Annotated in this window: 102 protein-coding genes and 5 pseudogenes; 55 read left to right on the forward strand and 52 right to left on the reverse strand. The window is 55.2% G+C overall.

Annotated features, from left to right (window positions below):
• Window positions 1-225: 225 nt before the first annotated feature.
• The 4 genes from NDO75_RS17835 to NDO75_RS17850 all read right to left on the reverse strand — a co-directional run bounded on the left by NDO75_RS17835 (window position 226) and on the right by NDO75_RS17850 (window position 1,930).
• Window positions 226-576, reverse strand: a complete 351-nt coding sequence (locus NDO75_RS17835; protein ID WP_310907964.1) for a hypothetical protein — start codon at window positions 574-576, stop codon at window positions 226-228.
• Window positions 577-580: 4 nt separating this feature from the next.
• The gene (locus tag NDO75_RS17840; protein WP_310907965.1) at window positions 581-946 is read right to left on the reverse strand and encodes a hypothetical protein; all 366 of its coding nucleotides are present in this window, start codon (window positions 944-946) and stop codon (window positions 581-583) included.
• Between the two features lie 123 nt (window positions 947-1,069).
• On the reverse strand, window positions 1,070-1,228 hold the full coding sequence (locus tag NDO75_RS17845) for a hypothetical protein (RefSeq protein ID WP_310907966.1): 159 nt from the start codon (window positions 1,226-1,228) through the stop codon (window positions 1,070-1,072).
• A gap of 123 nt (window positions 1,229-1,351) precedes the next feature.
• Window positions 1,352-1,930 carry a hypothetical protein gene (locus NDO75_RS17850; RefSeq protein WP_310907967.1) on the reverse strand — a complete coding sequence of 193 codons (579 nt, stop codon included), beginning with the start codon at window positions 1,928-1,930 and terminating at the stop codon, window positions 1,352-1,354.
• Window positions 1,931-2,966: 1,036 nt separating this feature from the next.
• Between NDO75_RS17850 and NDO75_RS17855 the strand changes: the two genes are divergently transcribed.
• Together NDO75_RS17855 and NDO75_RS17860 are read left to right on the forward strand one after the other, a co-directional pair.
• A complete protein-coding gene (locus NDO75_RS17855; protein WP_310907968.1) occupies window positions 2,967-3,167 on the forward strand; it encodes a hypothetical protein in 201 nt (66 codons plus the stop codon).
• Between the two features lie 130 nt (window positions 3,168-3,297).
• Window positions 3,298-4,227, forward strand: a complete 930-nt coding sequence (locus tag NDO75_RS17860; protein WP_310907969.1) for a DUF6610 family protein — start codon at window positions 3,298-3,300, stop codon at window positions 4,225-4,227.
• 31 nt (window positions 4,228-4,258) lie between these two features.
• Here NDO75_RS17860 and NDO75_RS17865 read toward each other — a convergent pair whose 3' ends face one another.
• Together NDO75_RS17865 and NDO75_RS17870 are read right to left on the reverse strand one after the other, a co-directional pair.
• On the reverse strand, window positions 4,259-5,698 hold the full coding sequence (locus NDO75_RS17865; protein WP_310907970.1) for a hypothetical protein: 1,440 nt from the start codon (window positions 5,696-5,698) through the stop codon (window positions 4,259-4,261).
• Entirely contained in the window at window positions 5,691-6,938 is a 1,248-nt protein-coding gene (locus NDO75_RS17870; protein WP_310907971.1) for a hypothetical protein, read from the reverse strand. Before NDO75_RS17870 ends, NDO75_RS17865 begins: the two co-directional genes overlap by 8 nt.
• 110 nt (window positions 6,939-7,048) lie before the next feature.
• Here NDO75_RS17870 and NDO75_RS17875 point away from each other — a divergent pair, with 110 nt between their 5' ends.
• A complete protein-coding gene (locus NDO75_RS17875; protein ID WP_310907972.1) occupies window positions 7,049-9,205 on the forward strand; it encodes a hypothetical protein in 2,157 nt (718 codons plus the stop codon).
• A 51-nt stretch (window positions 9,206-9,256) separates the two neighbouring features.
• Here NDO75_RS17875 and NDO75_RS17880 read toward each other — a convergent pair whose 3' ends face one another.
• The 4 genes from NDO75_RS17880 to NDO75_RS17895 all read right to left on the reverse strand — a co-directional run bounded on the left by NDO75_RS17880 (window position 9,257) and on the right by NDO75_RS17895 (window position 12,167).
• Window positions 9,257-9,388, reverse strand: a complete 132-nt coding sequence (locus NDO75_RS17880) for a hypothetical protein (protein WP_310907973.1) — start codon at window positions 9,386-9,388, stop codon at window positions 9,257-9,259.
• A 523-nt stretch (window positions 9,389-9,911) separates the two neighbouring features.
• Complete coding sequence (locus tag NDO75_RS17885; protein WP_310907974.1) at window positions 9,912-10,745, reverse strand: alpha/beta hydrolase; 834 nt, start codon at window positions 10,743-10,745, stop codon at window positions 9,912-9,914.
• 352 nt (window positions 10,746-11,097) lie between these two features.
• On the reverse strand, window positions 11,098-11,517 hold the full coding sequence (locus NDO75_RS17890) for an ester cyclase (RefSeq protein WP_310907975.1): 420 nt from the start codon (window positions 11,515-11,517) through the stop codon (window positions 11,098-11,100).
• Window positions 11,518-11,699: 182 nt separating this feature from the next.
• Window positions 11,700-12,167 carry an ester cyclase gene (locus tag NDO75_RS17895; RefSeq protein WP_310907976.1) on the reverse strand — a complete coding sequence of 156 codons (468 nt, stop codon included), beginning with the start codon at window positions 12,165-12,167 and terminating at the stop codon, window positions 11,700-11,702.
• Window positions 12,168-12,330: 163 nt separating this feature from the next.
• Between NDO75_RS17895 and NDO75_RS17900 the strand changes: the two genes are divergently transcribed.
• Entirely contained in the window at window positions 12,331-13,131 is an 801-nt protein-coding gene (locus tag NDO75_RS17900; protein ID WP_310907977.1) for a transcriptional regulator, read from the forward strand.
• Window positions 13,132-13,148: 17 nt separating this feature from the next.
• Here the strand turns inward: NDO75_RS17900 and NDO75_RS17905 are convergent, their stop codons facing one another.
• Window positions 13,149-14,501 carry an FAD-dependent monooxygenase gene (locus NDO75_RS17905; protein WP_310907978.1) on the reverse strand — a complete coding sequence of 451 codons (1,353 nt, stop codon included), beginning with the start codon at window positions 14,499-14,501 and terminating at the stop codon, window positions 13,149-13,151.
• 154 nt (window positions 14,502-14,655) lie between these two features.
• Here NDO75_RS17905 and NDO75_RS17910 point away from each other — a divergent pair, with 154 nt between their 5' ends.
• The gene (locus NDO75_RS17910; protein ID WP_310907979.1) at window positions 14,656-15,477 is read left to right on the forward strand and encodes a winged helix-turn-helix domain-containing protein; all 822 of its coding nucleotides are present in this window, start codon (window positions 14,656-14,658) and stop codon (window positions 15,475-15,477) included.
• A gap of 525 nt (window positions 15,478-16,002) precedes the next feature.
• Window positions 16,003-16,434 (forward strand): response regulator, encoded by a 432-nt coding sequence (locus NDO75_RS17915; RefSeq protein WP_310907980.1) that lies wholly within the window; start codon window positions 16,003-16,005, stop codon window positions 16,432-16,434.
• Between the two features lie 148 nt (window positions 16,435-16,582).
• On the opposite strand, the gene NDO75_RS17920 is transcribed toward NDO75_RS17915, so the two are convergent.
• Window positions 16,583-17,059, reverse strand: a complete 477-nt coding sequence (locus tag NDO75_RS17920; RefSeq protein WP_310907981.1) for a response regulator — start codon at window positions 17,057-17,059, stop codon at window positions 16,583-16,585.
• A 298-nt stretch (window positions 17,060-17,357) separates the two neighbouring features.
• The gene (locus tag NDO75_RS17925; protein ID WP_310907982.1) at window positions 17,358-17,639 is read right to left on the reverse strand and encodes a helix-turn-helix transcriptional regulator; all 282 of its coding nucleotides are present in this window, start codon (window positions 17,637-17,639) and stop codon (window positions 17,358-17,360) included.
• 128 nt (window positions 17,640-17,767) lie between these two features.
• Between NDO75_RS17925 and NDO75_RS17930 the strand changes: the two genes are divergently transcribed.
• From NDO75_RS17930 to NDO75_RS17955, 6 genes are all read left to right on the forward strand, one after another.
• The gene (locus NDO75_RS17930; RefSeq protein WP_310907983.1) at window positions 17,768-18,082 is read left to right on the forward strand and encodes a HalOD1 output domain-containing protein; all 315 of its coding nucleotides are present in this window, start codon (window positions 17,768-17,770) and stop codon (window positions 18,080-18,082) included.
• Window positions 18,083-18,181: 99 nt separating this feature from the next.
• On the forward strand, window positions 18,182-19,618 hold the full coding sequence (locus NDO75_RS17935; RefSeq protein ID WP_310907984.1) for an ATPase domain-containing protein: 1,437 nt from the start codon (window positions 18,182-18,184) through the stop codon (window positions 19,616-19,618).
• A 24-nt stretch (window positions 19,619-19,642) separates the two neighbouring features.
• Entirely contained in the window at window positions 19,643-19,906 is a 264-nt protein-coding gene (locus tag NDO75_RS17940; protein ID WP_310907985.1) for a hypothetical protein, read from the forward strand.
• A gap of 409 nt (window positions 19,907-20,315) precedes the next feature.
• Entirely contained in the window at window positions 20,316-20,798 is a 483-nt protein-coding gene (locus NDO75_RS17945) for a hypothetical protein (RefSeq protein WP_310907986.1), read from the forward strand.
• A 294-nt stretch (window positions 20,799-21,092) separates the two neighbouring features.
• A complete protein-coding gene (locus NDO75_RS17950; RefSeq protein WP_310907987.1) occupies window positions 21,093-21,761 on the forward strand; it encodes a DUF483 domain-containing protein in 669 nt (222 codons plus the stop codon).
• 1,046 nt (window positions 21,762-22,807) lie between these two features.
• Window positions 22,808-24,052: a tyrosine-type recombinase/integrase gene (locus tag NDO75_RS17955; protein ID WP_310907988.1), complete on the forward strand. Its 1,245-nt coding sequence runs from the start codon at window positions 22,808-22,810 to the stop codon at window positions 24,050-24,052.
• 505 nt (window positions 24,053-24,557) lie between these two features.
• Here NDO75_RS17955 and NDO75_RS17960 read toward each other — a convergent pair.
• Window positions 24,558-28,274: a hypothetical protein gene (locus tag NDO75_RS17960; RefSeq protein ID WP_310907989.1), complete on the reverse strand. Its 3,717-nt coding sequence runs from the start codon at window positions 28,272-28,274 to the stop codon at window positions 24,558-24,560.
• Window positions 28,275-28,798: 524 nt separating this feature from the next.
• On the opposite strand from NDO75_RS17960, the gene NDO75_RS17965 reads away from it, so the two are divergent.
• The gene (locus tag NDO75_RS17965) at window positions 28,799-29,218 is read left to right on the forward strand and encodes a hypothetical protein (RefSeq protein ID WP_310907990.1); all 420 of its coding nucleotides are present in this window, start codon (window positions 28,799-28,801) and stop codon (window positions 29,216-29,218) included.
• Here NDO75_RS17965 and NDO75_RS17970 read toward each other — a convergent pair.
• Window positions 29,204-30,226, reverse strand: coding sequence for an AAA family ATPase (locus NDO75_RS17970; protein ID WP_310907991.1), 1,023 nt, complete (start codon window positions 30,224-30,226; stop codon window positions 29,204-29,206). The genes NDO75_RS17965 and NDO75_RS17970 overlap by 15 nt on opposite strands.
• 259 nt (window positions 30,227-30,485) lie before the next feature.
• Here NDO75_RS17970 and NDO75_RS17975 point away from each other — a divergent pair, with 259 nt between their 5' ends.
• The 3 genes from NDO75_RS17975 (at window position 30,486) to NDO75_RS17985 (ending at window position 32,870) form a co-directional block, all read left to right on the forward strand.
• Window positions 30,486-31,307 (forward strand): AAA family ATPase, encoded by an 822-nt coding sequence (locus NDO75_RS17975; protein ID WP_310907992.1) that lies wholly within the window; start codon window positions 30,486-30,488, stop codon window positions 31,305-31,307.
• A gap of 120 nt (window positions 31,308-31,427) precedes the next feature.
• On the forward strand, window positions 31,428-32,039 hold the full coding sequence (locus NDO75_RS17980) for a DUF1326 domain-containing protein (RefSeq protein ID WP_310907993.1): 612 nt from the start codon (window positions 31,428-31,430) through the stop codon (window positions 32,037-32,039).
• Window positions 32,040-32,072: 33 nt separating this feature from the next.
• Window positions 32,073-32,870 carry a DUF2182 domain-containing protein gene (locus NDO75_RS17985; RefSeq protein WP_310907994.1) on the forward strand — a complete coding sequence of 266 codons (798 nt, stop codon included), beginning with the start codon at window positions 32,073-32,075 and terminating at the stop codon, window positions 32,868-32,870.
• 107 nt (window positions 32,871-32,977) lie between these two features.
• Here NDO75_RS17985 and NDO75_RS17990 read toward each other — a convergent pair whose 3' ends face one another.
• Window positions 32,978-33,382: a nuclear transport factor 2 family protein gene (locus NDO75_RS17990; protein WP_310907995.1), complete on the reverse strand. Its 405-nt coding sequence runs from the start codon at window positions 33,380-33,382 to the stop codon at window positions 32,978-32,980.
• 520 nt (window positions 33,383-33,902) lie between these two features.
• Between NDO75_RS17990 and NDO75_RS17995 the strand changes: the two genes are divergently transcribed.
• Both NDO75_RS17995 and NDO75_RS18000 read left to right on the forward strand, forming a co-directional pair.
• The gene (locus tag NDO75_RS17995; protein WP_310907996.1) at window positions 33,903-34,463 is read left to right on the forward strand and encodes a TATA-box-binding protein; all 561 of its coding nucleotides are present in this window, start codon (window positions 33,903-33,905) and stop codon (window positions 34,461-34,463) included.
• Between the two features lie 106 nt (window positions 34,464-34,569).
• Entirely contained in the window at window positions 34,570-34,872 is a 303-nt protein-coding gene (locus NDO75_RS18000; protein WP_310907997.1) for a hypothetical protein, read from the forward strand.
• 496 nt (window positions 34,873-35,368) lie between these two features.
• Here NDO75_RS18000 and NDO75_RS18005 read toward each other — a convergent pair whose 3' ends face one another.
• The gene (locus NDO75_RS18005) at window positions 35,369-36,124 is read right to left on the reverse strand and encodes a PAS domain S-box protein (RefSeq protein ID WP_310907998.1); all 756 of its coding nucleotides are present in this window, start codon (window positions 36,122-36,124) and stop codon (window positions 35,369-35,371) included.
• A gap of 984 nt (window positions 36,125-37,108) precedes the next feature.
• Between NDO75_RS18005 and NDO75_RS18010 the strand changes: the two genes are divergently transcribed.
• Window positions 37,109-37,810: a bacterio-opsin activator domain-containing protein gene (locus tag NDO75_RS18010; RefSeq protein WP_310907999.1), complete on the forward strand. Its 702-nt coding sequence runs from the start codon at window positions 37,109-37,111 to the stop codon at window positions 37,808-37,810.
• Window positions 37,811-38,366: 556 nt separating this feature from the next.
• Here the strand turns inward: NDO75_RS18010 and NDO75_RS18015 are convergent.
• Window positions 38,367-39,155: a helix-turn-helix domain-containing protein gene (locus NDO75_RS18015; protein WP_310908000.1), complete on the reverse strand. Its 789-nt coding sequence runs from the start codon at window positions 39,153-39,155 to the stop codon at window positions 38,367-38,369.
• A gap of 505 nt (window positions 39,156-39,660) precedes the next feature.
• On the opposite strand from NDO75_RS18015, the gene NDO75_RS18020 reads away from it, so the two are divergent.
• Complete coding sequence (locus NDO75_RS18020) at window positions 39,661-39,837, forward strand: hypothetical protein (RefSeq protein WP_310908080.1); 177 nt, start codon at window positions 39,661-39,663, stop codon at window positions 39,835-39,837.
• A 451-nt stretch (window positions 39,838-40,288) separates the two neighbouring features.
• The gene (locus NDO75_RS18025) at window positions 40,289-40,678 is read left to right on the forward strand and encodes a hypothetical protein (RefSeq protein ID WP_310908001.1); all 390 of its coding nucleotides are present in this window, start codon (window positions 40,289-40,291) and stop codon (window positions 40,676-40,678) included.
• Window position 40,679: 1 nt separating this feature from the next.
• On the opposite strand, the gene NDO75_RS18030 is transcribed toward NDO75_RS18025, so the two are convergent.
• A complete protein-coding gene (locus tag NDO75_RS18030) occupies window positions 40,680-40,940 on the reverse strand; it encodes a HalOD1 output domain-containing protein (RefSeq protein WP_310908002.1) in 261 nt (86 codons plus the stop codon).
• A gap of 669 nt (window positions 40,941-41,609) precedes the next feature.
• Between NDO75_RS18030 and NDO75_RS18035 the strand changes: the two genes are divergently transcribed.
• The 3 genes from NDO75_RS18035 to NDO75_RS18045 all read left to right on the forward strand — a co-directional run bounded on the left by NDO75_RS18035 (window position 41,610) and on the right by NDO75_RS18045 (window position 43,175).
• The gene (locus NDO75_RS18035) at window positions 41,610-42,449 is read left to right on the forward strand and encodes an IS5 family transposase (RefSeq protein WP_310908003.1); all 840 of its coding nucleotides are present in this window, start codon (window positions 41,610-41,612) and stop codon (window positions 42,447-42,449) included.
• 271 nt (window positions 42,450-42,720) lie between these two features.
• Complete coding sequence (locus NDO75_RS18040) at window positions 42,721-42,924, forward strand: hypothetical protein (protein ID WP_310908004.1); 204 nt, start codon at window positions 42,721-42,723, stop codon at window positions 42,922-42,924.
• Between the two features lie 89 nt (window positions 42,925-43,013).
• Window positions 43,014-43,175, forward strand: coding sequence for a hypothetical protein (locus tag NDO75_RS18045; protein ID WP_310908005.1), 162 nt, complete (start codon window positions 43,014-43,016; stop codon window positions 43,173-43,175).
• Window positions 43,176-44,395: 1,220 nt separating this feature from the next.
• On the opposite strand, the gene NDO75_RS18050 is transcribed toward NDO75_RS18045, so the two are convergent.
• Window positions 44,396-45,136 carry a transcriptional regulator FilR1 domain-containing protein gene (locus NDO75_RS18050; RefSeq protein ID WP_310908006.1) on the reverse strand — a complete coding sequence of 247 codons (741 nt, stop codon included), beginning with the start codon at window positions 45,134-45,136 and terminating at the stop codon, window positions 44,396-44,398.
• Window positions 45,137-46,070: 934 nt separating this feature from the next.
• Between NDO75_RS18050 and NDO75_RS18055 the strand changes: the two genes are divergently transcribed.
• From NDO75_RS18055 to NDO75_RS18065, 3 genes are all read left to right on the forward strand, one after another.
• On the forward strand, window positions 46,071-46,274 hold the full coding sequence (locus tag NDO75_RS18055; RefSeq protein WP_310908007.1) for a hypothetical protein: 204 nt from the start codon (window positions 46,071-46,073) through the stop codon (window positions 46,272-46,274).
• A 215-nt stretch (window positions 46,275-46,489) separates the two neighbouring features.
• Window positions 46,490-46,903, forward strand: a complete 414-nt coding sequence (locus NDO75_RS18060; protein WP_310908008.1) for a carboxymuconolactone decarboxylase family protein — start codon at window positions 46,490-46,492, stop codon at window positions 46,901-46,903.
• Window positions 46,904-46,925: 22 nt separating this feature from the next.
• Window positions 46,926-47,360 (forward strand): ester cyclase, encoded by a 435-nt coding sequence (locus NDO75_RS18065; RefSeq protein ID WP_345784908.1) that lies wholly within the window; start codon window positions 46,926-46,928, stop codon window positions 47,358-47,360.
• A gap of 563 nt (window positions 47,361-47,923) precedes the next feature.
• Here the strand turns inward: NDO75_RS18065 and NDO75_RS18070 are convergent.
• Both NDO75_RS18070 and NDO75_RS18075 read right to left on the reverse strand, forming a co-directional pair.
• Window positions 47,924-48,250, reverse strand: a complete 327-nt coding sequence (locus NDO75_RS18070) for a hypothetical protein (protein ID WP_310908010.1) — start codon at window positions 48,248-48,250, stop codon at window positions 47,924-47,926.
• Window positions 48,250-48,714: a calcium-binding protein gene (locus NDO75_RS18075; RefSeq protein ID WP_310908011.1), complete on the reverse strand. Its 465-nt coding sequence runs from the start codon at window positions 48,712-48,714 to the stop codon at window positions 48,250-48,252. Before NDO75_RS18075 ends, NDO75_RS18070 begins: the two co-directional genes overlap by 1 nt.
• A 1,104-nt stretch (window positions 48,715-49,818) precedes the next feature.
• Between NDO75_RS18075 and NDO75_RS18080 the strand changes: the two genes are divergently transcribed.
• Window positions 49,819-50,187 carry a hypothetical protein gene (locus NDO75_RS18080; protein WP_310908012.1) on the forward strand — a complete coding sequence of 123 codons (369 nt, stop codon included), beginning with the start codon at window positions 49,819-49,821 and terminating at the stop codon, window positions 50,185-50,187.
• 22 nt (window positions 50,188-50,209) lie between these two features.
• Here NDO75_RS18080 and NDO75_RS18085 read toward each other — a convergent pair whose 3' ends face one another.
• Window positions 50,210-50,488, reverse strand: coding sequence for a hypothetical protein (locus NDO75_RS18085; protein ID WP_310908013.1), 279 nt, complete (start codon window positions 50,486-50,488; stop codon window positions 50,210-50,212).
• Between the two features lie 103 nt (window positions 50,489-50,591).
• Window positions 50,592-50,951 (reverse strand): hypothetical protein, encoded by a 360-nt coding sequence (locus NDO75_RS18090; RefSeq protein WP_310908014.1) that lies wholly within the window; start codon window positions 50,949-50,951, stop codon window positions 50,592-50,594.
• Window positions 50,952-51,353: 402 nt separating this feature from the next.
• Here NDO75_RS18090 and NDO75_RS18095 point away from each other — a divergent pair, with 402 nt between their 5' ends.
• Both NDO75_RS18095 and NDO75_RS18100 read left to right on the forward strand, forming a co-directional pair.
• Window positions 51,354-51,629 carry a PadR family transcriptional regulator gene (locus tag NDO75_RS18095; protein ID WP_310908015.1) on the forward strand — a complete coding sequence of 92 codons (276 nt, stop codon included), beginning with the start codon at window positions 51,354-51,356 and terminating at the stop codon, window positions 51,627-51,629.
• Between the two features lie 166 nt (window positions 51,630-51,795).
• Window positions 51,796-52,029, forward strand: coding sequence for a hypothetical protein (locus NDO75_RS18100; protein WP_310908016.1), 234 nt, complete (start codon window positions 51,796-51,798; stop codon window positions 52,027-52,029).
• An 888-nt stretch (window positions 52,030-52,917) separates the two neighbouring features.
• On the opposite strand, the gene NDO75_RS18105 is transcribed toward NDO75_RS18100, so the two are convergent.
• Complete coding sequence (locus NDO75_RS18105) at window positions 52,918-53,340, reverse strand: cupin domain-containing protein (protein WP_310908017.1); 423 nt, start codon at window positions 53,338-53,340, stop codon at window positions 52,918-52,920.
• Between the two features lie 816 nt (window positions 53,341-54,156).
• On the opposite strand from NDO75_RS18105, the gene NDO75_RS18110 reads away from it, so the two are divergent.
• The gene (locus NDO75_RS18110) at window positions 54,157-54,531 is read left to right on the forward strand and encodes a helix-turn-helix domain-containing protein (RefSeq protein WP_310908018.1); all 375 of its coding nucleotides are present in this window, start codon (window positions 54,157-54,159) and stop codon (window positions 54,529-54,531) included.
• Between the two features lie 310 nt (window positions 54,532-54,841).
• Here the strand turns inward: NDO75_RS18110 and NDO75_RS18115 are convergent, their stop codons facing one another.
• Together NDO75_RS18115 and NDO75_RS18120 are read right to left on the reverse strand one after the other, a co-directional pair.
• Complete coding sequence (locus NDO75_RS18115) at window positions 54,842-54,994, reverse strand: hypothetical protein (protein WP_310908019.1); 153 nt, start codon at window positions 54,992-54,994, stop codon at window positions 54,842-54,844.
• A 246-nt stretch (window positions 54,995-55,240) separates the two neighbouring features.
• A complete protein-coding gene (locus tag NDO75_RS18120; protein WP_310908020.1) occupies window positions 55,241-56,083 on the reverse strand; it encodes a CPBP family intramembrane glutamic endopeptidase in 843 nt (280 codons plus the stop codon).
• Between the two features lie 531 nt (window positions 56,084-56,614).
• Here NDO75_RS18120 and NDO75_RS18125 point away from each other — a divergent pair.
• The 3 genes from NDO75_RS18125 to fabG are packed head-to-tail and all read left to right on the forward strand — an operon-like array spanning window position 56,615 to window position 58,216.
• Window positions 56,615-56,830 (forward strand): helix-turn-helix domain-containing protein, encoded by a 216-nt coding sequence (locus NDO75_RS18125; protein WP_310908021.1) that lies wholly within the window; start codon window positions 56,615-56,617, stop codon window positions 56,828-56,830.
• Window positions 56,817-57,419, forward strand: a complete 603-nt coding sequence (locus NDO75_RS18130; protein ID WP_310908022.1) for an HTH domain-containing protein — start codon at window positions 56,817-56,819, stop codon at window positions 57,417-57,419. The genes NDO75_RS18125 and NDO75_RS18130 overlap by 14 nt, the downstream gene beginning before the upstream one ends.
• Entirely contained in the window at window positions 57,416-58,216 is an 801-nt protein-coding gene (gene fabG, locus NDO75_RS18135) for a 3-oxoacyl-ACP reductase FabG (RefSeq protein WP_310908023.1), read from the forward strand. The genes NDO75_RS18130 and fabG overlap by 4 nt, the downstream gene beginning before the upstream one ends.
• A 60-nt stretch (window positions 58,217-58,276) precedes the next feature.
• Here fabG and NDO75_RS18140 read toward each other — a convergent pair whose 3' ends face one another.
• Window positions 58,277-59,110: a transcriptional regulator gene (locus NDO75_RS18140; protein WP_310908024.1), complete on the reverse strand. Its 834-nt coding sequence runs from the start codon at window positions 59,108-59,110 to the stop codon at window positions 58,277-58,279.
• Between the two features lie 292 nt (window positions 59,111-59,402).
• Between NDO75_RS18140 and NDO75_RS18145 the strand changes: the two genes are divergently transcribed.
• The gene (locus NDO75_RS18145; RefSeq protein ID WP_310908025.1) at window positions 59,403-59,876 is read left to right on the forward strand and encodes a DUF1330 domain-containing protein; all 474 of its coding nucleotides are present in this window, start codon (window positions 59,403-59,405) and stop codon (window positions 59,874-59,876) included.
• 643 nt (window positions 59,877-60,519) lie between these two features.
• Here the strand turns inward: NDO75_RS18145 and NDO75_RS18150 are convergent.
• The 4 genes from NDO75_RS18150 to NDO75_RS18165 form a co-directional block, all read right to left on the reverse strand.
• The gene (locus NDO75_RS18150; protein ID WP_310908026.1) at window positions 60,520-60,990 is read right to left on the reverse strand and encodes a hypothetical protein; all 471 of its coding nucleotides are present in this window, start codon (window positions 60,988-60,990) and stop codon (window positions 60,520-60,522) included.
• A gap of 35 nt (window positions 60,991-61,025) precedes the next feature.
• A complete protein-coding gene (locus NDO75_RS18155) occupies window positions 61,026-61,469 on the reverse strand; it encodes a hypothetical protein (RefSeq protein ID WP_310908027.1) in 444 nt (147 codons plus the stop codon).
• A gap of 164 nt (window positions 61,470-61,633) precedes the next feature.
• Window positions 61,634-62,029 (reverse strand): hypothetical protein, encoded by a 396-nt coding sequence (locus tag NDO75_RS18160; protein ID WP_310908028.1) that lies wholly within the window; start codon window positions 62,027-62,029, stop codon window positions 61,634-61,636.
• Between the two features lie 236 nt (window positions 62,030-62,265).
• Window positions 62,266-62,769 (reverse strand): Lrp/AsnC family transcriptional regulator, encoded by a 504-nt coding sequence (locus tag NDO75_RS18165; RefSeq protein ID WP_310908029.1) that lies wholly within the window; start codon window positions 62,767-62,769, stop codon window positions 62,266-62,268.
• Between the two features lie 857 nt (window positions 62,770-63,626).
• Here NDO75_RS18165 and NDO75_RS18170 point away from each other — a divergent pair.
• From NDO75_RS18170 to NDO75_RS18195, 6 genes are all read left to right on the forward strand, one after another.
• Window positions 63,627-64,229, forward strand: a complete 603-nt coding sequence (locus NDO75_RS18170) for a hypothetical protein (protein WP_310908030.1) — start codon at window positions 63,627-63,629, stop codon at window positions 64,227-64,229.
• Window positions 64,230-64,674: 445 nt separating this feature from the next.
• Complete coding sequence (locus NDO75_RS18175) at window positions 64,675-65,427, forward strand: hypothetical protein (RefSeq protein WP_310908079.1); 753 nt, start codon at window positions 64,675-64,677, stop codon at window positions 65,425-65,427.
• Window positions 65,428-65,749: 322 nt separating this feature from the next.
• Window positions 65,750-66,145: a DUF5518 domain-containing protein gene (locus NDO75_RS18180; protein WP_310908031.1), complete on the forward strand. Its 396-nt coding sequence runs from the start codon at window positions 65,750-65,752 to the stop codon at window positions 66,143-66,145.
• Window positions 66,146-66,724: 579 nt separating this feature from the next.
• Window positions 66,725-66,880 carry a hypothetical protein gene (locus NDO75_RS18185; RefSeq protein WP_310908032.1) on the forward strand — a complete coding sequence of 52 codons (156 nt, stop codon included), beginning with the start codon at window positions 66,725-66,727 and terminating at the stop codon, window positions 66,878-66,880.
• A gap of 584 nt (window positions 66,881-67,464) precedes the next feature.
• Complete coding sequence (locus NDO75_RS18190; RefSeq protein ID WP_310908033.1) at window positions 67,465-68,286, forward strand: ArsR family transcriptional regulator; 822 nt, start codon at window positions 67,465-67,467, stop codon at window positions 68,284-68,286.
• 1,197 nt (window positions 68,287-69,483) lie between these two features.
• Window positions 69,484-69,681: a hypothetical protein gene (locus NDO75_RS18195; RefSeq protein WP_310908034.1), complete on the forward strand. Its 198-nt coding sequence runs from the start codon at window positions 69,484-69,486 to the stop codon at window positions 69,679-69,681.
• A 604-nt stretch (window positions 69,682-70,285) separates the two neighbouring features.
• On the opposite strand, the gene NDO75_RS18200 is transcribed toward NDO75_RS18195, so the two are convergent.
• Window positions 70,286-72,631 carry an MEDS domain-containing protein gene (locus NDO75_RS18200; RefSeq protein ID WP_310908035.1) on the reverse strand — a complete coding sequence of 782 codons (2,346 nt, stop codon included), beginning with the start codon at window positions 72,629-72,631 and terminating at the stop codon, window positions 70,286-70,288.
• Window positions 72,632-72,871: 240 nt separating this feature from the next.
• Window positions 72,872-73,183 carry a HalOD1 output domain-containing protein gene (locus NDO75_RS18205; protein WP_310908036.1) on the reverse strand — a complete coding sequence of 104 codons (312 nt, stop codon included), beginning with the start codon at window positions 73,181-73,183 and terminating at the stop codon, window positions 72,872-72,874.
• Between the two features lie 581 nt (window positions 73,184-73,764).
• Here NDO75_RS18205 and NDO75_RS18210 point away from each other — a divergent pair.
• The 3 genes from NDO75_RS18210 to NDO75_RS18220 all read left to right on the forward strand — a co-directional run bounded on the left by NDO75_RS18210 (window position 73,765) and on the right by NDO75_RS18220 (window position 77,381).
• Complete coding sequence (locus NDO75_RS18210; RefSeq protein ID WP_310908037.1) at window positions 73,765-74,526, forward strand: ABC transporter ATP-binding protein; 762 nt, start codon at window positions 73,765-73,767, stop codon at window positions 74,524-74,526.
• Entirely contained in the window at window positions 74,523-75,746 is a 1,224-nt protein-coding gene (locus NDO75_RS18215) for an FtsX-like permease family protein (protein WP_310908038.1), read from the forward strand. The genes NDO75_RS18210 and NDO75_RS18215 overlap by 4 nt, the downstream gene beginning before the upstream one ends.
• A gap of 1,131 nt (window positions 75,747-76,877) precedes the next feature.
• Window positions 76,878-77,381 carry a CPBP family intramembrane glutamic endopeptidase gene (locus NDO75_RS18220; protein ID WP_310908039.1) on the forward strand — a complete coding sequence of 168 codons (504 nt, stop codon included), beginning with the start codon at window positions 76,878-76,880 and terminating at the stop codon, window positions 77,379-77,381.
• 115 nt (window positions 77,382-77,496) lie between these two features.
• Here the strand turns inward: NDO75_RS18220 and NDO75_RS27785 are convergent.
• A pseudogene (locus tag NDO75_RS27785) lies at window positions 77,497-78,404 on the reverse strand (glycosyltransferase).
• A gap of 338 nt (window positions 78,405-78,742) precedes the next feature.
• Here NDO75_RS27785 and NDO75_RS18235 point away from each other — a divergent pair.
• Complete coding sequence (locus tag NDO75_RS18235; protein ID WP_310908042.1) at window positions 78,743-79,063, forward strand: hypothetical protein; 321 nt, start codon at window positions 78,743-78,745, stop codon at window positions 79,061-79,063.
• A 145-nt stretch (window positions 79,064-79,208) separates the two neighbouring features.
• Here the strand turns inward: NDO75_RS18235 and NDO75_RS18240 are convergent, their stop codons facing one another.
• The 6 genes and pseudogenes from NDO75_RS18240 to NDO75_RS18265 form a co-directional block, all read right to left on the reverse strand.
• Window positions 79,209-79,883 carry an AIM24 family protein gene (locus NDO75_RS18240; protein ID WP_310908043.1) on the reverse strand — a complete coding sequence of 225 codons (675 nt, stop codon included), beginning with the start codon at window positions 79,881-79,883 and terminating at the stop codon, window positions 79,209-79,211.
• A gap of 126 nt (window positions 79,884-80,009) precedes the next feature.
• A complete protein-coding gene (locus NDO75_RS18245) occupies window positions 80,010-81,338 on the reverse strand; it encodes a cytochrome P450 (protein ID WP_310908044.1) in 1,329 nt (442 codons plus the stop codon).
• Window positions 81,339-81,881: 543 nt separating this feature from the next.
• Window positions 81,882-83,237, reverse strand: a complete 1,356-nt coding sequence (locus tag NDO75_RS18250; RefSeq protein ID WP_310908045.1) for an FAD-dependent monooxygenase — start codon at window positions 83,235-83,237, stop codon at window positions 81,882-81,884.
• Window positions 83,238-84,013: 776 nt separating this feature from the next.
• The gene (locus tag NDO75_RS18255) at window positions 84,014-84,322 is read right to left on the reverse strand and encodes a thiamine-binding protein (protein ID WP_310908046.1); all 309 of its coding nucleotides are present in this window, start codon (window positions 84,320-84,322) and stop codon (window positions 84,014-84,016) included.
• Between the two features lie 179 nt (window positions 84,323-84,501).
• Window positions 84,502-84,924 (reverse strand): hypothetical protein, encoded by a 423-nt coding sequence (locus NDO75_RS18260; RefSeq protein WP_310908047.1) that lies wholly within the window; start codon window positions 84,922-84,924, stop codon window positions 84,502-84,504.
• Window positions 84,925-86,146: 1,222 nt separating this feature from the next.
• A pseudogene (locus NDO75_RS18265) lies at window positions 86,147-86,801 on the reverse strand (IS6 family transposase).
• 100 nt (window positions 86,802-86,901) lie between these two features.
• On the opposite strand from NDO75_RS18265, the pseudogene NDO75_RS18270 reads away from it, so the two are divergent.
• Window positions 86,902-88,828: pseudogene (locus NDO75_RS18270) on the forward strand (archaea-specific SMC-related protein).
• A 203-nt stretch (window positions 88,829-89,031) separates the two neighbouring features.
• Here the strand turns inward: NDO75_RS18270 and ilvC are convergent.
• The 3 genes from ilvC to NDO75_RS18285 all read right to left on the reverse strand — a co-directional run bounded on the left by ilvC (window position 89,032) and on the right by NDO75_RS18285 (window position 92,571).
• Window positions 89,032-90,039, reverse strand: a complete 1,008-nt coding sequence (gene ilvC, locus NDO75_RS18275; protein WP_310908048.1) for a ketol-acid reductoisomerase — start codon at window positions 90,037-90,039, stop codon at window positions 89,032-89,034.
• 1,090 nt (window positions 90,040-91,129) lie between these two features.
• Window positions 91,130-91,459: an OB-fold domain-containing protein gene (locus tag NDO75_RS18280; RefSeq protein WP_310908049.1), complete on the reverse strand. Its 330-nt coding sequence runs from the start codon at window positions 91,457-91,459 to the stop codon at window positions 91,130-91,132.
• Window positions 91,456-92,571, reverse strand: coding sequence for a thiolase family protein (locus NDO75_RS18285; RefSeq protein WP_310908050.1), 1,116 nt, complete (start codon window positions 92,569-92,571; stop codon window positions 91,456-91,458). Before NDO75_RS18285 ends, NDO75_RS18280 begins: the two co-directional genes overlap by 4 nt.
• Before the next feature lie 281 nt (window positions 92,572-92,852).
• On the opposite strand from NDO75_RS18285, the gene NDO75_RS18290 reads away from it, so the two are divergent.
• Window positions 92,853-94,112, forward strand: a complete 1,260-nt coding sequence (locus NDO75_RS18290; RefSeq protein ID WP_310908051.1) for a CaiB/BaiF CoA-transferase family protein — start codon at window positions 92,853-92,855, stop codon at window positions 94,110-94,112.
• A gap of 544 nt (window positions 94,113-94,656) precedes the next feature.
• A complete protein-coding gene (locus tag NDO75_RS18295) occupies window positions 94,657-95,427 on the forward strand; it encodes an IclR family transcriptional regulator (protein ID WP_310908052.1) in 771 nt (256 codons plus the stop codon).
• 232 nt (window positions 95,428-95,659) lie between these two features.
• Here the strand turns inward: NDO75_RS18295 and NDO75_RS18300 are convergent, their stop codons facing one another.
• Window positions 95,660-96,661, reverse strand: coding sequence for an NADPH:quinone reductase (locus NDO75_RS18300; RefSeq protein WP_310908053.1), 1,002 nt, complete (start codon window positions 96,659-96,661; stop codon window positions 95,660-95,662).
• A 273-nt stretch (window positions 96,662-96,934) separates the two neighbouring features.
• On the opposite strand from NDO75_RS18300, the gene NDO75_RS18305 reads away from it, so the two are divergent.
• The 3 genes from NDO75_RS18305 to NDO75_RS18315 all read left to right on the forward strand — a co-directional run bounded on the left by NDO75_RS18305 (window position 96,935) and on the right by NDO75_RS18315 (window position 100,556).
• Window positions 96,935-97,990 carry a TAXI family TRAP transporter solute-binding subunit gene (locus tag NDO75_RS18305; RefSeq protein WP_310908054.1) on the forward strand — a complete coding sequence of 352 codons (1,056 nt, stop codon included), beginning with the start codon at window positions 96,935-96,937 and terminating at the stop codon, window positions 97,988-97,990.
• Window positions 97,991-98,016: 26 nt separating this feature from the next.
• Window positions 98,017-100,035, forward strand: coding sequence for a TRAP transporter fused permease subunit (locus NDO75_RS18310; RefSeq protein WP_310908055.1), 2,019 nt, complete (start codon window positions 98,017-98,019; stop codon window positions 100,033-100,035).
• Window positions 100,036-100,145: 110 nt separating this feature from the next.
• The gene (locus tag NDO75_RS18315; RefSeq protein ID WP_310908056.1) at window positions 100,146-100,556 is read left to right on the forward strand and encodes a cupin domain-containing protein; all 411 of its coding nucleotides are present in this window, start codon (window positions 100,146-100,148) and stop codon (window positions 100,554-100,556) included.
• 269 nt (window positions 100,557-100,825) lie between these two features.
• On the opposite strand, the gene NDO75_RS18320 is transcribed toward NDO75_RS18315, so the two are convergent.
• The 5 genes and pseudogenes from NDO75_RS18320 to NDO75_RS18340 all read right to left on the reverse strand — a co-directional run.
• Window positions 100,826-101,185, reverse strand: coding sequence for an OB-fold domain-containing protein (locus NDO75_RS18320; protein ID WP_310908057.1), 360 nt, complete (start codon window positions 101,183-101,185; stop codon window positions 100,826-100,828).
• Window positions 101,182-102,366, reverse strand: coding sequence for a thiolase family protein (locus NDO75_RS18325; RefSeq protein ID WP_310908058.1), 1,185 nt, complete (start codon window positions 102,364-102,366; stop codon window positions 101,182-101,184). The genes NDO75_RS18320 and NDO75_RS18325 overlap by 4 nt, the downstream gene beginning before the upstream one ends.
• A gap of 674 nt (window positions 102,367-103,040) precedes the next feature.
• Window positions 103,041-106,223 carry an FAD-linked oxidase C-terminal domain-containing protein gene (locus NDO75_RS18330; RefSeq protein WP_310908059.1) on the reverse strand — a complete coding sequence of 1,061 codons (3,183 nt, stop codon included), beginning with the start codon at window positions 106,221-106,223 and terminating at the stop codon, window positions 103,041-103,043.
• An 842-nt stretch (window positions 106,224-107,065) separates the two neighbouring features.
• Window positions 107,066-107,173, reverse strand: a pseudogene (locus NDO75_RS18335) (IS6 family transposase); the annotation flags it as partial.
• Window positions 107,174-107,205: 32 nt separating this feature from the next.
• A pseudogene (locus NDO75_RS18340) lies at window positions 107,206-107,739 on the reverse strand (IS6 family transposase); the annotation flags it as partial.
• Between the two features lie 11 nt (window positions 107,740-107,750).
• Here NDO75_RS18340 and NDO75_RS18345 point away from each other — a divergent pair.
• Both NDO75_RS18345 and NDO75_RS18350 read left to right on the forward strand, forming a co-directional pair.
• Window positions 107,751-108,878: an ATP-binding protein gene (locus NDO75_RS18345; RefSeq protein WP_310908060.1), complete on the forward strand. Its 1,128-nt coding sequence runs from the start codon at window positions 107,751-107,753 to the stop codon at window positions 108,876-108,878.
• 73 nt (window positions 108,879-108,951) lie between these two features.
• Window positions 108,952-109,332 carry a response regulator gene (locus tag NDO75_RS18350; protein ID WP_310908061.1) on the forward strand — a complete coding sequence of 127 codons (381 nt, stop codon included), beginning with the start codon at window positions 108,952-108,954 and terminating at the stop codon, window positions 109,330-109,332.
• A gap of 375 nt (window positions 109,333-109,707) precedes the next feature.
• Here NDO75_RS18350 and NDO75_RS18355 read toward each other — a convergent pair whose 3' ends face one another.
• Entirely contained in the window at window positions 109,708-109,986 is a 279-nt protein-coding gene (locus NDO75_RS18355) for a hypothetical protein (RefSeq protein ID WP_310908062.1), read from the reverse strand.
• Window positions 109,987-110,725: 739 nt separating this feature from the next.
• Here NDO75_RS18355 and NDO75_RS18360 point away from each other — a divergent pair.
• Both NDO75_RS18360 and NDO75_RS18365 read left to right on the forward strand, forming a co-directional pair.
• Window positions 110,726-110,947, forward strand: a complete 222-nt coding sequence (locus NDO75_RS18360; protein WP_310908063.1) for a hypothetical protein — start codon at window positions 110,726-110,728, stop codon at window positions 110,945-110,947.
• 30 nt (window positions 110,948-110,977) lie between these two features.
• Window positions 110,978-111,235 carry a hypothetical protein gene (locus tag NDO75_RS18365; RefSeq protein WP_310908064.1) on the forward strand — a complete coding sequence of 86 codons (258 nt, stop codon included), beginning with the start codon at window positions 110,978-110,980 and terminating at the stop codon, window positions 111,233-111,235.
• Between the two features lie 846 nt (window positions 111,236-112,081).
• On the opposite strand, the gene NDO75_RS18370 is transcribed toward NDO75_RS18365, so the two are convergent.
• The gene (locus NDO75_RS18370; protein WP_310908065.1) at window positions 112,082-115,291 is read right to left on the reverse strand and encodes a PAS domain S-box protein; all 3,210 of its coding nucleotides are present in this window, start codon (window positions 115,289-115,291) and stop codon (window positions 112,082-112,084) included.
• Window positions 115,292-115,343 lie beyond the last annotated feature (52 nt).

The raw sequence follows: 115,343 nt of genomic DNA on the forward strand, positions 1-115,343 counted from the left end.
AATTGATGGATATTTTGACCCTATTGATACTTCTGATGAACGAAGGAAACAGCTCCAGAAAGGGGTGCCCTCATCTTTAGATATTGATGATGTGTTAGAAGGTCTCGATTACATTCAGGAGAAACATCAGAAGATGTACGGCGATGATATTGAAACCCGAGAACGGCGGATTGCCGTTGAGGAAAGAAAATACCTTTTTGCTGTTGAAGATCTCGTTGATTGGTTCTAATTTTCCTCCGAACCATTTCCCAGTCCTTTCAACCCAATATACTCATAGGAGAGTTCTTTCTGCGTATCATTCAGATCTTTAATATCAATATTCTGATCGTATGCTTTTTCGAGGGAATCAATTTCTTGCTTCGCGCCAAATCCAATCATTGAAGCAATAACATGGGTCGGGAGCGCAGAGACCGGTGTTGCACATTCTGCATCAGCAATGAATTCTTCTAACTTATCGTGACAGTCGTCACAAACATAGTTCAGTTCTTTTCTAACATCTGGGGTGAGATGCCGCCCGGTCGCTTGGAGATCTTCAGCGGACGGTGCCGCCTCGGGATACTCTTCCGACCACGCCATGCTGTCATTCCCTGACGTGGCGAGAGGTGAAAAAGATACTTACACCCGTCAGGACCACACAACACGATAAAAATACCCCTGTGAGAAGATTAAATGTACAGGTCCAATACCCTACAGTAGCTAAAAAGAAGGTGAGAATGCTGAATAGCGAACATAAAAAGCCTGTGACTGCAATAGTAAGATCATTTTCATACTTGGCCTTTTTCCATTGACGGCCATTCCTCGCCTCTTCATTCACCAGACCGAGAATATACCGTGTCATCCCCCCACTTAAGGCTGCGAGTGCTACAACCGGGGCAAGCGCTGTGATCGGCGGCCGACCAGAAAATAAGGAACAAAGGATCTCTATAGAGGAGAAGAGAAGAACCATCTCTTACGGGCGATTATCCAGATCGATATATGTAGTGTTTTCCATACACTAGGCGGGCGCTGTTCAGATTAGAGATGGAAGGGGATGAGGCGGTCAAATCCAGGCATGGACACATAGAATTAATCACCTTCTGGCACCCACGATAAACGCCGACGAGTGGAAAAATACGAGCACATCATGACCCTGCAGGACCGCGAGATGCTCGACGCCCTTCCGATACCAGAGGAACATGATGAAGCATAAGAGGACCGGAGGGAAACCGCCGGCCACGTTCACGCTCATACCTCCCCTGTTGTTTGTACAACATATGACCTAGCTTGATTAGCTTAGCAGAATCCCTCAAGCGGTGAGGATCTACCAGCGCATATCCTAATACCATCGGACGGTGATCAGTAACCAGCGCTGTCAGATGGGCGGCGGGTCGCTGCCTGTTACGGCTTCAACTCCGGGCATATGGATGAGTTCATCGATATCGGCCGGCGCCATTTCGGAGATATACAGTATGTTATGCGAGAGTCGTACGGGATCGTAACCTGCGGCCGCCCAGTACGAGGCAACACTCTCATACCGGTCAGCTGTTGCGGTCAGACTGACGGACCGTGGGCCATCCATCTGATCGATAACGGTCTCCATGTTCCGTGGCCGGATCGTTTGAAGCAGGTCGCCGATATCTTCTTGGGAAACATCCCTGATCTGGAAGCTGCCGTACTGGAACTGTTCAAACTCGTATCCCTTTTCCGTACACTGCTGTCTCACGTCATCATAGACTGTTTCCGTTGTCCCTATCAGCACCGTTGTCGGCTCATCAGCCGACATATATGCATCAGCAAGTTGGTACGATAACTCCTCCACCTGTTCCTCAAGCCGATCCCTGACGTTGTCCAAACAGCCTAAATCCCAGTCAACATCTTCATTCGAATATCCGAGTCTCTCATCAACAAACCGCTCGATTTCACGATCCAAATAGCTATCTTTATTATCCATCAATATTGAATATATTGATAGAGAATATTTTATATATTATCCAATTGAACGTGGTGTAAATGAAGGACCGGAGGTCCTGCAGCGGAGTCACGGTAACAAGCACGTCTTCCTCATGAAGGACCAGTGCTCGGTCGAGCAGGCGGTCAACAACGGGGCCACAGAGTTGGCCGATACCGATATCGAATTCGAACTTTAAACAGAGGGAGTACAAGTTCCGATTGAGTGGAGGGGAGAAAGGCAGCTAGATCCCTCGTAGTCTTCACTACAGCTACTGTGTAATCTTCGGCATTTTCATCCCTCTTTCAGCGAATCGTTTGTTAGATAGCTCATGCGAATTGAACATTGGATTCGTATTGAATTATTTCGCAAACTGGTGCTGGAGGTTTCTTCGAAGCCTTCACGCCTTTTTCTTATTACATCTATTACATCGGTTTCCGCCAGCACGCTCATCTTCGTTGGCGTCGTGTGGCCAATCATGTCCTCGAATCCAACAGATGGCTGTCACAAACCCGTCAGTGGGTTTAGGACCCCATGTCCACAATAGCATACGAATGAATAGAAATCTCGGCTACTTAAGAAGGATTACATCATTCACCTACATCACTCACTCCGGCCTTTGAAGCGAACAAGAAAAGTTCTGTGACACGTTGTATATAAGTTAGTGAGCAAAGCCACTGATTGGGATACGAACCGCGGTGTCTTCTTATGGATAACTTAGGACCGGAACCACCTATGTGTAGATAGTATGTCGTGGTATACTCGCGATGTCGGTACGGTTGACAGTGTGGAGATGGACGAACGCGAGACGGACCGGATGTGGCGTCAGATTGATCCTGTCATCTATTACACGGTGAAACGACGGACAGGAGAATCCGCCGCTGCCAATCCGTGACAAACCCGGTGCAGACGTACTCATCCGAAACGCGGACTGGGACAACCGGATTCACGGCGTGTCCGGTTCCATCAGGCCCGATCACGGTGAAATCACCAGGCAGGTTAAAAATATCTGGTGACAGCGCTGCTGTGGAGGATTCCGATGGGAGACCGCATCAATCTCGCAGAGGAAGCGACGGCGCTTCTCAAGCAGTTACGGCAAGAACTCTCCCCGTTACAGGTGACGATGGTACTGGCTGCCGCCCAAGAGATCCATACGGTCGACACTGCTCAGTGTGCCTCGATGAAACAGATTATCCGCGGCGACCATATCGAACACGCTGATCAGCCGGATAGGGAATAGCAGGCACCTTTACAGGTGTCTCCACGGTCACGGAATCGATCTCAGTAGAAGCGCTTCTGAGAGCCAGTACTGATACTGATACGTCAGACCAAATACACGAGAAGTGGGGTGTCTCCGCAGATCAAAAACCGTGGATTGCCCGGCGCCTGTCTGGTGGCTCGTCATCCAGTATACGGCAGCGAAACAAGCAGACTATATCGGTTTTCTGCATCGGCATCCGTTTGCGACCGATGCGTATGAACTGGGGTTCGCACCGGGTGTCAGGGAGGACTACAGCTATCGGTGTGAGCAGTATCCAAACGTTGAGCTTCCGGTCGTGATCCTTGACAATGATTTTCGTGATTCGAATCTCGATCGCTACCTGGAGCGGTTTGAGCGACATGATCCCTCGGTTGCGGTCCTCGGTGACGCCTATACAGCGGAGGAGGCGCAGACATTGAACGACGCTGTGCGGCAACTAACGGACGACTATCCGCACAAGGAGTACGTGGTCGTCCCAAAGTGCCGGACAGCCATCGACGTCCTCGATAACGAAATCACGCTCGGGTACGCCATGGGGTATTCTGATATCCAGGCACAAGATATCGCTGAGTACAGCGCATGGCGCGACCAGAAGGTCCACCTCCTCGGTGGCAGCCCGTACGAGCAGTACACGGTGATCGACCGGTTGACCCAACCGACACTCGCCAATGAGCCACCAGCCGACATCGTGGGCCTGGACTGGAACGGCGTACAGAAAGCCGCATACTACGGAAAATACTGGCACCCGGACGGCTGGCAGTCCGCCGACCACCTGTCCATCCGTGAAACCGTTAGAACATCGCTCCACGAGATTAAACGGTTCTGGCAGGACCGCAGTGTGTGGCCGGACACCGAGCCGATCGACCTGTACGGGCCGGCGGTCCACGAGCCGGATGACCCGGTGTACGCGGTAGACGGGGCCGACATCAGGTCACGAGACCAGCTGGAAGAATCGATCGTTGAGACGTATGCCGACTGCACCTTAGCGTACCGCACAGAGACGGAGCAAGCGTTTCTTGAGTGGCGGGACAGGCGGTAGGCCGTGACGGTGATGCGCCGACTGCCATTGGTTATTTGAAGTACCGGCCAAGTATTTCCTCGATCTCGGTGTCTTCGTCGACGAGGTTTCGGAACCGGGTGATGACCGTGTCCCGATTGATGACCAAGAGGTCAGAGCGTTCCAGCAGCGCCATCTGGTAGTCGTCCTGGAATCGGCCAACGGTCCGGAACTGGCGGCGGAGATCGGTGTGCTGGTCGGCATTGAAGGTGTCGCGGTGGAAGAAGGGATAGATGGCTCGCGTGAAACTCGTGGCACCGAGTTTCAATTCGTTGGAGACAACCGAGGAGAGGTATGCGGCAAAGATGGTAGTCAACGCGTCCAAGGTGAGCACGACCATGTACATGTTCTCCGCATAGTCCTCTCTGATCCGGTCGAAGTAATTGATCTCCTGCTGGCCGTCGATATCGAGGACCACAAAGATGTGGGCGACGGCCCCCTGTTTGAAGGCAAGCTTCCGCGCAAAATCCAGGTAGTTATCGTGTTTTCCAGCGGCCTTTTCTTTGGCGAAATTCGCTGTACTCCCCGATTTCGTGTCGACGATTCCGAGAACGGGTTCGTAGTCCGTGTGTTTGTAGCTACCTTCTTCCCAGAGGTAGAACACGTTGTCCGGCAGGTTTTGGCCTACGTCGGCTTCGCCGCCCCGGTCCGGCTGTGTCGGGAACAGGTGCATGAACACTGCTTCCGCCGTCTCTTCGAGGAGGTCACCAGAACCCGGCGTGATTTCACCGTTTTCCCGGAGCATACGGATGTTCGACAGGATCGACAGAATATACTGAGGGTTCGCGTTGGCGCGTTCGCGGACCATACCAGGCGAGGACGCAAACCGCTGTTCCATGACATCCTGCCCGAGTGCTTCAACCTCTTCAGCAGTTTTGAGCGTCTGGTTCAGCAGCGATGGATTGTCGAGCTTGGTGAAGGGGACGGCCTGAACGAGGTGGCCGACCGAGAACAGGAACTGCAGTTCCACGATATCAGTGATCTCGTCCCGGGGCGTGATCAGGAGGGCGGGCTGTCCGCGGTCGATCGCGTCCTCGTAGATCTGCTTCACCGTCGCACGATAGTCCCGCGGGGCATAGATGAGATAGAGCACTGTTCCCTGGTCTGTCTCAGCCCGGGCAAACCGTGGCAGATGCTGGCCGTCGAACGCGACCACCGTCTGGCCAAGGTCGGCGGCGACCGCTGAAAGCACCTGTTCGAAATCGGGCGCGTACCGCAACCGGTCGGCCGTCGGAATCGTTTCAAAGTGATTGTTGTGGCACCGGATCTCAAACCGGTCCTCGGTATCATCGACAAGGATGACGCCTTCGCCACATGTGGGACAGGTCGTTGGCTCCTGGACGCGTTCAACGATGAACCGGCCTGCCTCGAGGGCGGCGGGCACGTCTTCACGGGGCACGGGCTTCCCGCGGGTGATCACCGTATGGAGCGGTTCAAGCAACTCGTTATTCATCGAGATCCCCCAGCAGGGTTTCGATCGCCTTCTTGTTCTCGGCCGCGATCCGGTTCCCACGCAGCGGTTTCCAGTCGGCAGAATCGAGTTTGACCAGTTCGTTCTGGATCCGGAGGACCAGCCGGATGTTGTCCTCCTCGGCCTTCTCCAGATACTCCTCGAAGCTGAGTTCGATCCCTTCCACCGTTTCGAACAGTTCGTCCAGATTATCTGCAATAATCGTGAATTCGTGGGTGCCGGTTGACTGGTCGTCGGACACGGTATAGCCCACGAGCTGGACCGACTCCAGTCGCTGTTCCAGGTCCTCCGTGATCTCGTCCGGGTCGTCCTGCTCATGGACCTGTTCGATAGCGCTTTCTTTCCGGGTTTCAACGAGCTCCCGGACGGAATCAGCGGTATCGGCCTCGTCTTCCTCGGCCGCCTGTTTGGCGCCCTGCTGGATCTGTTCGACGCCCGGCGCTTTTGTCTCCTCCAGCCGCTCAAAGAGGTCGTCGACGTCGAAGACGTGGGAGAAGAGATCCTCGATCGTTTCTTCCCATTTATCGGTTGCTTTGGAGAAGGTGATCGTTGTACCATCATCAGTCTGATCGATGCCGATCGTGATGTTCCGTAAGGGGTAGTACTGGCGGCCCGTGATGTCCGGGTTCACCGGGCAGTCCTGCGATGCCGTCTTACGGAACGCGAACGTCTTTGCGTATTTCCGGCCGTATTCTTGGTGGATGTCGAGCGCTGCCGAGTCCCCGTCCGCGTCGACCGTGATCGCCATCGGATCCAGCTTTTGCTCCTCCTGATTCGTGTGGCGGAGGAACCGCCTCACCCGCTCCTCAATGTTCGCGAGGTCGAGCTCCTCGTCAAGCTGGAACTCCTGTTCGTTTTTCACGGCAAACAGTTCCGACCGGATGATCAACGAGTCGAGCTTGTCGGCCCGGTCCTCCTCATACAACACCAGCAAGAGTTCATACCGGTTCTTCACGTCCAACTTCTCTCGGTCAATCCCGAGAGATTCGTGCAGGTACTCTTCCCCGTACCGCCGGTTCACGTTCCGATCACTCAGTTTCTCATAGTCATCAAGAAACGCTCTGAGCTGGTCTTCATGCCGATCAGCAATGATCTCGATCAGTGTTTCCCTCTTCACGTCGATAGATTCCCCGGAAAAGACCGTGTATAACCGTTCCAGGAACTTCTTTGACCGCGGCGAAAGCGCCTCCTGCAGTTCCGGATCTGGGTTCACCGGTTCCATGCTCCGACCCCTCCGCACTGGATTGAAGGATTAATTCTCATAAGCATAACTGGCAAAGAAGGCTGATCCATCGAAAGACGGGCGCTCTCTACCCCCATTACTGCTATCTCTTGTGTGAATTCCTATTAATCCACCAGATTATCATGACGTCCAACCACTGGAAACCTGCTCTCATGTGTGATACAAATACCTCCGGTCGACCGTTGTCATCCGTGGCACGCAGACAGGACATGGACCGCCCCCCGAACTTGGAACGACTTCTCCGGTTTGCCAGGCAGACGGACCTGCTGCACGATCCGACAGTACAGACGCTGCTGGCCGCAACTACTACCTCACAGAATCCCTTCTTCAAACGCCAGACCGAGAAAGTGCTTGCGACACGAGCCATCCAGCGGTATCGTCATCCGTTTGATGATGTTTCACCGGTCGTGCCACCGGCCCAGGACCGGCTTACGCTTGGAACGACGATCACCGGCAGCACCTTCGATCTGCTCCAAGATGATCTCACCGAGCATCTGCTGGCGATCGGGCAGTCCGGGGCCGGGAAGACGACCCTGTTCTACAACTTGATGGACCAGATCACGGTCCCGTACTGGGTGTTCGACCTGAAACAGGACTACCGGCACCGTTGCCACGATGAGGACCTGCTGGTGCTGCCGTGGTCCGAACTCAATTTCAACCCGTTGCAGCCGCCGCCGGGTGTAGGGCCGCGGCGGTGGGCGCAGGTGTTCAGCGAGATGTTCGGCCACGCCACGGCGCTGCTGTCCGGGTCGAAGAACTACCTGATGCGGCAGGTGATCGACCTCTACCGACTCTACGGTCTGTTTGACGCGGTGGAGCCACCGTATCCAAGTCTCCACGAGCTGCAGCAATTCATCGAGGCAGACAAGATCAACTACGTGCGGAAGGCGGCGAACTACCGGGACACCGTACTGAACCGGTTAGAGGCAATGACGTTGACGGCGGGCACGGTCTTCGACTGTAGTGAAGGCTACCCGCTCACGGAGCTCTTGGAGTGGAACGTGGTGTTCGAGTTCGACGGGCTGGGCACCGATCTCCAGAACTTCTTGATGGAGACGTTGTTCGCCGCGGTGTACGAGTACCGGGTGGCGCAAAACCAGCGTGGTGGCGATCTCCGACACGTCTTCTTCCTGGACGAGGGCAAGCAGGTGTTCAGCGTGTACAAGGAGCGGCAGGACGCGGCCGGTATCCCGGCGATCGACAACCTCACCGCGAAGATGCGGGAGTTCGGCGAGGGACTGGTCGTGGCGGACCAGGAGGCAACGAAGCTGACGGACAGCATCAAGGCGAACACGCGGACGAAGCTGTTGCTCGCAACCGGGGATGCCACCCAGTTTCGGGAGGTGGCGGCGGCGATGGATCTGTCCGAGCGGCAGGCCACGGCTGCCCAGCGGTTAGGGACGGGCGAGGCCATCGTCCAGACCGGGAACCGTGAACCGTGCCCGGTCCACCTCGATAACTACGAACTGGAGAAAACCATCTCCAATACAGCACTTCAGAAGATACAACAGCAGGAGTGGAACGAACTATCGGCGACGCCACGCGACCAGCCGGAGGCGTTCCTGCAAGAGGCCACCTCATCCGGGACGGAGACCGATGAGCCGGTGATCCCGGACGACCCACAGGACGATCTTGAGCTGTCGGCAGCGGCGGAACGCCTGCTCACCGATATCGTCGAACACCCGTTTACACCATTGACGGAGCGGTATGACCGGTTCGAGAACGTCTACCAGGGGAACAAGGCGAAGACCGAGCTCGTTGAGGCCGGAGCGGTGGAGGAACAGCCGATAACAGTGGATGGCGAGAACCATAAGTTGCTGGATCTAACTGATCGGGGCCGGACGTACGCGGGGACTGAGCTCGATCTGGAGATACAACAAAAGGGACGTGGCGGGATCGAACACCGATACTGGCAGCACCGGCTCGTCCAATTGTTCGAAGCAGCGAGCTGGGCCGCAAAACGGGAACTGTTCGACGCGGATGTCTACGTCAACATGCAAGAGACGGAACTCGTGGTGGAAGTCGCGATGGGCGACAATCCGCGGGAGGTCGAGCACGTTCAGCAGCATCGGGAGCAGGGGTTCGATGCGGTCTGGGTTGTCTGCCGAAACGCAACGGTGAAAGAGGGACTGGAGCAGCGGCTGGCAGAGCACGACCTGTTGGAGGACTGCGTCACAGTTAGGACGGTTAGCGAAGTCTGCGGCGATGAGAACGCGTCGTTACAGGAGTTAGGCTGGTTCGGCTGAACGAAACTAGTAGAGAGAACCAGAGAAAGGGGACGACGGAACAAGAGGTCGTCATGGTGAGGGGCGGGCAGGATCGTCCCGTGTTCGTGACACCGTGATTCCGTCGGCATGAATCTCGTCGACCGTCATCTGCACGTCCCCGACATCGTCATCGATGTCGATCGTAATGGTGATCTGTGGCATGATACCCCAGTACTACTATACATTTTTATAATATTGCTACAGTCGCAACGTGCTGGCATTCAGAAGTCCGAAAATCTCTGCCCTGACCGTAGTAGTCACAGGCCACCACAAACCGCCCAACTTCTTCCAGACACGGCAGACAGTGGTTCCAATTCCAGATACCTGGCCAATATCTGGACGATATCGGTGAGACCGGGCCAGCCGTACCCGGCGGGGGTGAGTCGCATCGGTATTGGTATCCCGAGCTCGTGGTGTGAGCGGTGGGTCGGTCCCAGCGGGGTATCGGACGCCAAGTAACCGGATCTGTTGGAATACTCAGACGGTGATATATTTCAGTGGTATACAGCGTACACAGCGCGAATGCGGTACAAAACCCGGCTTGACCTGGGAGAAGCGGAGATCGCTCAGCAGAGGTCACGTAGGTGCCAGAGCTGTAATCGGGTAATCAGCCGTCTCTTAAAAAGTGCCTCACTTTTTGGCAGACTTGAATGCACTACGGGGGCGGTGTAGGTGAAGTCACCGCTCAGTCTGCTGCGCTGATGAAGGACAGCACCTCGTCGGTGTAGCGGTCTGGTGCGACGAGATGCGCCGCATGTCCGTGTCCCTCGAAGGTAGCAAGTCGACTGTTCGGCAACGTGTCGTGAAGTCCTTCGTTCATATCTTTGAGGTGCCCGCTCTCACTCCCGACGGGCAGTAACGTCGGCGTGGATAGGTCTGCGAACGGTGTGAGATCCCACTCGTACTCCCCACCCGCTTCTAACAGGGGCAGGAGGGTGTGCGGGAACGTCTCCACATGCGCGTCCCAGATCGGCGCCGAGCGAATCTCATCAAGTTCATCCGACGCAAATTGAGCGACATCGTCAAGGAACAGTGCGAGCGCCTGCTCGTTCTGCCCCGCGTCTAACAACGCCAGCATCTCTGCGATCGTCTCTTCGATGCCGGCTACACGCTCTTCAGATGGGCCGAAGGGCTCATGCAGGATTAAGCTACGTAGATTGTCGGTTCGCGGGGCCGCCCCCAATGCAAAGTTGGCTCCTGCGGAATGACCAAGCAGGTGTACCGGGCCGTCGATCGACTCGACGACCGCGACCACGTCGGCAAACTGTGCTTCCGGACTGATCGCGTCAGAGGACTCGCTGTCGCCGTGATTCCGTCGGTCCATGGCGTAGACCGTGGTCTGTTCCGCGAACGTAGAACGGACATCACCGAGTTCCCATATCGCACGATCAAAGATAGCTCCGTGGACGAGTACGAGCGGCGGACCACTTCCCGACTGCTCGTACGCAATTTCAGTCCCATCTGCGGACGTTACTGTCACTACCTCTTTTTCATCATCCGACCCTGTTGTTTTAGCCATGTGGCTTCTCCCTCCCTGCGTCTCACACAACGTATCCCGATCCCAGCGTGTCTGCGCTGTGAGCGCTACCCCCCTGTACGTCCTCTATCACGGTAGCTGTTACCATGTATCACTGATTAGATGGGTTGCATTCATCTCTGCGTCGCGGGAAAGAGGATCCCTGGCCGGTGAGGCCGAGTTGTTTGAACAGGTCCTGAAAGCCGAAGTGAATTTGGGTGCTATGTGCGGCATAGTGTCTCTATCGGCAGGAGATTGATCCTGGCAACATCCGGAGAGGCGAAGTCCTCCCTGATCACTAGCCCCTCCTGTACTTGCTGCTCGCTTCAATATAGCGGAAAAAGAAGAACTGGAGTTACTCGTTAAGAAGTCCGAGTTGGCTGAGGAAGTCCTGCTGGTCGAAAAACACACGCTCTTCCTGCAGTTTGCCGTCTTTGATGGTGAACCGTGCCATATCTCGCACCTCGAACGTTTCATGCGTCGGTGGGACCCCGTCGAGTGCTCCCTCGTGAGTACCCGACAGTGTACTCTCTGCCATCACCAAATCTTCGTCTGCAAGTAGTTCATGGACAGTTATCTGGAAGTCCGGAAATGCATCCGCGATTTCTCGAGCATAGGCCTCGAAGTTCGCACGACCCTCGACCGTGCCACCGGTCGGGGACGTAAACGTAAACGGTTCAGCAACAACAGTCGAGAACCGTGAGACTTCTTGGTTGTTCCAGATTTCAGCGTACTCGTTCACGAGCTCTTTTGCGTCTACTGTCGTTTCTGCCATTGTCTCCCCCTCCATTCTCTATCACGGGATATGGTACCGTAATACAATGCCTTGGGAATTCATACTCGGTCTTGAACGATCCGTGTATCACTCGGAGTGTCCGCTAGATTCAGATGAAGGAACGAAAATAAAATCCGACCGTAGCGATTCACACAACGAAGCACCCGATCAAATAGCGCCGCTCAGTCATCTATGAGACCAAGCTGTTCAATCGTTACTTGGGGGTTGTAGTAGAGACGGTCTTCTTGCACTTTCCCGTCTGCAACCAGGATCTTCGCCATCCCTGTGGACTCAATCTCGTGCCCGGTCGGGGGAATACCAGTGAATTCCCCTTCATGTGTTCCAGTCATTGTCCATTCCTTCATGACGATACCGTTACTGCTGATCCACTCGTCGACGGTGATGTTGAAGTCCGGGAATCCTGAATGGAACTCGCGGATGAACGCTTCCAACGCCTCACGGCCGTGAATCTCACCATCTGGTGCGGCGTGATGATACACATCGACTGACTCGGCAACCGCGTCCAGTTTCGAGAAATCACCGTTCCACAATGCGGTGTAGTCACTCATGAGCGATTCAAGCTCGGAGGTGGTGGTTTCCGCCATTGGGTAGCTCACCAGGTTCTTCTCCGTGACGTGCGTGGTTAGCATTACTCCGTGGGCATTTGCTCACCCCCCGAAACCATTAGCAGCCCGCTGAACTGGCGGGAGATAGGTGGCCGGTGAAACCGGTGTGATCTCTTGGTTGGTCCACCGACAGGGACAACTCTTAGATGTGAACCAGTCGTAGGAGTGGGAAACGGCAACAATCATCATGGAGTCTGCACTGGAAGCGCTTCAGTTCTTCGCAAATTCGGCAAACAGCGTCCGCGTATTCGAAGCACTCTCCACCGGGATACCCACAAATAGTGGCCTCGCGGAGCAAACAGGTGCCTCGCGATCAACCGTCACGCGTATTCTCAATGACGGTGAATCACGGGGCTGGATCGACTCTGAGGGCAGCCAATATGAACTCACGGACGAGGGACGGATCATGCTCGAGGAAGTTCGTGCCTGTCTCCGGACAGTAGAGGGAGTGCAACACCTTGGCGAGGCGATTGAGTGGCTTCCACCGCCTGCTCATTCACTCGATTACCGCTATTTCGCTGACGCCGATCTCATAACGGGGACACCGTCGAATCCGACTGAACCGTTTGATTACGTGGCCGAACGGATCCGGGCTACGACTGAGATACGTACACTTGCATGGACCGGTGTCCCCCGACTGACGGCACTCATTAACGAGCAAGCTCTCGCGGGACAACTGGATTGTGAAGCCGTTATGCAAGCCAGTTTTTTTGATACTCTTGTCGGGAAACCAGAGGTGGTCTCACACTGGCGTGCGCCAGCAGAGAGAGGGGACGTCTGGCGATACACCGGAGACGTTCCAATCAGTATGCATATCGTCGATGAAGCCGTGATGATCTGGTTAGGGGAGCACCATGCGGATGAAGTGGTGGTTCGAGGCGTGGTGGTAACCGAAGAGCGAGCCGTGATGTCGTGGGCCGAATCGCTATATGAAGAGTATCGGACCGGTGCCGAGTTGCTTGACCCAGCAACGTTGCCTACGACGTGATCCGGCGGTGCGTGCGTTCAGAACCGTGGCTTGAGTACGCGCCAAACCACGGTAGGGTGGAAGAGTGACTCCGGTGGCTCCTCCATCATGAGAACTCGATAGAACAGCTCCCGTAACTGGCCATCAGACTGCGCCTTCCGAAACAGCCGAGACATGTATCGGTTGATGAGGGCTGTCCCACGAGGCTTTGGGCCAGTCGTCTGTGGGAACTCGAAGTCAGATCCGACAGCCGTCATCCACGCAGGTGCAATAACTGAGTCAGTTCGGTCGAAAAAGCGCTTTGGAAGTGTCTCCAGAGCCGTCGATGCCAACTCGTGGTGCAGGACTAACGATTCTAACGCCGCTACCGACATCCCCTGGCCGTACAGCGGGTTGAAGCTACAGATCGCATCCCCGGTCACGATTAGGCCCTCAGGGACCCGATCGAGTTCTTCGTAATGGCGCCAAATATTGGAGGGAAACGGATAGTGAGAAATGTCCTCAGTGACCCACGGACAGCTCTCGAGGATGTGCTCCAAGTCCGGCGTAGGGAGGCTTGCCGCGAACGATTTGAACTCGTTGACGTCCGTTGGAGGCCGGTCGCCATGGACGCCAAAGAGCGTTACCAGCCAGCGGCCGTCCTCAATCGGAAACGCCGCTCCGCCCCGCGTACGCGGTGGAGAAGGCGGAACGAAGATGTTTCGCCGATCGGTCGCAGGGCGTTCAACTGTGGCCGTACTATATGCGACATCGATACGCACCTCGTCGACTGGGGGCCTGGAATACCCGTGGTTCTCGAGCCATGTCGGCGTTCGCGACGTCCGACCGGTGGCATCTACGACGAGGTCGGCAGTGAGCCGCTCCTGCTCCGTCCCCTTCTCTCGGACGACCACGCCGCCGACGGTTGGTGCCTCCTCGGCGACGATATACTTGACGAACTGGCAATCCGGCCGGAGGGTGATAGCGTCGAGACGGGCCACTCGCCGGCGAAGTATCTGCTCGAACAAGGGGCGGGTGGCGAAGTGGATCGGCATGCGGCAGGGTCCGTCGGCGAGGTAGTCACCTTCCTCGTAATGGATGATATCGCTGAGGCCGTCGATCACCAGCCCACCAGCCGAGAGGAGGTCTTCACAGTAGCCTGGAAAGAGGTCTTCCAACGTCGCCCGCCCGGCCTCCAGGAGGAGATGCACGTGGCGAGCTTGGGGGACTCCGTTTCGGGCGACTGGCTCGTCCGGGAGTGGATCCTGTTCGACGATCGTTACCCGCTCGAATCCGTCGGCAAGTACTCGAGCCGCACTCAGCCCGGCCATACTCGCCCCGACAACAACCGCGTGGTCCCCGACGGTCGCGACGCGATCGGGATCGTACCGTGGAATGGTTGCAAGCGTCATAGCGTGACTCCCTCGTATCCAGAGGGATCACCTCTGGGCCTCGCCAAATACTCGAACAGGGAAGACTATCCAGTTACTCGCTGAGCATCGTTCCACGGGTTGGCCATCCGCCCACGGTGCGAACATTGATACTCACTAGCATGGGACTGAGACTATGTTCAGTGACGCCGACCCGCTTCCAGACGGGGTGTTGGAGGAGATGGCGTATCTCTCTCGGTCGGAAAATCGACTGAGAATCCTTCACGTGCTGACCCAACACCAATACGAGCCACGTGAACTGGCGGAGGAAACGGACGTCCCACGATCAACGCTCCGACGGATTGTGACCGAGTTGGTTGATCGTGGATGGGCCGAGCGAACAATCGACGGGACGTACGTGGCAACACCAGTCGGTGAGCTACTGGCCGCTGAAACAGACCGATACGTCGGTGCGATCCAAGCGATACAAGCCCTCGATTCAGCGGTGCGCTGGCTTCCCCGCGAAAAGCTGACGATCGGACTGCACCACTTTCAGGACGCGATCATCGTGGGTCCTGAACAGAACGAGGCGGTGGCACCGGACACGTACGCAACCGAGCAACTCCGTGACACCACCGAATTCCGGAACCTGACCAATATCGCCCCGACACTGGGATTCGAGAAAGTACTGCATGACGGAGTCCTGGAGGGACCCCTCTCTACGGAGCACGTCGTCACCCCTGGTGTCATCTCCTACCTCTGTACGGATGTCGAACGACAGGATCGATGGCAGCAGTACCTCGATGCTGGCGCCGACCTCTACCTCTACGACGGCCAAATCCCGTGTAACCTGTTCATCCTGGATGAGACCGTGTTTCTGGCGAAACAGCAACTGGAGGGACTTGAATATATAGAGGTCCTCAATGAGGAAGTCTTCGCTTGGGCCGAACGCATGATCGATATGTATCAAGAAGATGCGGAGCGACTCACTGTAGTTCGGCCCGTTGAGGACCGGTGAATGCCAGTTAATCACACGGCGTGAGAGATCGTCATTCACTATGTGGCACGCTTTTCGATAGTGGTTCCGACCACCGAATTTGTGCGACTACCTAATCGGGAGGTGAACCCTCATCGTGTTCTCAAAAAACGCCGACAGGGGGTCGGCGTCCATCCCGCAGATGGTGTGTCAATGGGTCCGAGAGCGCATGTGACAATATGGCTATTGACCTGCGTTGCGGCGATCTCGGAAGCGGCGAGGTCTGTCTCGGAGTGGATCAGTCGGGGGGTCTCCGTTTGATCCTTCCCCCTCGCCAGTATGTAGATTCTCCTGGGGGTGGAATAAGATTGATGGCCGACGGAGTAAATCAACAGAGCCAACACCAATTACCGATGCTTCCCATTTGCCGCTTGCCTCCTTCCAAGAGGCACAATCCTTCCCCTTCCACCGTCTCTCCTCCCAAAGGGGTTTGCAAGCAGGTTTAACAGCAAAGAGCTATAACACTGAAAGTACTGCTAACCACGGAACGGAGCATCATTCACTATTGTGACTAAAGATCATTCGACTACTGAGATTCTTCTTGTGGAGGACAACCCAGGGGATGTTCGACTCGTTCACGAGGCCTTTCGGGATGCAGACTTCGACGCGACCATACATACTGCCATAGATGGTGTTGAGGCTATAGATTTCTTGATGGATGAGGCGTCTCCCTTCCCTGATTTTGTGTTGTTGGATCTGAATTTGCCGCGGAAAGATGGATTGGAGGTGTTACAGGAGATTCGCGGTGACGCCAAATTACAGCGTCTTCCAGTGCTTGTACTGACCAGTTCGACGGCGAGAGAGGACATGGCTGTATGTTACGAGGAACAGGCGAATGCGTACCTGACGAAGCCTACCAGTCCTGAGGAGTTTATCGAGTTAGTACGGTCCGTGGAGGAATTTTGGATCGAGCGAGTTCGGTTGCCGCCCTGTCCGTGAGTGACTGAGAATCAGCCAATCTAATGAGAAGCGTGCTGGGAATGAGCGCCCGATAGCGAGCGGTGATTGCGTGAGTGGGCCTGCTCGGCCGTGTTCCGGGAGAACTCGGGTACGCCCAAATTAGCACTCACGATGCACCGACCACCACTCAGTGAGTCCGTACGACCGTCTTCTCCGCAGCAGTACGGGGAGCAGACACGCGGAAATTGTCAAATTCTCTGACCACTTCGAGAAACTCGCTGGGATCGACTGGCTTTTGGATGACCGCGTCTTCGTCTGCATCGTGATCGAGGTCGCGTGATTCAACGATGTCTGCGTTCATCCCCGACAGAATAACGACGGGAACGTGTTCGAGTGCCGGGTGATGTTTGATTTGATGCAGAACGTCTTCACCGTCTACTTGCGGCAACTTCAGGTCTAACAAGATAATATCTGGTCGGGGTGCATCCGCGTATTCGTCTCGGCGGTGAATGAAGTCGAGCGCCGCTTGGCCGTCAGTAACGGTGTGAAGGCGGTTAGTGATGTTCCCGGCGCGGAAGGTTTCTTCGACGAGGCGTACGTCGCCGGGATTGTCCTCGACCAGTAGGATTTGCGCCTCAGGGGGACATGAGGGGCGACTGTCCATGCGAGAATCTGCTGGCGTGCGGTTATAAGCAACTCGGCCTTTGTTCCTCACTTCTGACTCGTTATCGATATTTCAACGTCGTTGTTCGAGATTGAGGCAGGCAGTACGCATATCTACGGAAGCTGCTGGTTCAGTGGATCGATCGTGAAACGAACGACATCATGGTGCTGAGCTCATTCTCAATAGTCACCACCCTGTTCCTGTCACACACCGAATGTTCCAACAGCTTCACATGACCGTCTCTGTGACGAACGCGCTTATGCACTAGACCAGGTCTGTGTAGCTCACCGCACGGGGTTCAGAGAAGATCGGCGACGTACTGGGCTTCCCAGTCGCGCCGTGCCTCGATCTCCCGCGTTCCGCGCCGGGTAACCGAGTACACGTTTGTCCGCTGATCCGCCGCATTTTTCTCGAGAAGCCCCTTGTCAACGAGCGTGTCCAGGTTCGGATAGAGTCGGCCGTGATGGATCTCCTTCTCATAGTAGTCCTCGAGTTCGTCCTTGATCGCGAGGCCGTGCGGGTCCTCCAGTCCTGTGGTGACGTAGAGGAGGTCGCGCTGGAAGCCGGTCAGGTCGTACATATCAGCCCTCATGGTGGTCAGCAACATAAGAATAATGATGACAGGGCCGCGTCACACATGAATAATCGTGGCTATTCCTCCAGCGTTTGACAATCCTTTTGTAGCGGACCCGTGCAGTTGCGCATCCAATGGGAGAGATGGGCACACCAGTCAGTACGGATGACGATTCAACGGAACTGACGCTATCTACGACTGCCGAATGGGAACACGATACCGAGAATACGCCGGTCTATGCAGTGATCTCCGCAGTGTCTGAAGTCTCTAAGCTGGATATGGTTGAGTTACCACCGCTCTATGAGGCGATCAACCCGGATGCGCTGAACAACGTATTCACGTCCCGCTCCGAACCTGCTGTCGACAAAGTGTCGTTCCAGTACGCCGGATACGACGTTGTCGTCCGTGGCAGCGGCATGGTCCAGGTCCAGACGACGGTCGACGCGTAACTCCACGACCGCTTTCCGGCACTGATCCTAGTTACGCGATTCGACTGTCGAACACTTTGCGTTTTAAATGTGGTAGGGGAATAGACAGGTGGTGATGGAATGGCAAAGAAGCTACAAGAAACCGGTATTCCGGCACTCGATAATATACTCAACGGCGGTATCCCGGAACAGCACACAATCCTTCTCGCCGGGTCGTCCGGCACCGGAAAAACACTGCTCTCGTTAGAATGGCTGGTGCAGGGCACAGAACACCACGATCAGAACTGTCTCTACATGGCACTGACCGAACCCGTGACCGAGATAGCGGCCAATCTACAGACACTGTCGATCACCGATACCATCGGTCAAGCAGTCAGCAACATCCGGTTCATCGATCTTCGGTCGACCTATGATATCCTGGATATTTCGGAGGACGACTGGGACGAAGAGACACTGGACGAGTTCCTTGACGCGATTGAACAGGTTGTTACCGCGGAGGAGCCCGACCGGTTAGTGCTCGACTCCATCACGGGGATTGCGCAGGCGATTAACAACCAGCACCTCATCCGCACGTTTGTCTTTGAACTCGGGACGATGCTCGACACCCATGACGTGACCGCGATCATGACCTCGGAGGCACCTGATGACGGGTACAGCCAGTTCGACGTTGAAGAGTTCATCGCCGACGGTATCATCCACCTGCAACAGGAACCGGTGCGGGGCAGCACCCAACGGCTGTTTCGCATCGTCAAGATGCGGGGGCACAACTTCGATTCTCGCGTGGTCACGTTCCATATCAACGAGACCGGGCTCAACTTCCACGTCGACAACGATGATCTCGCCTATGACACGGCAGACACCCGTGTCAGCATCGGTGTTGCCGGGATTGACGAGATGATGAACGGCGGAGTCTATGAGCGAAGCACGACACTGATCACCGGGGCCTCTGGCACCGGGAAAACCCTGTCTACACTCCACTTCGTGCATGAAGGGCGAGAAGCAGGGGAGAACTGCCTGATCGTGAACTTCGAGGAGAGCAAAGATCACTTGATCAGCACCGCCGCCCGGTTTGATCTCGCGGACGTGGATGAGGTCCACTGGTGCTGTGTCTCTCCACGTACGTATCATCCGCCAGAACTGATTTCCCGCATCACCGGCATGGTGGAGGACCACGCTATCGACCGGATCGCCGTTGACTCACTCACATCGCTGCGGCACGTGCTGGGAGACCCGGCCGACTTCGGGCAGACGGTCCATGACCTGGTACTCAATCTGCGGACGCACGCCGTTACCACGCTTCTGACCTCCGCCCACGATGCGTTGATCGGTGTCCGGTCACTGACCGCTGGCTCCGTCTCCAGTTTCGCGGATAACATTATCCTGCTCAACACGGTTACCGTGGACAGCACCATCGAACGGACTATGACAGTGTGGAAGATGCGGCGAAGCGACCATGACCACCGACTGAAACGATACGTGATCACCGAGAACGGGATGGAGGTCAAGAACGTGATAGAAAGCGAGGAGATCACAACCCGTTTCCCCTATCCCTCTTAATACAGCATCAACAATAGTGTAGTAATGGCGGAGAAAATTGTTACTTTATACTATTCTAGCCTAGCACAACCCGCATTCCGGGATCGGCACCGCGACTGCATCGAGTTCTGTAACGACCACGGTATCACGGTCAGAACCGTCGATATCGCTGAAAACCCGGAGCAGGCAAAAGAAGACGGGGTTATCGCTACCCCGACGGTTGTCACCGCCTGCGGAGACCACGTGGAGAAACACGTCGGTATCCCGGCAGGGTACAAAGAGATCATCCGCGACGCCTTTAATCTCTAAGAGCAGTACAGCCTGTATCGCCGTCACCGAGCCGCGTCAGGTCACTGTCCACCGACTCGGTGGACTACTTCAACTACCGGGATCCAAAGGCCGTTGCCGGGTATCTCCGGAATGTTTCAGCGACGGTGGGACTAGTCGATAAGACTCAGTTGAGCAGACGATCCGGTCGGCAGTCCGGCGCTGCACCGCGTTCTCTGATCTTGCGGAGAGAGGCATAAGGCCGCACTAGAGCAGGAGTGCGGATGCTATGATTAAACACGGTGTTAGTGGGCACTTCCGATGCTTCAAGCGGGGATGTGAAAACGGAGGGCGAGGAATGCCAAAGAATGTGCATCAAAAGGGATGGGCGGATTGTGGGAAGAAATTATATCTGATAATATGCTAGTTTGCAACGAGAAGAGGCTAAGAGATGGGAGATTCTAGACTAAGGGTGGTTTGGAAAGTTCTTACTCATGGATCCCTCAGACAGAGTAAGGTAGATGATCTGAATAACCGGGCGCGGGACTTTTTACTGGCAACGTTTGCAGCGTTTATATCCTTTGTTGCGCTGCCGGAGAGCATAATTCCGTCCAAGCAGTTAATACTGACTCCGTTAGGAAGTGCTGTGTTTCTGTTTCTGGCAGCGTATTTCTTCTCAGAGCGAACACAGCGGTTGGGCGTATATTATTGTGCAGGAACGTTCTATCTCGCCGCATTTGCACTGATGGTATTGTCCGCTACACAACTAGCAGCAGAGTTCCTGGCTGGCATGCCACTTCTAGGTATTTATGTAGTAGCTAGCACGATAATAGTCGGGCTTGTGTGGAATAAATCTCGGTCCATGTGGAACCTTTACAAAGTAGTGAAACAAACCGAGGAGTATGGGCGAAGGCCTGTGAGGAGAGATGAGTAACCCGCCATGGCGGGAATCATTCGATGTGGTCTGTCCGGCGTGTAACACACACCAAGCAGTACTGGCAAGGTACTCGTTCCAAGCACATCGGTTGGAGTTTAATACCGATCAGTGCATGGAGTGCGGCTGGAGTTTCGATAATATCCGATGTCAGGGCATTGGCTGTAACCTGTGTTTCCCGGAGGTATTAGCAGAATGTCCGCCAAAGCTAGGTGGCTGTGGCCGACGGCCCCAAGGGAATGAACCTCCTTGCTAGATATTTAAGAAATCATGTACCAGACTCAAGGGGAACCGATGGAAGATATATCCACTCTTTTCCACGGCACAGAGTTTATCGATCCCCAGGATCCGTATAAATTGGCGCTTGTCGCTTCCGGGCAAAAAGATGGGCATCTGGTTTACGATATTGGTCCAGACGAAACGGTGCAATTGGGCGGGGCATCGCAAGGTGCGGGAGCATTGACGGACATCTTACTAAAGCTGGAGACACCCTTTTTCACCCGGGAAGTCACGCAGCCGGTTGGAGACACGTATGGCAGCGGAGAGATTACACTCATCGGGTTCTTTGTTGGCGCAACGCAGGACTGGGTCCAGAAATACGATGAGAAACTTGAGGATGCCAGTGATTGTCGGACGTTGGGCGAGTTTGAAGGATATCCGGAATGTTGTGTGACCGAATTTTGCACCGCCACACCGGACTATCTAGAACAAGACGGTGACTATCTCGATGCTGTCACAGCATACCTCACCGAACATGAGGTCGCGGAGACGGATGCTCGACTGCTTACAATCCTGCCGGACCTCTCGCATTATCCTTGTTCCTTCGATTGTGAACGCTCTCTGACAATGTCTGAGGACTATTTGACGTTTTTCGACGATCACTACCAGGAGGCTTTTTCATACTTTGAGGAATTAAGCACCGAGCGACTCGCAGATAGAGGGCTGGGGAACAAAGGTGGCTGATTAGCCACGGAGAGCAAACGATAGTTCCACTAGATCGTCGATTAAGATCGTGTCACGGCTATTATTCTATGGCTGGAAATTGCAGTAGAGGAAACTCACATCAGATAGGGATGGGTGACCCGTGATCCGTGAATATCGCTATGGTCGCAGCGTGCTAGCTCTCAGAAGCCCGGATTTCTCCACTACTGTTCTGAGGAACTTTGTTGGAGATCTGCCTGAAACCGGTCGCCCGCTGCCTAGAACGAGCCCATATTCGGTTATTCGACCGGTTAGAGGGGGAGATGAGTGGTTGCGGCATTGAGGAGGATGGCCCCCAAGCTCCCGAAAGCGACGAGATGGGGGAGATAGTTGGTGCAGCGGTTCTCATCCCGCTCGAGGTCGTCATCGGCTGGTTCTGACGCATCGTTGCTGGTGGGACTGTGAAAGAGTGAATGGACGCGGTAGTAGCTGTGGGCGTCAGGCGTCGTCGATATCTGGGCGGCGAGGTAGCTGGTGGCAGTAAGGAATACGGCTGCGAGCAGGACCTGGGATGAGCCCGGTGGGTAGCGGAGAGTGGCGACGAGGACGAAGATGAAGCTGGTGAGGAGTATGAGCGTGTGGAGGCGAAAGAGATTGTATCTGGCCCCCTGTGTGCATCACTGCTTTAAGTGGAGTACCGGCCGCTTGTAGTGAGTTAAACCGGGGGATTCGCGGCCTGTGAGTCGGTCCGTGGTAAATATTATTACTTCGGTGATACGAGTCTTCTGTTACTGGACCTACTCGAGCCGTGGTGGTCTGGTGGCCGTACAGTCGGTAACAGGATCTATGAATGTGGTAGTGCCACACAGTGATTTAAGAATGGGGTCCCCCGTTTCTGTTGAAACCCATGCGAAGGAAGGTGTGGGGAACCGGATGTCAAGCACAGGCTCTCTACGGTTGTTTTTAAGCCCCGAGTGGGCTCTGTACCGACCGTTGAAAGCCCTGGCATCCGAACCAGGTGGTTCGATCACCAGCCGAACCGCGGTGTCTCCCCACACCTTCTGAACCTTGCCAGGTGACCCACCGGTATGTCATCCACGCAGTACGTTGATGTTGACCGAACACTTACAAACCTGTCTGAAACCAAGCTCCATCCAGATGATGTTCAGGCGATCCGAACGTTCATCGATCACTGTGCAGCCGAGGGGATCAGCGAGGTCCGGCAGGCCCGGCTGGCGTCCGCGTTGAAGAACCTCGTGCTGAAGGTCGCCCCCGACGACTTTCACCTGCCGAACGCGTCGGAAGCGGACCTGAAGCAGATGATCGCCGCCTTGAACCGGAGCGACTACGCGAAATCGACCAAGCACACGTTCCGGAGCGCGGTCAAGAAGTTCTACAAGGTTGAAAACGGCGGGCATGAGGAGCCAGCGAAGACGAAGTTTTTCGCCGTCGGCAAGCCCGATACCACCGTCACACGGGACGACCTGTTCACGGACGACGAACTCAAACAGCTGTTCCAGGGCGTTACCAGCACCCGTGACCGGGCACTCGTCATGACCCTGTACGAGTCCGCAGCCCGGCCCGGCGAAATCCTGTTACGCAATATCGGGGACTTCACCGCCACGGGCGGCGGCGACTTCATCCATCTCACCGGGGTGAAGGACACGCCCGACCGCACCAACCAGCTGGTCCGTGCCGGCCGTACACTCCGGGAATGGCTGGCACAGCACCCGCTCGGCGGCGAACTCGGAGACATTGCCGATCCGACCGCCCCACTCTGGGTGAAGACCGAGCAACAGGCATGCGTCCACTGCGGCGCGATCCCGCACAACCACGACGAGGCATGCGACTACACGCCGGACCAGGCTGACCGGCTGAACTACGGCGGCTTCTACCGCCGGTTCCAGCAGGCCTGCAGCCGGGCGGAGATTCCGGAGAACAAGCGGCGGCCCTACAACTTGCGGCACACCCGGCTGACGGAGGTGGCGACGTTCATGGGCTATGAGCAACTGAACAAGTTCGCTGGCTGGAAACCGGGCAGCGACCGTGCCAAAGTATACGTCCACCTCACCAACGATGACGTCAACCAGGCAATCCGCGACGAATATGGCCTCACCGGCGACGGGGATACACGGCAACAAGCGGAGTGCCCGTTCTGCAACGCGACCAACCAGGCATCGCACAGCGAATGCCGGCGGTGCGGCCGCCCCCTTTCACTCGAACAGCAGATGGACCGCGAGGATGACCTGCAGACGTTGGAACGGTTGAAAGAACTCGAGGAACAAGGCGTTCTGGACAAGCTGGACGAACTCGAGCGGCTGGCCAAACAGTAACAGCACGGAGGATCGTCCCAGACTGGGGAGAGGGGGTCCGCATCCCCTCCTTTCTTTTTCTGTCCACGGCAGCTTGGAGATCCATCCGAAGGCCGGTGATACCACAGCTACGTGACTGTCAGTTTGCTCTTCTACGCACATGGCACAAAGGCGTTCACGTGACCTGGCTGAAGCCGCGGAACTGCTGGCCGATATCGCATCCTGGTCAGACGACCGGATTGAGCGGTTGCCACCACTGTACCAGGAGAAGGCGCGGGAGTACCGGAAGTTTGTACGTAGCCGTAAGGATCACTGACGCATTGTACCCAATGGCAACAGTTCCTTCAGCGGCTGCCTGCATGTTGTACCCGAGGGCTGTACCATACTAGCCGTCTGCCGGGGCCCATGGTCCAACTGCCGTGGCATAGTAGTAGGACGGCGTGCTCTGCCCGACCGATGTCGCACCGTAGTCCCCAGCATACACCGTATCACTGACCGCCTGCTGGTCCGGATCAGTACAGCGTGTCTACGATACCAGTACAGTGATCACGCCGGAGGACCCGTGCAGCGGCTCCATGGTTTTCCCGATGATAGCCAGTGATGAGAACGCTGCATCATCCGGGTCGCCACGCATCCCTTCACCGGGCGTGTCTGAGGCCACGATCGGATCACCGCGCTGAATTGCACCGTTCTGGTCGTTCACCTTCACCGGAACAACCCCTGCCAGTCCGACAGGAACCTCTGCATCGCCGGTACTCAGGTTTTTCCGTGTTGCATCCCCGAAGTTGATCCCGCCGTCACTGCCTCCCATGTTGATGACCGGGCTGGTGGATACGGCACCAACTACGTCCGTATCGTACGCCTCGTTGCTTAACTGGACCGTGTTGTTCTCCGTATCACTGACCGCAACGATCGACCCGTTCTCGAACCGATCCTCCGCATCCATCGTCTCCGCCAAGTCACAGCCACTGCAGGTACCAACATTGTTGATATCGTTTCCATTCATATCCAGATTGCCGGAACCGTCGACGGAGAACTGTGAGGTATCACCCACCTGAAAGTCCAGAAAGTTCCCGGGTGCGGAGGAGGGGTTTGCTGCCAGGTACGTCTTCGTTGACCCTACCTTCTGACGGGGACCAAGTCGGAGTACTGCGTTGTTCTGTGTCGGCTCTCCCTGTAACCGCATGAATACACCGCCACCGCCGGCCGCCGCCGTCACCTTTGCAAACTTCAGATCTCCTGTATCACTCCGATAGTACGCAATCATGACGACATCGCCTGAATCCCGACCAATCCCCGTGTACAGGCCGGTCGTTCCGGTGGTATCGATATCGGTCAATGTCGGACTCCCACAGCTGTCGCTCGAACACTCCGCCAAGGTTAGTTCACCGTTCCCTCCATGCTGATAGCTGATCCGTGGCAGGCCACCAGATGTCAACACGATATCCGTATAGCCGCCTGCACCGACACTGGTTTCAATCGTCTGAATGCCGCTATTACTGGAACAGTCACTGCTGTCACACCGGATATACTCAAGGTCGCTGTTCGCCTCATCGAGATAACTGATCCGGGCGCGGCTGCTCCCATTCAGGGTGAGTGCCATGCCGGCTGCCGCATCATCCGCCGTTATCAGTGCCTGGATGTTTGATGAGGAACAGTCATCGGCGGTACATTCGACATAGTTGAACTGGTGATCAGCGGGGGATTCGTCCAGGTAGGCCAGGTGTGCGTGATCGCTGCCGTTCACGGCCATCGCCACGTTCAAGGAGTTAGCCGTATCTGCGTCAACTGTCGTCTTCGTATTTGATGAGCAGTCCGCGTTCGTACACTTCACGTATACAAGACTCTCTTGGCCTCCTTGATCGTTTACGGCCATCCGGGGATTCCCGTTCGGCGCAAGATCGACTGCTGTATCGGCTTCACCGTTACCAATGCCTACAGCCTCTACAAACTGGCGGTTATTGGTAGTACAGTCTTCATTTGTACATTCCGCCAGTTTCATGTATTCCTCGTTTTCTCCATCGTTTTCTCCAACGTAGGAGATGTATGCGTTATCATCACCGTCTAGAACGATATCTGTCCCAGATTCCAGAACAGGGCCACTCCCCCCCGTGTCCACCGTTGTGATCGTGGTATCCGTGCAGTCTGTGTTTTTACATCGGGCGAACATCAGGTTGCTGTTCGTCACGTCAATGTAGGCGATCCGGGCTAACCCGTCCGACCCAACTGCGACCGATGCATACTTACCGACGTTGTCCGTCGCATCCACTGTCGTCGTTGACGTGGAGGACTGACTGTCGTCGAACGCCCGGAGTACGGCCTCCCGCCCACCAAACGAGTTTCCGTTCTGCACGTCCAGCACCGTTGTCCCACCATTCTGTATTTCAAACAAGTCTCCTATCCCGGCCTGGTTCACGGTTGTAGCCGTTCCGGTACTATCACTATTGATGGTCAGTTCACCGTTCGGGACTTCGACGTTGTCGTTGCCATCAAACCGGATTGTATCTGTTCCGGTACCATCTTGTAACGCGTCCACCTGTCTAATGTCGTCTCCACGAACATCTAGATGACCACCGGGCAGTATTCGGATAGCTTCCCGATTTGATAGATCATCATTATCAATGAATCGGTCTTCCCCCGGACCAGTTGTTGCCCACGTGTAGAACCGGATATCTCCACCACTGATCGAAGACGCCATCATCCCTGCACCGGCGTTTGATCCATCGCCGTCAATCTTCCAGTGCGTCGAGTTATAATACCCAATATTCAGTCCAGCATACGACGACAACCAGTCGTTCTCAAAAACCCCCATTGGACGTCCTGCCCGGAATCCTTGTCCATTGGTATCTCCTACCTGGATATTTTTATCTACGTTTAACCTGTACCGGTTATCCGCACCGCCCAACGTTACTTTCCCGTTGCTTACATTCAAATCACCGTTCGGGATATTAACATCACCTCCTTCGTTGAATATTGCAATGTCTTGGCCGTTTGCAGAGTCCCAGAATGTCCATGCGCCACTGCCGCCTCCCGGCGTATTTATACCATACTTCCCGTTTTCAGTATTTAAGAAATTGATCTGTGCATTAGTAGTGCTCTCCTGAATAGCTCTTGCACCCCCCATCACTAGATTGCCATTCGGAATATCAACATCACCGTTATTTTTGAAGACTATTTGGTGCGCATCATTTTGCATACTGTAAAGATAGAGATTCCCTGTACTGGTATCTCCCCAACTACCACCGGGAACACCCCAGTACCAGCTACCCTGATCACCGGAAAGGCCCTTATGGACTATGCTGATGGTCGGATATGAGGCGTTTGATATGATATCTGCAGCCTCCAGTTGGCCGTTCGGGATCACGACATCACCGGTATCTTTCAAAGACATAACGCGAAGGTTAGTATCTGAGTCATCCGTTGACCGTCCTGTCGTCCTGAAGTCTACACGGGTTCTTGGATAGTTTGATCCAGAATTTTCATAAAATGAAAGGCCCACACCAAACGTAGAACCTTTTGACGCGTCCTGAGTGTTAGGCTGATGAAGCGTTAGAAGTTCCTGAACAGAATTATCAGTTCTACTAGAAATTTCATCTCCGATTATAGTCGCTGAAGAGTCCTTAGACAGTGAAGAATCCACGTTACTACTTTCAGAAATCTCAATGTTACCGTTCGGGATTACGAAGTTGCCATTGTCATAAGCACGCCATGCATAGTGCCCATTCTCTGAATCAACACTGCTAGAGTCAGCTGCAATCCAGCCGTAAATCTGTCCAGTACCTGCCTCATCGTACTCGCCGTAAACACCACCAATATCACCGTTCCCACTTGACGTGAACCAAAGGCCTTCTGTCCAGCCGTCCCCGGTCTTATCATCAATGATGACGGATCCATTTGTGGAAACGTTACCGTTCGGGATTTCGACGTTCCCTCCATCCTTAAACCGTGCAATATCTGTTGCCGCATCGTTCTGAATTGCAGTAGTAGAAACGCCCGACGCCTGCCTCAAGTCACTTATTCCTGTAAGAAGATTTGAGTCCATGTTCAGAGTACCTTCTATCGTGTCGCCCGAAACCTGAAGAAAGTCGGCAGGGACGTAGCTTTGGAGGGAACTTACGTTTAGATGGCTGACACCGTCCTGTTCCGGCTGGACAACACTCCAGCTCGCACCAGCAGCGAGAAGTCCGATAACCGCTACGAGAACAAGACCCACCTTCGCATAGGTGCTTGCTCGGGGAAACATAACACGGTATGGTGAGAGATGTTTTATATAAGTTCCAGCAGTGGCGTACAAAGAACCCCGCTTCACCGGTTAGGGTAATCTACGCATTTTCGGCCTTCGGATAGTAGCCGGAGAACTGTTATACTGTTTACTGTTCTGATGTGATACCCGTCGGCCCAGTTCCGTTGCTTGGCACGGTGTCAGTGTTGTCTGGTCGAGATCTTGTTTTCTCGTCTGCAGTGCTCCTGAAAGCTGCTCTTGTGATTCTGCCCCATGCGGTCGGTCATCCATGTATATCTCTGTAACAAATGATGTTTATATGCATAATTCTGCAAAGAGAAGTGCAGGATAACTCTCAGTCAATATAGATTGGATGTCCGTGCAGAGGTAGGACCGGTACTGACTGGCCTCAGGTCGTTATAAAACCCAAAAAGAACTCTACTGGGTTGCTGCCACGAAGCACGCCGGAAAGTCCCACTGCTCACGAACCGCGGTGAGGGCAAACGACCATCCGTGGCCAGCCCCCGTTTGATTATTTGAGGGGTATGGACTACGTCGACTACAGTGCATGGGATGGCCATGGCTCAGAGACAGACTGGGCTGAGGCGGTCGATCAGTTCCTGCAACGATCACAGCGCCAGCAGCACGACCGGTTGGCGGACGAACTGGAACAGATCGCGGAGCAACTGGCCGAGCGGGATGAGCTCCATGCGGAGATCGTCGCCGACCTGGAGTGGAAGATTGACCGGTACACCGATCAGCTTGAACAGCTGTCTCGGGTCGGACGCGACACAGGAGAGGGGCGACGCGGCCAGTTGAAGGATCGGATTACAGCGTTCTACCGGGAGTTACGGAACGAACAGCGCGAACATTGGCGGGACCGCCAGGAACTGGAACGCGAACAGCGGGATATCCGCCGAGAGCTGGCGGAACTCGAGGAGACCGATCTCTCAGAACTCCTGTAACGAGGTAGGTCGGATTTCTCGTGTCTTCCCCTGTGCTCCGCCGCGGTGATGAGTGACATCGATGAGGTGCAGCAGTTCGAGATGAGTGAGATAGTCACCGATCCGGCGGGCTGTCAAAGGGTCGGTCCCGCTCTCCCGGCAGTAATCAATGTATCGGTTGTAGACCGGGCCTGTGGTGACGCTGTCCGTATCAGCAGTCATCCGGTCGATCACGTCAAGGAGCACGCTATGGTGCCAGGTGAACTCCCCCAAGAGGCCGTCGCGGTACCGCTGCATCGCATCCGCTTGTACAGATCGAAGAACATCGACAGTGATCCGGGTCGCTTCGGTAGCCGCATACGTCAGCCAGTGAAGCGCCAGTGTGAGATTCGTCGTGGTGGCCGCGATATACTCAAGGGCGGCAGGTTCCACGGTGCCCGGTGGCAGTGCGGTCTCAGCCCGCTGTGTGAGGATGTGCACGGTTTCGTCTTCGGCGTACGGCGAACAGATGAGCTGCCGGGGCTGCAGTGAGCTGTATGTCCGTTCGTCGAGATGATCAGCGAGCGGTGTCGGGCTAGCGCTGATACCGACGATGCCCAGGTCGGCGCGGTGTTTGAGGCGTGAGAGGAAGTAGAGGAGGTCGTTACCGTCGTTGGCGAGGAGGAAGGCAAGGTCGTCTAGGACGATGACCGTCGGGGTGTGCTGGAGGTGGTGGGCGAGCCGGTCTTGGAGCTGGGCCGTATGGTAGCCAGAATTGAGGTTCTCGTCGCTGATCCGCTCACAGAGCGTTTTCAGGACCTTGTACTGGGTGTTGTGCGAGACACAGGAGAGATAGTGGGCGGTGGTCCTGCATTGTGCGAGGGCGGTGTGGGCGAGAAGTGTTTTCCCCGCGCCCTGTGGGCCGTGCACGTAGAGGTGCTGCAGGGGTTCTGTGGTCGCTGCATGGAGTCGGGCTTGTTCCTCATCGCGGTGGAGGACTGCTGGTGGACGTGTGTCTGGATCCAGACGGTGGCGGGTACGCGCGGTCATATGACGATCGGGGGTGATAAGACGAATTTACGGGTTCAGAGAGGCCGTGGTTCGGATGCAACCGGTATATTCTGTCGAGAATAATTTTTTAAGTTCGGGAGATGTTTCGAGTACAGCCCTTTCACACCGGGTATATCAGGTGTGAGCGCCGCTCCGTGATGTATACAGGGTTTATAATAGCCTGAACGCCCTGTTCATACGAAACACGGCCTCTCTCACGGTTTTTATGGCTGAACTAGCGTTTTGAGGGATCAAAGTGATGTTTGGCGACTCCGAGCGATCAACCCAACTCTTCAGCGATGAATCCGCGCTGAGCACGCGCTATACGCCGGATACCGTGATCGGTCGCGACCAGGAACGCCAGGCACTTGAGATGGCACTCGCACCGCTGACACGCCGCACGGCACCGGAGAACGTGGTCGTGTACGGACCGGCCGGCGTCGGCAAGACCACGACGGTCACCCATGTCTGTCAGCGACTGGAACAGCAGAGTCAGGTCCAGACCGTGCAGATCAACTGCTGGCAGTACAATACTCGGTCCGCCCTCCTCAGCCAATTCCTCATTGACCTGGGCTACCCGGCACCGCGAAAGGGCAGATCGATCGACGAACTCCTGCGCCAACTCCACGAATGGGTGGCCAAACACCAGTGCCTCGCCGTCGTCCTCGACGAGTTCGACCGGCACCAAGCCCAGACCGACATCATCTACGATCTGCACCACGTGAGCGCCGACGTCGATAACGAACTTGGGATCGTCCTCATCTCCAACCGGCCACCGGCCGAGATCCAGCTCGATCCACGGAGCCAGAGCCGCCTCAACTACCGACCAGTACACTTCCCCCGGTACGACGCAGACCAACTGTATACGATTCTCCAGGACCGGGCCGCCACCGCCTTCCATCCGGACACAGTCACCGACGACACCCTACAACGGATCGTGGACCGTGTCGCCGGCAGCAACGGCGACTGCCGCCATGCCATCGAACTGCTCCACCGCGCCGGCCGCATCGCCGAACGCGACCAGGCAGACGCTGTCACACCAGAGCACGTCGAACAGAGCTTCAATCCCGCACGGAACTGACCTCTGCCGCTATTTTTTGAGCGACAATGAACGAGTCAATCCGCCGGTTTTATCGAGTGTTCTCTTTGCGCTAGCTAGCTTTATCGTGGTGGTTGTTAGCAATCTACATGGTATTCGTCAATGGCGCAAGAATGGACCATCAAGGGGGACTACGTTGAGGCCTGTAACTGCGATGTCGCGTGTCAGTGTGTCTGGCTCGAACCGCCGGATGATGACGTTTGTACCGTCTCGCTGGCATGGCACATCGAGGAGGGCAACTACGGCGACATCGACCTGGGCGGACTGGATGTCGGCATGCTCATCGTGACCGATGAAGGGGTGATGTTCGCCCCCGAGACAGAGTGGGACATCGTGTTACTCATCGATGAGGCAGCCGACGATGACCAGCGCCGGGCCATCGAGGAGATCTACTCCGGCCGCGCCGGTGGGATCTGGGCACCCGTCGCTGACACCCACGTCCAGTCTGCTGACGTTGCAACCGTGCCAATCAGCTTCTCGCGAGATGGGACGGACTTCTCCGTCACGATCGGGGATGCCATCGAAATGGACGCGAGCGGCGCGGTCGGATTCAACGAGGAGGTCGGCACGATCTCGCCCCACCCACTGAACAAGAGCCTCGAGGTGCAGACCGGGAAGTCGACCACGGCCACCGTCTCCTACGATGACCAGTTCACGTGGGACGTCTCCGGAAACAACGCCTACCTCGGCGACTTCGAACTGGCGAACTCCTGAAAACCGGTGAGGAAGCCAGAGAGGCGATTTCCCATGGGAATACATGACTCGGTCCAGGACCGATTCGGCCGCCGGCGCATCCCGATTATCGCACTCATCACGTACGTCATTGCGTTGCTCGCGTGGGCGGCGGTCATCGGTCGCTGGCTCCCGATGCCTGGCAGAGCGATGGATATGCAGATGCAGATGTCTGATCCGGGGGCACCGGAAGCGATGGCGCTCTCGAACGGGCTGACCGGGATCGGCCTGTATCTGCTTATGTGGGGCGTAATGATGGTTGCCATGATGTACCCATCGTCGGTCCCGCTCTTCCGGCTGTACGCCGAGACACTCGAGGGAACGACGACCACGGGCAAGGCACTGCGAGTCGGGGCGTTTATCGGGACCTACGCGCTCGTCTGGACGCTAACAGGGCTTGTCCCGCTCGTTGTCAATACGCTCGTGCCGATTGTCAGCCTTGCGAACGCCCATGGTGGGCTCCTGATGGCTGGGACGTTACTCCTGCTGGCAGGGTACCAACTCTCTCCCTACAAATACCGGTGTCTCCGGTACTGTCGGTCACCGCTCGGGTTTCTTCTGAGCCATCATCAGCCAGGAGTGCGGGGTGCCATCCGGATGAGCTGGCAGTTCAGCGTCTTCTGCGTCGGGTGTTGCTGGGCGCTGTTCGCGTTCATGGTGATTGTGGGCTCGATGAATATCGTCTGGATGGCGCTCATCACGGTTGTGCTCTCGCTCGAACGGATGGTCGTATGGGGCGAGCAGTTGGCACACGCGGTCGGCATTTTGGCTGGCGCCGCTGGAACCGTCCTCGCCCTAATCACAGTGGTATAGTGCCATCAGTAAGTACTCAGCTGAGACCGTCCACAGTTGAGCACGGTACTCCCAGTATCCGTCTGTAGCTATAAGAATTAGGACACACTGGCGTGACGAGGCACAGATCACTCGTCCATCAGCTGCTGGGCGAGTGCGGTATCCTCGTAGCCAGTGAATTTCGTGACCTTTCCGTCCTCCATGTCGGAGACGTGGACGGCAGGGATCTCCATGACGTCGCCGTCTGCCGTGGTAACTCTGTGTGCTCCTTCCATCACGACGGTGTCGCCACCGTCAATGAACCGGTCGACAGCCACTTCGAACGTGTCGAATGTTTCATCAAGAGGTGTGAACACTTCTTCCAGAACGGCGTCTGGACCGTGGTGTGTTCCCCCGATCATCGGTGATTCCTCGGGTTCGGTCCACGTGATATCGTCGGCAAAGCCGGCCAAGCATGTCTCAATGTCTCCCCGGTTGAATGCCTCGTACAGTTCCTCAGCGATTTCGACGTTAGTTTTCTCTGTCGCTGCCATCGTTACCCCTCCGTCTATGAGGCCCACTCGCAAGGGTAAATAACTGTCATGTGAAAAACAGGAATGTGTGAGCGTATATACTGACCACTCTTTCGGATACTCATTACTATCAGGGGAACATGGCTGCTGATAGCCTTTCTGTAGGAGCCCTTATGATTGTGTCTCCAATTGGTAGTGGAAAGGAGACCGCATCTTCTCCACTCTGTCACGAGTATCGCGCAACCTGACTGGGTGTTCTATAGGGAGGGAGACGACAGGTAAAGCGGTCTTCGGAAACGGTCATCCTGATATTCAGAGTCATGGCTAAGCGGAGCCAACTGCGGACTATCCAGAACTCCCGTCACTCTACGATGCAATATTCCCTACAGCAGGCACTGGACACCGCGTGAGCTTCGATATCGGACGGACACCGTATTCGTACAAAGGTCACTACTTCTTCAAGCGTGTGAAAGAGCGGTGACGTGAGTTACCTGCGTTTCACTGTCTTTATATCTGCTCCGTAGAAGTCGCTGCTCCGAGCATGTCATCGCTTACAGACTCCCTTTCGACGGAAAACGTGGTGGCCTCGACCAGTATCGAGCAAGAACTGGATTTGAACGCGCTTGCGCGCGACCTCGACGGGGTACGGTTCGATCCCGATCAGTTTCCCGGGTTGGTCTACCGGACACAGGAACCCAAGGCAGCGTCACTGCTCTTCCGGTCGGGCAAACTCGTCTGTACCGGCGCCTCCTCGATCTCGGCGGCAACTGATGCCGTCAACCAGTTGTTTGAGGAACTGCGCGGACTAGGGCTTGCCGTCCCGTCCGACCCCACGCTGACGGTGCAGAACATCGTGACCAGCGGCGATCTCGGAGCATCGTTGAACCTGAACGCGATCGCGATCGGGCTCGGCCTGGAACAGGTGGAATACGAGCCAGAGCAGTTCCCGGGACTGGTCTACCGGGCAGACGACCTGGACGTGGTGATCCTGCTCTTCGGCAGCGGGAAACTCGTGATCACCGGCGGCACAGAGCCGGACGACGCAGAGCACGCGATCGAGAGCGTGGCTGGCACACTCCGTGACCTCGGTCTCCTCGAGTAGACACACCGCGATATGCACACCGTCTGTAGCAGCCGCTCTCTGATACGACTGCTACGAGCCGGTGGACGCCGGACACTCTTATACGAGCACCGTGAGACCCTCTGTAATGAGTGATGCGCCGTACGCGTCCTACCGGCTGACGCCACCCGTTGATGTCCCTGCTGCGCTAGACCAACTGGAGATCGACTATCTTACTGTACGAATGGATCGGCTGCTCGTGATCTTCCGAAACGCGGTTCTCAATATCGAAATCGGGGAAAAGACCCTGGGAGCCGCCGAACAGGTGACAATTGACGTGCTCGATGCAGCACCGCAGTCGGCGGATACGGAAAAGCAACTCGTGAACCAGTTTCTGGACCAGCTGGAAACGGTAACGGAAACAGCGTGGAGTCAATCCTCCGCGGCCTGAACGTACAAAACGGCGTGGGATGCAATCATCGTTCTCCGGATATGATTCATTATAGACCGTTCAGTCAATAGATCTCAGGCCCTCTCAGAAGGCACCCACGAGGAACGTATCTTGGCAGTTCCTGTGCTCTTGTTGCGGGAATGTATTCCCCCCTATCTACTTCTTATAGACACTGTGTTAAGAGATAATATGGTTCAAAGCAGATGGAGAACGATGGTCCACCTGACGCGAGAGACTACAACTCAGTGCCATATCTCAAGCAGTCCCATGCCGAACAGCGAGTTATGGCACACGACATAGGGGTTGAGTCGAGAGAGGAAATCATTCCTCGTCACGTGTGACGGGTGTCCGTTCAAACACGTAGCTGCTGAACGGAACGAAGTAGTACGCATCGGAGAGGGCCATCAACGAGAGATCGACCATGACGACACTGTCATTGAGGTACCGCCGTCGATCGAAGCATAACGATTGCTCCTCTGGTCTGTGTCCAGCTCGTCTAAGACGACGATCCAGAGATCTTACTCACACTACAGATAAGGCCTCCATCGTCCCGGTGGACGAGGATATGGTCTTCGCGAAACGTACTTCCATCTTTACGTAATCCCGTCGTCTCACCGTGCCACTTCTCGCCCTCGTTGATCGCATTGAGGATATTCTCTTTCACGTGTATGACTTCCTCATCCGGGTAGATGAGGGACCAGTGTTCGCCGAGAAGTTCGTCGGGCTCATACCCATAGAGAGTGGCGTAGGCTTGATTCACGTAGGTGAACTGCCCCTCATCGTTGAGTAAGCTAATACCGTCCTGCGCGGCTTCCATCGCCTCATACACCTGCTTGATCTCTTTTTCCGTCCGATATCTCGTAACCGCATTCGTAATCCGATTCGCTAAGACTTGGAAGGTCCCCATTCCATGGCCTTTCTGGAGGTAGTCGGTGACACCAGCTGAAATCGCCGTACTCGCGATTTCTTCGCTCCCCTGACCAGTAAAGAGAATAAAGGGAAATTTCTGATCATCGTCGCGGACGGCAGCGAGGAAGTCGAGTCCATCCTTCTGCGGCATCACATAGTCGCTCACAATACAATCGACATCGGTCTCTGAGTCTCGAAACACTGCTAACCCATCCTCAACAGTGGTCTCACAGAGGATCTCAAGTGTTTCCTCCACTTCACGTAGTGCTACCTCCGTGAGCCGCACATGCTTTTTGTAGTCATCCACGTGGAGAACCTGCGTCTCCTCACCCAGTCGGCCCATTGTTCCTCCTTGAACAAGTTCCAGGTTAACTGCTCTGCATGAGAATTCATCCCATACTAGTTCTCGACAATTATCTTCGACACCATTTCCTATATAAGGTATCCCGCCGGAAGCCCTACCGATTCTGCCTCAACACTTCTGCCTCAACACTAACGTTTATTGGTCGGACCGTGGCACTTTCTACCATGGAGGTGATGACCACGGCCAACGATACGCCGGCGAATCCCCTACTGTCAACTCCTCGTACCCCCTAGCCGTGAAGGCACCTACCATGAGAATGCGGATTCCCGAAGACTTGCTCCTCTGATTTTCAGTCGTTTGCCGACCAAGCACCGAAATGATGGCCCATGACGGCGTGAGCCGGACGTCACTACAACGCTCGGAGATACCCAAAAGTGATGGACGAGCACTCCCCCCTCACCGCCATCTGCCTCATCTCGGCCTCAAGTTCGGTAAAGGAGATCGGAGCGGCAGTAACCCCCGTTTTCCGGCCAACCGGCTGAACCTAGCCATCTGAGGGCCACTCTGACGTAAAGACGTTCCCACAGTCGTCACACTGGGCAAGGATCCGTACCCGCTCGAGTTTGCCTGCCATGCAACAAATAGGAGAAGTAGATGCGTGATTTCATATTAAAGGTAATATATAAATCAGAGAAAGTGCGGGCAATTGGGTCGTGGGATATGAGGCGTGCATGACCGATATCGCCCGATCCAGGCGACTGGTATCTAAAGCGATACAGGGAGCGTTCTCGTTCGATTACCAACCGTACCGTTCTCGGAATATGTGCGGAGATGCCGTATAGCGGTCCAGGTCTCGAGAAGAGCGACGATACTCGAGATGGAACGTGAGCAATACTACCGTTCTTGGAGAGTGACCGATAGTCTTCCGTTCGGTAGAGAGCTCTGAGAGACATATGGATGTTCATGAATAACCCTTACAAATGCCACGGGGAGACGTAAACCCACTAGCCTATTCATCCTTGTATGGCCTCGGCCGAAGGGACTACTGTGGAAGGGCCGGTTGTGGAGGTCGAATTCGAGGTGTGCAACACCCAATACCCGCTCGTCGCACTCTCCGCAGAAACCGGATGTGAGGCCGAGTTGATTCAGTTGCTCCCTCGCAGTAACGGTTCCTACACCGTCTTCCAACGCATCAGGGGTGCACCGCCGGACCGGATTCTTGAGTTTGCACGTCAATACGATGGTTTCGATGCACGTATCGTCAATCGAGGCGAAGAGAGCGCTATTATCGAATTCCGGATCCATGGTGATGGGGAGTTTTTCACGATTAGCTTGACCGATGCCGGTGCAATCCCGACGCAGTTAGCGAGCAAAGACGGTGTCGCACATATTGTCGCCGAAATTCCACCGATGTATTCCGCTTCAGAGGTGATCGCACATTTCCACGAGTGCTATCCCTCGATGGAGATCCTTGCACGGCGGCAGAAGCAATACCCGGTCTCATTGTTCCAGAAACAGGAGTTTCACGAGGCGATCGTTCGTCTTCTCACACCACGACAACATGAGGCTCTCATGCTTGCCTACACGAACGGCTATTACGACTGGCCACGCGGAAAAACCGGTGAAGAACTCGCGGCTGAATTCGAAGTCTCGTACGCCACGTACTCGGAGCACCTCCGAAAGGCCGAACGAAAGGTAATGTCGCTCATCTTTAGCCTCGAGTGAACGGGCCTCCCTTTTCTTGAAGACTCTCGCTGTGGCCGGTCGCCGATGGGCGATTTAGATGGGACCCGGATCGATCGACCGACACAACTCTGTGATGCAATAGTGGCAATCATCGATGACCTTGAAGACGAAGATATCCTCGGAGAAGATCGTGCATCCGAATTACGCTCCCAGGTCTACCGCTCGGTCGATACATCTGAGGAATACCCTGGACAAGCCGCGCTCACCTTTCAGTACTCGATTTGCATGACTCGAGAGTGTTCGTTCTCAAAGTAACTGCAGTAATTTCCTGCACCTCGCGCTGCCGGTTTTTTGGATGGACTTGGTCCTTGTTGCTATCGCTGTCGCCTCCCGATTGATGTATCGGAATGAGCCTGTCACCGAACCACATAGAGGAACGCACTACAAGGAGCAAGAGAAGTATAATGTCGAAGGGTCTCATCCGGCCCGCAAAGGCCGGGTCTCGATCGGCCCAGACTTCCAATTGATCGTCCTTTTCTTCCTGTTGGAATCAGTAGCTACTGCTCTCCACCGCAATCGGTGAACCCCGTCCTACTTATTCGAAAACGTTCTCTGAGTCGATTCGCGCCCCGAGGACGTGGCGGACACCGACCACCAGCCCGTGATCAGGGCCGCTGGCCCAGATCGCCGTCTCCTTCGGTTGACCAGGCCGTGCGCTTTCCGTCAAGGCATCCATCAGCACTGTTTGCCGATCGACCATCACGATGCGACCGAGCCACTTCTCTTCGATCGACGCTGGCTCGCTGGCGAGGTCCGTGACCACCACAGTGGCTGCCGGAGCGTCTACCTCGAGTTGCTCTTTCAGTTCGGTGGACGACACTTCGATGAGCGTTCGAACGCCGCGACCACTGGCCGCCGCTATCCGCTCTTGGAACTCGGGGTCGACGATGTCCTCGTCAGCGACGATGACGTAAATCTCGTCTGTTGCCTCCTCGAGCAAGCGGCCCACTCGGTCGGTCACGTGCTCGTGGTCGGCGATGGCCCACGCCCCCTTTTCTTCCAGTTCGTCCGATTTGTGGAGTTGTGAGAGGGCTTCTTCGGTGGCCTCGAGCGAGGATTCGTACTGGTCTCTGAGTATTTCGATGGCGGTCTCTATGGAGGTGGCCCGATACTCCCGGGGGTCGGACTGCTGAACGTCCACAAGACCGCGTCGGTGGAGTCGATCGACTGAGTCGTAGACGCGCGATCGGGGAACGTCCGAGAGCGTTGCGATCTTGGACGCGGTCGCTACTGGCACTCGAGTGAGTGCGACGAAACAGCGTGCTTCGTACTCGGTCAGGCCGAGTTCTTCCAAGAGCTGAACCGCCTGCTCCTCAGTAGGCATTAAGCGGGATATCAAACGAAGACGTGTAGTAGCAAGGCTTGCAGCATGTGATCGAGTCTGGATGTCAGTAAGACAGTAACGTGTTCGTCCATCCTTACTTGGCGTCGGACGGTGCACTACCTGACCGACTCGGTTGTTACTCCTCGCGTACTCACGGAGCGCTTAATCAGGACGAGAGCGAACCATCGTCAATGGTCTGTACTGTATGCGGAGAGGCGATCGAAGGAGTGAGAGTGTACAAGGAGAGCGAGACGAACGGCCTTGGAGTCTTTCACCCCGAGTGCAGACCGTAAACACGGTAACACAACCTCCTTGGGATTATCATCGGGAGTGACAGAACGACGCGACCGACCTGCTGGCGGCTCGTCGTCATGCGGTGCTCGTCAATGGTTTCCTCAACACGGTAGAGCGTCTCGCAAGAATTCGGCCTCGTGATCCCGTTGGTAACTACCGTTGGTCATCCATCGGTGGAGGGTTTATTGCCCGTGACTGTAAGAACACGATAATGACCTCCCGCTCGTTGACCGAGAGCCTCCGCGAAACCCTCGAACTTTTCGATGGGACCGGCGCTCCCTGGACAACGACCGAGGTTGCTGATCGGCTCGATCTCGGGCGCCGGAGTACCTATGAACGTCTCGAGCGCCTCGTCGGCCGAAGCCGGTTGATCCGGACGGCTTCCTAGATGTCGTTCGGCCGCTCGAGAATTTCTGGCTCGAAGTCGTTTGGTTACCGCCCACCGCCGGCGAAGACGAAACCGGATAACATTTGAATAAGCGGAGATGTCGGTCCTCTGCCGGCAGGCTTCACTCAGTATCCTCGTCGCCGTCTCCGTCTCTGTCTTCATCATCGCGATCCCGCACTCGATCTGGTTGACCAGTTGTGATATCCGACCAGTCGGGCGCTGGTATGCGCCGGGATGTTTGGTGAGTTTGGCAACCGTCTTGACGACTAACTGCAGTCGTTCGGCTCATGATCGTCTTCGCGGCTCGGTGTGTGACACCGGCCACCAGCATAATTGTATCTAAATTCCTTTATCATGAACCACATTAATTGTGTATGTCCAAGTAGCACCGTTCGGGAGTTAGATAGTGCAGAGTATACGCTTATGAGCGCCATGAATAACAGATTGTCCTATGGCAGAGGACAATAATCGCCGAGATGAGAATCAAGATTCATCGCACACCGCGTCCGATGGAAGTCGCCGGATGGATGAGATCTTGACTGCACTCGCCGATACTCACCGGCGATATGTGCTCTATCACCTCCAGGACGTAGAGCAGGCCTCAGTCACTGACACTGCCGAACAGGTCGCCGCGTGGAAAGAAGAGAACCCACCGCCTGCTGTTCCGGATGACGCAGTTGAGCAGTGTGAGCTTCGATTATCTCACCACCATCTCCCGACGCTGGAGGAGATGTCCCTTATCGAGTACGATGATCGATCCAAGCAACTCGTATTCACCGATCCGCCAGAGCTTGTCGACCTCTGTCTCGACCACTGTGCAGATCGGGACCTCCCCGGCTGAGCTATTCTCGGTCGTGAACTACGATCTCCCCATCGTCGTGGAGGGTAGTCTTCATGCCTTCATAGGTGAACGTCACTGTGACCTCGTTTCCAGCGCCGACGAGCCTTTCGAGTGCGTCACACGGGATCGCGTCAGTTACTGGTGAGAGATCTATCGGACTACTATTTCGAAGTGTAGTGTGGGCGCGGACCACTGTCTCCGTCGCTGTTTCGTCTGCTGCAGGGTCAAGCCGGTGAGAACCTCTGGATCCTTCCTTGGGCATATTCTCCCTGAGTGCCGATTCACTCGGACCCTCACACGAAGCCCAGCATAGTAAACCGCTGGCCAGTACATGCCAGTGATCACCCCTTGTTAGTGCCGTCGACTACGGTGGTGATGGTCCTCGAGAGCGTTCACGCCTGATTTGGCGTCTGAACCGAAGTGATCAGGCACGCGAGCGACGAGATCGCGTTGCCCCTCGGCTTGGCTTCCGCGGCCGGGTCTCGCTCGGCGTCACTCGATCACTTCAATACTTCCCTCACGGCCAGAGATACGCCATCTCCCCAGCAAAGACGATCGAAGCTACAATCCAACGACCCACCTCTGGTTACAGTCAGTGCATTCGAGTTCAACGTTACCCTCCTGTTCAAGCAAGAGGCTGGAATTTTCTTCCCCGCACTGTGGGCACTTGGCACTCTCCATACCCAAGTCATGTCACCACCTGTCAAGGGTTCTCGCGCTGCAGAAGAAAACTATGAAAATCTGAGTGACAAAGCCGATTCTTCTACTTGGCAGTCGCACCTTAGCCGACCAGGATCGCTCAACACTCGGATTTGGCCTTGTTTAGACGCTCAAACGTTCGCAGTGTAGAGTCGATCGAACTCATATCGCCGTGCTAGTAGCTCGGGGAAAATACCACATCTACTAGGAAGTGAAGCGGGACGGGTTCGTTGTGCACACGAAGACTTCCCGCTTCACAGAGAAGATTGTATGGCTCGCCCAAAAAGCCGTCGTTGGTTCGCCAGTTCCGGCCTACCGTCCGGGAGAAGAAGGCTACGCTGACTGGGTAATTCTCGCCGTTCAGGGGTTGAAGGAGTATCTCGGCCATCCGTACCGGAAGCTGGTTGACGTCCTCCGCGAGATGCCGAGAGTGACGAAATCACTCGGATTGACGCCTGAAACGGTCCCACACTTCTCGACCGTATGTACACGAAAGCAGGCGATTCCGATGAAGCGGTGGCGAGCGATCCTGGATCGGTCCGTCGAGCTGTATGATCTCGGTAATGTGCAGGCGATCGACGCAACCGGTGTCGATCGCGTCCAAGCCAGCCAGCACTACGCAAAACGGACGGACGACACGTTCGAGGCGGTGAAGACGACGCTGCTCATCGATTGTGAAACCAGTGCGATTCTCGATATACACTGTTCGATGAAACAACCGCACGATACGCAAGTCGGCTGGCAGGTGTTAGTGCGGAACCTCGACGAGTTGGAGACTGTCGCTGCGGATAAGGGCTACGACTGGGAGGAGCTTCGCACGAGGTTGCGTGCGGAAAGTATCACGCCGCTGATTCCGCAGCGAGATCCTGGGATGCGGGGATGGGCGAGAAACTTGCTCATCAAGGATCGGGCGTACCACCTGCGCTCGAACGCTGAATCGGTGTTTTTCGGGCTCCGACGCAGATACGGCGATACGCTCTGGTCGAGAACCTGGTTTGGACAGTTCCGTGAACTTGTCATGAAATCAGCGGTCCGCAACATCGAACGCGCCATCGATGACTCACAGCCGTGAAATCACGCGTTCAAACAAGGCCCTCGGATTTGAATCGCGGCGCTGGCGATCGACGTGATCCCGCTACAATGAGTGGGGAAGACCGGGAGTGGCTGGCCTTCAGATGGTATACAACCAGGCAGATAACCCTGTAGTATTCTCCGGTTGTGCGATCCTCATAAACATTTCCGCCATCGCTGAGAGTCTTCGTTCTCGTCCGGTGCTGGATGGATGTTACTACTCATGTACTCCCAAAGCAGTTACGTGTGTGAATCACGCACGTAGCACTGCTATGGAGTTCCGGGCGTGGCTGAGGTGCCCCGCGTGCGGCGCCGACGGTGTCGATGACGTGAGCATCTTGGCCCACGAGACGGCGATCGTCCTCGAGTGCTACGACTGCGGTGCGATCCGGGAATTCGAGATCGGGGAGGATGTCCCCGTTCACGATCTGAATCCACCGGAGATCGAAGCAACGGAGAAGGCTGACAACGACTGACTCCCACTGGAAGATATCACCCACGGATTGCCGATAGATGGCGTAGAGCGGCCGTTAAGCCTATCTCCGTTTTCGTGATTATGTTCGCGATGACTGATGGGTCACTTCACCAGCCAGAACCGTCGCTCGACGTAACACAAATCGAGATCTCCCATCAGTTGGAGGCGGCACTGGTTGCAAAGGACGCGAGCGAGAAGGACTACCATATCCGGGAGGTACTCCAACTCTTTGTCGCGCGGGAGCATCAGTGAGGACGGTACTCGTCTCGGTCTAGGAAGCCGGGGAAAGGGCCGAGAGCGGGTGGGGGTGGCGAGCAGACTCCCACTCTCGACCGGGTCCCAGCGGCAGACTGTCTGGTTCGACTCGAGGAATCCCCTCGGCCACTATCAGCCGGGTTCGGTTCTCTGTCACCCGGCCGTGTGGGTGTTTCTCGTGGGCCAAGATGAGTCGTGGCCTCCGTCTCAGTATGTGAGAGAATCGCTATCACTTCGCGGCTCGAGGGAGGAGGGGTTCTCTCGCCGATACACTGACGGTGCAGAAACACGGTGTTTCTCGCGGGAACTCAGTGGTGGGGGATACTGAGACAGTCTGGTCATGTCGTCGGCTACTCGGCCGCTGCACCGTCGGATAGTTCGCTATAGGTCCGGGCACTGGGACAGCCGAGGATTTCTCCCTCGACACCGAATACTCGAATAGAGTCACTCATCACATACGCATCGCAGTTGCCCCATGGGGGGATGGGTGACACCGAGAATTCGATGAAATCTTTCCAAACGTACTGGCGGTGGCTCACTGAGCAACATCTTCGACGGGCACGCCGAAGAGGAACATCAACTCCACTTAATCCACGCGAAGCCCGTCTGCCGTGCGTCAGACGCAGCGCTGTCAGCGATATTCTTGCATCTCCAGTCGAAACAGGGGTGAAATGTGGTTGCGTAACAAACGCGAGGCACCCCTCTTTCTAGGCTGGTATCAAAGGGGGTACTTCACCGAAGTACCCCTGAGCGTGACCGGATGCCTTGATCAACGCGGCGGTAGTGGCAGTTGGTCGTGAGTGATCTGTCGCCCCGGCGTTTGCTCTCCTCCGATCGATCGGTAACTACAGATGCGAATCTACCGCTGGCACTTCTCTTAGCTATCGGTGATGGTGGCAGAACCGTGCTGAATATAAGGTGCGTATCGCGCACACCGAGTCGATAAACTCTTGGAGTTCCCCGTTGAACCGGGTCGGGGTGAGGTAATCGCCGAGGAAGGATCGAGATCGGCTGTGAGCGGTTGCGCTGAGTGTGTTCAACACTTTTCGTCGAATACGTGTGTCGAGACTTACTCACTATCGTGTCCCAGGTAGGTGCCGTTGCCTGAGAGCATTGCTGCCAAACGACAAATCCGAGCAGACGTGACTCTGCACCCTCACAACGTACCGAACAGAGGCAGAACCGCGACACCTGAGCTGGTCACGGAGAACCATCGACTACGCCGAGATCACATCCGGAGTCACCGGTCTGGATTTCTCGCGATAGGTCTCGAAGAGTTCGACGGCCCACGAGTGAATGCTCTCGTCGTCGGTAACCAGTCCTCCTTTGAGGACTCCCTGATCGTCGGTAAGGTTGATTCCCACGGTGCCATCGACGATTCCAACCGAAATCGGGATATCCTCATGGACGGAATAACACGCATTCTCCGCGTCAAGCATCTCGCGGAATCGCTGTGCTGACGGTGGATGGTTCCGGACGGTGTCCAAAGCCTCAGGCGTGACGACTATTTCGACTCGTGTCTCCCCATGGATGGTTAGTTCCCATTGATTTTCGACGAAGACTGGGGCGGCGACACGTGCGACGCCCCGGACCCAATCGCCAGAGCGGTGAAACTCGACGATTCGTCGTATGAGGGCAGTCGCGTCACTCTCGTCGAGGAGGATGATCTCGGCATCGCGGAGACACTGGATGTCAAACGTCACTACGTCGGCAGGTAACCACTGCAGGGGTTTGCGCAACCGATGCTCGGCCTCCATCTCATCTACCAAGTGAGTGAACTTGTCGCACACCCACTCGCCAAGCGGAGTCACCGAATACGTCTGTCCCGAATACTCGATCCAGTTTCGGTCTTCGAATTCGCGGAGAATGCGCGCGATCGTGACCCGCGACGCATCGACCTCGCCGCGCAGTTCGTGACGGCTCCACGGTGCCTCAGCGACCGCCTCGAAGACCGCCACGCGATTCTCCGAGTTCGCGAGAAACGCGATGTCGTCGAGTGCGGCACCCATGCTAATAGGTATCGTCCCCCAAGGTATGAATCTATCGAGGGCGACGTAGTGGTGGCGTCAAAGCGCACGGCGTTTCCTGCATCCGTCCTGCGTCGTAGGCGAAACCTGGGAGGTGTACGACACCCTCGGGACGATCCAACGAATTGGAGCTGCCCCAAGAACAGTCTACTGGATAGCCATTCTTCATCCCGGATTCTCTGGTTACGCTGTGAACATCGTTCAGCGGATAATTCGAATAGCTGTCGCCGTCAAGACAGACATAGAGTCAGAGACTCCACGGAGGACTCACTGATGGCAACAACGCAGACTACCCGACGAAAGGAGGAGCACCGCGAATTCGGGGTGGGTGTGTCCCGATGACCGTTCTAGACGCCATTCTCTCAGGACTCGCCATCCTAGTCCTTTCACTTGTAGTAGTGGTGGCGATGCGATATATCGGACTTATTCCGCAAACGAAGCCGCCCAAACGCACCTATCTCTTTGAGGACGAGACAGGCGAACGGCAGAACCCCTTTGATGAGCGCTACCAAGAGATATCTCCCCCGACCGCCCAGCCTAGTACTCAGGCCGATACGCATGTCCTGTCGAGTGCCAGTGACCACACTGAGCCTACTGGCGGCACTCATCCTTACGCACAACCGGGCACTCCACCCGCTGCTAATGAGATTATCTGTCCCACCTGTGGCTTCCACAATCTATCTGTATATTCATTCTGTTCGCATTGTACAGCACGTCTTACTCACCAAAAACATTAGCATACACCGCCAGACGAAGTTCGGATGAGAACCGAGAACAAGTCGGAACGCATTTCGACTGATTCACGGACAAAACCGCCTGTCTCGTCGGTCGTAGCGATCCCTCGATTAGGGAGGCGGAACGAGAGATGGCACTCAAGCCGGCGAAGAAACTCGGTGTTCGACTGCATCTAGCTGGCTTATCACCTGTCAACGACTGGCTGCAAATAGTCGAGTTACAGCCCAGGGAGGACGTGGTCGATTCTCCAAGGCCGCCGGGCAAGGACAAGAGCAAACACGGCCGTCTTGCGAACCCAATGGAGGATATCTCGGGTATTATTTCCCTAAATTAACAGCGACCGGTGAGAGCAGAGACGAACGCAGAAGCGAAACTGTCGACTGTTCCATAACTTGATCTGCAGATAGACGCTCTGAGAGAGTTATAGATAAATTTCGTATAAAAATTATAAGTAAGGTATCGTAGTACCACTAGTTGATGCCTGGTAGCGCGGTTAGTACTACCGCATCAGTGTTCGGTCACCAGAAGACCGAACGGGAGGGAGAAACCATGGCTAGTCACCAACACCCGTACGACGACACAGTGACAGACATCAAGGAATCGCTCGGGCTTCTTCCAGGCTATTTAGAAGCCCTTCCTGAACAGGAACTGGTGAACGAGTGGCCGAACATGAAACGGTTCTTCTTCGGGGAGACGGAAATCGATCCGAAGACGCGTGAACTTGTCGGCCTCGCGATGGCGGCGGCCATCGGCTGCGAGTACTGCAGACACTTCCACAAGGGCGCGGCCCAACTACATGGCGCGACCGAAGAGGAACTCGCGGAATTGTTCTTCCTCGCAAGCTACACGCCACGATACAGCGCCCTCATTCAGGCACAGGACTACGATCTCGATGTCTTCTACGAGGAAACTGAACAGATTGCTGAACACCTACAAGAGCAGATGGCTGTGGGTGATGACTGACGAGCGCGGTGACAAACAGACAATGGCAGCAACAACTACTCCAGAAGAAAATAAGCGTCTTGCACGGCGGTTCCCAGAGGAGATCGCGACCGAGGGGAAGGTTGATCTCATTGATGAGATCTGCGCCGAAGAGGTCACCGACCATAACCCACTCGGCGAAATGCATGGTCGTGACGAACTGAAGGATCACCTCACGTCTCTTCGGGCAGCATTCGGAGGATTCTCGGCGGCCGTCGAGGAGGCAATCGCTGAAGGAGAGATCGTCGCGATGCGGGTAACCTTGCGCGGGAACCATGAGGGTGAGTTCCTGGGTATTGCTCCGACCGGTACCGAGGTCGAAGTTGCGAATATGGTGTTTACTCGTGTTGAGGATGGACAGATTGTCGAACGCTGGGTCCAACCCGACATGCTCGGGCTTATGCAACAGCTTGGTGTCATCGACGTACCCGGAGAATAGCAACTCCTCCGTATTTTTGCCACCTATCCGCCGGGCGTGATATTTCTGTTCCGGGTCTCTTCTGTCGCAATCCTCAGACACCCCATCCTTTTCCCCCTCAGCGTGCATGGTGACATCGCACGTATTACTTGAGAGGCGGACATTAGTTCCTGCCCTTACTTGGCCGTTTGAGGCGCGTCACCCCGACGAATTCGAGGATATCCGTTTTATCGAGTTCGTCGAGTCTACGTTCAGCGTGCCCAGTACAGTAGTAAAATGAGGCCTCTGTCCCGGACTCTAGATTGATGATCTCAACCCGGTGGGTCGCCTCATCATCACAGCTGGGCCACCATTCACAGATCATGGTATATGCTACCACGCCAAACACGATAATCCTTCACCGTTAGCCTAATCTGCCTGTCTAATCGGGGGGGGTCTTCGATGAGAGAAGAATATTTGGTTCGCCACCGACCGTATAGACGCAGTTCCATCCCGATTTCTGCCATCTATTCACCGTCGCTGGAAGAGTGGATCTGGCGGTGCTACAGCGGCTCTGGTGGAGATAGCCATTAAAAACAAGGTTGTTACTCAAGCGAGGTCGAGAAGAGGTTCAGTCGCGAACTGAACATCGACGCGTCTTCGCTGAGCGTTTCACTGTCATCGACACCGAGCGTCTGTCCACGGACGAACAGAACAGTCGTTGGTTCTAGTGGGCCGCTGTCACTCTGATTCCGGACGACGTACCCGTTGTACTCGTCGGGTTGCGGAATCTCCGGCACGGTCTCTCCCTCGGTGGTCTGAAGCAGTCGCACTGACGTTCCCTGCTCGAGTTGGGAGACGACGTCGAACGTTGCGCCGGCTTCATAATCGTAGGTGAAGAGCAGGACGCGGTCTTCTCCCTCTTGCACCATTATTCTCCACCTCCATTCTCAGCGGGGGTCTCGTTGGTCGTCTGGTTCCCCTCGGCCGCCTGCTGGCCTCCTGTTTCGCCACCGTCTAGTGTCGTGTTGAGAAGGTTCAGATTGGAACTCAGCACCGATGCGTCTGGTCCGATCGTGCCGCTGTCACCGCGGCTGAGTCTGCCACCGCGCACGAACAGGAACGTCGTGATACCCGCTCCCCGGCCGATATCGTACCGGATGATATGTCCGGTCCATTCGTCGGGCTGGGAAATTTCCGCCACCGGTTCGTCGTCGACCTGCAGGATATCGACTGTCGTCCCTTGCTGCAGTGGATCAACGACGTCGAAGTTCGCCCCGGGGTAGTAACTGTCCGCGAAGACCGCGACCTGCTCCTGCTGAGCGCCGACCGTGGCCGTGCCGAACGCGCCCGTCCCGAGTGTCAACGCCCCCGTCGCGAGGGCACTCTTCGCCATGAACGACCGCCTCGTGTCGCCTGTCGTTTCTTGTTCACTCATTCTCCCTCACTGTGGTATCCCCCCTCCTTCCTAGGGGCATCCTTTTGTATGTTACCAAGTAGCATAAGGGGCGCTGATTGTTTCTCCGATGAATGATCGGACGGTGGCCGATAAGACGGCGTGTCGTGTGGCTGGTAACTACTTTTCGATAAGTTTCTGGCAAGAAGCACAAACAGGGAGAACAGTATATTTCGCGTCTGATAGTTTCGGCTGATAACTATCACCCTGATACCAATTTCAGGTTAGGCCATGACTGGACACCGCTGGACGACAAGAAACTAGGCGTTAGCTCCACTGGTTCACCGTCGTCAGTTGTCCATCGCAGAGCGGTTACCTGATTTCTATACGTTGCGGCCACCATGCTCTGAAGAAGAAGAAGAAATGGTAACAGGGCCACTGCCGATTACCGCTTTGCTTCGTTCCCTGGTTCAAATCACTTACTGCTTTCACGGCTTACTCTCGTTCGCTGGAAAACGGGCACAGAGAGAGCTGTTGTTTCTGATTATGACGGTTCTCCTTGAGGACCGTAATTTCGCTGGTTTCAGATGGGCTGTTCAGAGCTCCCGATATACCAGTTGTGATGTTATAAGACATCTTGGAACGAGGCGATCGGGAAGCACAGCAGGAGGCCGAACCGTTAGCACGAGTACGATTTCTTGCGTTTGCCTTCATGACTCTTGTTAACATGAGGCGAAGAACTACGACTGTACGTCCCATAGGGGTACTGAGGGCTCATGGGACTCATGCAGAATGTGGTCCGCTGGTACAGGCTCAACCACGGCGTCGGGAGGCAGATGGTGGAGGATGGCGCCGAACGCATGACGTGCCCGTACTGTAATGGCGAGACACCGGTTTTCAAATCCATATATAATTCGGCTGGCCTACCGATCTCGTTCAGTGTTTGCCTCTGGTGTGACGGGCTTATCGAATACAGCGGGACATCGTCACAGCCACATACACCATACGCACCCGCACAAGAGAGTGAAACTGAGGAACACCACTCTCAGCCATAGTTTGCTCTCCCTCCTGTAGAACTATGGAGATTGATACCATACTCCATGCATGGGCACGGATGAACCGTATTCGATCGGTTTCCTTGAACGAGACGCAGAGAATCCGGCTGTCGGAACGTTCCCGCCGACCGTGTCATCAACCGAATTTGATGCTGTGACCCGTGGCGATCTCGTCTACTGGGGAGAATGGACAGATCGGGGTTGGCTCGTGGTCACAAGGTACCGATCTACCTACGAGAGCGATTCTCGGTTCACTGAACTGGGCCAATCGATGCTCACCGCTGACGGCACGACGACGTTACCGCCACCTGTCGTGGATCGCATCGAACAGTGGGCAGCAGGAAAGATCCACGTTGTCCGGGACGAGTCGATCCCGATGGTCTGCCTCCTCATGGCAGATGACACGTTCGTTGAGTAGGGAAAGATAGAGAAGGAAATCATCACCGCTCCTCAGAAGGAAGGGTCACACGCAGTTCGTCACCAACCGCATAGAAGTATCCACGCTCAAGCAAGCGTGTGATTGCATAGTCGGCGTCTTCTGGTTCGACGGCCAACTCGTCAGAGTCACAGAGTATGTCTACTGTCTGTGCACGATTGATGGCTGGAACGTGGCACTGGCCGTCACCGGTCTCAGTGTCTGCCATGTGGCTGGAGAGAAGAGTGTAGGCGTCGGTCACCCAGTCGGGAAGTGGGGGACGTGGATCGTCGACCTGTGACATCTCTCAGACCACCGGTTTATCTATCGTTCAATACAGTACTGCTTAACTGTATCCCCGAAAAGGGGTCGCAGTCTACTCGTATTCAGGCGATTATCGAGTAGAGTCAGTCAGCTGATTGATCGTGTCCGGACGGGGTCGAATGATCGTCCGTCCGAAAGCCGGTCATGAGCCGGCGGCCCCGCCGGGAGAGATCCTTGAGGAAGCGCGGGATATTGCCGGGGCCGTCGTGTGGACCAGGCGACCGGTAGCAGACGATCAGTGACCACATGATGGCGACACCGGCCGAGCCGAGCGCCGAGAACCGCATCCCCAGTGTGGCGTACGTGATGGTGTAGATGCTGCCGATGGTCATAGATGGCATGCTCGAGCCGAGCGGGATCTGTGCTGTTTTGTCTCGCAGTGTCGGTGCGAGAAAGACGATCGAGAGCACGCTTCCAGCGAGGAAGACGAAGTCCTGCCACATTATGGCCAAAACAAACTCGGTTACGAGTAAAAACTTCTCGATGCTCCAGCTGTTCCCATCTTGGTACCATACCACGCTGAGAGGGGCCGAGATTTGAACTGGACGAAAGAGTTCTCACTCCCTACGACGGCCCGAAGATCAGAAGGCTGCTGTGGTCCTTTGGCCCTCTCCTGCATGTGGCTGTGTACTGGAATACGTCAACCCTGGTGATTCAGTTTCCTTCATCTACATCCTCGTGGTATGCAGTAGATGTGTCCTCTCGGCGATACGGTGGACGGCACTCGGAAGTGGCGGAGGAGCACGCAGCCAGTTATAGACAAAATCCAGACTTCTACGTGAGAGACACATATGTCCTGATTCGGAAAAGAAGTCAAATACAGATTCGTTGAAGACTCACGCGAGATGCACGACCTCACCGGCTTCCAGCGCGACCTCCTCTACGTCATCGCAGGTGCCGATCAGCCCTCCGGCCAAACCGTCAAGGACGAAGTTGAGCAGTACTACAGCTCCGAGATCAACCACGGCCGCCTCTACCCGAACCTCGACACACTCGTCAACAACGAACTGGTCGAGAAAGGCCAGCTCGACCGGCGGACGAACTACTACGCCATCACCGACGCAGGCGAAGAGCAGATCCAGGAGCGCCGGGAGTGGGAGACCCAGTACGTTGAACTGTGAGGGAGAGACTCGTTTTCGGCTGCTCGGCATAATCTCCGATACCAACTTTTTTCCTCCAATACGAAGGCCGATACTGGCAGAACCGCGTTCGCAGAGTATGCCATCTGAAAGAAATCTTATAAATCATATCAGAATTATTAGCAGGGGAGTACCAGCAAACTAGGACATGAGCGTCGACGGCACCATCGAAATGGGCGATGCCGATCCCTGTGAGGAGGCCGTCGTCTCAGCGCCGACGGCAGAAGGAACGATCGAAACCGGCGTTGACCGGTTCCGGTTCTCTGGCGAACTGACAAACGTGTACCTCGTCGATTGGAACGGCGTCCCCGCGCCAGAATCATCGAGCATATCGGTGGTTCACATCGATTACGGTGTTCCTGCGCGAGCAGACGGCAGCTAAACGACAAGACAGTCGCAGAAACCGTTGCAAGTGGGGGAGTTCAGCAAAAAATTCCAGGGGGACCAGAAATCAGTGGACACTTTGCTAACTCTCAGCAGCCCCGATAGGGGCGGTAACTCACCCAGAGCGTAGCTAGAACTATTGCGAGAATGATGAAAAGGGCGGCTCCCAGAACAAGAAGTACGATAGTTCGCAAGGAGATGGTTGCTTGGGGCCTCTCCGTGCTGGACGTTCCCCGGTCGATCTGGTCTCGCCGAAGTCGCTTCGTGGATTGTCTGGCCATTGTCGGCGTCCTCCTCTGGCGCGCAGGCGATCACTCGTGGAACCCGAACGCCTACTGACGAATTCAACAAGCAGCGTGTTAGTCGTTACCAATAGTCAAAGATGGCGACCATCTCCTGGGGGAACTCCTAGTCGCTTGTCCGCTCCGCACAGGTTCAGGGGAGGGAGTCAGCGGTCGTCGGAAAGCCCAGTCCTAGTTAGTCGGGAAGATTCTGTGTCGCATAGGCGAAGGGCAGTTCCTGGATAGTGCCGTCTGCGATGCAGATATCGAACGGGCTCCGACTACTCGAACCTGTCAGCATCACGGTCCCAGTGGTGATTCCAGGACGGACACGGACATGGCCCAGCAGGTGTTCCAAGTGGTGGAGATCGGCCTGGATCGCCAGAGAAACCGTGGCACCAGTAGAAGTGACCGAGAAGTGACCGAGCCGGGGAGGACAATGGCCTTCTGAGTGGCCTACCAGAGGGCGTTCCAGGGCCACCAGTTGAGAGGCAGTGCAGAACGGACTTCCAACAAGAGCATCGGCCTGTGACGCTAGTCGGCTGTTCGCTGCCGCGAGAGATTCGTTCAGAGATGGACGGCCAACAAGAGTGACGCTGGCAGCGTTACCGGAGGTCGGCGATATCCTCGCGTGAATACGTCGGCCGGTAGCCAGCCAGCCGACCGATGGGTGCGAGAACTTTGAACAGTAATTTCTGGACGATGATCGGGAGGTCAGTTGAGTAGAAGTGGTCAGGATAGGCATCCTGGAATACCGCAAGCGGCAGCAGGTCTGGATTTCCGTGTTCATCCGCCTTGCCCGCCTGTGCGAGCACAAACGCGGTTTCGAGCGCCTCGTCCATATGGATGGCAGGCCGTGCCTCGTAGCAGATGCGCGCCGGCCTGTCGCTTGGATTCCAGTGGCGGTGAGGATGCTTGCCGGAGATCGTAATCTTGTCACCGTCGGTCAGCAGATACTCCTGGTCCCCAGCGACAACTTGTAGCCCACCTGAAATAATCTGAAAGGTCTCCTTGACCTGCGGATTCACGTGCTCATCCGGGATATCCGCTGCCCACCGAGCATAGGGGAGAGCGGTCTCGGCGTGTGGCCAATCCAAGGACGGCTATGCCGTATACTCAACGCGGACGAACTCGCCGTCCGTCTCGTCGGCCCCTTTCACAATATTGAGCGGGTCAACATCAGTCAGGGTTGATATGGTCTCCGTCATAGTGACCTTCGATGCGGCCCGTGCATCACCTAGCCTTGGTGGACGGGCCACTTATACCCATACCATATGGCATCACACCTGCTGCCAGTCCAGTGGCTAGCGGCCCCCTATCAGCCCATTCTAAGGCGGATCGATGCGGGCGAAATCAAGTACTCCGCTCACGAACTCGCCGGTGACGGCGATAGTAGATTGACCGGTGCTGACCCACGTGAGGAAGCAACAGTCGTCACAGACCATGCCGCAGAGGACGCAATCAGGATCGGTATATGTTGCATTCTCAGGAAGTGACAAATTCCAGTGACTCTACCGCGCACAATGGTCTAAGTTTCCGAACTCTTCCGAATCCTACTTTGTCAGGTGGCGGTTCCTGTGATCGGCCTCTCCGCTCGAGGTATAGACTTGACAGGAATCTCCAGATCATACTACTGTAGATGATAATCTCCTATCGGGACTATTTGATAGGTATATATATGTAGTTACCATATGCTCAAATCCCAGAGAAGAAATCGGTAGTAAATCCATAGTGAGAGCGTATCGGCGTGTTTGCAGCGAAAGCACGGAAAACTGACCGATAACCGAGTCACACAGAGATTGTTTCGAATAACTGCCACATATATTCTGTTGGATACATTCAGCATGATCGACATCATATCAGTTATCGCGTGGATCGCGGCCGATCGTGTTGCGGTCCTCGGGCTTGGCGGTCTCACGGTTTTTGGTGCCCTTTTAGAGGTCTGGAATCGGTTCAAGCAGGGTGAGGCGGGTCCTGCCACATCATCTCCTTGCCGAATAGAGAGTGTCTCTGATCGGGAGCGGATTCACAGGCTGCTTCAGGAGAACGAAGGGCTGATGAAACAATCCGAGATCGTTGACGCAGTCGACTGGTCGAAAGCCAAGGTCAGTCGTCTATTGTCGGACCTGGAAGAAAACGGAGAGATAACGAAGATCGCTATAGGTCGGGAGAATCTCATCTCCCTTCCCGGTCACGAACCTCCTGCAGCCATATCGTAGGACCGGGATTCGGGCCGGTCTTGCTTCTTTCTGTGCACCATCTTGCTAGCGGCCTACTCACTCGATTCTTGGGGATTTCGTTCTCCGACCGCATCTGGACTGAGATCCTCGAGGAGTTGAATGGTCACAAATGAGTCACTGCTGGAGTGAGGCTGGTATTCCCCGGAGCAGAACTTGCATTGCGTCACGTCGTCCGGTAGCTGGGAGAGGTGCTGTTCAGTGACCTCACGGGCACGAGGAAGACCGTGGCAGTCGGGCGAGGTATGATAGTGGGTGCGTCTGGCAGCGACGTACACCGGTTCGTCGTCGGTCACGAGAGGTCACCCTCTTGATCCACTGCGCTTCCGTCCTGGAGTTCCCGGTAGGTCGTACAGGTAGGACAGCCGTGAACTTCACCATCGATGCCGAATACCCGGATGAAGTCCCGGGTAACGAACTCGCCACATGCACCGCATTCAGGCATATAGGGACCATACTCCGTTCACTACGTCCCAGTCTCCCTGGGCAACTTGTTCATATCCGATCCCTTGTCGGCTGCAAGGCTGAGAAGGACGAAGATCAAGCGCGATGAAAGCTGTACGTGACATGCGGACTGCTCTTCTCCTCCTCGTCTTCCCAGTATCATCATATAGTATTTCTGGATAATACTCGTGATCCGGAGGACAGTTGCGGCTGACGATCTCCTAGCGCTCACCGACAATTGCGACAGTTATCCGGTGAAGTTCTTTCGAGTCAGTGTAGGCGTATCGAATACGGCGATCGCAATCGTGGCGAAGCCAAACGCGAGTACACCGGCAGCACCGACGGGGCTTGCGACCAGTTCCTCGAGCACTGGCCCATCTGCGGCCGCATACACCACGACAAGCCCAGCTGACCCGTTGAACACGCCGTGGAGAATTGCCGCGGCAAGCACGGATTGTGCCCGGATGACGATGTAGGTATAGAGCGGTGAGAAGGAGAGGCATGCGATCGTCATGGCAATTACACCGATATAGGGGAACGACGGGTAGTTGTATCCGGCAACGATCACGGGTGTATGCCAGAGGCCCCAGAGCGAACCGATCGCGAATGACGCCTTCCAGAAGCCCCAGGGTGCAAGTTCCCACAGGAGATAGCCGCGCCAGCCGAACTCTTCGCCAAACGCAAAGACTGCGTTGACCGTGGATCCGAGGACGAGCGCAATCCCAATCGTGACCACCACGCCGAGGAGGCCGGGGGGTAGTTCAGCGCCTGGAATCGGATCGGCAGTCGGATCGAAGGCTATCCCGGGGACGGCGACTGCGAACACAAGAGTCAGCCCGATAAGGGGCAGTGCCACCACGGCGGCCGCGGCAAGCCAGCGGAGGCGGCCACGTCGAAGTCCAACATCTGCCAGTGGGATACCCTGGGACAGGCAGACGGCGAGGCCAGCGACCATCGGCGAGAACATGTAGGCCGGTGCAAGCGTGATCGGACTCACGTTTGCACTGGCTGCGATGAGAACAAGCGCCGCGGCAGCAACCAGCAGAATACCGACAAAGAGCCCGAGTCGGCCGTGATCAGGATCAGTCATCGAAACCACCCTGAAATGCATCGCCATATCTGGACGGTTCACCCGCTTCACGGGTGGTCCAACAGGAATGCTGGCAACTCAGTCCTATCATATCGAATTGCTATACAATACGGATATATAATATTACTTGGCAGCTTCTTCTGACAACAGCCACCGATAGAGGAGTTCTGAGTAAATGTTGGGTGATTTCTCCTTCCGTTCAGTTCCGTGTGATCAGTCGTGCTTGGCATCTCCCCAACTATGTCGGGCATACAGCTTTGTCCTCTAGTGAGATGAAGTAGGATGCGGTTGCTCCAGATCCGGTATCTGGCTGTCCCGCGCACGGCTGGCCGCTACGTAGCGGTCACTCGTGGACATCATCTTCACCACAGTCACGGTTCTGCTCCCAGTGATCCGTCCGTTATCGCTTGTCCACTGGTTATTCGCCGGTAATACCACTTTACTATGGCCGTTCTTTTCCTTGATTTTCTGCCCTGCATGTGCCTGCGTCTCAGTCTGTCTTTATACGTCATGGTGTGGGAGTAGCTGGGGATGTCCACGAGTCAACAGCTGACCGCAATCCCGGCCGATCTTACATCACCACAGGCGAAACTCGTCTACTTGTCCCTCCTCGTGATCGAGGACGCGACAGCGACCGACCTCCAAGAACTTCTCGGACTGTCCAAGCTCACACTGTTCGCCGTGCTCGAGTCGCTCGTTGCGAAGGATCTCGTTCAGCGGACGGAGGATGGCTATGCCAGCCAGTAACGGTTCAACGTCTCCGGCCGTCCCGACCGAGACAGCGACCGATCTCCGGGTTGACTGTTACGTGCGGTCGTCTGTTCCGGGGCTGACTGCCGAAACGATCACCACGATCGTCAACCGGCTCCAGCAGCTCTGCGACCACGGGCACATTAGCACCTATCAACTCCACCCATGGCCGCCGGAACAGCATGCAGTCATCGAGACGGACGAGACACGTGAACCGGCGCGACATGAGCTCGTGGCCGAGTTCGAACGCTGGGCCGACCAGCACGGTGTGACGCTCGAGCCAGCGTTCCGGCGACAGGAGGTTCCCTCGTCACCACTCGGCATCAGCGCCGACGAACCGCGCGAACGTATACGGGTGCCGCTTGTGGCGCTGGCGCTGTACGAGGACGATTCCGCTGCGGCAGATCAGGAGAGTGCATCCCTCCAAGGGGTTGTCCCCTATACGGAACAGTCACCGACAGGTACCGCGCAGACATACACCGTCGATGAGTGGCTTACTGCAGTCAGTACAAACACAGGCGAGATCGTCACGTACAATTCTGATTCCCATGATGATCACCAGCCGCTGCTGGAGCGACAACAATGAATGTCGAACAGAGAGAGCGGCCACCTGAACTGGAACAGCCGTCTCGCCAACCACTCGCAGGCCGGACGTGTCTCGTCACCGGCGGCTCATGTGGCATTGGGCATGGTATCGCCCGTGAGCTGGGTCGGCACGGTGCGACTGTCATCGTCAACTATCGGTCGTCGGAGGCTGCTGCCCATGAGGTTGCTGACGTGATCACGGAAGCCGATACCGAGGGGACGGCCCATCCGATTCAGGCCGATGTCACGAACCGTGACGAAGTTGACGCGATGCGTGAGGCGGTCCAGGACTCGTTTGGGCCGATCAACGTCCTCGTGAACAACGCCGGGATCACAGCCGATTGTACACTCGGCAACATGAGTCACGAAGACTGGCACCGTGTCATCGATGTCTCCCTCCACGGGTCGTTCAATTGCACCAAGGCGTTCTACGATGATTTCCAAACCGTCGACGACGGACGGGTGATCAGCATCTCGAGCGTGATCGGGAAGCAAGGGAACGTCGGCCAAGCGAACTACGCAGCGGCGAAAAGTGGACTATTCGGCTTTACCCGGTCGCTTGCACTCGAGCTGGCAGATACGGGCACAACGGCGAACTGTATCGCACCCGGCTTCACATTGACGGAGATGGTGGAGGCGATTCCAGACGAGATCCAGAATGATCTCCGTGCGGATATTCCGCTCGAGCGGTTCGCCGACGTGAGTGAGATTGCAGGGCTTGTTCGCTACCTTGCCAGTGAGGAAGCGGGCTACATCACCGGTGAGATCATCGACATCAACGGCGGACTTGATCTGTAAGCTCTCAATGTGACGTCGAGAAGTCGTCGAAGAGCAAGCGTGTCGTCACTAGCGGACTGTCTACCTTGCAGATACCGTCGCTGGGTCAAGCAATTCCCCTTCATTTCGATAGTCTTCGTAGAGGCCCTCGGCCCAGGACAGAACGGCTGGGACCTCTACGACTAACAATCCCCGAACGACCCGTTCTTCGTCTCGGTCTTCACCTAACCAAATCGCCACTGAGTCATCAAAGAGATGCATGTTAAGCGGGACCCCCCCATCACAGGTCCAGATGCTGTCTCGCTCTGCGCGGGCCCGCAATAGCGGCAGTTGCTCTGACTCTGCAGGGAGGGTCTCAATCCAGTCCGCGTCGATTACGAGTTCGGTATCCAACTGCCGCTCATTGACCTGGTCATGAATAAGCGTCACATATCGAGGCAGTGTGACCTCGACAAGTGAGCGGACCTCGTCCGTACTGCGAATCTTCTCGGCCACGTGATCGTATGGCCGGGAGGGGGTCGGCGTTTTCGGCGTTATGAGATCGGCGGTGCGGAAATGGCGGTAATCGAGCGAGTGAACCGGTGCTGGGAGCCATTCGATAGCGTCACCGAGATGCTGGATTCCCTCGACAGTCTGCAGATAGGTGCGGAACTCAGCGGTCATGATCTCCCCTTCCTCCGTGAGTTCGTATTGACTTCCCTCGGAGGTGATCCACCCGCGTGATTCCCCTTTGTCGAGGATTCGTGCGACGGTTGACCGTGAGGCACCGGTTTGCTCTGTGAGGTCGCGGCTCGTCGTCGACCCGGCGGTGAGTGCTTCAAACACGTGCACGCTGTTCGCTGAATCTGCGAAGAACTGGATCGCGTCCAGTGCCGAGTCCATGTTTGTTGGGAGCGCGTGACAATGACTGGCCATGTCGTACGCTACGTCCGAGCAGTCGCAAATACCTTTGCAGGGGGCGGGAAGATTAGCAGGGCCTCAGAAACTTCCCATCAAGTAGGGCTATGCATCACGCAACGGTATGTGTTACCAACCCACAGGGGGTGAGAATGAATAATCGAATACGATGAATACCGAATTGAAGGACAGTCGAGAAACAATTATCAGGAATGCCTAACGGAAGCATCCGACAAGCGGTCAAAAGAATGAGAAATGTAACCCGACGTACGGTGGAAAGAATGAGTGGCAGCCGTGTGAGTGTATAGCAATGACCAACGAACCGAATTCAGACCGTGTCTTGCGCCGAACGCTATTGAAAGCGGGGGCGGTCATAGGGGGTGCACTCGGAATGCTCCCATCTGCAACGGCTAGTGGCAGCGAGAATGAGACACAGACTGACGAAACGACCACAAGCGATCCTGCTCAATCCCAACGGGGATACGTGATTGCTGTCGACGGGATAACCGACAGGGACCGATATATGAACGAATATTTCTCTGTTGCTGCAGAGACAACTGCCGCACATGACGGCGAGGCGCTCGTGATCTCGTTTGATCCGACTGTGCTTGCCGGCGAATGGGGTCATGACCTGACGATCGTCTTGGAATTCCCGTCCGTTCAAGCAGCGAGGGAGTGGTATGCCGATGATGCCTTGCAAGAAGTTCGGCCGATTCGCCGCGAGACTACCGCCTACTCCAATAAGATCGTCACCTCTCAGTACTCCCCTGAAGCACAGGCATAAGGAATTCCACCATCTTCTTTCCTTGGGAAATTGGAAGTACCCGCTCCCCGTGGTTTCAAAAAGAACAACAGTGCGCTATATACATATGCGAACTTACCACAGCGCTATGAGTCGATCACGGAACTGATCCCATCGTGACACCGTCGATTGTTGAGCAGATGGTTCTGCAGAGTTCTGGGCAGGTAGTTCGTGTCGGTGGAGGGCAACGTCCTGTCGGTCATCACTGTATGTGAGCATACATCGCGCAGTCTCGAGTTGCTCTAAATCCCCCGTCGGTGGCAAGAGGGTTCGTTCCGCCAACGACTCGCTGGAATCGGCATCAGCACTGGGAGTGATGAGGATGGTATTAGCCGAATCAAGCCCCGTTGCGTGGACGACAGCCTCAACGAACCGGCGTTCGTCCGCTGGGTCGTCAAGACCATCAAGTTCGTCAATCAGTCTTTGAGCGCAAGTACGAGCGTCGTTGGGATGCTGGCTTACCTGTCCAGCGCCATTACCCGCCACCAGTGGCTTCCGTGTCATGTCTCTCGTAGTGACGGGCAACAGCAGTGGCAATAAACCCCAACCCACTCCCGGGCAGTATTCCGCTTGTACTGAGTGGTATGTGCACCTCCTATACTGAGCAGCAACCGTATGTACGATCTCATCGAGGACTAATCTCCTCGTTGAGCGTCTGCTTGCAGTCTGTTGGGAGGACAAGCATGGGCGATTCGGACCAGTTGCCCGTGACGATGTGGACGCGGTGGCAGTCGGCGCGGTCGCCCGCTGCGGCAGTCAGTTCGGCGTTCCTCCATTCGCTGGCGGGTGTTTTTGCCCGGACCTCCCACCGCTGTGCGTTAGGATTGTCGTGCCATTCGTTGAGCACAATCTGTGGTCGTTCCTCGGACGAGCCGGGAGTGAGCTGATATGTCGAGGCGAGGACGGTCGTTCCCTCCTGGATGACTTCGACTTTCACGTCGACCGGTTCGTCGCTACTGTTTGCGAGTATGACCCGTCCAAGCTGCTGTGTTCGCAGTCCTAGTTCTGCCTGGATGGTGCTACATCCTGCTAGGGATGAGAGAGCAGCGACACCACCGAGTCGGAGAAAGGTCCGTCGACGAAGAGAGTCAGCCATAGTAAAAGGGAGATTCTGTGTTCGATTAGCCTGGGTCAGGCAGGAGTAGTGTCGTGTGGCGTGATTACCCCGTGGAGGTATCGGCGGCCGACGAGTGTCGCGATAACCACGACCAACATGAGACCGAGCGCCAAGGGGAATGGTTGGCTTCCGACCAGCCAGTTGCCGGCCGGTGTCTGGTAGAGGATGGTTGCCGGGGCGGCACCGCCGAGGGCGACGGCTGCCAGCCCGGTCAGGCCCTGGATGATATACTGGTCTGGGTCAACGTACAGGTAGACGCCGATGAGGACTGGCAGGCTTCCAAGCATGAGGCCCAGCAGTTCACCGGTCAGGGGATCAACGTACAGGATCCAGTATAGCGCGATGAAGGCACCGATGACAATACTGAGATCGAATTTTTGATCGTCAGTTAGTGCAGATACCATACCTGTCGGTACCTTTCCGGGATATTTAGTCTCTCTCTTGGCTGAAAGAGCCATTGTAGTCTCCCGGTGTCAGAGGAATACTGCAGTTTGTTCGATCGAGATCGCGATGACTATTCAGCGAGTGTTGGATGTAGTGTGATGGCCGCGTTGCAGCAGGACCGGGACGTATCGATCAAGGAGGCCAACGGTTCAAGAAGGTGTGGGATCGTCGGTGACGGTTAGCTGTGGAGATCTTGGTCTGTGCAGTGGTCGAGACAGAGGTCGACAAGCTCTGGCGGATCGCGGAACACGAGTTGTTCGGAGCGGTCATCGTATTCGACGAGGCACATCTCTTCCAGCAGAGGGAGATGGTTGTGGTAGAGTTGGATTTCGAAGTTCTCGATCCGTTTGTCCTGGATCTCGGTAGGTGGACAGTCTTGTTTCCATGCGGCAACGTGCTTGGCGGTCTCGGTGAGTGATGCCTGTTCTTCGTCTTGCAGGTAGTAGAGGACGTACCGTCGGTGGGTATCGGCAAGTGCGGTCAGGATTTCGTTGAACCGTTCCTGCTGGCCCCCATCACTGATTGACATGTTGTTATCGGTTATGTTCGTCTTATTACTGTTGTTGTCCGTCATTGGTTGGTCTCCTGTGTAACTCTATCTCTTCTACCGACGGTGATATGGCACGGTAGTTTCCGTGAATTGCTCTGATCCATATCGCCACGTACTGTAGCCCCGGCTAAATATGTTATTTTGAATATATTCTACGGCTTGTGGATGGTGAGTATTCGCCGATCATATTCTGCGGTCGCCCCAGGAATCACTGATGGACTTATGTGAAGAATGACTGATTATCGGGAACAGGGGGTCGACTATGTTCCGTCGGAGGATTCGGTCTTGTTCTCGTCCGGAGGAATGGGATCACTGTAGAATGTCACTGGCCGTGTCCGGCGTTGTTTCGTGATCTCGGTCCGTTCGATCTCTACATTTGATTCATGGACTTCATCGGAAATATCTGACAAGTCGCAATTATCCTTGGCCAGTACGTCGACATGGATGTTCGCTTTCCCGCCCAGCATCTCACGGATTTCGAACACGCCGTCAATCTCGAGAAGGTTTTCGACAACCTCGGTCCGGTCAGTGGGGGCTGCCGTCACCACAAAGATGGCTTGGATGGGGAACTCAGTATATTTGTAGTTGATCTGGGGCTGGTATCCAGCAAGAACATCGGTCTCTTCGAGTTGGTCGATGCGGTTGCGGATCGTGCTGGGGGAGACATCAAGCTGTTCGGCCATGTCTATTGCAGTGGTATTTCTGGCGTCCTGTTGAAGAAGGTGGAGTACTCCTCGATCGACATCATCCAAGTTACTACCCATATGCTATAGTCAACCGACATCTCCATATGTAGGTGTGGAGAGGCTATCGTATCTAGAGAGCTATTCTGGCACTTATTATGATCACTGCCTAACAATACACAGTTTCACGGTTCTCGCCCGAAATATACCTTCGCGTCCAGAACGGGGACAGTATCGCCAGTTCATGAGGATACGTTGTATCTTTGGAAGAGTGTGCGTCTTCTGCGGACTGCACCAGAAACTGGCGCAGTCTTTGAATGGACGCTGAAATCATTGGGCGTGGCACTCGCACCAGCAGTGTCTACTGTCGATATTACTGCCCGTGCTCCGGTCTACTCAACCGGTTTCGTATCGCGGGCCTTGTTGAAACCCTCAATCGGTGATAGGTTTCAGCCGTCGTGCTGAATAGAGAGCGCGAATGTCGCGCGAGATCGGGGCCGATTTGCGAAAGTGGTGATCGCTCAGTACAGGGAAGATAGCGACCGTGGATCTATCAAGTAAAGTTGGGTGTCATTCATTACCACTCATGGCGTAGAATACATGATCAATGCTGATGCAAATCCAAGAAACTCAGGAAGTCGCGTGTCCGAAATGCGGAGAGAACAATAGCGTACCAGTCCCAGAACAGGACGTGGAGCTGAAAGTTAGCCCGTATGTCGCCGCGTTCGGTGAGCATACGAAACTCGAATGTTCAAACCAACATTCCTTCTGGGTCTACTACTGCTAGCCAGACTCTCTTTCTACCGATCACTCAGTTCGCGCTCTACGCTCACCGCGATTTTCACATCCCGATCTCTGGAAGAACCGGAGTGCCCCCTGCTAAAAGTCTATGAGGGGATGCAGAAGGTTTTCCTTCAGACAGGAGTTACCTGTCTCCTATGACCGATCCTGCTCCATCCGGTCCAGGGAGGGACACCTACGATATCTCCACGGTTGATCTCACCGACGATCGCTACGAGGTCAAGCAGTCCGCAATCCGGAACAAGTATGCTGTCCGTGATAGTGCCGGCACTGTCGTCCTGCAAGGGAAACAGAAGATGTTCAAAATGAAAGAAGAGTTTCCGTTCGTGACCGGCGACGGCGAAGACGCGTTCACCGTGAAGGCCGGCGGCATCATGGACGTTGCAGGAAACTACACCATCACGGACGCGGGCACCGACCAGGAGGTTGTCGTGCTCGACGAGGATCTCTCCCTGTTCGTGGAGAACTGGACAATTCGTGACCCCGAGACAGGATCGATACTGGCGACCATTCAATCGAAGAGCAAGCTTCTCTCGGCACTCCGACACCTCGTGTCGGCTGCGAACCTCATTCCCAACAAGTACGAGATATTCGACGCTGATGGCGATCATGTTGGCGACATCGAGGGGAAGGTCTCGTTGCGGGATGCCTACACGGTCAGCATTGATGACGCCAGCGACGTTCCGAAAGAGGCGGTGATCGCCTCTGCGTGCATCCTTGACGCCCTTGAGAACCAGTGAGCACCCCCAGTGCTCACGGAACCCCACGTTCAGTAAAAGGGGAAGTAGGGCAACGGAACGATCACCGATCTTTGCGGAAGATAGCGGAAACTGCGTACTGAATAAAGAGGTTTATCCATCAGCACGGTCGCTCACGAACGAGTCGTTAGGTAGATTGCTGACGTATCAATCATCAACCTGATTGCAGTTGGGAGGTTACTGGGTATCTCTTCCTCCAATCGAAGGCTGTCAAGAACCGCTATAAGCATCTTCCACAGATTGGGGTAGCACGGTACCGGAAACTCACAGCTTCTTCTACTCAATACCTCTCAGAGAGATTCAGCCGTTAGAATCGGGACTGTTTCTTCTGGTTTCGGTTCATAGCTCGAAATTGAGAATAGCGACAGTGAGAATAGCTAAGTGAGACTCCGGACAGTACTCGGGGGCGGAAAAGGAGGGGAGGCCAATAACACGCTATACTGACAAGCAACTCCGTACCCTGTTACGTGAGTTTGCCGACAAGACGGAAAACGCCCCAACAGTGACCGACGTGAAAGACGCCGATGAGATGCCGACACCGGGAACATACCGACGTCGGTTTGGCAGTTGGAACGATGCCCTCCGGGCGGCAGGAATAGAGCCGTGCACGAATCCGTCAAAGGAGGAACTCCGCACTACCCTCCAAGACTTTGCTGACTCACTCGGGGAGACACCAACCGCGGCTGACGCTCGAGACGCTGATGAGGTTCCATCTCCCGTCACGTATCGACGACAGTTTGAGAGTTGGAATAATGCGCTCAAAGCGGCTGGACTTCCTCCAAATCTCTCTCAGGCCGCCCGCAACCTCTCGGACGACGACCTCCTTGAATTGTTATACGGGTTTGGGGAGACCGTTGGTCATCCCCCCACCTCGAACGAAGTACGGGACGCTGATCAGATGCCGTCTCCACAGACCTATCACAATCGATTCGGCCGGTGGCACACCGCCATCCAGAAGGCGGGTTTTCACTCAAGCGCAGCGGAAGAGGCACCTACTTGGGAATCCACCAGCGATGACCGTACACGGGGAGAGCAGACCGACACGGAGGAACCCGTCGTTCAGGTCGTCTCTCACTCAGAGAAATACACAGCCCAGCACCTTCCAACGGGAACTACTGTGAATGCCAAATCGGAAATAGAGGCCTTGAGAGCGTTAGCTGACGCGCTCGATAACGAGTAACTGATAGGGCGCACTGAGTCGCTTCCCAGTACAGCGCCGGAGTGCGGTCACAACTACTGCACTTCTTTCAGCATCAGAACTGCTCAGTGGTTGACCCTCCCTCTGAGTCCCATATATACTGTAGACGCAAATCAGGAATTATGAGGGAAGGCCGATATCACCCTCGCACGACTAAATCCGGTGTTCCACAGGGTTGTCGGAGGCCGTAAATACACCTGTCAAAGTGCTCCTTGCTCTTCTAGATACCTTTCTGCGTTATCACAAGACGACGGTATATTAGACCACCAACGCTTTTTGGTGAGAGCAGAGGAATTCTACACGCATGGTCTCTGAGCCATCCTCCTCCACCGTTGAAACATCGGACGCCGACCGCGGATCCAGTACCCTGATCAACGCGGTGATCGGGGCGGCCGCCGGCGTCATCCTCTCATTTGTTCCCCTGTCAACGCTACTCGGTGGGGCGCTCGCCGCCTACCTCGAGGGCGGAACGGCCAACGATGGTGTCCGGGTCGGTGCCATCGCCGGCGTCATCATGCTCATCCCGATGCTGTTCATGGGCATGTTCGGCATGATGTTCTTCCTCGGCTTCGGGATTGGCGGTGTACCGCGAATGTTTCTCTTCATGCTCCTCCCACTGCTGGTGTTCGGCAGTCTGTATACCGTGGGATTGAGCGCGGTCGGCGGCTACCTCGGTATCTACCTCAAGCACGAACTCTAACACAGTGGACCTCCGCTGTAGTGCCCGGCGATTGTCTGTATCGGCGGAGCGGTGGCGTTCCTAGAGAAGGAGGCTACAGGCTTTTCGTTTAGATGAATTCTCCGAGTTATACCGTGATACGGTTGTACTCGGTCTATTTTCAGTTCCACCGTGGTTGGATTGCCTATATGTGTATCCGGGTACTCTTCTGCTTGTAGAGGGAGTAAACACACCACCTCTACGAAGTCACACGCTCCCTCCCTATCACCGTCATCAATCCAATGTCCACGACAAATCCGCCGGATCTCGGCACATGTCCGTTCTGCCAGGCCGAGATCATGCCTCTCAACGTGATCCTCGAGTACGAGACCGATCTGGGACCGGCCGTATACGCTGAGTGTCCTGAGTGTCGTGACGTTGTGAATCCGGAGTGATCCCCGTCTCATGGTCCTTGGCGGAGTTGACCGGTTGCTCGGCCTACTGAATGAGAAGGATACTGTGTACGAGTGCCGGCGCTGTGGCACCTCTGTCGACAGGGATACCGATCCCTGTCCTGCATGCGGTGCAGAAGCGATCGTCCAACACCGGATGACCTGACCGATGGACGAAGGGCACGCTCAGATCCTGGAAATAGTCGCGGAGAAGCCGGGAACCACTGCTGAGAAGATCACAGAGCTGGCAGCCGATCGTGACATCACCGACACGGATACTCCGGATGCTCTCTCGGAGGCGGTCAGCAACGGCGATCTCGTTTGATTTGATGACCGGTACTGGGTGATGCGGACAGGTAAGTTCCGGTTCCGCCGGTACGATCATCCGGAAATCTGGTTTCCAGGGCTGGTCCCTTCGTCGTCTTAGCAGGTCATGGTCCCTATCCAAGTAGGGGATGGAGGAAAGTCGACTGTCGATTGTAGAAGCGGTATGAATGCGGCAGAAGACACAAATCGAATTGTGGCCGTCTGTACTACCTGTCGATCACCATACGCCGCTCGGCGCTGGCCAAATAGCGAAATACGGTTGATTGGAACGGGAGATCGGTGTCCGTGCGGCGGCACTGAATTTCGGCCACTTCGGCGACCAGTATCGGTCAAGTAGATCATGGACCATCGACCGATCTCTCTGGGAGATAGCAGAAACTGTGTGCTGAATACAGAGGATTGGGGCAGTACACCTCCCCCTTTATCTCAACTTGATAACGGAAGAATCAGCTACTCCGTAGAACTGCTATCGAATATTGGCGGAGAAATAACCTTCAACGAAAATTGGCTGATTACAATTCGATAATTGTGTATGTGATATGATACCTTCCCTTTATTACCCTATAGGGATATTCACGGATAATGGATTCGCAGGATGACGAACTCATCCGGATTCTTACGGATAGTACTAACCGAGCGATTTTGACCGTTCTCACGGAAGCCTCTCACGAGCTTTCCGTGACTGAGATTGCTCAACAGCTCGCTTCAGAGAACGAGAAAGGTCTCGACCAGATGGTCATCTCGCTCCATCACAACTACCTGCCTCGACTTGCCGACGTAGGACTGATCGAGTATGACCGCGATACAAACGTCGTCACTGAGGGGAATAACTCACTAGATGATGCCAGTTGGATGGACACAGATGTACTCAACGAACTGGTCTCACGGTTTCGGACGGAACACGGAACAGACGAAAGTACTGTTGGACGACTCGAAGGCCGTGAAGAGGTGTACGACTACTGCCGAAAGTTAGCCGATAGAGCAGAGGATGAACTGTTTCTGATTTATGCTTCCGACGAACTGCTTACTGAGGAGTGTCTCCCACATGCAGAGAGCGCCATTGAGCGGGAAGTTGAGTTCCACGCTGGGGCGAAAAGCCAGGAGGTACGGAGGTTCTTTCGGGAGTGTCTGCCTGAGGCAACGATCTGGGACCCGCAAATGGATTGGATGTACGAACAGGCGAACTACCCTAAGGTGAGCCGACTGATTGTCGCTGATCGGAACAAGGTCGTTATCGGTCTCTGGGATGAAGATAGGGATGGAACGAAAACGGAAATTGCAATGGTCGGTGACGGAACGACCAATCCCTTGGTGGTTCTTGTCCGTGAACTACTCGGCCCCCGATTAGATCATCTCGATTACCAGAGTGACGATTTCCTCGAAGGTCTCCCGTTTGAACCATAACCACCAGATCTACAGTGGGGGAAATCAATACCGTCATCACCTATCCTGAACAACCGGACTAGCCTTCGAGCGGCCAATATCCTGTGCAACATTCGTGCTGTGTAGTGCACAACAATGATGCAGAAAACTGCCGTGAGATAATCGGATATCATCGGCGAAATTAAGGGGCACCGATCCTGTGTTGGTCGACTGAATGAATGGGATGGTATAATCCGAGCACATCGTCGGTGTCTGTGAGCGCTGTGGAGCAGCGTATGCTGCACAAAGTGCTATCGGCGGGCCAAGTTTGTCCAATTGGAAAGGGACAGCTGCTCCCTCCAGGGAACATTGCTATGTAGTCACTTCAGACCCGGTCTTAGAGTAAAGAGAGGAGGGACTCTGTTCGCAAGAGTCACTCATCAGGAAAACCGAAGTCTGTCCCCCCGCATTCGGGACAGGAATCCCAGTTCCGTGGCTGCGGATCAGTAGCACTCGACGCCCGCAGAACGAAGCCACAGCCCCCACACTCACTATATTCTATTCCCATATTCGTATATCATCAACTGGCCTCTAACAGCCTTCTCTCGAAGTAATTTGGCAGTCAGTGGATGCGGAACCAGTACTCGGTACTGAGAAGACGAGCGAGTCGTGCAGTATCGGAAGTTCAGTGGTTCGGCAGTGAGAGTTGGAACTCTTTCTCCTCATTTCGGGGACGACCGTCTGGAGGGACACTGGCTTAATCCGCAGTGGAAAAGGGGATATTGTGCTCGTCCCTGACATCGGGAGTGCTGGTGCGGTCAACCTGTGGGCAGTTGGCGACCAGTGGTGGCGTTTGGTCCGGGGGGAGAGTCGCTGACTCAGTCGCGGGTGGGTGCCTATTCTCTGGCCGGGTCCTGTGGGAGTCCGGCCATTCTTCCCTTTTCCCCGCATCCCAATATCTCCTCTACCATATCACTCCGGTACTCCGGCCAGCATGGTCCACACGGACCGCTTCCGCAGGAGGAGGATCATCGCACTAGGGCAACTGAGCAGGTATCAGGAATGGCATCAGTCAGAGTACTGCCCTACATCCTTATTCGTGCTGGCCCCACAAGGGTAACAGGGTTCTCTTGAGGGTTCAGAATCGCTTTGCCTCCCAGAGGAGGCGGTTCCTAACTCGGCGAATCTCCGACCGTGGATTCATGCTACTCCCATCCAAAAGAAGGATTATAGATACCAATGATTGACCGCCAAGATATCGATTTGTCTGATGAGCAGCAATTCAACGACGCACTCACCGAACTGCTCCAAGCAGCCTATGAAAGTAATATCGACCTCGTTGGCTCTTGGTCAAGCCGCAATGGATCATCATATCCGGATTGGGATGTCACGATAACGGAGGCGCAAAAGCCACCGGACATCAATCGAGGAGAATAGAAGCAGGGTATCCATTGCTGTTCTGGGTGACGGGAAACACCCTTTCTCCGAGTCTGTGGTGTTCTCTTCTACTGGACGTGAACCGTGAAAGGTGTGTCTGTCGTGACCAAAATACTCAAATACTCTCCTTGGGGCGGGGACTAGGAGAGCCCCCAAGACCGGATCGGATGGTAGATCGGCACTGCACAGTCCATGCTGCACCGGCACTGCTCCTACCGTGTACCGATTCGTTTGGCCTATGCGGGTGGGCCTTCGTTAGTGAGTGGGCCTTGCCTCGACTGTCTGTACTGCTGGTGGATCCGTTGGCTGGTGTCTGGCGGAGATCGTGCGCTGGACGCCCTTGCGTAAGTGATTCAGCGCTTCGTGGTGGTGATCCTTCCGTCGATGGCAGCCGACCGGTGTCACTCCGTGGTTTTCATACGCAGCGAACGCATCAGCCGGTACCTTTCCTGTCTGCTGGAGATAGTGGCGGAGTTCAACGAACAGGGCGTGCAGGTGGAGGAACTCGTCTTTCCGCATAGTACTCCCAGTGGACACCATCGTAGCCAGTAAGCCAACTACCCCATTACACCGGTATCAGCGTAGGGACTGACACAAAACGGATTTATTCTGTGGTCTGCGTGTCGAACGCGGCGGTGAGGAGTTTCTGGAGGCCAACCTGGAGATGTTGATGAAAGGTCGACGGTGAAATGTTGAGGGTGTCTGCAAGGTCATCTCCGGTCGTCTGTCGTGGCCGCTCGAAGTACCCTGCAAAGAGGGCTGTACGAAGTACTTCGCGCTGTTTCTCTGTGAGTCGGTCACTGAGATCCTGCCGAAACTCGCGGGCCGTCGTTCCAGCACGCTCTCGTGTCCGTTTGGCGACCACCTCCGAATCCGGGAACGTCGTTTGAAACGTCTCGACGACGGTCCGGACGTCCGCGGTCTGTGGGAGTTCGACAGTAACGGTCCCTACACCGTCTCTCGCGGTCGCCGCCGTCACTGTTCCACCACACTCGGCAAACGTTTCGACCACGGTTGGCCCGGCGAAGACGAACTCCAGAAGGGGCTCGTCATCACGGTCGGTAACAACCCGTGCGTGGTCGATATCCGGATCCTGATCCGCGTGGTCGAAGACCGCCTCTATCGAGCTGCCCGTTGCCGCAACGTAGACAAGATACGAACCGTTTGACTGTGCAATGACGTCCTCGAGGGTGAACGAGACGTCGACCTCCTCGGTCACGCTGAAGAAAAAATGATCTGGCTCACGGACGCGGACCTCGAGTTCGACGATTTCATCGGTGATGAGGGCCTCCTTGCGCTCCAGTGCCGTGATAGCGAATCCGATCCAGCGCCCGCACGCGGCAAGCAAGGACTGGTACTGGTCGGTGAAGGCATCTTCCTGCGCAGCAGATACGACGAGGACGCCGTAACACGTGTCTTGGAACATGATCGGGATCGCCATCGCCGACCCCATCCCTTGATCGCGTAGGTATTCGGCGACCGGCTCGTCGTCCGTGGCTTGGAGAACTGCTGGGTCACCGGTTTCGACCGCACGCAGTGGAGCCGTCACTGCGTCCCGCTCAGCACCAGCGTCAGTCATCGCAGTGACGGCCTCCTCTGTGATCCCTTCCCACGCCGTCGGGGTGATGTGCTGGCCGGTGACCGGCCGGTTACCGATCCAGGCTGCCTCATAGAGGGGAGCGGTTGCGATCCGATCGCAGACAGACTGCTCGATCTCCTCCCGTGTTGATGCCGCTATGAGCGCTTGCCACACCTCGTCCACAAGCTGAGTGAACTGGAGTACGTCGTCGACCATCTGCTGCTGTTGACGGTGCTCGAGTTCGGCTTTCACCCACCGCCCCACCACGGCATGGAATTGTCGCTCGCTGTTCGAGACCGGATCTGGCCGCGGCTGGGCAGGGACGAAAAAGAGGAGTCGGTCACTCGCGCCATCGACCTCCACGTAGGTGCCAAGCGAAGCCTGTACTCCGAACTCCTCGATAACGGTCACACCACGACTACCGTTCTCGGTCAACGGCAACTCTGCGACAGTCCCACTTTCGATGGCAGCCCGGCACGCGGTGTCCGTGAGGGGAAGCATGTTGCCGGGCGTGAAATAGTCGTGGTCACCGCTTGCATATTCAACCTCGAATCGCCCGGTCTCCGGATCAGCACGCGCCATCACACCATGCGCGTACCCAAATCGGTCACAGCCGACCCGGAAGAAATCACGGATAGTCTCCTCGATCGACCGATCCGGTCGGCTACTGATTCGGGCAAACTCGCGGAGGAAGTCCTCGTGCTCGTCGCACTCGAGGAGCGTCTCGCTGATTTCGAGCAGTCGTTCCAGCATCCGCTCGACAGGGAGATCATGGTCACTGGGATAAGCACCAGGCTGATCTGCTTCCTGCAGCGATGGCATATAATAGACGTTCTGGTTGACCGTCTGTTCGTATACGATATGTGGATGTGTTCTGAGAACGTCGTGGATGACCTCGTCGGGGAACCGGTCGTGGTGGTATTGGCAGAGCCCAGTCGCGGCTGTATCATGGATCAGTTCGTTCACATCCGTCTCGTACTCCATAACATCTGCAACCGCAGTGTCATCCTCGGCGAGCCACGTCATCTCAGCGGCTACACGCAACCCCTCGTGGTCCGCCACGGCATCCTCGATCGCCTCAGCGTAAAACGCACGCATGGCATCCGGGTCGAATCCACCGCTGCCCTGATACGTCTCTGCGACCGACCGGATAACTAATTGCTCATCATCAAGTGCGCTGTCGACAGCAATCCCGGCAGTCCGTAAGACGTCAAGGACGGCAGTACGTCCAGTCCCGTCAGTGATATACAGACACTGCTCACCACGCTCAAGGCCCTGCTCAATAAAGGGAACGACAGCCGCGAACTGTTGTTCACGGGTCTCGTAGATCAACGCGAGATGTCCGTTCCCCCCGTGATCGTCGAGCGGCATGGCCGGGCCCCGGAACTGAGGACGCGACCGTAACGCATCAACGCTGCTCTCCCAGTCGCCTCCCTGGTGATGGTCAGCACTCTCCTGCATATGCGATTGCTTTCCGTAAAGAAGCACCGGTCACCCCTAAAGGTACGCCCTGTAACATCCATACGACCAGTCAGACGTCCACCACGTTACGTGGCCGTCGCTTACGGAACTACTGGAATGAGAGTGGCTCCCTTGGCCTTGGTGCTTTGCTCATCCGGCTTTCTGAACCACCAACTGACCGGTATCACGGATCTGGACTGCATACTGGTGATCGGGCTGTTCCAGACTGATCGTCACAGCCGCCATGTTGGTAGTGCCGGTCGCAAGACGGTCGAGTGCATCTGGATCGATATGGTCGTATAACGTGATTCCGGCCTCGTCCGGCAGATCCATGGGATCCATATCTTCGATGACAGCGATCGCCTGGATAATAGCGATGCTGGGCGGTCGGTCATCATCAAACGTCCATTCGATCCGGGATGGGGTGTCCTCTTCGGAGGAGGGGTTGGAGCGATCGGTCATCAGTCTAGCGTGTAGAGAATCGCGGCTATAACCTCACTAGGTGTTTATTCCGGTAGTCTGCGTTCCCTGCTGCCGATTCAACGCCGAGCCGACCTCACCAGAATCGTATAGCTGTTCCCTTCCCGTGAGGACACGATGGGGATCTAATACCGGATCAAACGGGTCGTGTATTAATATCCCTAGACTCCACTTCGTCAGATCGCAGTTGGGAGATCTCGTCTCCCCTTACTTCCTGCTGGTTTCGCCAGTATTCAGGGGACTATCTGTCCCAGACTAGCTGACTGACCGACCGTGGCAGACGATTATTGAGAAGGGGCCGCAGTATACAACCGTTCTAACCGTCCGGGGATGCCGGAGAGTATAACGAAGCGGGAGGCACACCGGGGGGAATCCAGCCATTCGGACGCAGCAACCACCACGGGGCGTACCAAGAATGGTCTCACTGTAGCGGCCAGTCCCCCCTCTCTAGTAGCGCTTTCAGTACCACTGGGAAAGATGCCAGGGAGTATCCGATGCACCCCATAGGTAAATTTTCTAACTCGAAATCATTATGTTACTGGGTTGTGACGTTGGTGCGTGTAATGGCGCAGCATGCTTCCACGGGGAGAGCGATTGCGGCCGCTGCAGAGGGGGTGGAGAAAACATACTATCTCGGCGAACCGGTACACGCGCTCGATGGGGTGTCCGTCTCATTGCCGACCGAGTCGTTTACCGCGGTGATGGGACCGAGCGGGTCCGGGAAGAGCACCCTCATGAACCTGTTCGGGTGCCTGGATACACCCGACGAGGGAACGATCACCATCGGGGGCGAACTCGCCGACGATCTTTCTGACACGGACCGAGCACGGCTCCGGGGGACGGAAATCGGGTTCGTGTTCCAGACGTTCAACCTGATGCCACGGCTGACTGCCGCGGAAAACGTGACCCTGCCAATGGTGTTCCACGACACGGGGCACGAGGACCGCCACGAGCGTGCCCATCGTCTCCTGGATCGCGTCGGACTGGGCGACCGCCTTGATCACAAGCCGACTGAACTCTCCGGCGGCCAACGCCAACGGGTGGCGATCGCCCGTGCCCTGGCGAACGAGCCAACGATCATTCTGGCGGACGAACCGACCGGCAATCTCGATACAGAGACCGGCGAGCAGATCATGGAACTGTTCAGCGATCTCAACGATGCTGGGACGACGATCCTGATGGTGACGCATGAACGGCACGTCGCCGAAGCTGCTGACCGTATCGTCCATCTGCTGGACGGACAGATCGAGACAGTTGAACAACTCGTGGAACCACCTGATGAGAGCGGGACAGCACCGTCAGAAGACGGAGGTGAGGAGCAATGAACATCCGGGAGAGCCTTCGCATCAGCTGGCGGGCGATCAGGTCGCATAAACTCCGGTCGACGTTAACCACGCTTGGTGTGATCATCGGTATCGCTGCCGTGATCACGTTCATGGTCCTTGGATCCGGGTTCTCCCAGAGTATCGTCGGCGAGATCGAAGCCGATCAGGATCCGGTGATGACGGTCCAGACCCAGACCAGTCCAGAGGCGGGAGTCGGTATCCAAATAGTCGATACACCGATTTACACTGAGAGCGATATTGCAGCGATCGAAGAGCTTGATGGTGTTGCGTTTGTTGCGCCTCAGGGATCAGTCGATGTGGTCCAAGTAGCGTCCGGCGACGAACAGGTGACTGGTGTCGTTGACGCTCAGGCAACGACTCCGGAACGGTTCAAGTACATGAACTTCACCGAGGGAGAACCGTTCTCGGGGGAGAACGAAGTGGTCGTGAACGAGCAGGCCAGCCGACTGTTCGAGGAGAATATTTCCGCCGGTGACGACCTCAGGGTCGCGTTCGAAGGTGGCAACACGACAAACGTCACTGTTGCTGGCGTCGTTGAGAATGAACTCGGCCCACAGACACCGCCACAGGTCTTCTTTTCCGCCGACTCCTACTACACGACAACCGTTGAGACGCCCGATGGGGACCAAGAGCGTGCATACCCGATGCTCCAAGTCGGGGCCGAAAGTATCGGTGAGATTGATACGGCCCAACCAGCAGTGGAACGCTACCTCGAGGACGAGTCGGACGCAACTGCCTTGAAACAGGCCGACCACGAAATCCAGGTCCAGACGATACAGGACGCAATCGAGCAGTTCACCAGCATCGTCGACCAGTTGACGGCGTTCATCGGTGCGGTCGCAGCGATCGCATTGGTGGTCGGCTCGATCGGGATTGCCAACATCATGATCGTGAGCGTGACCGAACGAACCCGCGAAATCGGGATCATGAAAGCCGTCGGCGCCAGAAAACGGGACATCATGCAACTGTTTCTGGTCGAAGCAGTCATCCTGGGGGTCGTCGGTGCCATCGTCGGCGTCCTTGCCGGCCTCGGATTCGGCTATCTCGGTGTCACGTTCCTCGACTGGCCGATGACGTACCCGCTCACCTGGATTGCCATCGCGATCATCGTCGGTGTCAGCGTCGGCGTCATCTCAGGCCTGTATCCGGCGTGGCGCGGTGCACGCGTGGATCCAATCGAAGCGCTACGTCACGAGTAATCGACTGCCCACTTCCGTTCCAGGGTCCACCTATGACCTGTTCACTTCAGTCTGATCACCGACGGTACACATGATGCCAGTGAAAACGTGGTACGGATCATTGATCGCGGTGGAAGGAAGGGATGGGGGGAGAGGGCAGGACAGCATGCCTCTGACATCCAGTGGGGGAAAGGGGATGTTGGAAGGGGGAGTGGTACGCCCTGCCCTACTGCTATCGATGAAAGTGATAGGGATAATACTACTTCCAATATCCTTTGGTATTGCGAAAAATCGGCGGTCATTGACCGCCAGCGGAGCCCCCCATCCCAACTGGAGGACCGGTGATCGGTCCGGTCAGCGACCGACCACGATGTGGACGAGGTTCCGGTGATGTCTCGGATGTCGAACAGGTTCTATCGGGCAACGACCGAACGTGTGCTCCTCGTCCATGTCGGGGATGCAATCCTCGTTTTGTAAGTTTGTTGGCCACGTTCATCCGTACTCACTGGTCAAATGACGCATCTCTAAGAACAGTCAGTAGTGGAGTATCGTTCGGTGCTGGACTGCAACACCGTTGGCAGTGTGTAACGCGAATCTGAAGAAGAATCAGCGGACAGAATCGATCGGGCCCACGGCATTCTGGCGAGGAACAATCGGAAACTCAGTGGTCATCACCGGATAGTGTTTTATCGTTGGATCACCTCTGTGCCATTCGTTAACGCACATTCAATAAATAAACATTGCTGTTGCGGCATATCTGATGGCCCCTTCGCTTCAGAGAAACGGTATTTCTGGCTCCGTCACTGATAAAAACGTGATGAACGATCGAGGAACGGGCGACTCGACGGTGATCTGGGATCATCAGGTTGCAGCCTTCTTGGTCTTCACGTCCGGGTGGACGTGGACCGTGTGGTTCTCTGGAATCGCGTTAGGATACGGTGGCACACGTGGACTCCAGGCTGTCGGGGCGTGGGGACCGCCTCTTGCGGCGGCAACTGTCACCAAGACTGCAGAATGCGACGTACATGCATGAGCTGCACAGCTCCGCCCGAAACAAGATGTGGGGGTCCGGTGGTATATTATCGCGCTCGCCGCTCCACTGCACTCACCCAGACCGGGGCCGTGATCGGCTGGATTCTCGGTGAACCGGTGATGTTCGCCGACCTACCCGCAATCGGGTTTCGATTTCTGTTTACTCTGTTCCTCGCCGGTGCCCTCGAGGAGTTTGGCTGGCGGGGATTCCTCCAGCCACGGCTTCAAGAGCGGCGATCGGAACTGTTTGCCGCGGTCGTCATCGGGATCATCTGGGCGCTGTGGCACGCATCGTTGACGGTCGGTGGAACCGGTGCCGGATACGAGAGCGGGGAGATAACCGGCCTCTTCATTGGACTCCCCCTCTTCTCGATCGTGATGGCATGGGTCTACAACAGTACACGGGGCGGGGTACTGTTCGTGATGCTCTTCCACACGATGATCAACACCACGTCAATACTCGAGGCAGCGGACGTTACGGCCGTGATGGAACTCGCGGAGCTCGCTGTCCTCCTTGGACTCCCGCTCGGTATCCTCCTCTATTATGGACGGACATACCTGGCTGCTACTCGGCCTGAGCCGCCGATCCCCGGGAAGGACTGCAGGCAGCAGGACACCGGATAGCTATCTGACCAAGGGCCTATACTGGATTACACATCTCTTCGAAACGGTTCCAGATTCGTAATGGAAGAATTGGTCGATCACTTCTCTGCAACCGTGTTCCCATTGTGGAGTGAGTCTACCGGACGGTTTCGACGTCGAACTTGCTGTGCCAGCGGTACCGGCGGCCGCCCCAGACGAACGTTCGGCGTGCAAGTGCATAGACCATCAGCGGCGCTTGGAGGAGAATCGCAGGATACGCGAAGACCACTGTCCAGCGCCGAATACCGAAGAACGTGTAGACACCGGCGATACACAGCGTGACAACAGTCGCCGCATAGACGGGTGCGAGGAGACAGAACAGCGCGAGAGCAGCTGTGACGACGCCCATGAACACGGTATCACGTGGATTGTGCCGATGGACGATCTGTGTGAACCGCACGTGTCGCTCGAGCGTCTCACGGATCGTTCCGCCGATTTCGACGTGGCGAACCCGGTTGAGAGGGGTGATGTCGAGGTATTCCGAAAGAAGACCGTCATCGCTGACGGTGCGCCGGAGGTCCTGCAGGAACGTGTCGGCGTCCAGGTCATCACGCTCGAACATTACAGCACCGCCCCATGCTTTGTCATTCGTGTACGCCCCAAGTGTTCCACCGAGCGCATAAATCGGTTCAAGCAGCAGGGAGAGGCCGTCTCTTCCCACAAAAATGGGAGTTCTGAGACGGGGCCAGACCGGTCGTACGCCTTGTGGAGTTCGGAGAGCCACTCTGACGGATGATGAAAGTCATCGTCGGTCCAGACGATCCGGTCGTGGGCGGCTGCCTCCATCCCTGCAGCGATGGCATTTGCCTTCCCTGAACAGCCCCTGGGTTTGCCGGCCATGATGACCTGCGTATCCCGGTATTCGGCATCAGCGTCGGCGATCGGATCGGACTCGTCGTCACAGATCACGAGCAGTTCATCTGGCGATGAGAGCTGTGTGGCAACCTCTTTGATAACGGGTGATCGCGTGGTCGTTGGGAGGAGAACACTTGTCGGTGGTGGCATTGTCGCGGAATACTGCCTAAGAATAGATCTAGCCACAGGAATAAATATTCGGCACCAGAATCGTCTTGAGACCGTTCGCTGTTGAGAAGTATAGAGGCATGGTACCGTGAGAGCGTTCTCATCGGGATATAAGGTACACAGAGAACCTACCACCACTACCCAGCACACATTTTAGCATGATCCTCCAGGCACTCGTTGATCAGGCGCTTAGGGTCGCTCTCATCATCGCATATCTGCTGGCTCCTAGTCTCGTCGCAACGCTCATCTGAGCATCCTTTCTGGGTTCGAGCCGGATACGATCCCTGTTCAAACAGCTACCTCCTTTCAACTCGCTGATCGTGACGTACACGGTCGTTGGAGTTGGTGCATCGTTGCCGTACGTATTTGGATTACTTACCGTCATCATGATGGCTGATCCAGACGGTATCTGGGGACCACCGATACTCACCATAACCGCCGCTCTCTCCCTCTGCTATATTGTGGCGATTCTGGTCATCAGTGTCTTCAGCTTGCCACGGCTCGGTATCGGCTGGGATCCAAACGGTTACAGCAGGACAACATGGGCTGTATTCATCGCAGGCAGCATCTGGTACGCCACGATCTTTGCAGTGCCGCTCATAGTTCTAGGGCTTCTCCACTCACTTCCCGGCGGCTATTGACTGGTGACTACAGTTGTACAACGACCGGAACAGGGCACCAGTATCATCAGCTACGGCTATCCGAATGCACTAGGGCGATAGTACTAGATCCGTATTCGATGATAATGTGTACAGAAATAGCGGCGGTGCCTCCGTCTCTCGGTGGTTACTGGTTTTGACTCTGGGTAACGGATCCTTCTTCGTTCGGTTGGATGACGACGAAGCCGTCGGAGCCGGTAAACTCCATCTGTATTGATTCGCCGGAAGTCTGGCCAATTTCGATCATTTTGTTCGTTTCGAAGGACGGTGAGAGGTTCGCACTCCACGCGACGGTCGCGTCCGGGTCAGTGAAGACGGGTGGCGTCATCACCAGTGGATCACCGTGCGTCGTGAGAGCGAGTTCTCCTGGACCAGTGAGATAGACGTTTATCAGGCCGCCAGCAGCCATTCCCGAGATACTGTTGACAGTGTTGATCTCGTAGTCGATGCTCGACTCGAACGCGAGGACATCATCACTATTGACTGAGATTGACTCGCCCTGATCGAGTTCGAGGACCTGCACTTTCTTTTCTTGCTCAGCGACGTAGAGGTGTCCATTTCCCTCCGCCTCCATGATCGGTGTGCCTTCGCCACTCACTGCCTCCTTGACGAAGCCGGTAATACCACCCTCAGCGGATGACTTGCCCGTGAAGGTGATATCGCCAGTGTATGCGATCATCGATCCGGCTTTGATCATTACCCGACCATCGAGTGGAATATTTAGGAATCGGTTGGTCTCTTTCTGGAATCCATCGCCGCCTTCAACTGGGCCGTTCGATTGCATGGATTCTTGGAGGTCCATAGCTCCAGTAAAATATCTGTAGGCAAGACTTGTAATCCTCGTGGAAGACTGAACCGGTTGTGGAAACGGCTCACCGGACGGTTGAACGCAGGACTTAGCCTTAGATATGCGAGTAACTAGACGGCCTCACTGTGTAGACTGACGGACTACCGCAGTGATCTTTGTTGCCGGTCGAAGCTGAATCGACGGAATGAACGTGAGCGGTCCATCAGTGGTCACATCGAGATCGACACGGCCAACCATCGTTGCCAGGGCCAGCGTCAACTCTTGTCGGGCAAAGTCATTCCCAATACAGCCTCGGGGGCCGCCACTGAACGGGAAATACGCATACTCTGGACGGTCAACGTTGGCAGCCCATCGGTCGGGATCAAACGTTTCGGGATCCTCCCAGAACCGTTCATCACGATGGGGGACCCACTGCGGAATGAGAAACTGGGCTCCCGCGGGCAGCTCGTAGCCATCCAGCATCACGGGACCGGTGGCCTGCCGGTTGATACCTGTTGTCGGCGGGTACAGTCGGAGCGTCTCGGCAACAACGTGTTGTGTGTACTCGAGATCAGTGTACTCCTCGATCGTCGGCCGATCACCGGTAACAACCCGGTTGTACTCCTCACAGAGCGATTCATACACGTCGGGATGGTCATCCAGCAGATACCAGACCCGGGTGAGTGCACCAGATGGGGATTCGTGACCGGCCATCAGGAACGCAACGAGGTTGTGACGGACTTCTGCCAGTGACAGCTCTCCGTCCTTGTAGGCGCCAAGCAACATTGCGCATACATCTTCGCTGACATCCGTCTCCGCCGCTTGCCGTTCGGCAATGAGGTCGTCGACGAACGTATCGAGACGCTGGATCGCGCGACGAAACCGACGCTCCGTCGGAGTTGGTATCCAGTCCGGAAGCAACTGGCCAGGCCTGCGGAAGTTTGTTCGGGCAATGAAGGCGTCTGCAGCATCAATCACCACATCCTCCTGTCCGCGAATGTCCTCATTGAGAAGTGTCTCAGCTAAGATCTGAACCGTTAGACGGTGCATCTCAGGGTGAAGGGCGACTTCCTCACCGTCGTCCCACTCATCGACAAACCGGGCTGTCACAGCCGCCATGCGGTCGCCGTAATTCGTGATACTCTCACGGGTGAACGCCGGATGGGCTGCCCGCCGGAGGCGCTTCCACCGTTCACCCGTTGCGGTCGTCATGGCGTTGTCTTCGACGCCCTCAAACGTGTCCTGCTGTTCTGGGCCGATCGTGAACTTGTGCTGCTTCTCGACGAGTATTTGCTTGATGAGCTCTGGGTGGGTCACCAGGTACATGGACTCTCCCATGAAGTGAAGGTGAACGAGGTCACCGTGATCCGCCCAGGATTCCATCGCACCGACTGGATCTTTGGAAAAGGACAGGCCGTTGCCGAGGAGCGGGATACCCTTCGGAGACGGTGGGTCCTCCGCCTCACTCATAGTTATCTCTCCCTGGGGTACCGTCTTAATCCTATTGTGCCGTATCTGGAGCGGGTTTACCGCTACTGGGTCTTCCAGAACCTAATCCTCTGCTGGTCATTTAAGCGTCTGAAAGGCTGTCCCGCCACATGGGCATTCATGGCCAGTACCGATGAGTCTGATCTCACCATCTGGCCAGATCCGGGCAGCGTACGGTGATCGGCACTCTCGACAAACAGCAACAGTCCGATTTATACGATCCGCATATTCCATACTGACAGTAGAGGCAGAGAAAGGTATCTGTGCGGCACCTAACTAGGCAGGTCTCGGACCGTACCCTAACGGAGACCATGAACGATTTCCACAAATCTGGCCTGAAACATGGTTTAACCGCTTCATATCTTGATCCCAGGTTTCTCACTTCACACACTTAATCAGTCCTTGGCACGCGAGACTCCGGTACACAAGCTGAGCCAGAAGGGGGCGACCGAATCTGGTGATAGTGAATGCGACGTTCTGGCGGATTCCGAGGTCAGTGTCACCAGTGACCTCTTTTCTTGCCAATCATCCGCCAGTCGGTCTCAGTACCCGCCACATGATTCTGGGCCGGAATAGCGAGCTAGGGGGCTGTTCCATCATTTGGACGCGGAAGAAGGCATCAAATAGCATGCCGTCGGTGTGTGCCTGTCGGATCAGGCGGGTCAAATACCAGTTCAGGACGTCCGCACTCCGTGGCTTTGGGCCTTCAGTTTGGGGGAACTGAACATCAGCACCGACGGCCATGCTCCACGCAATATCGACCGTCTGCTTGATCCGCTTGAAGACCCGGGACGGGAGATCCTCACGGCCACCTGCTGCAAGGGCGTGGTGGAACTCCAGGGCCTCGAGTGCCGCCACTGACATGCCCTGGCCGTACAGTGGGTTGAAGCTGGCGATCGCATCTCCAAGAACGACCAACCCGTCAGGGAACCGGTCAAGGTCCTCGTAGCGGCGCCGCATATTAGATTGAAACGGATACTGAACGATCTCTTCAGTGATTTGTGGATACTCGTCGAGTAGTCGTTTGTGATGGGGTATCGGAAAGCTCGCCGTGTACTCCTGAAAGCCATCGAGGTCGGCCGGCGGATGATCACCGTGCATACCGAATAAGGTTACCTGCCATTGGTCGTTTTCAACCGGGAGGAACGCCCCACCACGAGTGCGTGGTGCAGAAGGGACAACGAGAATCCCGTGGCGGTCATCGCTAGGACGTTCGATAAAGGTGGTGCTATAGGTTACGTTGATCCGCACCTCGTCTGTAGGTGGCGACGGATACCCGTGTTCCTTCAACCAGGTTGGTGTGTGACTCGTACGGCCAGTCGTATCAATGACCAGATCAGCAGGGAGTTCTTCGGACTGTCCGCCTGCTGGTTTCACTATCACTCCCTCCACGGCCGTTACTTCCTCATCAGTACGGAATGTTATGAACTGGCATTCTGGACGCATCTGGACATTGTCGAGAGTGGTGACGCTCCGGCGAACGATGGACTCGTACAGCGGCCGGATCGCGCTATATACAGGTATGCGGTGAGGACTATCTGCGTTGAAATCTCCTTCGTCATACATTTTCAGATCGCGTGTCCCGTCGAGCACTAGACCGCCGTTCGAGAGCAGATTTTCACCGAAATCCGGGAAGAGGTCCGTCAGTGTGGCTCGGCCGGCCTCCTGCAGGACATGAATATGATTGGCCTGTGGGACACCACGGCGGGCGACCGGTTCATCAGGTAATGGATCGCGCTCAATCACCGTGACATCCTCGAACCCGTCAGCGAGGACCCGGGCCGCGCACAGACCAGCCATGCTTGCCCCGACGACAACAGCATGGTCGCCGACCGAGGAGAGCTGTTCCGGCTCGTACCTCGCCACACCTGTTAACGTCATGACCTCCCTATGGATCTTTGGTGGGAATAGTGTTAACATTTATCACGGTGAAAATGAGAAAGATGTATGAGAGGTAGCACTCTCACTTGGTCCACCGCTGGCACGATATCTAGTTCTGATTACTCGGTCGGTCGCTTACGCGGTAATGAAGCATCTTTTACTGCATTCCTGCTCGTTCTAGCGGTATGGTGGCACCCGATAGGGGAGAGAGGGACCGCACACGTATCTACCGGGAGACGATTGAATTGGATTGAGATGCGGCGGCCGGACGTGTTCGACGAGTACGGGCGGAATCCGTTAGTCACAACACGGCAGGGCCGTGTCCACTTGACGACGCTGCGCGGAAACTGTTACCGGTGGACGCGGCCGTGTATTGTGACAGGGACCTGTCCTCATGGCCGGGACACCGATACGTGACGCGCTCGAGTACGATCAGGCGTTCAAGTGTCCGTCGAGCGTGAGTCCGCATGCGGTGCGGCGAGGTGGGATCACGTACGCGTTGAACAGTGAGTAGCCGACGAAGGCGGTCGGTAACCGGGCAAACGTCTCTGAAGCAGTGCTGGATGAGTATTATGACCGCCGAACGAAGGAGGAGAAAGTAGAGCAACGGAGGCAATACCTCGAGAATATTTGAACATGAGGTGCACCACATAGTCACCCGATTGTAATCCTTGGCGGTGACAGCGATATCAGGTGAACCGCTCCGCTGGTCGTGGCTGAATTTTTTGACCGGAAAATACGTTTTACGTGCTATTCTCTCGGTTGCTGGCGCCGTGCTACATGTTCTTCTCTGGATCGCGGCCGAGCACATCTGCTACAGATTTGACACGGTCCTCCGCTTGCTGGTCACTTCCTTGATCGTCAACCTCTACAGACGTTATAATCCGGTTGGCATCAACTGCATTGTGTGCTGCCTGGATTGCTTCGAAGACTTCATCGACGTCCTTGGCTTCAATGACCGTGTCTGTCGCGGTCATTTTGTATGAGATATCGAAGTCTTCGAGTGCATCAATGGCCTGTGCAATGTCTTCGGATAAGCTTCCGTCGTGAACTGGGATAACCTCGAATCTGGCTATGACTGTCATGTAGTCACCTCCGATCAGGATGGTGCAGTGGGGTAACTACCCACGTGCATGAGTGCGCTACGAGAACGAGGATCATAGCCGTTCGCAGTTATCAGAACCTCCGCCAATATATTTGACCAGTATTTCCACACGGAGGAAGTAGTTTTCTCACTAAGAAAGCGAAAAAGGATGATTTTGCTTTAGACACGGGCAAGTGCTTGTTCAGAGATATCGGCTTTCTTGTTTGCATACGCATTGTAAGCTGAGAGAGCAGCGACAATCACGCCGGCGATTGCAGTACTGGTTGCGAGTACACTACTCCCCATCTCGATGATAAGGGGAGACAGGAGTGCCCACAGACCGAGCAAGACCGTGAGTGATGCAACACTGACGCTCGCCAACCGGTCTCTCGATAATCGGACGAAATTATGGCCACTTGCAAAGAGAATCGTCATTCCAGTGCAGATACTGTTCCAGATTGCTACGCCCGCAACATTGAGAAAAAACGGTGAGACAACGAGATAGAACCCGATCAGTGCGATGAGAGCGCTTATCCACCGTATTGTATCCGCGTTGAGCGTATTGTACCGATAGAGAGAACTAGTATTTGGCTCATCACTCATCTTTCATCAGGCCATAGTAGCTATCTAACTTTGGTTACTTCTAGGTTCAAGTTCAGATAGATCGTTGATAGTCACACGTTGGACAGAACATGGTTTGAGATCGAATAAGAAGCAAACTCTTTCCACACTTACAGGGACCCCCGATCGAGATATTGTTTGCTTCCTGTGTGACTCCTTTTAACGTATTCTCGAGTTGATTGACCTGCTGTTTGGTTTCCTCCACTTCTTCTTCAAGCTCCGATAGCTGCTCATGAAACGGTTGTCGGCATCGTCTCCGTCTACCTGATCGTCCTCTCTGACGCATATCTAACCCACACTCCATTCACGAATAAGGGTGTGGGAATACTTGGCAAGGGGCGGTACGTCTGAGAAATCAGACAGAGTCGGACAGGAGATCGTGAATCAGCAGTAAATACAGAGAGTCTCCCAATCATGATTCATTGAACGACCACTTTCCCTCAACACTGTGTATTGAGAGACCGGAGTTGGTTTGGGACGCGGTCACGCGGTCGTGGAGCTGAACGCGGTTGGAATCCTCTCTACCGGCACTCGCATTGTAACAGCCTGTCGCTTGTTCGTTCTCACCCCACGATGGGCTACAAACCCCGACTACATAGCGTACTTCTTCGTAGACTTGTTGGAGTTCAGTAGGCAACGATTCCAGAAACTACTGGGATGGCAGGGGATTCAAACCGTTTCTGCCAACCATCGTGTAGCCAGTTTAGTTGTGGGGAGTCGGAGCCTGGTGGGTTGCTGAGGGTAACAGTGATAATCGATTCACTGTACAATTAGTTCCCCTCATGGTACCTTGCCTCGATTGATTTCTCTTGGAAATATCCTGTTGCGAGAGTGAGCCACCAATGCGCACCGACCCCGCTTAGAGCGGCAACTCCAAGTATCCCCCATAGTCTGACGGGAGGGCATATTTGCAACTCTCTAGACAAGAGTTTGTGATTTTTGATGGATACCTCTCACGAAGGCGCACGCCTACTGAGCAGTTGGTTCAATCGTGTCCGCGGATCAAGCCTGCGCGTTCTCCGGTCAGTGTAGCGGCAAGTACAGGGAAGGTACGTATCGATCAGTACGACAAAGCATTTACCAATACTGGCAGAACATCGCTTTATGGTCTCGTTCACTCACTATAACATTTTCCGATTATATTTACACTGTTTAGCGTCTTACTTCTGGGGGGCACTGTCTAGTTTAGTACCTCTACTGGCGTCTATCCGTTAAGTGACTGGTGCGGTCGTTGTATGTTATAGTAGTGGACGAACTGTTCAAGCCATCCTCTGACGCTGGCCCGACTACCCACCCCACGAATTATGGAAGCGGTCAACCCGCATTTTGAAGGTGTGAAACCACTTTTCGATCAGATTTCTTTCGATGTAGTCGAGGTGACTGCTCAATCCTAATCGAGAGAGGGCAGTCAGATAACCGTAGCCATCGACGAGAAACACAGCGTCAGAGAGATCGTGTTTCTCGGCTAAGCGATGCAAGAATGCAGCGGCTGGATCTGTGCCTCGTCGTCCAAACACTGCGACATCGAGGATGAGTCTAGAGTCTACGTCTATTGCAGCATACATCCAAGATCATTCACCGTTAATCCTGGCAGCGGTCTCATCAATAGCGACCCGCGACGGCTGCGCCGTCGGCGGATCCGGAACTCTATCAGCCAGCCGACATACCTAGTGCCAAATCGCCTGGTGAGAGCGGTCAACGCCAATCAGGAAAAGAATCGCTTGTGTCTCTCGAATTTAACATCCGGTCGCGTGGAGCCGGACGGCGAACACCCTGACGGGCGTCGCCGTCCGCTCACGCTCCCAAGATTCATCAAATTCCGCCGCGTAACACTCGCTGAGCAGGTCTGCGAGCATCATCCTAAATTCACTCCACGACCTGCTCGTTTCTCAAACCGCGCTAACTAGACGGTTCCAGTATCAGAATAACGTTTATAGCCGTGAGAAAAAAGAAACTACCATGTTCTCTTCAAAGTCATCTACTTCATCGATTTTGGTCCAGGTGGAGAATATCGGTGGAATCGATAGTACCGAGATAACGTTACGTCCCGCCGTGGACGTCTTGACTGGCCGGAACGCGACGAACGGACCTCATTTCTCCAGGCGATTATGGCCGCGCTGGGGAGTCGTCGATCGTCGCTGAAGGGCGACGCGGATGCCGGTCATGTCGAACTCACAGCCGACGATGAACAGTATATACGAGAACTCGAACGGCAAAACGGTGAAATCGTCTTCAACGGTGATCCATATCTCGAGGATCCGGAATTCGAGGATCTATTCGCCTTCCTGCTTGAATCAAACAAGGCACGCCAGACCGTCAGGCGCGGCGATGACCTCCGCGAACTCATTATGCAACCGATCGACACGGACGAGATCGAGGCCGACATAAGCGCGCTCGAGGCCGAAAAACGCGAACTGGACGATCGGCTCGACCACCTCTCACAGCTCGGGAACGACCTTCCCAGCCTCGAGGCCGAGCGGACCGCGCTCGACGACGAGATCGAGACCACGGGCGAGGAAATCGCCGACCTCAAGGCCGACCTCGACGAGTTCGAACTTAGCGTCGAGACAAGCCGTGCTTGCAAGGAAGAGATCGAGTCGGCGTTCACAGATCTCCAGAACGCCCGGGAGGAACTCGAGTCCATCGAGTACGATCTCGAGACTGAACGGGAGAGCTACGCCGAACTCGAAGCAGAACGCGACGACCTTGAGGCGGAACTCGACGAGATCGACGTCGATTTCGAGTCACCTGACCGTGTCGAGGGCCGCGTGCAGGAGCTTCGCGCCCGGAAGCACTCGCTCGATACGACGGTGAGCGAACTCCAGAGCGTAATCCGCTTCAACGAGGATCGCCTCGCCGACGACGGCCTCGACCTCGATCTCGACGGTTCGATCAGCGGCGACGGCGACACTGACGGCGACGTCGCCGATCAGCTACTCGCCGATTCTACCGACGTCGTCTGCTGGACGTGCGGCTCGGAAGTCGACCGCGAGCGGATCGAAACGACGGTCGACCGCCTGCAGTCACTCCGCCAGTCGAAACTCGAGGAGCGCAGCGATCTCCAATCACAGATTGACGAGTTCTCTGCGCGCTACAAGGAACTCCGCGAGCAACGCGACCATCGCGAACGGATTGAAACACGACTCGACTCGATCGAGGACGAACTTGACCACCGATCCCAGCGCATTGAGTATCTCGAGGCTGAGCTTAACGACCAGCGAGCGCGCGTCGACGAACTCGAAGAAGAGACTGAGACGGTCGAGAACGCGGCCTATGAGAACGTCGTCGAGACTCATCGCGAACTCAATCAGCTTGAACTCGAGCGCGAGGATCTTAAAGATGAACGCGACGATATCGAGGCCCAAATCGAGGAGATCGAAGCGATCTTGAGGACCGCCGCGAGACCGTCGAGACGGAGTTGACTGACCTCCGGACGCGCGTCGACCGACTCGAGAAAAACGCCGTCGGCGCCTTCAACGACCACATGGAGTCGATCCTCGAGTACCGAAACATCGACCGCATCTGGATCGAACGCCGCGAGAAGACGGTTCGGGAGGGCCGTGGAAAAGTGTCCCGCCCTGCATTCGACCTCCATATCGTCCGGACGACTGAAGACGGTGCGACCTACGAGGACACCGTTGACCACCTCTCGGAGAGCGAACGCGAGGTCACGGGGTTAGTCTTCGAACTGGCGGGCTATCTGGTCCACGACGTCTACGACATCGTCCCGTTTATGCTACTAGACTCGTTCGAGGTGATCGACGCTGATCGGATCGCCGATCTCGTCGACTACTTCGAGGAGTACGTCGACTGTTTCGTCGTTGCGCTGCTGCAAGAAGACGTTGAGGTGCTTTCGGACGACTACACCTACGTTTGCGAGATATAAATTGGAAACTTATCTTCTGTATTTTATATCCATGGAGTATCGTACTGCTTCGATGAAAGATATGAACGTTATAATTTCCTTCAGCCAGGGTGATTAGACACTAGTCTCCTTCTCAGATAATTTCATCTCCCTGCTGCTAGCACTACTATTAAATTTCCTGATGCTCTAACCGGGCGATGGAAAAGCGATACTGAGCCCTTTCTCTACTCAGAATCCCACGCGAACAGATCTCGTAGGTCCTCCCCGATCTCCTCAATCTCGTGGTTTTTCTCCGCTTGACGGAGTTGGGTGTAGCTTGGACGGTTAGCTTGGTTCTCCGTGATCCACTCGCGAGCAAATGTACCGTCTTGGACGTCTTCCAGCACCGATTCCATGTTTTCGCGAACCGTCTCATCAATAATCTCGTCACCGCGAGAGAGCCCCCCATACTCGGCGGTATCAGAAACGGAATCCCACATTTCACCCATTCCTCCTTCATACATGAGGTCGACGATAAGCTTCATCTCATTCAGGCACTCGAAGTACGCCATTTCTGGAGAGTACCCAGCGTCGACAAGCGTCTCATATCCTTGCTTTATGAGGCTAGTAATACCACCACAAAGAACTGCCTGCTCACCGAAGATGTCTGCTTCGGTCTCCTCTTCGAATGTCGTCTCAACAACACCGGCACGAGTACAGCCAATCCCCTTCGCGTACGCCAGCGCTTCCGTTTTTGCTTCGCCGGTTGCATTCTGATAAACTGCAAGTAGACCGGGCGTGCCTTCACCGCTCTCATAGTTCCGGCGAACAAGATGCCCTGGACTCTTCGGGGCAACCATCGTCACGTCGATGCCCTGAGACGGTTGAATCTGGTTGTAATGGACGTTAAACCCATGAGCAAACTGAAGCGTATCGCCAGCATTTAATTCGTCCTTGATCTGATCGTAGACAGCCGGCTGGACTGTATCTGGTACTAAGACGGACACAATATCGGCTGCTGCCGCAGCCTCAGCAGGTGTCGTCACTTCCAATCCATCGTCACGCACAGCCTCGCGGGATGAAGAATCCTCGTGGAGACCGACAACCACCTCTACACCGCTCTCGTGTAGATTAAGCGCGTGGGCGTGTCCCTGACTACCGTATCCTAGAATAGCTATGGTTTTGTCCTCGATAGCTGAACTGTTTGCATCGTTGTCGTAGTATACTGTCGTAGTGAATTCGTTTTCAGTCATGTATTCTATAGTCGTTATTTTATCTCTTGTCTATGATTATGCTGCGCTCTCGGCTATGAGCGTAGGTCGTATATTCCTGTTTTTACTACTGTTAGCAGATCCAATTATTCAGCGTCTCCTCTTAGATGTTACTGTTGAGATATCCTATTTGGAAGGCACTAATTTTCCCTATAGAAATAGGCATTATTTTCTATAGATGGCGATGACTGATGGAGATCCTGGATAATCAGCCTTCATCTTTGCGGTGATCAAGAGGTATCCTACGGAGCAGAAGAGCGCGGATATGCTTATTGAGAATATGCTGGCCTGTAGAATCAGGAATAGCCACTCTCTTTACACATATTGATGTAGTAGTACAAGTTGAATATATTGATGATATAACGTGAACCATCACATACGCTTTCGTATATTCGGAGCCGGAGAGGAGAGTGGATGTTTCCTCCCCGTATTCGTACTACTGTTCCATTTCCGATCTGTTTATTGGACGTCCTGCGTATATGATGGACGTTTGTGTGAATTTATAGTGGGATAGTGATATTATCATATTCGTCCTATTCAGTGATCAGGGTCTTATTTACATCCATATGATTGTAATCTAGTGCGGATCCGTACTTCATCACTATCCCGGATATTGGGATAAGGGAAGAGATCCCGTTCATGCTGCCGAAAGGATCTGTATGGATGGTTGACAGACTTGGAAGTAAGGGGAGGAAGCGTAAGTTGGAGAAGTACCGTCTATATCACTCTCCTGTACCGTTGTTCCACCAAAGACGCCAGTAGTATCGTCTCAGGATACTCTCAGAAGGCAATTATAGAATTTGCGCGTGGGTGGTGCCTTAAAACAAAGCAGGTCGGTGGATTCGTGCTAAAGGGGACGAATGACGTTTTCGTAGCTAGTTGACGAGAACAGAGGCTGTGCTCCGTGAGCGTGGGTCCATCTACGAACACGATCAGAAAAACTCTCCAGCCTCTTCTAAGAAAGCAGTTCAAAGATCATGTGGTTCCAAACGTCTTAGTCTGGATCAGTATTCTCTGCTCCGAAGCACTTCTAGTACACTGTTGACTGACAAAGAGGGTCTTGCAGCGCTGCTTATTCCTCAGCAGATACAAGCCGAGGACCAGTTCGGGTCTTGTTTCCGTTGTCACGGAGTGTTCTTCCGGTATCCAGTTTAACGGGATCACCGACAGCAAGATCGCTCTCGAGTTGCCCGACAAGATTTACTTCGTCTTCAAACTGGGCAAGACCGAGCAAATTTGGCGTCGGGACGCCGTCAGGCGAAACGTGGACTGTCGTGATGGCGAGAAGTTCGCCGGTTCCCGGTTCACGTTCGATCCAAGAGCTGTTCCCGCATTCTAGACAGCGGCGTTTCTCGTAGAAGGTACAATTCCCACAATCAGTACACTCGTGAAGCGTAGTCATGAGGCACCACCTCGAAGAATCGTGCAAACAGTATTATTTCCGAATCCAGCCACGTTGATTGCCAGCCCGAGATCTGCGCCATCGACTGCACGGTTATTCGGAGCGTCACCGCGTAATTGCCAAACAAGTTCGACAATTTGAGAAACACCAGTCGCACCCAGTGGATGACCCCGGGCCTTGAGTCCACCGCCAGGATTGATCGGAAGTTCTCCGTTACTGGCAGTTGTTCCGTCGATAGTGAGTCGCCATGCCTCGCCACGCTCTGCGAGGCCAAGCTCTTCAGTTTCCAACCATTCTAAGATACTAAAGGCATCATGGATACATGCAACATCGAGATCAGTAGGCGTCACTTCGGCCGCTGTATAGGCAGACTTGCCTGCTCGCCGAACGCTCTCGATCATAAGCGGATCCGATCGATCCGCGACAGCATGAGTGCCAACCGCACTTTCACAGGCTGCAACCTGTACGCCATCTCCCCCCGCAGTAATGACTGCCGCAGCGGCACCATCACTTGTAGGACAGCAATCAAATAGACGAAGTGGCGCCGCCACGGTGGGGGATTCGAGGACATCTTCGACCGTCACTTCGTTTTTGAATTGTGCATAGGGGTTCTGAGCAGCGTTCGCGTGATTCTTTATTGCGATTTGCGCGAGGTCTTCCCGATCGGCCTCGTATTCCCGAAGGTACCGATCAGCTGCCAGCCCAGCGAACGAGGGAAGAGTTACCCCTTGTGCGTACTCTGCATCATGAGTGATGCGGCTGATGATCTCTGTGGAAGTCGCTGTATCGGCAGCCGACATTTTCTCCCCACCTATAACCAGTGCCGCATCGGACCGCCCTGCTCGAATTGCGTCTACTGCATCGAGGAACGCACTCGCACCGCTTGCACTCGTATTTTCAATTCGTTTAGTGTCGGCATTGGTAATCCCCATCTGTGAGGCGAGGGCGTTACCCAACCCTGAACGGCTATTGAACGCTTCGGCAGCTGCATTACCGACGTGGAGCGAATCGATACTCTCTGACGGAGTGGACGCGTCCTTCAGAGCCCGATCCGCGGCAACTGTGAGAAGTTCAAGGAGGGACCGTTCATCTTTCTTGGTGAAGGCGGTCATACCAACGCCAGCGACGCTGGGAGACACTTCTGGCTGTTCCCGTACCCGTGACTGATATGCCATCGTATACCGTGACGCACTACCTATAGGAATTTAAGATTGTTGCCTTAGCAATTTCTACCTCTTTCTATTGGTTCTCATACTCTTTGTTTGCTTACCAGAGTGTCTTCTCTCTGTGGCACCGAGTAGACTCCTTCATTCGCCCTATGATCACTCAGAGTAATATATGTATATGTTTGCTAACAAAAATTCTTATTACCATCATCCAAGATGGGTCCTGTATGGCAGATGGAGATACTACTCCAGAGAAAATACTAGATGGTATAACTATGGTCGACCTGACAACATTCGTCACTGGCGGGTTTGCTACAACGATGCTCGCAAATCAGGGGGCAGACGTTATCAAAGTTGAGCGGCCAGATGTGGGAGACGATAGTCGGTATTCCGGCCCCCCGTTCATTGATACTAGCGAGTACGAAGGTGCAGGTCAATCGGCTGCAGAAGAAGGTGAATCGCCCTACTTCTGGACAGTCAACTACGATAAGAAAAGTATCGAACTTAACCTCAAGTCCCCAGAAGGACTTGCAGTACTATACGATATCATCGAAGAGGCAGACGTTGTTATCGAAAACTTCCGTCCTGGAACTGCCGAGCGGCTCGGTATCGGCTACGATGATGTCCGTAATGTTAACGACACGATCATCTATTGTTCCATTTCAGCGTTCGGTGACTCAGGACCGTGGAGTCAACGGCCTGGTTATGATTTACTCATCCAAGGCATGAGTGGGATGATGAGCGTCACCGGGCCTGAAGATGGTGACCCCGTCAAGGTCGGTCTTCCGCAGACCGATCTTATCACAGCAATGTGGGCCGCATTCGGCATCGTCGGTGCTTTATACCGACGTGAACTCACCGGCAAAGGAGATCGCGTCGAACTTGGAATGCTTGACGCTTCCCTCCCCTGGCTTACCAAACAGGCGGGTAAGGCGTTCGTCGGCGAGGAACCGGAACGGATGGGTACAAAGGACCCCGTTCTCGCGCCATATCAGAGTTATCCGACTGCAGACGGCTATTTGAACGTTGCTTGTGGTAATCAAAAACTCTGGGAAGAACTCTGTGACGCGATTGACCGCCCGGAACTGATTACCGACCCACGATTCAAGACAAACTCCGCTCGCGTTGAGCATATGGACGAGTTAGAGGAAGAACTCGTGCCAACGTTCAGTGAACGAACAACGGACGAGTGGGTTGAGATACTGGCTGAAGGGGAGGGTCTCCCAGTGGGGCCAGTCTACGATGTTGAAGAGGCATTAGAAAATAAGCAGGTACAGTCGCGCGAGATGATTACAGAAATGGAGCATCCTGCAGCGGGGAAGATTTCGGTAATCGAACACCCGCTAAACTTCACGAACGCTGATACAGGGTTCGAGGATGCACCGCCGCTACTCGGAGAAGACACAGAAGCAGTGGTACACGACCTCGGTTATACCGACGAGCAAATTAACGAACTGCGCGAAGCCGACGCAATACCAGATCGATAACCGCCATCGAGCCGCGATCATCCCCGACAGCTGTGCATAGCATCGTATGAACTAGGCCGAACGCTGTCCTCCAGTACCGTCATCCTTCTTCCATCGTTCATTTTCCGGCCGTTCTCGGTATTCGAATCAGCTCTATCGACGAGGAATGTGCGGATAAACAAGGAATTGTGCCATTTCATGGTTTATAACGCGCCCTCAGCGGATATCTCTTGAGCGTTACTGGCGACTTGACCTTTCTACATAGTAGCCGTCTTGCTTATCCTTCTGTTTCTCATCCTAATATCCGGGACTCAATCCCGCCAACCAGTCGACCATTATTACAGCCATAGGATTGTAATTCGACTACTGAGATTCCTGTAAGGCGCCTGCTAGACAAAGCCAATGAAGAAACCGGCAGCCAATAGAAGACATGAGTTGTTCATCAGAAACGGTTCCTGGCGTTGCACATGGTAAAGATTGGTGGAGAGGAGTTCCTAATCAATAGCCGCGATACGTTAGTCCTAAAAAGAAATTCTTTATAAGACTGGGAATAGTACCGATCACTATGAAAGAACAATCAAAAACACGGGCAAAGACAACACAAAATTCACTAGAAGTGGTTGAAGCGCTACGTGAACTTGGCGGTTCAACTTTAGAGGAGCTATCCGAATATACGGGATTTTCTACGAGTACTGTTCACAGACATTTGGCGACCCTCCGGGACTACAACTATGTCATTCAGGAAGATGATGTCTATCGAGTCGGACTCCAATTCCTCACGATGGGAGGGTACGCACAGCGGGAGATAGATGCCTATCCAGTTATCAAAGAGAAGGTAGACCAGCTCGCCGTTGATACGGATGAGCGGGCGCAGTTTATTGTCGAAGAAAACGGTCAACGGGTATACCTTTACACCGAGGTTGGACAGAGCGCGGTCAAGACTGGTGCACGTATCGGAAAACGTGGCGAACTCTACACCAGTGCTGCCGGGAAAGCAATCCTAGCGAACTTACCGGAAGAGCATGTCTACGAAATCATCGATATGCGCGGTCTCTCCGGAGAGGCTAGCAATGCCATCACGTCCAAAGAGGCGCTATTCGAGACCCTAGAGGAAATCAGAGAGCGGGGGTATGCTTTCAACAAACAGGAGACGACAGACGGAGTCCACGCGATCGGCGCCGCCGTGACAGACGCTAATGATGAGGTCCTCGGCGCACTCAGCGTTGCGGGCCCGGCTCACCGGCTGAAGGGCGATACCTTGACTGAGGAGTTGCCGGAGCAGATACTGGGCACCGTCAACGAACTAGAACTCCATATCCAACATTCAGTCAGCTAACTTCTCAGCCCCAATAGTTTTCAGGAATACATGCGGTGATTAGTCTGTAGAATGGGAGATACATATCACCAACCAGCAGACGACCGAAGCACACTGATCAGCCGTGCCTCTTCCATATATAAAAATTGAACTATTTGTCGCCGAGGCCATCATATTCGTCGATGAGCCCTGTTGCTATCGAGTATCCTTCACCTGGCCATGCTACCTGCTCTGAATGCACCGGCCTCATCAGTTAGATACTGGGGTCAATGATTATCTTCCCAAGTACACCGGAGGACATGAGTCGTTCGTGAGCTGCCGGCAATTCGTTGAGACCGAATACACGGTCGACCGTTACCGTGAACCGCCCATCAGCAAGCCGCGGGGCCACCTGACGTAGGATCGGCGCTTGATCGTCCGCCGAAGCCGCTAGCGACATAAATCGTAGGTCAGCGTCAGCCTGCTTCGCCGTCATCGCAGGACCGGAAGGAATCTTGATGGACGACTCCTCACCGATAATCACCACACGTCCACCTCGTGTAAGGCGTGCGAGGTCGGCCTCAAGGTGGGAATCAGCGTGTGGCTCGAGCACGACATCAAGCTGCCGTCCGTCAGCAGCGTCCTTGAGTCGACTCGCCAGATCGTCAGTGCGATAGTCGATGACAGCGTCTGCGCCGAGCGAGCGGGCCAACGAGGCCGGATCGCCCTCTCGAGCCGTTCCGATCACGTAGCTACCCGCTTGAGCTGCAACTTGAATAGCAGCGTGACCGACACCGCCAGATGCACCGTGAACAAGGGATACATCTCCGAGCGAGAGTTCGCCGCGGGTGATTAGTGCTCGCCAAGCGGTAGCAAACGCCATTGCGGCTGCCGCTCCATCGCGAAAAGAGACTTTCTCGGGAAGGTGAGCGAGCATATCTGCTGGCGCAACTGTATACTCTGCATATGTTCCGGGCGAGAAAATGCCCAGACCAGTAGCAAATACCCGATCACCTGGCTCGAAGGTATTGACATCCTCACCAACGCTTTCAATGACCCCCGCCATGTCGGAGCCACCGACATGAGGGAGACCAGCAGTCGGTGAGATATTCCCTCCACGAAGGTACGTATCGATCGGATTGACGCTAGCTGCCTCTATACGGACAAGCACCTGATCCGCAGTCGGAACTGGTCTCTCAACATCTTCTTCGAAGGTCAATACGCTCTCATCACCATGTTCATGATACCGAACAGCTCGCATACGATAACATCCCATACTGTCTTCAAAAGGAATAAGATCGCGGCCCCTTTTGCCGCGAGAGCTATTATAATTGCCCTAAACATAATAAATCATATTATTTGATTAGGTGATATTCATCCCCGGATAGTTCTTTTAGCGGAAAATAGAGTTCTGATGGTGTTCATGCTACCAAAACAAGGGGTACTCAATAGTGACATACTATGTGTTACCCATCACCCAAAGACTTAATATAGGATGCGTCAATTGTCCTGATAGTTCAGCGTAGAAGCCGCTGGACGAGGCTCATATATGTTTGAGAAAACCAAGGTCAATCGACGGTCGTTCATTACGGGAGCATCGTCTGCTGGAATTATCGGCCTTACTGGCTGTCTTAATAGCACAGCAGGTGGGAATGGTGGTTCCAGTGGCTGGACGCTAGGTACGTCTTCTGAAGGATCATCCTCGTTCCGTATCGGTTCTACGTGGACGGAATACGCCAAAAAGAACGATCTTCTTGACGTCGAAATTGATGCAGTGATCACGGAAGGGACGAGTGCCTCCTACCGCCGACTCGATCGAGGCGATTTCGAGATGAGCGGTACTACGACCCAACTACTCGATACCTCACCTGATCAGGGCTCCTTTGAGGAAAAGCCCCTCCAGAATTTCGACTCGATCCGTCAAGTGCGTGGATATATGGGATTCTACAACTTCGGCCTTTACAATGCGGACAAGGTCAGCGGCTGGGATGACCTCGAGGGCCGTCCCGTCGCCATCTCTTCAGCCGGTTCCGGAACGCGGCCACCGGTTGAGTGGCTGGTAGATCAGGAAGTTGGACTCGATAATGTTGATAACCGATATATGGCGTTCGCAGACATTCCAAGCGCGTTGCGCTCGGGGCAAGTCGACGCTGCATTCACGTGGACAGTCAACAAGTCCACCCCACAGGGTTGGTTCCAAGAGATCGATGCGACGGTCAACTGGGAGCCCCTTTCATTCTCTGATTCGACCATCAGTGCGCTCAATAACGATCTCAGTTATTCCACCCACGTTGAGCTTGGATCAGACACCGTCTCCCAATTCAGCGAGAACTACCAAGGAGCGATCGATTCGTTCACGCTGACGTACCTATATGTGCTCCACAAGGACCGTGATCCCGATACTGTCTACGATATCGCGAAAATGACGCACGAACACGGCGAAGATCTGGTAGAGGAAGACGAAGTGATGAGCTTTTTCCCCGACCCTGATGCGTTCCTCGGAACGATTCACCCGGACGTGCCCATCCACAAGGGAGCATACGATTACTACAAGGAGGCTGGGCTCTGGGAAGAGTACGACCTGACCGCCCCGCCTGAAGCCTGATTCAGGAAGTCGCGTATTTTATTACTATGTCAAACAAAGAAAATAATAATACACGGACATTAGAGGACCTTGAGCGCACAATTGATGAAAAATTTCGCGACAACTATCATAGTTCCATTTGGGATAGTGGTCTGATAGATCTAGCCATCTATGGGTTCGCGATCATCTTCGCTGTATACCACCTGTGGTACTCGCTCACGTTTGCGATTCCGCGTTCCCGCCACGGAATCGTTCACCTCGGTCTGGTGCTCTCCCTGTGGGGTCTCATCCAGATGCTTAGCGTTGACCGAACGACGCTGCGGGGAAAACTCGCCACGGTCGGCTATGGTCTTTACAGCGTTGCCTCGGTCATCCCGCTGTACGTAATCCAATCCAACTACGACAGTATCGTGGTTGCTGCAGGGATCTATAGTGATACCTACGTGTATCTGGGGATATTGGTTATCGCTTTGGTGTTCATCGCGCTCCTGCATATCTCCCGTCTTATTAGCGGGATTGCCCTATTCGGGTTGGTATATTCCTACTTTGGACCGATGATGCCAGGGATCCTGGCTCATCGGGGTCTCACGCCACGTCGTATTATTACGATGAACACTGTCGAGATGCAGGGCTTGTTTGGAACGCTCCTTCAGATTTCAGCAACATGGGTTGTGATCTTCCTACTGCTGGCCGGACTGATGGAGAAGTATGGCGGGATGGCGACGTTCATCAAAGGTATGACCCGTCTGGCTGCACGCCGGAAATACATCGAGATCGGGCAGGTCGCCGTGGCCGCAAGCATGTTTATGGGGTCGATCAACGGCTCGACTGCCGCGAACACGGCGACAACCGGCGCGTTCACCATTCCGCTGATGAAGGAGAATGGCTACCGGCCAAAAGTTGCAGCCGCGATTGAGGCGGTCGCATCCTGTGGCGGACAGATTTTACCGCCGATTATGGGGGCAGGTGCATTCTTGATGGCGGAGCTCATCGATCCGAACTACTCTGATATCGTCCTCGGTGCTGTTGCGCCCGCGCTGCTTTTCTTCTTGACAGTTGCAGTCTCGATCTCGCTGACAACCAGTCATAACGTCTCGAAGAACATCGAAACTACGGCCGATTCTCGGGGCGTGATGAAGCGAGTCTTCGATATTGTCCGCCACTACGAGTACCTCGGTATGTTTGCCGTCCTGCTGTGGTGGTTGATCGGTGTCGGTGCAGATCCGATGGTCGCCGGTTTCTACAGTATCGTTGTTCTGATGGGGCTGCGGCTCCTTCGTGTCGTCTCTGACATCGCACGGGGTAAGGGAGATGCCAAGCCGGAACTGAAATTGTTCCTCCGTACGACGCTTGAGGGACTCCGTCGAGGAGCGGAAGCGACTCTCGATATTACGATTCTCCTGGCGAGTCTCGGTATCGTCATTCGGGCGCTCATCGTCACTGGCTTCGCCCAACAGTTATCGTCATATCTTGTGCTCTTGTCGGGTGGCGAGGTCGTCATCATGCTCTTCCTAGCGATGTTGGCGGCGATCGCCTTCGGGATGGGGATGTCGACGACAGCGGCCTACATGATCGTTGCCGTACTCGTCGCCCCGTCGCTGGTCAATATTGGCGTTGACGAATTCTCCGCCCACATGTTCGTATTCTACTTCGCTATCGTCTCGAACATCACACCACCGATCGCACTCTCGGTTATCATCGGCCAAGGGATCGCAGGATCCGACTTCTGGGAGACTGCCATCGAGGCGCTCCGCCTCGGCTTCCCCATGTTCCTGCTGCCATTCGCGTTCTTCTATAACAGCGCGTTGCTGTCCCCAGGGGTAATGACTGTCGTGGCGTTCCTGCTCGTGTTCGCCGGGTTCATCGCGATTAGTATCGGGCTTACCGGTCGCGCTGGAGGAAAAATCCCATCACTCGTCCGGCCGGTGTTCATCGCACTCGGCCTCGGCGCGATCTTCGTCCCATCGGTTATCGGTCAGACGCTGATCACTGCCATCATCCTCGCCAGTCTGGTCTACTACCTGCGCCCTAACCAGATCAGCCGGTTCTGGGCGACCACAGGGTAATCCAACCAGACTTACCCTCTTCCGTCTCTACATTTTCCACCGTAATTCTTCAGTCTCGTGACTGCCGTCTCGGCAGGTGATTTTATTATGCTGGCAAGTTATGAACCAGTATGTCAGATGGATGGCAACGAATCCGTCCCAAGGATGAGAGCCCGCGAAGCGATAAGCCCGGCCAACGGTGGGAACTATCTCCAAAGCTAGATATCGACGCGTTCAATCTTAACGTCGCGATTCTCGAGCCCGATGAGCGACTTTCTCAGAATCACTTCCACTATCACGAGAACCAGGAGGAACTGATCTACGTCGCCGCCGGTTGCTGTCAGGTTGAGGTTGCCGACGATCAATTCGTCATAGAACAGGACGACGCGGTGCGGTTCGACGCAGGTGAGGACGGTGTCCACCTCGTCCATAACCCCTTTGACGAGCCGTGTCGCATCATCGCAATCGGATGGCCGCCAGAGGGCCGATATCCAGTAGAGAAAGTGAAAACGCGCGACGAATTACTCGCAGAACGGGAATGAGTTCAGTTCGAATACCGAGTAGCTCACAGGGTCGTAGAGAGGGTTTCGTCGTATCGCCAGGGAGAGGAGCGCGTGCAGACTACATACTGATACTCAGCTACCGAAATAGGGGTATCCCCGTCGAAACTATACTAAGGGCGACGGAGGCGGTAGCCGTAGACATGTGCTACACAGAAAGAGGGTGAACGTGAACACCTGTTCCCCTGTCGACCGTAGTGCCAGCCAAAGCCAGATCCGCGTTAGATCCCACAGCTAAAGCCGTAAGCAGTTCAAACAGGAGCGAATCGGTAGCCGTCCCACTCTTGACCCTCAGGTTCGCGAATACCGGCGCCGGGTTCACGGAGTTCCTCGACGTAGACAGGTTCGACCTCGTCCCCGGTTTCGATATCGTCGGTTGTCACTTGACCGATCGCGCGAACCGTCTCTCCCTCGATATCAAACTCGACGATTGCGAGCGTGTTCGGCTCACGGACACCGGGCGGCGTCGCGGTGCTAGTGGTCCAGGTGACGACCTCAGCGGTGTACCCACTAAGATCGACCGTTCCGACCGGCTCCACGCCGTTCGGGCCGCGCGGGTGACCGGGGTAGCTGATCGAACCGTCCTCGTATCGAGTCGCGTCCATACTCATTGTGCTGCCTCCATGATGGTCGTGATCACGCAGTTACCGAAGCCGCCGACGTTACAGCACAGCCCGGCCTCTGCCTCAACCTGTCGGGGACCGGCCTCGCCGACGAGCTGTTCATAAATCTCGACGCCCTGAGCGACACCGCTCGCACCGAGTGGATGACCCTTCGATTTCAGGCCACCAGACGTGTTGATCGGCAGCTCACCGTCGCGCTCGGTGTACCCCTCCTCGACGAGTTTCCAGGCCTCGCCCTGCTCGGCGAAGCCGAGGCCCTCCATCTGCAGGAACTCGAGGATAGTGAACATGTCATGGAGTTCGGCCACGTCGATATCGTTGGGGTTGAGGCCACTCATCTCGTAGGCGCCTTTCCCACTCTCAACGACGCCGCCCATCACGGTCGGGTCCTCGCGCTCGTGGACGACGTGGGTGTCGGTCGCACCGTCGATCCCCGAGATGATGACGTACTCGTCGGCGTACTCCTCGGCGACGGACTCGGGACAGAGCATGAGCGCGGCCGAACCGTCCGTGATCGGACAGAAGTCGTAGAGTCGGAGCGGATCGGCGACGATCGGCGATTCAAGCGCCGTCTCCATATCGATCTCCTTCTGGAACTGCGCGTTCGGATTGTCGACGCCGTTCTCGTGGTTCTTGACGGCGACCTTCGCGAGACTCTCACGGGGCGCATCAAACCGCTCGAGATAGTGGCGCGCGGTGAGTCCGGCAAACGAGGGCAGCGTGACGCCGGTTTTGTACTCGACGGGATGGGTCAGCGATGCAATGACGTCGGTGGCCTCGCCCGTCGTCTTGTGGGTCATCTTCTCGCCGCCGACGAGGAGTGTCATGTCGCTGGCCCCGCTTGCGACCGACTGCCAGGCGGCGAAGATCCCCGCGCCGCCGCTCGAACTCGTCTGATCGACCCGCTGGGTGTAGGCTGGCATCGCGTCCAGGTCATGCGCCAACGCGTTGGGCACACCCGTCTGTCCCTCGAACTCGCCGCTCGCCATGTTCGAAACATAGAGGTGTTCGATAATCTCAGCGTCGACACCTGCGTCCTCAAGACATTCGAGTCCTGCCTCGGCGAGGAGGTCCATCACCCACTCACCTTCGCGTTGCCCGAACTGGGTCATCGAAGCGCCGATAACCGCCACGCGTTCCCCTTCCACGGATTGTCGACGAATTGTCATTTACACTCACCGTCCGATGTTAGCAGCGAGCATTCCTGCTCGTGCATTGCTCGATTGGCGGGTGCCTGTCTGAACAGATCGTGAATCATACTAATACTTAGTAGAGAGTCCTTCCGCTGATATCGTTGTTCGTAGAGATGTGACGGTCGGTTGCGGATGAGTGTCTGTGAGCGCTCCCCATGACGCTCAGTTGCGACTGCAGCGATCGACTTAAGCCCGGCAAAGAGTGGCCGATCAGACAGCCTCAGGAGTTGTTGGAGTCCAGTAACTGTCGCCTCCTTCGTTCTGTGAGGGGGATTAGTCTGTGGCGGTGTGCAACTGGCTGACGCCCTTGTTGGATATTCACTTGCGGACATCATTGTCGATTATTAATGTAGAAGCATATAAATCTGGAGTGAGTGACAGTCACATAGCTGTACCCAAATCAACGGACAGAAACAGAGTGGAGAGTACCTCTCACGGAAAAGTGATTAAAGCGGAGATGAAGATCTTATTTGCCGAGAATCACTACGAGATGATGAATTCTCTTGTAAGACAGCGATAGCCCACGATGGTGAAGTCTCCAGAGAAGGCCGTTTAGAATACACCGATAACGGCATGGTCAATAGCGCTGAACGCCAAGTTGAATCACCACTTCACCTGCTCGTTGATTGGGTTATATTCAATTTATATAATCACAAAGAAAAGAACCAACCACTATAGCCAGTAAATTCGTATTCGAGACGGCTCGTGAGTTCGATTCCGTATCTCGATTGGGATGACGAGGAGACGGACGGAGTTGGTGATCGTGGAAGCGCGTATGCGAGTAGTTCAATAGGCGTCGGAGGCTCATCCCGGTCGAGTGATGTACCAGCGAGTGAGCTATTTTTGGGGACCGGTTTGATCCGGCTGTCGTTGAGTTGGGTCCGACAGGACGCTCCCGGCGCGGCGACGACTTTGGCATTGCTTTCTTCAATCTGATCGAAGAGTATCTCACCGATGGACTGACTTAGTGAATAGTGCTCAGCCTCGTACCCGAACGTCCCGGCCATTCCACAACAGCCCGAATCGAGTGGATCAACGGCGTAGCCGGCCCGCCGGAGGACACCGACTGCATGATGATCCTTTTTCTCCGCCTTCTGATGACAGTGGCCGTGATAGACGACCGAATCTTCGGGTGCTTCCCACGCGACGTTCTCGTCGAGTCGGAACGTGTCCACGTATTCACAGAGACCGTAGGCATTTTCGGCGACCAATTCAACCGCCTTATCTGAGCATAGATCTAACACGTCGGACTGGAACATCACCGCGTCCGATGGTTCCGCCACGACGATATCCCAGCCTTCACGGACGCGTGGCTCGAGTTCAGCGATGTTCTTCTCGACGGCGTCTCGAGCGTCTTCAATAAACCCCTTCGACAGTGCCGGCCGGCCGCTGTCGGTTCGCTCGGCCACATCGACATGAACGTCCGCAGCCTCGAGGACACGAACCGCCGCCTTACCGACTTCCGGATGATTGTAGTTCGTGTAGGTGTCCGCGAAAAGGATAGCCTTCCGTTCGGCCTCGGCCACAGATATCCGTGAGCCACGCGCGTCGAACCAGTCTTGGAATGTCTCACGGCGGAATTCCGGGAGCGACCGTTCGCTCGCGATCCCAACCGTCTTCTCCGCGATCACGTCCGACCCGGGAAGCAATTGCACGAGGTTCGACACCGGTGCTAATGTACTCCCGATCGCCGCAAGCGTATCGAAGTTTGCGAAGAGGTGGTCCCGAAGACTTGCGCCGTGTTCCTGATGCCGCTCGTGCATGACTTCGGTTTTGAGTTTCGCGACGTCGACGCCACTCGGGCAATCTCGCTTGCAGCCCTTGCAGCCGATACAGAGGTCGAGCACCTCTTCGGCGAACTCGTCGTCAGTGGGATCATCCGGTAGATCGCCGCTCATCGCCTGTCGGAGGAGGTTCGCCCGTCCGCGGGTCGCCGTAATTTCTTCGTCTGCGGCTCTGTACGTCGGACACATCACGCCGCCGGTCGTCTCCTGGCTGCCGCGACAGCCGCCACAGCCGTGGCAGAGTTCGACCATCCCTTGCATGCCGTTCTCGTTGTCCCAGTGTAGCGACGGGTCAAATCCGGCGTCATACTCATAGGTATCATCGTACCGAAGGTGTTCGGTCATGTCGTGATCGCCACAGACGTTCCCTGGGTTGAGTAGCCAATCGGGATCGAACGCGGTCTTCAGATCACGAAACGTCTGCCAGAGGTCCTCGCCGTAGAGTTTCCGATTCCACTGAGTCCGAGCACGGCCGTCGCCGTGTTCACCAGAGACGCTACCGCCGAACTCGACGACCATGTCTGTCACTTGGTCGGCGATCGCGACCATGTCCTCACGATCCGCCCTAGCCTTCGTATTGACGAGAGGCCGAACATGGAGGACTCCCGGCCCGGCGTGGGCGTAGAACGCGGCATCGCTGTCTCGCCCCTTCTCGGTGAGCAGCGATTGGAAGCGCTCAACGAACGCGGGGAGGTGTTCGGGCGGGATCGCGCAATCTTCGATAAAGCTGATGTGCTTCTCGTCGGACGTTCGTGAGAGAAGGATCGGTAGCCCCGCTTTCCGGAGTGTCCAGAACATCTCACGGTCGGCCTTATCATGGGCCTCCAGTCCAGCGAACGCGATCGACTCATCGATTACCGCTCGATCATCGGGTGGCGTCACCTCGGTATCAGTCTCGGGAACTCTGTCCGTGAGGAGGCTAGCGGTCTGCTCACGGCCGTGCTCGTCATTATCGGCGTAGAACTCGACCAGTAGCGCTGCTTCAGCTTCGTCCGGAATGAGTGATGCTGCCTCCTCAAATTCGGTCGTCTCTCGAGCTAGTCCGAGGAGCACATCGTCGATAAGTTCGACCGCAGCCGGTTCATGCTCAAGCACGTGTTGGACGTCGGTCACAGCGTTGAGGACACTCTCGTAGAACAGTAGAGAGACTGCCTTTGTCTCTGGGACGGGCTCAAGCGATACTTCAGCTTCGGTGACGACGGCGAGGGTTCCTTCGCTGCCTGCAAGCAACCGTGCGAGGTTGACGGTTCCCGTCTCGGCCTCGTCAACGAGTACGTCGAAGTTGTAGCCTGAGACGTTGCGTTTCAGATCCGGGAACCGATCCTGAACGGCTTTGCTCTCCTCGTCGATAATCCGAATGACTTCTGCGTACACCTGCTCGAGAAGAGAGCCGTCGTGATCAGCACGTTCACGAAGCTCCGTGACAGATATTTCGCCGAGCGTGGCGACTGTTCCATCGGCGAGGACGACCTCACACTCTTCGATATAGGCGTCAGTCTTCCCGTATACGAGTGAGTGAGCGCCCGTTGAGTTGTTCCCGATCGCACCACCGATTGTACTACGATTTCCCGCAGCCGGATCGGGCGCGAACTTCAATTCGTGGGAAGCGAGCGCCTCGTTGAGTTCTTCAAGAATCGTTCCAGCTTCGACACGAGCCCGTTGTTCTTGGGGATCGACCATCGTGATCTCATCCATATGGCGAGTGAAATCGAGCACGACGGCCTCGTTGACGGCTTGTCCTGCGAGACTCGTCCCACCGCCGCGCGGAAGGACCGGGATTTCCCGGTCTGCACAGTACCTCATAGTCACGGCGATGTCGTCGGTCGACTTCGGATAGACGACACCGATTGGCGTTATTTCGTATGCACTTGCGTCAGTCGCGTATAGCTGCCGTGTATAGGTGTCAAACCGAACGTCACCGTCGACACGGTCGCGAATATCGTTCACGAGTGCTGGCTGACTCACGTCCTCTGAAGCTAAATCGTACGTGGCCTGCGGATCGGCGATTTCGTCTCCACCATCGAATACGTTGTTAGAGCTCGCAGTCATCCTCAACTGAACACTTCAAATAGATTGTCACACAGTTCCCAACGAAAAAACATTCGGCTGGACGACGATTCTGCTCGTGGATCACCGCGATAGCTGGTCGTTCACGAACCGAACAAATCATGCTGATCGCACTATCTAGATGACGAAAGACGTAGAAAAATGAATCACGTTGTGACCCGTGAAACCACCATTTAGAACTAATACGGATGAATCTGATCCCTCAAGCGTGGAAATCTGGCCATCTAATGTCTCTTTCCGAAGATTTACCATCATTAGAAACGTAGAAGCAACTGAGATATCATTCTCTATCAGAATAGCTCAATTAGATAGTCACAGATAATAGCACACTCCTGAGAAAACGGTAAACGGCCGGGGAAGCCGTACCGTTATTTGACACTTCACAGGGGGACGACACGAACAGGGCCGGGTGTGGTCTGGCAACTCCCCTGCGCCTAAATAGTGGTGCCAGTTATCAATAAGCACTCGGGAACCGGCAGCGTGTTTCGGTTTCTGGAGGTCCAATACTCTGGAAGAAATATTCGCTGGTCACCGATCCCTGTCTCTGTCGAAGGGAGACGGGAGGTGACGGCAGGTGGTAGATGAGACGCTGGTAGAGCATGCAAATATACAATCTAGTGGGTTGCCTATCGTACTATCATCTACAGATGAATGGGAAGAAGACCAGTTCTCAGCCTTCAATACGGTATTATCCACAGGGAAGTGCTCTGTAATAGTCCGGGGTTCTATAACTCCCATGAATATTTTACACTGTATGTCACTGCCTAGTTTAGAACCTCCACTAGGTTCTATCCGTTGAGTGATTTGTGTGGTCGTTGTGTGTTTTAGTAGTGTACGAATTCTTCAAGTCATTCGCGGACGCTCGCCCGACTGCCAACCCAGGAGGTATGAAAGCGGTCAACGCATAACTTCACCGACTGAAACCATTTTTCGGCACTGTCTAGTTTAGTACCTCTACTGGCGTCTATCCGTTAAGTGACTGGTGCGGTCGTTGTATGTTGTAGTAGTGGACGAACTGTTCAAGTCATCCTCTGACGCTCGCCCGACTGCCCACCCATGAATTATGGAAGCGGTCGACTCGCATCTTGAAGGTATGAAACCACTTTTCGATGAGGTTTCGATCAACGTAATTGAGTTGACCGCTCAATCCTAAACGGGAGAGGGCAGTCAGATAACCGTAACCATCAACGAGAAACATCGTCTCAGAGAGATCGTGTTTCTCGGTCAATTTATGCAGGAATACAGCGGCTGGATCGGTTCCTCGTCGTCCAAACACTGCGACATCGAGAATCAGCCGTGAGTCTAAATCTATTGCAGCATACACCCAAGACCAGTTTCCGTTGATCTTGACAGCGGTTTCATCAATGGCGACCCGCGACGGCTGCGCCGTCGGCGGGTCGTGTCCACTGTCAACTAGCTGATGCACTCAGTGTTAGATCGGCTGATGAGAGCGGTCAACGCCAATCAGGCGAAGAATCGCTTGTGCCTCCCGACCTGATGGGGCAGTTGGTGAAATACGAACTCGAACGCCAACAGCGTGAAGAGGATCTCCGTGAACGCACGGAGCATCTCAGCACGCTTATCGAGACCACCCCCGAATGTATCAAGACCGTTGCCCCCGATGGTACCTTGCTCCAGATGAACCCTGCCGGGCTGGATATGGTGGAAGCCGGTTCGGCATCGGACGTAATCGACGAAAACGTCTACGATCTGATCGCCCCCGATCACCGCGACCGGTTCCGTGAATTCAATGAGCGGATCTGTCAAGATGAAGAGAGAACCTTGGAGTTCGACATCATCGGACTGGAGGGGACGCGCCGCCACATGGAAACGCACGCCGCTCCGCTTCACAAGTCCGACGGAACAACCGTCCATGTGGCGCTGACGCGTGACATCACTGAACAGGTCGAACGTGAAGAGCAACTCGAGGAAACAGTAACCCAGCTCCAGCAGTCGAATGACCGACTGAAACAGTTCGCATACGCTGCTTCCCACGACTTACAGGAGCCGCTGCGGATGGTGTCGAGTTATCTGCAGCTTCTCGAAAACCAATACAAAGATGACCTTGACGAGGATGCACAGGAGTATATTGATTTCGCAGTTAACGGGGCAGACCGGATGCGAGCAATGGTCGATGATCTCCTCGCATTTTCACGGGTCGAACAGGCCGATGGGGAGTTCGAGTCGGTCGAATGCGACGCTCTCCTCGAACGGGTGATGAACGACATCCAGGTGCAAATCGAGGAGGCAAATGCCGAGATTACGGTACAATCGCTTCCCACGGTAGTGAGCGATAGAAGCCAGCTCGAACAGTTATTCAGTAATCTTGTTTCAAACGCCATCAAGTACCGTGGGGATGACCCTCCAGAGATTGATATCAGAGTTGAGGAACGGGCCAACTACTGGGAGTTTTCGGTTGTCGATAATGGAATTGGGATTGACCCGGATAAAACTGATCGAATCTTCGAGGTATTCAAGCGGCTTCACCATGAGGATGAGTATCCGGGGACAGGGATTGGTCTGTCTCTCTGCCAGAAAATCGTTGAGAACCACGGTGGGGAGATCTGGGTCGACTCCGAACCTGGTGAAGGATCGACATTCTTCGTGACGCTCCCGAAACGAACGGCAGAGTCATAGTCGGATGAATTGCAATGGCTGATGTAGACATTCTGTTGGTTGAAGACAATCACGGTGATGTCCATCTTGTTGAGTGGGCGTTCGATACTCGAAACCTCCCGGGCACATTACATGCCGTTCAGACGGAAGACGAGCGCTTGACTGGCTGTTTCAGCGCAGTGATTTTGCAGATGCTCCACGCCCGGATCTTGTACTGTTGGATCTGAACCTGCCAGCGGCCGGATGGCAAGAAATCCTAGAAGAAATCAAATCTGATCCTCTGCTCAAACGGATCCCGGTGGTCGTTCTGACGAGTTCCCAGGTCGATGATGATTTGAGAAAAGCATATGATGCGTCTGCTAATGCTTGTATGCGGAAACCGGTTGGTCCAGAAGATTTCGCGGACCATATACAACAGTTTGTGGGGTTTTGGATATCAACGGCAGTGCTTCCTCCAAGTGATGAGGACAATTGACACGCCTGAAATTGACTGGTTTGAAACACTCAGTATATACGCTGCGATCAGGCTGTAGATGGCGGATGAATTGCGTGTTTCTGCCTTATTCGATCGTGTACGTCGCGATCTCTGATCCACCGCATGCCGGACAGTGCTGTGTTCGCTGATCTACAGTTGTTCCACAGTGCCGGCACTCATGGATCACGTCAGCGGATTCGGTTTCCACTGAGCGTCTCGGTTCCCCATCTGTCGAAACCGCTCGTTTCAGTCGCTCCCATCCCCCCATGCTCAATCACCATACCTGTTTCACCAGTAACGCCAAAAAGCGTTTCGCTGATCCATCTCCTCGCCGTCCTGCGATATACACGTCACTAATGCTGGGCGGGTATGAACTCAGAGATCTTCAGGTGGCTGGGTGACGCGGAGTTCACTGTCGACCTCGTAGAGGTAGCCACGGTCGATCAACCGTGTCAGTGCATGGTCGGCATCCCCCGGTTCAAGATCGATTTCGTCAGTGGACAGGAGTACCTCGATTGCCTCGTCACGCGGGATCGCCAGGACGTGGTGCTGGCTTTCACCGTGGTCCTGTCCGGTGAGGTGATCGCAGAGGATATTGTATGCGTCCAGCACCCAGCCGGGGAGTGGTGGACGGGGATCAGTGGCCAGGGACATCTATCAGATCACCTGTCAACAGACTGTTCCAGACGCTCATGCTTAACTATATCCCCGGATCTAGGTGCCGGTACTGTATTTCGTGACTGTCCACATACTGTCCGAATGTATATGGTGTCACGTACTAGTGTATCTGATCAGCAGGAGACAGCAGCAGGATTTCTTACTCCAGAACTGCTCGTGAAACGCGCGTTCAATACAGGTCAGTTCTGTATCATTTTTTTTTGCTACTGGTTTTCGATCTATAGCACATTTTACAGCATCCCTCGTTCTCCGAGAAGGCAATTCCCTGTTATCAATATAGTTAACAGATAGATGGCTGATCCTATATTATGGCTTCAGACGGTACCGGTAACCCAGAGACGGTGCTCGCTGATCTTGAGCTGACGTGGGGCTCACTATCCAGATGACCGCGCTCAGCACACTCGGATTAGTTATCGCTGCGACCGTACTGCGCGGCCTCTATCAAGTCGTTACTGGACAGCCGGCGTCGTTTCAGTTTGTGTCCGGCATCAGTTGGTGGACCACCGCGCTGGACGTTCTCGTTATCCTCCTCTGGCAACCGTCTTCCTCGTCCCTCATGAGTGGCTGCACGGCCTTGCTATCCGGTACTACGGCGGCGAAGCAACATATGGCGTCGGGATCGCACACTTCATTCTTCCGTACGCGTATGCCACTACGGACCACGAGTTCACCCGCAATCGATTCATTGTCGTCCTCATGACCCCCGCTGGCGGTGATGACTGCCGTCGGTGTACCAGTAATGCTGATCTTCGAGTGGGGCTGGCTCATCGTTCCGCTGGCTGCAAACGCCGCTGGAGCGATTGCCGACCTCTGGATGACGATGACGCTCCTTGCTTTCCCCGAAGATGTCCGTCTCGAAGATCACCCCGACGGCGTCCGGATACTGGGCCATGAAAGCGATCACCGCCGCGCACTGTCGGTGACCGCTGTCGTCTAGGACATACTCGCCGGCGGCGTGTTTCTCGTGTTGGCAGTCGTCGATCCACTCATTCTTGATATCCTCGGCATTGATTCGCTCACGGTCGGCATACCGGACACGTTCAGCTTCCTGTTTTCGTTCTCGTCACCACCGACCGAAATTTCAATGAGTGTCGGTCCTGGCGTGCTCGGTATTGGCGCAGTCGTCGGGCTGATCTACGCATTCCTTGGAAGTTATCGACGCGTTCGGTTGAGCGCTGGTGGGTCACGGATCAAAGAATGGATAATAGATTTGCGTCTTTACTGAGCGAGTTTCTGTTGCTCCTGCTGTAACAAGGAGTCGGATTACTCCTCTTGTCCTCACAGCATCCTTTTCTGTGGCTTCGCCGATTCAGAGGCAATGAAGGGTGGGGAACGCACTCGACTTGTGGCAGCGTGCGAAGACTGTGGGACGATGTATGCGGCTTTCGAGCGGCCAAACGGTGAGATACGACCGATCGGGAACCGGAAGGGGTGTGCATCCTGTGGGGGAACAGCGTTCAGGCCACTCCCAACGTTCTCGGACGAAACCGGAGAAGCGAATGTTGACTGACCAGTACCGCCCAACTTCTGTTACCACCAAGGAAGACTCTTGACCAAGACATCTCTAAACCGGTCGATCGTACAGGGCGAGGAGGATCTGGGGTGCCTCTGACGGCGATAGGGATAATCTCGTGCCGCTCGAGATGAGTGGTGAGGAAGGAAATACAGGGCGGCGCTGGCCAGACACAACATGGGGTTCAGAGTTGTGCCGTGGCACTCAAAGAGGTCTCTCGGCAGACGATCAAGGGTTCTCCCTGAAGAACCGGGGAGAGCTCTCTGACCGGTATCTGAGAATCCTCCCTTCTGCTGTCATGGACTGTTTATCATCTGTTCACGGTCTTTATTGGTATCTCTTCCTGGAGGGAGACGATATATTGGGATACTTCTCGCTGAGTATGCTCTCTGATAAGGTGATCCTGAAGCGAACGATCCAACTCCAATATGTCCTCACAAAGTGGGCACTCGACCGGTGGTTGGAACGCCATCTTTCGTTGATTCACCTATTGACAGAATGGAGTAAGGCCTGCGTATTCCTGTGTATTATACTGCAGAAGAAATCACCCGGGCAGAGTCACGCCGCAGATAGGGTGAACGAGAACGTTGTTCCCTCACCGGGTTCAGAGTCCACCCAGATCTCACCGCCGTGGCGTTCGACGATCCGCTGACACAGCGCGAGGCCGATACCTGTCCCCGGATGCTCCTCATGGCTATGCAGTCGCTGGAACACCTGGAAGATCCGGTCCTGCTCCTCGGGATCGATGCCAATCCCCTTGTCATGGACTGCAATTATGTACTCTGATCCGTATTGTTCGGCATCGATGTGGATCTGCGGTGGCTCGTCACCGCTATACTCGATCGCGTTGCTGATCAGGTTCTGGAAGACTTGCTGGAGCTGGCTATGATCGCCATGGACCTCTGGCAGCGCGTCCACCGTAATCTCGGCGCTGCTTTCCTCAATCGCCATCTGGAGGTTCTCGAGTGTATCTTCGAGGACCTTGTCCAAATCGACCGGTTCGAACGGGTCGCCCTGTGTTTCCACCCGGGAGTACTGGAGTAGTCCCTCGATCATCTCCTGCATCCGGTCGGCGCCGTCGACAGCGAACTCGATGAACTCCTCTGCATCTTCGTCCAGTTCGTCAGCGTAGCGGTTTTCGATGAGTTGCAGGTAGCTGGTGATCATTCGCAGCGGCTCTTGCAGATCGTGTGACGCGGCATACGCGAACTGCTCTAAGCGTTCATTCGATTCCTCGAGTTGGCGTTCGTATTCTCGCCGGTCGGTAATATCCCGGCCGATTCCTGCGAGCACCATATTCCCGTCCGGGTCTTCGAGCGTCGATGCCACAAACTCGTACGGGATGTGTTCCCCATCCTTGGTGCGGACGTCTGCTTCGACCTGTGTCTGCCCCGTGGTGAAGCCGTCCTCGATCGCGGCTGCGATAGTCTCCTGGTCGGCCTCGCCGAAGAACTCCAGCGCGTGCATCGACTCGATCTCTGTGCTCGAGAACCCGGTGACAGCACTGAGACTCTCGTTCCATCGCTGGAGATCACCGTCCTCATCAAGCAGATAAAAGACATCATCAATCGCATCCAAGATCTTGTCCGTGTACTCTTTGTACCGTTTGAGGCGGTGTTCCCGTTCACGGAGTGCCTGCTCACGCCTTTTTCGGTCGGTGATGTCCCGGACGACACCGATTTCCTCCTGTGTATCACCGGTTTGTAATGTTGCAAAGGTCCCCTCCGCAGGGACACGGTTCCCCTCCGCCGTCTGAATCTCCGCCTCCATCGTCGGGGTGCCTATTTGCTCGTCAGGTGCTGCCAGCCGCTCCTGTGATTGCTCGATCGTGGCCTCGTCGACGACCAGCGAAGCGTGTGCACCGACGAGTTCTTCCCGCGTGTAGCCGGTCAGCTCCGCGTACGCCTCGTTGACCATCGTGAAATAGCCGTCCTCGTCCTTGACGTAGATGCCATCGTCGATCGTCTCCACGATCGTTTCATACTTCGCCAGTTCTTGCTCATGCTCGACCCGGTCGGTTACATCGCGGAAATAGACCGACAGGCCTGATTCCGATGGATAGACGTTAAACTCGAACCAGGCGTCAAGCTCCTCCTCATATACGTTGAAGCTGACTGGCTCCTGTGTCTCCATCGCCGTCTGGAGTTCCTCCCAGTACACGCCTTCTGTCGCCTCGGGGAACACGTCCCAGACGTTTCGCCCGAGCAACTCCTCTCTGGATTGTTGCATGATGTCGGCGGCCTGTTCATTGAGGTGGGTAAACCGCCACTCGTCGTCAATCGCGTAGAAGGCGTCGGAGATCCGGCCAAGAATTTCGTTGAGTTCGGTTTCGAGCTCAGTCTTCCGCTGTTCGAGTTGCTGTTCTCGTTCTTTGAGTGCGGTGATGTCTTTCCCGGCTGTCACGACACGGTCGATTTCCCCATCGGAGCCGAAGAGCGGTGCGGCATTGATCCGGAACTGTATCGGGTCGCTGTTCGGTGGATCGATCGTGAGTTCTTCCTCCAACACTGGCTCCCCGGTTGCGAGGACACGGGCCGATGGTGTTTCGTCCGGGGAAATCGGGTCACCATCTGCATCGTAGACTGTCCATTCCTCGATGTCTTCCGGTTCCTCGATGAACTCCTGTTCGGAGAGACCAAGAAGGTCCTGTGCCCGCTGGTTCGCCAGCACTGTCTCACCGTCAGCGTCCTGGACGGCGATAGCAACCGGTGCCGTCCGTAGCAGTTGTTCCGTTTGGCTGTACTGGCGGCGGAGTTGCTGTTCACGTTCTTTCTGCTCGGTAATATCGTCGACAGCCACGACAACCTGTTGTTCGTCGTACTTCTCGCCGTCGAGTGGTGCGGCATTAAGCGAGAGCCACCGGCGACCGAGATCCGGCAGTTCAACCTGACATCGGTAATCGTAGACCGGGTCACCGGTCTCGATGACCTGTGTCCACGGCCACTCCTCAACCGGGATCGGTTTATCGTCAGCGTCGTAGATCTCCCACGAGTCGACGCTATAGTCCGGGAGTTCTGCCTTGTCACTGCCGATCCGGTCAAGCATACGCTGATTTGCACGGACGAACTCACCGTCACGAGCAAGCACACAGATACTGACCGGGACGGTCTCGAGGATTTGTTCGGTAAGATCCCGTTCCTGCCGGAGCTGTTGTTCGTATTCACGCCGCTCGGTCATGTCACGCGTGACCTTCGTGAATCCCCGGAGTGTCCCGTCGGCGTCACGGATCGCGGTGATGGTGACATGCGCCCAGAACCGGGTGCCGTCCTTGCGGACGCGCCAGCCTTCATCCTCGGTGCGGCCTGCTTCCGCCGCTGCCTCGAGGTTCCGTTCGGGTACTCCGTCAGCGGTAGCGGTATCCGTATAGAAGGTGGAGAAGTGTTCGCCGACGATTTCATCCTCTTGGTAGCCCTTGATCCGTTCAGCGCCCTCGTTCCAGCTAGCAACGGTACCGTCGGGGTCAAGCATGAAGATCGCGTAGTCCTTGACGGCACTTACGAAGGACGCAAACTCCTCTCTGTCAGGCTGGTCGGGGAGGCTTTTGGATTCAGGCCGCCACCAGACCTGCGTACCCTCACCGAGCTGCCTGGTCTGGAGTTCACCGCTGTCGGCAAGATGTTCAAGACGTTGTCGTGCCGATTGCCGCGGACAGTCAAGCGTGTCGGCGACATCACCGGCAGTGATCGGCGTCGCTGGCTGCTCGAACTGCGTGAAAACACCCCGCACTTCCTCCCGAGTAACATCCGGAGCTGAACCGGGGAATCCCATGGACTCGTATCTAGACCCGGGACCGTAAACGCTTGACGTTCAGAAAATGCCC

Source organism: Natrinema sp. 1APR25-10V2 (genome assembly GCF_031626495.1).
Classification (GTDB): Archaea; Halobacteriota; Halobacteria; order Halobacteriales; family Natrialbaceae; genus Natrinema.

Coding starts and splice junctions, on each gene's coding strand:
- NDO75_RS18295 (WP_310908052.1), top strand. CDS start 94,657: ATGAAAGAACAATCAAAAACACGGGCAAAGACAACACAAAATTCACTA.
- NDO75_RS17850 (WP_310907967.1), bottom strand. CDS start 1,930: ATGGATAATAAAGATAGCTATTTGGATCGTGAAATCGAGCGGTTTGTT.
- NDO75_RS18200 (WP_310908035.1), bottom strand. CDS start 72,631: ATGCCGCTCGACGATCACGGGGGGAACGGACATCTCGCGTTGATCTAC.
- NDO75_RS18130 (WP_310908022.1), top strand. CDS start 56,817: ATGCCAGCCAGTAACGGTTCAACGTCTCCGGCCGTCCCGACCGAGACA.
- NDO75_RS18005 (WP_310907998.1), bottom strand. CDS start 36,124: ATGGGCCGACTGGGTGAGGAGACGCAGGTTCTCCACGTGGATGACTAC.
- NDO75_RS18310 (WP_310908055.1), top strand. CDS start 98,017: ATGTCAAACAAAGAAAATAATAATACACGGACATTAGAGGACCTTGAG.
- NDO75_RS18020 (WP_310908080.1), top strand. CDS start 39,661: ATGACCTCCCGCTCGTTGACCGAGAGCCTCCGCGAAACCCTCGAACTT.
- NDO75_RS18030 (WP_310908002.1), bottom strand. CDS start 40,940: ATGCCCAAGGAAGGATCCAGAGGTTCTCACCGGCTTGACCCTGCAGCA.
- NDO75_RS18140 (WP_310908024.1), bottom strand. CDS start 59,110: ATGGCCAGTCATTGTCACGCGCTCCCAACAAACATGGACTCGGCACTG.
- NDO75_RS17870 (WP_310907971.1), bottom strand. CDS start 6,938: ATGGAACCGGTGAACCCAGATCCGGAACTGCAGGAGGCGCTTTCGCCG.
- NDO75_RS18300 (WP_310908053.1), bottom strand. CDS start 96,661: ATGGGATGTTATCGTATGCGAGCTGTTCGGTATCATGAACATGGTGAT.
- NDO75_RS18330 (WP_310908059.1), bottom strand. CDS start 106,223: ATGACTGCGAGCTCTAACAACGTATTCGATGGTGGAGACGAAATCGCC.
- NDO75_RS18125 (WP_310908021.1), top strand. CDS start 56,615: ATGTCCACGAGTCAACAGCTGACCGCAATCCCGGCCGATCTTACATCA.
- NDO75_RS17910 (WP_310907979.1), top strand. CDS start 14,656: ATGTTCAGTGACGCCGACCCGCTTCCAGACGGGGTGTTGGAGGAGATG.
- NDO75_RS18280 (WP_310908049.1), bottom strand. CDS start 91,459: ATGACTACGCTTCACGAGTGTACTGATTGTGGGAATTGTACCTTCTAC.
- NDO75_RS18245 (WP_310908044.1), bottom strand. CDS start 81,338: ATGAGTGAGGCGGAGGACCCACCGTCTCCGAAGGGTATCCCGCTCCTC.
- NDO75_RS18010 (WP_310907999.1), top strand. CDS start 37,109: ATGGCCTCGGCCGAAGGGACTACTGTGGAAGGGCCGGTTGTGGAGGTC.
- NDO75_RS17980 (WP_310907993.1), top strand. CDS start 31,428: ATGGCGCAAGAATGGACCATCAAGGGGGACTACGTTGAGGCCTGTAAC.
- NDO75_RS17895 (WP_310907976.1), bottom strand. CDS start 12,167: ATGCTAACCACGCACGTCACGGAGAAGAACCTGGTGAGCTACCCAATG.
- NDO75_RS18075 (WP_310908011.1), bottom strand. CDS start 48,714: ATGGCGAAGAGTGCCCTCGCGACGGGGGCGTTGACACTCGGGACGGGC.
- NDO75_RS17865 (WP_310907970.1), bottom strand. CDS start 5,698: ATGAATAACGAGTTGCTTGAACCGCTCCATACGGTGATCACCCGCGGG.
- NDO75_RS18015 (WP_310908000.1), bottom strand. CDS start 39,155: ATGCCTACTGAGGAGCAGGCGGTTCAGCTCTTGGAAGAACTCGGCCTG.
- NDO75_RS18180 (WP_310908031.1), top strand. CDS start 65,750: ATGGTCTCTGAGCCATCCTCCTCCACCGTTGAAACATCGGACGCCGAC.
- NDO75_RS17985 (WP_310907994.1), top strand. CDS start 32,073: ATGGGAATACATGACTCGGTCCAGGACCGATTCGGCCGCCGGCGCATC.
- NDO75_RS18100 (WP_310908016.1), top strand. CDS start 51,796: ATGAGCGTCGACGGCACCATCGAAATGGGCGATGCCGATCCCTGTGAG.
- NDO75_RS18055 (WP_310908007.1), top strand. CDS start 46,071: ATGGCACTCAAGCCGGCGAAGAAACTCGGTGTTCGACTGCATCTAGCT.
- NDO75_RS18160 (WP_310908028.1), bottom strand. CDS start 62,029: ATGACGGACAACAACAGTAATAAGACGAACATAACCGATAACAACATG.
- NDO75_RS17890 (WP_310907975.1), bottom strand. CDS start 11,517: ATGGCAGAAACGACAGTAGACGCAAAAGAGCTCGTGAACGAGTACGCT.
- NDO75_RS18215 (WP_310908038.1), top strand. CDS start 74,523: ATGAACATCCGGGAGAGCCTTCGCATCAGCTGGCGGGCGATCAGGTCG.
- ilvC (WP_310908048.1), bottom strand. CDS start 90,039: ATGACTGAAAACGAATTCACTACGACAGTATACTACGACAACGATGCA.
- NDO75_RS18170 (WP_310908030.1), top strand. CDS start 63,627: ATGACCGATCCTGCTCCATCCGGTCCAGGGAGGGACACCTACGATATC.
- NDO75_RS18205 (WP_310908036.1), bottom strand. CDS start 73,183: ATGACCGATCGCTCCAACCCCTCCTCCGAAGAGGACACCCCATCCCGG.
- NDO75_RS18165 (WP_310908029.1), bottom strand. CDS start 62,769: ATGGGTAGTAACTTGGATGATGTCGATCGAGGAGTACTCCACCTTCTT.
- NDO75_RS18255 (WP_310908046.1), bottom strand. CDS start 84,322: ATGACAGTCATAGCCAGATTCGAGGTTATCCCAGTTCACGACGGAAGC.
- NDO75_RS17975 (WP_310907992.1), top strand. CDS start 30,486: ATGTTTGGCGACTCCGAGCGATCAACCCAACTCTTCAGCGATGAATCC.
- NDO75_RS17840 (WP_310907965.1), bottom strand. CDS start 946: ATGGTTCTTCTCTTCTCCTCTATAGAGATCCTTTGTTCCTTATTTTCT.
- NDO75_RS17970 (WP_310907991.1), bottom strand. CDS start 30,226: ATGACCGCGCGTACCCGCCACCGTCTGGATCCAGACACACGTCCACCA.
- NDO75_RS18355 (WP_310908062.1), bottom strand. CDS start 109,986: ATGTCCCTGGCCACTGATCCCCGTCCACCACTCCCCGGCTGGGTGCTG.
- NDO75_RS18320 (WP_310908057.1), bottom strand. CDS start 101,185: ATGAGTATGGACGCGACTCGATACGAGGACGGTTCGATCAGCTACCCC.
- NDO75_RS18095 (WP_310908015.1), top strand. CDS start 51,354: ATGCACGACCTCACCGGCTTCCAGCGCGACCTCCTCTACGTCATCGCA.
- NDO75_RS17955 (WP_310907988.1), top strand. CDS start 22,808: ATGTCATCCACGCAGTACGTTGATGTTGACCGAACACTTACAAACCTG.
- NDO75_RS18190 (WP_310908033.1), top strand. CDS start 67,465: ATGGATTCGCAGGATGACGAACTCATCCGGATTCTTACGGATAGTACT.
- fabG (WP_310908023.1), top strand. CDS start 57,416: ATGAATGTCGAACAGAGAGAGCGGCCACCTGAACTGGAACAGCCGTCT.
- NDO75_RS18115 (WP_310908019.1), bottom strand. CDS start 54,994: ATGCCTGAATGCGGTGCATGTGGCGAGTTCGTTACCCGGGACTTCATC.
- NDO75_RS17960 (WP_310907989.1), bottom strand. CDS start 28,274: ATGTTTCCCCGAGCAAGCACCTATGCGAAGGTGGGTCTTGTTCTCGTA.
- NDO75_RS18315 (WP_310908056.1), top strand. CDS start 100,146: ATGTCAGATGGATGGCAACGAATCCGTCCCAAGGATGAGAGCCCGCGA.
- NDO75_RS18220 (WP_310908039.1), top strand. CDS start 76,878: ATGTTCGCCGACCTACCCGCAATCGGGTTTCGATTTCTGTTTACTCTG.
- NDO75_RS18090 (WP_310908014.1), bottom strand. CDS start 50,951: ATGTGGCAGGACTTCGTCTTCCTCGCTGGAAGCGTGCTCTCGATCGTC.
- NDO75_RS18195 (WP_310908034.1), top strand. CDS start 69,484: ATGATTGACCGCCAAGATATCGATTTGTCTGATGAGCAGCAATTCAAC.
- NDO75_RS17845 (WP_310907966.1), bottom strand. CDS start 1,228: ATGAGCGTGAACGTGGCCGGCGGTTTCCCTCCGGTCCTCTTATGCTTC.
- NDO75_RS18150 (WP_310908026.1), bottom strand. CDS start 60,990: ATGGCTGACTCTCTTCGTCGACGGACCTTTCTCCGACTCGGTGGTGTC.
- NDO75_RS17950 (WP_310907987.1), top strand. CDS start 21,093: ATGGAAGATATATCCACTCTTTTCCACGGCACAGAGTTTATCGATCCC.
- NDO75_RS18000 (WP_310907997.1), top strand. CDS start 34,570: ATGAGTGATGCGCCGTACGCGTCCTACCGGCTGACGCCACCCGTTGAT.
- NDO75_RS17835 (WP_310907964.1), bottom strand. CDS start 576: ATGGCGTGGTCGGAAGAGTATCCCGAGGCGGCACCGTCCGCTGAAGAT.
- NDO75_RS18240 (WP_310908043.1), bottom strand. CDS start 79,883: ATGGACCTCCAAGAATCCATGCAATCGAACGGCCCAGTTGAAGGCGGC.
- NDO75_RS17925 (WP_310907982.1), bottom strand. CDS start 17,639: ATGTACGACCTGACCGGCTTCCAGCGCGACCTCCTCTACGTCACCACA.
- NDO75_RS17930 (WP_310907983.1), top strand. CDS start 17,768: ATGGGAGAGATGGGCACACCAGTCAGTACGGATGACGATTCAACGGAA.
- NDO75_RS17880 (WP_310907973.1), bottom strand. CDS start 9,388: ATGCCACAGATCACCATTACGATCGACATCGATGACGATGTCGGGGAC.
- NDO75_RS18250 (WP_310908045.1), bottom strand. CDS start 83,237: ATGACGTTAACAGGTGTGGCGAGGTACGAGCCGGAACAGCTCTCCTCG.
- NDO75_RS18305 (WP_310908054.1), top strand. CDS start 96,935: ATGTTTGAGAAAACCAAGGTCAATCGACGGTCGTTCATTACGGGAGCA.
- NDO75_RS17885 (WP_310907974.1), bottom strand. CDS start 10,745: ATGGCTAAAACAACAGGGTCGGATGATGAAAAAGAGGTAGTGACAGTA.
- NDO75_RS17995 (WP_310907996.1), top strand. CDS start 33,903: ATGTCATCGCTTACAGACTCCCTTTCGACGGAAAACGTGGTGGCCTCG.
- NDO75_RS18325 (WP_310908058.1), bottom strand. CDS start 102,366: ATGACAATTCGTCGACAATCCGTGGAAGGGGAACGCGTGGCGGTTATC.
- NDO75_RS17945 (WP_310907986.1), top strand. CDS start 20,316: ATGGGAGATTCTAGACTAAGGGTGGTTTGGAAAGTTCTTACTCATGGA.
- NDO75_RS18185 (WP_310908032.1), top strand. CDS start 66,725: ATGGACGAAGGGCACGCTCAGATCCTGGAAATAGTCGCGGAGAAGCCG.
- NDO75_RS18360 (WP_310908063.1), top strand. CDS start 110,726: ATGACTGCCGTCGGTGTACCAGTAATGCTGATCTTCGAGTGGGGCTGG.
- NDO75_RS18060 (WP_310908008.1), top strand. CDS start 46,490: ATGGCTAGTCACCAACACCCGTACGACGACACAGTGACAGACATCAAG.
- NDO75_RS18120 (WP_310908020.1), bottom strand. CDS start 56,083: ATGACTGATCCTGATCACGGCCGACTCGGGCTCTTTGTCGGTATTCTG.
- NDO75_RS18370 (WP_310908065.1), bottom strand. CDS start 115,291: ATGGGATTCCCCGGTTCAGCTCCGGATGTTACTCGGGAGGAAGTGCGG.
- NDO75_RS18110 (WP_310908018.1), top strand. CDS start 54,157: ATGATCGACATCATATCAGTTATCGCGTGGATCGCGGCCGATCGTGTT.
- NDO75_RS17965 (WP_310907990.1), top strand. CDS start 28,799: ATGGACTACGTCGACTACAGTGCATGGGATGGCCATGGCTCAGAGACA.
- NDO75_RS18155 (WP_310908027.1), bottom strand. CDS start 61,469: ATGGCTCTTTCAGCCAAGAGAGAGACTAAATATCCCGGAAAGGTACCG.
- NDO75_RS18070 (WP_310908010.1), bottom strand. CDS start 48,250: ATGGTGCAAGAGGGAGAAGACCGCGTCCTGCTCTTCACCTACGATTAT.
- NDO75_RS17990 (WP_310907995.1), bottom strand. CDS start 33,382: ATGGCAGCGACAGAGAAAACTAACGTCGAAATCGCTGAGGAACTGTAC.
- NDO75_RS18080 (WP_310908012.1), top strand. CDS start 49,819: ATGGGCACGGATGAACCGTATTCGATCGGTTTCCTTGAACGAGACGCA.
- NDO75_RS18145 (WP_310908025.1), top strand. CDS start 59,403: ATGACCAACGAACCGAATTCAGACCGTGTCTTGCGCCGAACGCTATTG.
- NDO75_RS18285 (WP_310908050.1), bottom strand. CDS start 92,571: ATGACCGCCTTCACCAAGAAAGATGAACGGTCCCTCCTTGAACTTCTC.
- NDO75_RS18045 (WP_310908005.1), top strand. CDS start 43,014: ATGACTGATGGGTCACTTCACCAGCCAGAACCGTCGCTCGACGTAACA.
- NDO75_RS17855 (WP_310907968.1), top strand. CDS start 2,967: ATGGGAGACCGCATCAATCTCGCAGAGGAAGCGACGGCGCTTCTCAAG.
- NDO75_RS18040 (WP_310908004.1), top strand. CDS start 42,721: ATGGAGTTCCGGGCGTGGCTGAGGTGCCCCGCGTGCGGCGCCGACGGT.
- NDO75_RS17940 (WP_310907985.1), top strand. CDS start 19,643: ATGGCGGAGAAAATTGTTACTTTATACTATTCTAGCCTAGCACAACCC.
- NDO75_RS18065 (WP_345784908.1), top strand. CDS start 46,926: ATGGCAGCAACAACTACTCCAGAAGAAAATAAGCGTCTTGCACGGCGG.
- NDO75_RS17905 (WP_310907978.1), bottom strand. CDS start 14,501: ATGACGCTTGCAACCATTCCACGGTACGATCCCGATCGCGTCGCGACC.
- NDO75_RS17920 (WP_310907981.1), bottom strand. CDS start 17,059: ATGGACAGTCGCCCCTCATGTCCCCCTGAGGCGCAAATCCTACTGGTC.
- NDO75_RS18085 (WP_310908013.1), bottom strand. CDS start 50,488: ATGTCACAGGTCGACGATCCACGTCCCCCACTTCCCGACTGGGTGACC.
- NDO75_RS18260 (WP_310908047.1), bottom strand. CDS start 84,924: ATGAGTGATGAGCCAAATACTAGTTCTCTCTATCGGTACAATACGCTC.
- NDO75_RS17935 (WP_310907984.1), top strand. CDS start 18,182: ATGGCAAAGAAGCTACAAGAAACCGGTATTCCGGCACTCGATAATATA.
- NDO75_RS17900 (WP_310907977.1), top strand. CDS start 12,331: ATGGAGTCTGCACTGGAAGCGCTTCAGTTCTTCGCAAATTCGGCAAAC.
- NDO75_RS18290 (WP_310908051.1), top strand. CDS start 92,853: ATGGCAGATGGAGATACTACTCCAGAGAAAATACTAGATGGTATAACT.
- NDO75_RS18210 (WP_310908037.1), top strand. CDS start 73,765: ATGGCGCAGCATGCTTCCACGGGGAGAGCGATTGCGGCCGCTGCAGAG.
- NDO75_RS18025 (WP_310908001.1), top strand. CDS start 40,289: ATGGCAGAGGACAATAATCGCCGAGATGAGAATCAAGATTCATCGCAC.